At 63.5% G+C, this 112021-nt stretch carries 111 protein-coding genes, 2 tRNA genes and 1 pseudogene; 34 read left to right on the top strand and 80 right to left on the bottom strand.

From position 1 onward, the window contains the following. Nucleotides 1-110 precede the first annotated feature (110 nt). Nucleotides 111-1112, bottom strand: a complete 1002-nt coding sequence (locus AC56LN_RS19290; protein ID WP_499574148.1) for a Tim44 domain-containing protein — start codon at nt 1110-1112, stop codon at nt 111-113. 33 nt (nt 1113-1145) lie between these two features. Next, complete coding sequence (ubiE, locus tag AC56LN_RS19285; RefSeq protein ID WP_343026523.1) at nt 1146-1880, bottom strand: bifunctional demethylmenaquinone methyltransferase/2-methoxy-6-polyprenyl-1,4-benzoquinol methylase UbiE; 735 nt, start codon at nt 1878-1880, stop codon at nt 1146-1148. Nucleotides 1881-2358: 478 nt separating this feature from the next. On the opposite strand from ubiE, the gene AC56LN_RS19280 reads away from it, so the two are divergent. From AC56LN_RS19280 to AC56LN_RS19250, 7 genes are all read left to right on the top strand, one after another. Further along, the gene (locus AC56LN_RS19280; protein WP_499574146.1) at nt 2359-3705 is read left to right on the top strand and encodes a sigma-54 dependent transcriptional regulator; all 1347 of its coding nucleotides are present in this window, start codon (nt 2359-2361) and stop codon (nt 3703-3705) included. A 375-nt stretch (nt 3706-4080) separates the two neighbouring features. Further along, nucleotides 4081-6168: a hypothetical protein gene (locus tag AC56LN_RS19275; protein ID WP_499574144.1), complete on the top strand. Its 2088-nt coding sequence runs from the start codon at nt 4081-4083 to the stop codon at nt 6166-6168. Nucleotides 6169-6268: 100 nt separating this feature from the next. Next, the gene (locus AC56LN_RS19270) at nt 6269-6670 is read left to right on the top strand and encodes a hypothetical protein (protein ID WP_499574142.1); all 402 of its coding nucleotides are present in this window, start codon (nt 6269-6271) and stop codon (nt 6668-6670) included. Nucleotides 6671-6672: 2 nt separating this feature from the next. Next, nucleotides 6673-7356 carry a C39 family peptidase gene (locus AC56LN_RS19265; RefSeq protein ID WP_499574139.1) on the top strand — a complete coding sequence of 228 codons (684 nt, stop codon included), beginning with the start codon at nt 6673-6675 and terminating at the stop codon, nt 7354-7356. A 9-nt stretch (nt 7357-7365) separates the two neighbouring features. After that, complete coding sequence (locus AC56LN_RS19260; protein ID WP_499574136.1) at nt 7366-7878, top strand: hypothetical protein; 513 nt, start codon at nt 7366-7368, stop codon at nt 7876-7878. 37 nt (nt 7879-7915) lie between these two features. After that, nucleotides 7916-9328, top strand: a complete 1413-nt coding sequence (locus AC56LN_RS19255) for a hypothetical protein (RefSeq protein ID WP_499574134.1) — start codon at nt 7916-7918, stop codon at nt 9326-9328. 193 nt (nt 9329-9521) lie between these two features. Then, complete coding sequence (locus AC56LN_RS19250; protein ID WP_183554103.1) at nt 9522-9728, top strand: cold-shock protein; 207 nt, start codon at nt 9522-9524, stop codon at nt 9726-9728. Nucleotides 9729-10132: 404 nt separating this feature from the next. Here AC56LN_RS19250 and AC56LN_RS19245 read toward each other — a convergent pair whose 3' ends face one another. The 7 genes from AC56LN_RS19245 to AC56LN_RS19215 form a co-directional block, all read right to left on the bottom strand. Next, on the bottom strand, nt 10133-10822 hold the full coding sequence (locus tag AC56LN_RS19245) for an Npun_F0296 family exosortase-dependent surface protein (RefSeq protein WP_499574133.1): 690 nt from the start codon (nt 10820-10822) through the stop codon (nt 10133-10135). 256 nt (nt 10823-11078) lie between these two features. After that, nucleotides 11079-11513: a gamma-butyrobetaine hydroxylase family protein gene (locus AC56LN_RS19240; RefSeq protein WP_183554105.1), complete on the bottom strand. Its 435-nt coding sequence runs from the start codon at nt 11511-11513 to the stop codon at nt 11079-11081. A 13-nt stretch (nt 11514-11526) separates the two neighbouring features. Continuing rightward, on the bottom strand, nt 11527-11958 hold the full coding sequence (locus AC56LN_RS19235; RefSeq protein WP_499574131.1) for an HIT family protein: 432 nt from the start codon (nt 11956-11958) through the stop codon (nt 11527-11529). Beyond that, on the bottom strand, nt 11955-15968 hold the full coding sequence (locus AC56LN_RS19230; protein ID WP_499574129.1) for a DUF3683 domain-containing protein: 4014 nt from the start codon (nt 15966-15968) through the stop codon (nt 11955-11957). The genes AC56LN_RS19235 and AC56LN_RS19230 overlap by 4 nt, the downstream gene beginning before the upstream one ends. Before the next feature lie 219 nt (nt 15969-16187). Continuing rightward, nucleotides 16188-16760, bottom strand: coding sequence for a flavin reductase family protein (locus AC56LN_RS19225; RefSeq protein ID WP_499574127.1), 573 nt, complete (start codon nt 16758-16760; stop codon nt 16188-16190). A 31-nt stretch (nt 16761-16791) separates the two neighbouring features. Then, on the bottom strand, nt 16792-17100 hold the full coding sequence (locus tag AC56LN_RS19220) for a DUF1272 domain-containing protein (RefSeq protein WP_499574123.1): 309 nt from the start codon (nt 17098-17100) through the stop codon (nt 16792-16794). A gap of 17 nt (nt 17101-17117) precedes the next feature. Next, on the bottom strand, nt 17118-17621 hold the full coding sequence (locus tag AC56LN_RS19215) for a YqaA family protein (protein WP_499574122.1): 504 nt from the start codon (nt 17619-17621) through the stop codon (nt 17118-17120). A 183-nt stretch (nt 17622-17804) separates the two neighbouring features. On the opposite strand from AC56LN_RS19215, the gene ilvA reads away from it, so the two are divergent. The 5 genes from ilvA to rapZ all read left to right on the top strand — a co-directional run bounded on the left by ilvA (nt 17805) and on the right by rapZ (nt 22994). Further along, nucleotides 17805-19343 (top strand): threonine ammonia-lyase, biosynthetic, encoded by a 1539-nt coding sequence (ilvA, locus tag AC56LN_RS19210; protein ID WP_499574120.1) that lies wholly within the window; start codon nt 17805-17807, stop codon nt 19341-19343. Between the two features lie 12 nt (nt 19344-19355). After that, entirely contained in the window at nt 19356-20192 is an 837-nt protein-coding gene (gene queF / locus AC56LN_RS19205) for an NADPH-dependent 7-cyano-7-deazaguanine reductase QueF (RefSeq protein WP_499574118.1), read from the top strand. 378 nt (nt 20193-20570) lie between these two features. After that, complete coding sequence (locus AC56LN_RS19200; RefSeq protein WP_499574116.1) at nt 20571-21053, top strand: PTS sugar transporter subunit IIA; 483 nt, start codon at nt 20571-20573, stop codon at nt 21051-21053. 67 nt (nt 21054-21120) lie between these two features. Further along, on the top strand, nt 21121-22056 hold the full coding sequence (hprK, locus tag AC56LN_RS19195) for an HPr(Ser) kinase/phosphatase (RefSeq protein ID WP_343026507.1): 936 nt from the start codon (nt 21121-21123) through the stop codon (nt 22054-22056). Between the two features lie 59 nt (nt 22057-22115). Then, nucleotides 22116-22994 carry an RNase adapter RapZ gene (gene rapZ / locus AC56LN_RS19190; protein WP_499558038.1) on the top strand — a complete coding sequence of 293 codons (879 nt, stop codon included), beginning with the start codon at nt 22116-22118 and terminating at the stop codon, nt 22992-22994. A 25-nt stretch (nt 22995-23019) separates the two neighbouring features. On the opposite strand, the gene AC56LN_RS19185 is transcribed toward rapZ, so the two are convergent. The 10 genes from AC56LN_RS19185 to AC56LN_RS19140 form a co-directional block, all read right to left on the bottom strand. Then, complete coding sequence (locus AC56LN_RS19185; protein ID WP_499574114.1) at nt 23020-23508, bottom strand: DUF1579 domain-containing protein; 489 nt, start codon at nt 23506-23508, stop codon at nt 23020-23022. A gap of 71 nt (nt 23509-23579) precedes the next feature. Continuing rightward, entirely contained in the window at nt 23580-24650 is a 1071-nt protein-coding gene (locus AC56LN_RS19180; protein ID WP_499574112.1) for a DUF5694 domain-containing protein, read from the bottom strand. 85 nt (nt 24651-24735) lie between these two features. After that, complete coding sequence (locus AC56LN_RS19175; protein ID WP_499574110.1) at nt 24736-25812, bottom strand: enoyl-CoA hydratase/isomerase family protein; 1077 nt, start codon at nt 25810-25812, stop codon at nt 24736-24738. A gap of 99 nt (nt 25813-25911) precedes the next feature. Further along, nucleotides 25912-26268: a ribosome hibernation-promoting factor, HPF/YfiA family gene (gene hpf, locus AC56LN_RS19170; protein ID WP_482897080.1), complete on the bottom strand. Its 357-nt coding sequence runs from the start codon at nt 26266-26268 to the stop codon at nt 25912-25914. Between the two features lie 74 nt (nt 26269-26342). Then, nucleotides 26343-27830: an RNA polymerase factor sigma-54 gene (locus AC56LN_RS19165; protein ID WP_499574109.1), complete on the bottom strand. Its 1488-nt coding sequence runs from the start codon at nt 27828-27830 to the stop codon at nt 26343-26345. A gap of 14 nt (nt 27831-27844) precedes the next feature. Continuing rightward, complete coding sequence (lptB, locus tag AC56LN_RS19160; protein ID WP_499574107.1) at nt 27845-28600, bottom strand: LPS export ABC transporter ATP-binding protein; 756 nt, start codon at nt 28598-28600, stop codon at nt 27845-27847. Next, nucleotides 28597-29145, bottom strand: a complete 549-nt coding sequence (gene lptA / locus AC56LN_RS19155) for a lipopolysaccharide transport periplasmic protein LptA (protein WP_499574103.1) — start codon at nt 29143-29145, stop codon at nt 28597-28599. The genes lptB and lptA overlap by 4 nt, the downstream gene beginning before the upstream one ends. 45 nt (nt 29146-29190) lie before the next feature. Continuing rightward, nucleotides 29191-29796, bottom strand: coding sequence for an LPS export ABC transporter periplasmic protein LptC (gene lptC, locus AC56LN_RS19150; protein WP_499574100.1), 606 nt, complete (start codon nt 29794-29796; stop codon nt 29191-29193). Between the two features lie 5 nt (nt 29797-29801). Further along, complete coding sequence (locus AC56LN_RS19145; RefSeq protein ID WP_183554139.1) at nt 29802-30338, bottom strand: KdsC family phosphatase; 537 nt, start codon at nt 30336-30338, stop codon at nt 29802-29804. Next, the gene (locus tag AC56LN_RS19140; RefSeq protein WP_183554141.1) at nt 30338-31360 is read right to left on the bottom strand and encodes a KpsF/GutQ family sugar-phosphate isomerase; all 1023 of its coding nucleotides are present in this window, start codon (nt 31358-31360) and stop codon (nt 30338-30340) included. Before AC56LN_RS19140 ends, AC56LN_RS19145 begins: the two co-directional genes overlap by 1 nt. Before the next feature lie 99 nt (nt 31361-31459). Here AC56LN_RS19140 and AC56LN_RS19135 point away from each other — a divergent pair, with 99 nt between their 5' ends. Further along, a complete protein-coding gene (locus tag AC56LN_RS19135; protein ID WP_499574097.1) occupies nt 31460-33439 on the top strand; it encodes a monovalent cation:proton antiporter family protein in 1980 nt (659 codons plus the stop codon). Between the two features lie 3 nt (nt 33440-33442). Here the strand turns inward: AC56LN_RS19135 and AC56LN_RS19130 are convergent, their stop codons facing one another. The 4 genes from AC56LN_RS19130 to AC56LN_RS19115 all read right to left on the bottom strand — a co-directional run bounded on the left by AC56LN_RS19130 (nt 33443) and on the right by AC56LN_RS19115 (nt 38036). After that, a complete protein-coding gene (locus tag AC56LN_RS19130; protein ID WP_499574094.1) occupies nt 33443-34561 on the bottom strand; it encodes a GGDEF domain-containing protein in 1119 nt (372 codons plus the stop codon). A 115-nt stretch (nt 34562-34676) separates the two neighbouring features. Continuing rightward, the gene (locus AC56LN_RS19125; protein ID WP_499574092.1) at nt 34677-35522 is read right to left on the bottom strand and encodes an MOSC domain-containing protein; all 846 of its coding nucleotides are present in this window, start codon (nt 35520-35522) and stop codon (nt 34677-34679) included. 180 nt (nt 35523-35702) lie between these two features. Continuing rightward, nucleotides 35703-36794 carry a redox-regulated ATPase YchF gene (gene ychF / locus AC56LN_RS19120; protein ID WP_499574089.1) on the bottom strand — a complete coding sequence of 364 codons (1092 nt, stop codon included), beginning with the start codon at nt 36792-36794 and terminating at the stop codon, nt 35703-35705. Nucleotides 36795-36935: 141 nt separating this feature from the next. Further along, the gene (locus AC56LN_RS19115; protein ID WP_499574087.1) at nt 36936-38036 is read right to left on the bottom strand and encodes a patatin-like phospholipase family protein; all 1101 of its coding nucleotides are present in this window, start codon (nt 38034-38036) and stop codon (nt 36936-36938) included. Nucleotides 38037-38142: 106 nt separating this feature from the next. Here AC56LN_RS19115 and AC56LN_RS19110 point away from each other — a divergent pair, with 106 nt between their 5' ends. Further along, the gene (locus AC56LN_RS19110) at nt 38143-39891 is read left to right on the top strand and encodes a DUF3857 domain-containing transglutaminase family protein (RefSeq protein ID WP_499574084.1); all 1749 of its coding nucleotides are present in this window, start codon (nt 38143-38145) and stop codon (nt 39889-39891) included. 21 nt (nt 39892-39912) lie between these two features. On the opposite strand, the gene pth is transcribed toward AC56LN_RS19110, so the two are convergent. The 7 genes from pth to AC56LN_RS19075 form a co-directional block, all read right to left on the bottom strand. Then, the gene (pth, locus tag AC56LN_RS19105; RefSeq protein WP_258837205.1) at nt 39913-40497 is read right to left on the bottom strand and encodes an aminoacyl-tRNA hydrolase; all 585 of its coding nucleotides are present in this window, start codon (nt 40495-40497) and stop codon (nt 39913-39915) included. Nucleotides 40498-40622: 125 nt separating this feature from the next. Next, a complete protein-coding gene (locus AC56LN_RS19100; protein WP_332530634.1) occupies nt 40623-41216 on the bottom strand; it encodes a 50S ribosomal protein L25/general stress protein Ctc in 594 nt (197 codons plus the stop codon). Nucleotides 41217-41473: 257 nt separating this feature from the next. Further along, complete coding sequence (locus AC56LN_RS19095; RefSeq protein ID WP_183554159.1) at nt 41474-42424, bottom strand: ribose-phosphate pyrophosphokinase; 951 nt, start codon at nt 42422-42424, stop codon at nt 41474-41476. A 145-nt stretch (nt 42425-42569) separates the two neighbouring features. Beyond that, a tRNA-Gln gene (locus tag AC56LN_RS19090) sits at nt 42570-42646 on the bottom strand. Between the two features lie 82 nt (nt 42647-42728). Then, the gene (ispE, locus tag AC56LN_RS19085) at nt 42729-43628 is read right to left on the bottom strand and encodes a 4-(cytidine 5'-diphospho)-2-C-methyl-D-erythritol kinase (RefSeq protein WP_482897048.1); all 900 of its coding nucleotides are present in this window, start codon (nt 43626-43628) and stop codon (nt 42729-42731) included. A gap of 5 nt (nt 43629-43633) precedes the next feature. After that, nucleotides 43634-44236, bottom strand: coding sequence for a lipoprotein insertase outer membrane protein LolB (gene lolB, locus AC56LN_RS19080; protein ID WP_499574082.1), 603 nt, complete (start codon nt 44234-44236; stop codon nt 43634-43636). A 61-nt stretch (nt 44237-44297) separates the two neighbouring features. Beyond that, nucleotides 44298-46040: a tetratricopeptide repeat protein gene (locus tag AC56LN_RS19075; protein WP_499574080.1), complete on the bottom strand. Its 1743-nt coding sequence runs from the start codon at nt 46038-46040 to the stop codon at nt 44298-44300. Between the two features lie 159 nt (nt 46041-46199). Here AC56LN_RS19075 and mutM point away from each other — a divergent pair, with 159 nt between their 5' ends. The 3 genes from mutM to mutY are packed head-to-tail and all read left to right on the top strand — an operon-like array spanning nt 46200 to nt 50119. Then, nucleotides 46200-47033, top strand: a complete 834-nt coding sequence (mutM, locus tag AC56LN_RS19070; RefSeq protein ID WP_499574078.1) for a bifunctional DNA-formamidopyrimidine glycosylase/DNA-(apurinic or apyrimidinic site) lyase — start codon at nt 46200-46202, stop codon at nt 47031-47033. A gap of 21 nt (nt 47034-47054) precedes the next feature. Further along, a complete protein-coding gene (locus tag AC56LN_RS19065) occupies nt 47055-49007 on the top strand; it encodes a dynamin family protein (protein ID WP_499574076.1) in 1953 nt (650 codons plus the stop codon). Further along, a complete protein-coding gene (mutY, locus tag AC56LN_RS19060) occupies nt 49004-50119 on the top strand; it encodes an A/G-specific adenine glycosylase (protein WP_499574075.1) in 1116 nt (371 codons plus the stop codon). The genes AC56LN_RS19065 and mutY overlap by 4 nt, the downstream gene beginning before the upstream one ends. Before the next feature lie 89 nt (nt 50120-50208). Here mutY and AC56LN_RS19055 read toward each other — a convergent pair whose 3' ends face one another. From AC56LN_RS19055 to AC56LN_RS19020, 8 genes are all read right to left on the bottom strand, one after another. Next, complete coding sequence (locus tag AC56LN_RS19055; protein WP_499574073.1) at nt 50209-51345, bottom strand: deoxyguanosinetriphosphate triphosphohydrolase; 1137 nt, start codon at nt 51343-51345, stop codon at nt 50209-50211. Between the two features lie 8 nt (nt 51346-51353). Next, nucleotides 51354-52964, bottom strand: a complete 1611-nt coding sequence (aroKB, locus tag AC56LN_RS19050; protein WP_499574399.1) for a bifunctional shikimate kinase/3-dehydroquinate synthase AroKB — start codon at nt 52962-52964, stop codon at nt 51354-51356. Between the two features lie 106 nt (nt 52965-53070). After that, complete coding sequence (locus AC56LN_RS19045) at nt 53071-54963, bottom strand: Ig-like domain-containing protein (RefSeq protein ID WP_499574071.1); 1893 nt, start codon at nt 54961-54963, stop codon at nt 53071-53073. A gap of 40 nt (nt 54964-55003) precedes the next feature. Beyond that, nucleotides 55004-57205, bottom strand: coding sequence for a type IV pilus secretin PilQ (locus AC56LN_RS19040; protein ID WP_499574069.1), 2202 nt, complete (start codon nt 57203-57205; stop codon nt 55004-55006). Continuing rightward, on the bottom strand, nt 57202-57729 hold the full coding sequence (locus AC56LN_RS19035) for a pilus assembly protein PilP (protein ID WP_499574067.1): 528 nt from the start codon (nt 57727-57729) through the stop codon (nt 57202-57204). The genes AC56LN_RS19040 and AC56LN_RS19035 overlap by 4 nt, the downstream gene beginning before the upstream one ends. A gap of 14 nt (nt 57730-57743) precedes the next feature. Next, entirely contained in the window at nt 57744-58433 is a 690-nt protein-coding gene (locus tag AC56LN_RS19030) for a type IV pilus inner membrane component PilO (protein WP_499574065.1), read from the bottom strand. Continuing rightward, nucleotides 58430-59047 (bottom strand): PilN domain-containing protein, encoded by a 618-nt coding sequence (locus AC56LN_RS19025; protein ID WP_499574061.1) that lies wholly within the window; start codon nt 59045-59047, stop codon nt 58430-58432. Before AC56LN_RS19025 ends, AC56LN_RS19030 begins: the two co-directional genes overlap by 4 nt. Then, nucleotides 59047-60069: a pilus assembly protein PilM gene (locus AC56LN_RS19020; protein WP_499574059.1), complete on the bottom strand. Its 1023-nt coding sequence runs from the start codon at nt 60067-60069 to the stop codon at nt 59047-59049. The genes AC56LN_RS19025 and AC56LN_RS19020 overlap by 1 nt, the downstream gene beginning before the upstream one ends. Nucleotides 60070-60431: 362 nt before the next feature. Here AC56LN_RS19020 and AC56LN_RS19015 point away from each other — a divergent pair, with 362 nt between their 5' ends. Next, nucleotides 60432-62765, top strand: coding sequence for a penicillin-binding protein 1A (locus AC56LN_RS19015; protein ID WP_499574057.1), 2334 nt, complete (start codon nt 60432-60434; stop codon nt 62763-62765). A 62-nt stretch (nt 62766-62827) separates the two neighbouring features. On the opposite strand, the gene cyaY is transcribed toward AC56LN_RS19015, so the two are convergent. Continuing rightward, nucleotides 62828-63157, bottom strand: coding sequence for an iron donor protein CyaY (gene cyaY / locus AC56LN_RS19010; RefSeq protein WP_499574054.1), 330 nt, complete (start codon nt 63155-63157; stop codon nt 62828-62830). Between the two features lie 40 nt (nt 63158-63197). Between cyaY and lptM the strand changes: the two genes are divergently transcribed. Together lptM and lysA are read left to right on the top strand one after the other, a co-directional pair. Continuing rightward, on the top strand, nt 63198-63380 hold the full coding sequence (gene lptM / locus AC56LN_RS19005; RefSeq protein WP_499574052.1) for an LPS translocon maturation chaperone LptM: 183 nt from the start codon (nt 63198-63200) through the stop codon (nt 63378-63380). A gap of 29 nt (nt 63381-63409) precedes the next feature. Further along, entirely contained in the window at nt 63410-64687 is a 1278-nt protein-coding gene (lysA, locus tag AC56LN_RS19000) for a diaminopimelate decarboxylase (protein ID WP_499574051.1), read from the top strand. A gap of 225 nt (nt 64688-64912) precedes the next feature. On the opposite strand, the gene msrQ is transcribed toward lysA, so the two are convergent. From msrQ to AC56LN_RS18975, 5 genes are all read right to left on the bottom strand, one after another. Then, nucleotides 64913-65533 (bottom strand): protein-methionine-sulfoxide reductase heme-binding subunit MsrQ, encoded by a 621-nt coding sequence (gene msrQ, locus AC56LN_RS18995; protein ID WP_499574049.1) that lies wholly within the window; start codon nt 65531-65533, stop codon nt 64913-64915. Then, entirely contained in the window at nt 65533-66510 is a 978-nt protein-coding gene (gene msrP / locus AC56LN_RS18990; protein ID WP_499500499.1) for a protein-methionine-sulfoxide reductase catalytic subunit MsrP, read from the bottom strand. The genes msrQ and msrP overlap by 1 nt, the downstream gene beginning before the upstream one ends. 97 nt (nt 66511-66607) lie before the next feature. Beyond that, complete coding sequence (gene ccsB, locus AC56LN_RS18985; protein WP_499574047.1) at nt 66608-67786, bottom strand: c-type cytochrome biogenesis protein CcsB; 1179 nt, start codon at nt 67784-67786, stop codon at nt 66608-66610. 23 nt (nt 67787-67809) lie between these two features. Further along, nucleotides 67810-69912, bottom strand: a complete 2103-nt coding sequence (locus AC56LN_RS18980) for a cytochrome c biogenesis protein ResB (RefSeq protein ID WP_499574045.1) — start codon at nt 69910-69912, stop codon at nt 67810-67812. 111 nt (nt 69913-70023) lie between these two features. Continuing rightward, entirely contained in the window at nt 70024-70695 is a 672-nt protein-coding gene (locus AC56LN_RS18975) for a c-type cytochrome (RefSeq protein WP_499574043.1), read from the bottom strand. 151 nt (nt 70696-70846) lie between these two features. On the opposite strand from AC56LN_RS18975, the gene yihA reads away from it, so the two are divergent. Together yihA and hemB are read left to right on the top strand one after the other, a co-directional pair. Continuing rightward, nucleotides 70847-71593 carry a ribosome biogenesis GTP-binding protein YihA/YsxC gene (gene yihA, locus AC56LN_RS18970; protein ID WP_499574039.1) on the top strand — a complete coding sequence of 249 codons (747 nt, stop codon included), beginning with the start codon at nt 70847-70849 and terminating at the stop codon, nt 71591-71593. Between the two features lie 19 nt (nt 71594-71612). Further along, the gene (hemB, locus tag AC56LN_RS18965) at nt 71613-72620 is read left to right on the top strand and encodes a porphobilinogen synthase (protein WP_499574037.1); all 1008 of its coding nucleotides are present in this window, start codon (nt 71613-71615) and stop codon (nt 72618-72620) included. 322 nt (nt 72621-72942) lie between these two features. Here hemB and AC56LN_RS18960 read toward each other — a convergent pair whose 3' ends face one another. From AC56LN_RS18960 to AC56LN_RS18940, 5 genes are all read right to left on the bottom strand, one after another. After that, complete coding sequence (locus AC56LN_RS18960; RefSeq protein WP_499574033.1) at nt 72943-73869, bottom strand: hypothetical protein; 927 nt, start codon at nt 73867-73869, stop codon at nt 72943-72945. Nucleotides 73870-74010: 141 nt separating this feature from the next. Next, nucleotides 74011-77118, bottom strand: a complete 3108-nt coding sequence (locus AC56LN_RS18955) for an efflux RND transporter permease subunit (protein ID WP_499574032.1) — start codon at nt 77116-77118, stop codon at nt 74011-74013. Continuing rightward, on the bottom strand, nt 77115-78284 hold the full coding sequence (locus AC56LN_RS18950; RefSeq protein ID WP_499574030.1) for an efflux RND transporter periplasmic adaptor subunit: 1170 nt from the start codon (nt 78282-78284) through the stop codon (nt 77115-77117). The genes AC56LN_RS18955 and AC56LN_RS18950 overlap by 4 nt, the downstream gene beginning before the upstream one ends. A 124-nt stretch (nt 78285-78408) precedes the next feature. Beyond that, nucleotides 78409-79764, bottom strand: coding sequence for an ATP-binding protein (locus AC56LN_RS18945; RefSeq protein WP_499574027.1), 1356 nt, complete (start codon nt 79762-79764; stop codon nt 78409-78411). After that, the gene (locus tag AC56LN_RS18940) at nt 79761-80489 is read right to left on the bottom strand and encodes a response regulator (RefSeq protein WP_183554216.1); all 729 of its coding nucleotides are present in this window, start codon (nt 80487-80489) and stop codon (nt 79761-79763) included. The genes AC56LN_RS18945 and AC56LN_RS18940 overlap by 4 nt, the downstream gene beginning before the upstream one ends. A gap of 198 nt (nt 80490-80687) precedes the next feature. On the opposite strand from AC56LN_RS18940, the gene AC56LN_RS18935 reads away from it, so the two are divergent. Next, nucleotides 80688-81221: a Spy/CpxP family protein refolding chaperone gene (locus tag AC56LN_RS18935; RefSeq protein ID WP_499574025.1), complete on the top strand. Its 534-nt coding sequence runs from the start codon at nt 80688-80690 to the stop codon at nt 81219-81221. A gap of 41 nt (nt 81222-81262) precedes the next feature. Here the strand turns inward: AC56LN_RS18935 and dsbD are convergent, their stop codons facing one another. The 30 genes and pseudogenes from dsbD to AC56LN_RS18785 form a co-directional block, all read right to left on the bottom strand. Further along, complete coding sequence (gene dsbD / locus AC56LN_RS18930; RefSeq protein ID WP_499574022.1) at nt 81263-83116, bottom strand: protein-disulfide reductase DsbD; 1854 nt, start codon at nt 83114-83116, stop codon at nt 81263-81265. Nucleotides 83117-83240: 124 nt separating this feature from the next. Next, the gene (gene rplQ / locus AC56LN_RS18925; RefSeq protein ID WP_183554222.1) at nt 83241-83636 is read right to left on the bottom strand and encodes a 50S ribosomal protein L17; all 396 of its coding nucleotides are present in this window, start codon (nt 83634-83636) and stop codon (nt 83241-83243) included. 188 nt (nt 83637-83824) lie between these two features. Further along, entirely contained in the window at nt 83825-84802 is a 978-nt protein-coding gene (locus AC56LN_RS18920; RefSeq protein WP_159627930.1) for a DNA-directed RNA polymerase subunit alpha, read from the bottom strand. Nucleotides 84803-85089: 287 nt separating this feature from the next. Then, complete coding sequence (gene rpsD / locus AC56LN_RS18915) at nt 85090-85713, bottom strand: 30S ribosomal protein S4 (protein ID WP_183554224.1); 624 nt, start codon at nt 85711-85713, stop codon at nt 85090-85092. 249 nt (nt 85714-85962) lie between these two features. Continuing rightward, entirely contained in the window at nt 85963-86367 is a 405-nt protein-coding gene (gene rpsK / locus AC56LN_RS18910; RefSeq protein WP_005663404.1) for a 30S ribosomal protein S11, read from the bottom strand. 14 nt (nt 86368-86381) lie between these two features. Then, nucleotides 86382-86747, bottom strand: coding sequence for a 30S ribosomal protein S13 (gene rpsM / locus AC56LN_RS18905; protein WP_183554226.1), 366 nt, complete (start codon nt 86745-86747; stop codon nt 86382-86384). Nucleotides 86748-86763: 16 nt separating this feature from the next. After that, nucleotides 86764-86877, bottom strand: coding sequence for a 50S ribosomal protein L36 (gene rpmJ, locus AC56LN_RS18900; RefSeq protein ID WP_005663407.1), 114 nt, complete (start codon nt 86875-86877; stop codon nt 86764-86766). 39 nt (nt 86878-86916) lie between these two features. Beyond that, nucleotides 86917-87125, bottom strand: a pseudogene (locus tag AC56LN_RS18895) (S1 domain-containing protein). 21 nt (nt 87126-87146) lie between these two features. Continuing rightward, nucleotides 87147-88481, bottom strand: coding sequence for a preprotein translocase subunit SecY (secY, locus tag AC56LN_RS18890; protein WP_183554228.1), 1335 nt, complete (start codon nt 88479-88481; stop codon nt 87147-87149). A 28-nt stretch (nt 88482-88509) separates the two neighbouring features. Further along, the gene (rplO, locus tag AC56LN_RS18885) at nt 88510-88941 is read right to left on the bottom strand and encodes a 50S ribosomal protein L15 (protein WP_183554230.1); all 432 of its coding nucleotides are present in this window, start codon (nt 88939-88941) and stop codon (nt 88510-88512) included. 28 nt (nt 88942-88969) lie between these two features. Beyond that, nucleotides 88970-89149 (bottom strand): 50S ribosomal protein L30, encoded by a 180-nt coding sequence (gene rpmD, locus AC56LN_RS18880; protein WP_123069947.1) that lies wholly within the window; start codon nt 89147-89149, stop codon nt 88970-88972. Nucleotides 89150-89160: 11 nt separating this feature from the next. Beyond that, the gene (gene rpsE / locus AC56LN_RS18875; RefSeq protein ID WP_183554232.1) at nt 89161-89679 is read right to left on the bottom strand and encodes a 30S ribosomal protein S5; all 519 of its coding nucleotides are present in this window, start codon (nt 89677-89679) and stop codon (nt 89161-89163) included. 12 nt (nt 89680-89691) lie between these two features. Beyond that, on the bottom strand, nt 89692-90054 hold the full coding sequence (gene rplR / locus AC56LN_RS18870; protein ID WP_183554234.1) for a 50S ribosomal protein L18: 363 nt from the start codon (nt 90052-90054) through the stop codon (nt 89692-89694). Between the two features lie 11 nt (nt 90055-90065). Then, nucleotides 90066-90599: a 50S ribosomal protein L6 gene (gene rplF, locus AC56LN_RS18865; RefSeq protein ID WP_183554236.1), complete on the bottom strand. Its 534-nt coding sequence runs from the start codon at nt 90597-90599 to the stop codon at nt 90066-90068. Between the two features lie 10 nt (nt 90600-90609). Next, nucleotides 90610-91005, bottom strand: coding sequence for a 30S ribosomal protein S8 (gene rpsH, locus AC56LN_RS18860; protein WP_183554237.1), 396 nt, complete (start codon nt 91003-91005; stop codon nt 90610-90612). A 14-nt stretch (nt 91006-91019) separates the two neighbouring features. Then, nucleotides 91020-91325: a 30S ribosomal protein S14 gene (gene rpsN / locus AC56LN_RS18855; protein WP_332530666.1), complete on the bottom strand. Its 306-nt coding sequence runs from the start codon at nt 91323-91325 to the stop codon at nt 91020-91022. A gap of 5 nt (nt 91326-91330) precedes the next feature. Then, nucleotides 91331-91870: a 50S ribosomal protein L5 gene (rplE, locus tag AC56LN_RS18850; RefSeq protein WP_123069942.1), complete on the bottom strand. Its 540-nt coding sequence runs from the start codon at nt 91868-91870 to the stop codon at nt 91331-91333. 6 nt (nt 91871-91876) lie between these two features. Next, on the bottom strand, nt 91877-92191 hold the full coding sequence (gene rplX / locus AC56LN_RS18845) for a 50S ribosomal protein L24 (protein WP_171085179.1): 315 nt from the start codon (nt 92189-92191) through the stop codon (nt 91877-91879). Between the two features lie 9 nt (nt 92192-92200). Continuing rightward, entirely contained in the window at nt 92201-92569 is a 369-nt protein-coding gene (gene rplN / locus AC56LN_RS18840; protein ID WP_183554239.1) for a 50S ribosomal protein L14, read from the bottom strand. A gap of 232 nt (nt 92570-92801) precedes the next feature. Then, nucleotides 92802-93074, bottom strand: coding sequence for a 30S ribosomal protein S17 (rpsQ, locus tag AC56LN_RS18835; protein ID WP_183554240.1), 273 nt, complete (start codon nt 93072-93074; stop codon nt 92802-92804). Then, entirely contained in the window at nt 93071-93262 is a 192-nt protein-coding gene (rpmC, locus tag AC56LN_RS18830; protein ID WP_183554257.1) for a 50S ribosomal protein L29, read from the bottom strand. Before rpmC ends, rpsQ begins: the two co-directional genes overlap by 4 nt. A 12-nt stretch (nt 93263-93274) precedes the next feature. Further along, complete coding sequence (rplP, locus tag AC56LN_RS18825) at nt 93275-93694, bottom strand: 50S ribosomal protein L16 (protein WP_145653055.1); 420 nt, start codon at nt 93692-93694, stop codon at nt 93275-93277. A gap of 2 nt (nt 93695-93696) precedes the next feature. Then, the gene (gene rpsC / locus AC56LN_RS18820) at nt 93697-94536 is read right to left on the bottom strand and encodes a 30S ribosomal protein S3 (RefSeq protein ID WP_332530667.1); all 840 of its coding nucleotides are present in this window, start codon (nt 94534-94536) and stop codon (nt 93697-93699) included. Between the two features lie 11 nt (nt 94537-94547). Beyond that, nucleotides 94548-94880: a 50S ribosomal protein L22 gene (gene rplV, locus AC56LN_RS18815; RefSeq protein ID WP_482900162.1), complete on the bottom strand. Its 333-nt coding sequence runs from the start codon at nt 94878-94880 to the stop codon at nt 94548-94550. Beyond that, on the bottom strand, nt 94877-95152 hold the full coding sequence (gene rpsS, locus AC56LN_RS18810) for a 30S ribosomal protein S19 (protein WP_119811777.1): 276 nt from the start codon (nt 95150-95152) through the stop codon (nt 94877-94879). The genes rplV and rpsS overlap by 4 nt, the downstream gene beginning before the upstream one ends. Nucleotides 95153-95161: 9 nt before the next feature. Then, nucleotides 95162-95989, bottom strand: coding sequence for a 50S ribosomal protein L2 (gene rplB, locus AC56LN_RS18805; protein ID WP_183554262.1), 828 nt, complete (start codon nt 95987-95989; stop codon nt 95162-95164). Beyond that, nucleotides 95989-96306, bottom strand: coding sequence for a 50S ribosomal protein L23 (rplW, locus tag AC56LN_RS18800; protein WP_183554264.1), 318 nt, complete (start codon nt 96304-96306; stop codon nt 95989-95991). Before rplW ends, rplB begins: the two co-directional genes overlap by 1 nt. Then, the gene (gene rplD / locus AC56LN_RS18795) at nt 96303-96923 is read right to left on the bottom strand and encodes a 50S ribosomal protein L4 (protein ID WP_183554266.1); all 621 of its coding nucleotides are present in this window, start codon (nt 96921-96923) and stop codon (nt 96303-96305) included. Before rplD ends, rplW begins: the two co-directional genes overlap by 4 nt. A 3-nt stretch (nt 96924-96926) precedes the next feature. Then, complete coding sequence (gene rplC / locus AC56LN_RS18790) at nt 96927-97583, bottom strand: 50S ribosomal protein L3 (protein WP_183554268.1); 657 nt, start codon at nt 97581-97583, stop codon at nt 96927-96929. A gap of 276 nt (nt 97584-97859) precedes the next feature. Next, nucleotides 97860-97936 (bottom strand) — tRNA-Val (locus AC56LN_RS18785). Between the two features lie 406 nt (nt 97937-98342). On the opposite strand from AC56LN_RS18785, the gene ggpS reads away from it, so the two are divergent. From ggpS to AC56LN_RS18770, 3 genes are read left to right on the top strand one after another with little or no spacing between them, the layout of a single operon-like run. Continuing rightward, nucleotides 98343-100661 carry a glucosylglycerol-phosphate synthase gene (ggpS, locus tag AC56LN_RS18780; protein WP_499574019.1) on the top strand — a complete coding sequence of 773 codons (2319 nt, stop codon included), beginning with the start codon at nt 98343-98345 and terminating at the stop codon, nt 100659-100661. 1 nt (nt 100662) lies between these two features. Next, nucleotides 100663-101775 (top strand): mechanosensitive ion channel family protein, encoded by a 1113-nt coding sequence (locus tag AC56LN_RS18775; RefSeq protein ID WP_499574017.1) that lies wholly within the window; start codon nt 100663-100665, stop codon nt 101773-101775. Between the two features lie 28 nt (nt 101776-101803). Further along, the gene (locus AC56LN_RS18770) at nt 101804-102694 is read left to right on the top strand and encodes an AraC family transcriptional regulator (RefSeq protein WP_499574015.1); all 891 of its coding nucleotides are present in this window, start codon (nt 101804-101806) and stop codon (nt 102692-102694) included. 12 nt (nt 102695-102706) lie between these two features. Here the strand turns inward: AC56LN_RS18770 and AC56LN_RS18765 are convergent, their stop codons facing one another. Next, entirely contained in the window at nt 102707-103462 is a 756-nt protein-coding gene (locus AC56LN_RS18765; RefSeq protein WP_499574013.1) for an SDR family oxidoreductase, read from the bottom strand. A 158-nt stretch (nt 103463-103620) separates the two neighbouring features. On the opposite strand from AC56LN_RS18765, the gene AC56LN_RS18760 reads away from it, so the two are divergent. The 8 genes from AC56LN_RS18760 to AC56LN_RS18725 all read left to right on the top strand — a co-directional run bounded on the left by AC56LN_RS18760 (nt 103621) and on the right by AC56LN_RS18725 (nt 111842). After that, nucleotides 103621-104754, top strand: coding sequence for an epoxide hydrolase family protein (locus AC56LN_RS18760; RefSeq protein ID WP_499574011.1), 1134 nt, complete (start codon nt 103621-103623; stop codon nt 104752-104754). Nucleotides 104755-104921: 167 nt separating this feature from the next. Continuing rightward, on the top strand, nt 104922-105497 hold the full coding sequence (locus AC56LN_RS18755) for a TerD family protein (protein ID WP_183554281.1): 576 nt from the start codon (nt 104922-104924) through the stop codon (nt 105495-105497). Between the two features lie 85 nt (nt 105498-105582). Continuing rightward, complete coding sequence (locus AC56LN_RS18750) at nt 105583-106602, top strand: ATP-grasp domain-containing protein (protein ID WP_499574006.1); 1020 nt, start codon at nt 105583-105585, stop codon at nt 106600-106602. Further along, the gene (locus AC56LN_RS18745; RefSeq protein ID WP_499574004.1) at nt 106599-107777 is read left to right on the top strand and encodes a phosphoribosyltransferase domain-containing protein; all 1179 of its coding nucleotides are present in this window, start codon (nt 106599-106601) and stop codon (nt 107775-107777) included. The genes AC56LN_RS18750 and AC56LN_RS18745 overlap by 4 nt, the downstream gene beginning before the upstream one ends. Continuing rightward, nucleotides 107755-108519 (top strand): HAD family hydrolase, encoded by a 765-nt coding sequence (locus AC56LN_RS18740; RefSeq protein ID WP_499574001.1) that lies wholly within the window; start codon nt 107755-107757, stop codon nt 108517-108519. The genes AC56LN_RS18745 and AC56LN_RS18740 overlap by 23 nt, the downstream gene beginning before the upstream one ends. Further along, nucleotides 108516-109607 carry a cysteine protease StiP family protein gene (locus AC56LN_RS18735; RefSeq protein ID WP_499573997.1) on the top strand — a complete coding sequence of 364 codons (1092 nt, stop codon included), beginning with the start codon at nt 108516-108518 and terminating at the stop codon, nt 109605-109607. The genes AC56LN_RS18740 and AC56LN_RS18735 overlap by 4 nt, the downstream gene beginning before the upstream one ends. Further along, on the top strand, nt 109600-110517 hold the full coding sequence (locus AC56LN_RS18730) for an HpcH/HpaI aldolase/citrate lyase family protein (protein ID WP_499573994.1): 918 nt from the start codon (nt 109600-109602) through the stop codon (nt 110515-110517). Before AC56LN_RS18735 ends, AC56LN_RS18730 begins: the two co-directional genes overlap by 8 nt. After that, a complete protein-coding gene (locus AC56LN_RS18725) occupies nt 110514-111842 on the top strand; it encodes a TerD family protein (protein ID WP_499573990.1) in 1329 nt (442 codons plus the stop codon). The genes AC56LN_RS18730 and AC56LN_RS18725 overlap by 4 nt, the downstream gene beginning before the upstream one ends. Nucleotides 111843-112021: the final 179 nt, after the last annotated feature.

Here is a 112021-nt window from a genome sequence, read left to right as displayed (position 1 = left end):
CAAAACCGCCCGGAGTGATTCGGGCGGTTTTGATCTTACCAGTTCGCCGGGCACGCACCCGGTGTTATGGAATCGGCAAACAAAATAATTCCGGTTCGCCGACGCCGTACTTAGTTCGGCTGCTGAATGCCAGCCAGCACCCAGCCACCCGCGCCCGACAGCGGCTTGGACATGTTCCAGACCTCGACGAACGGCTCTGGCAATGCATCTTTCGCGCTGCGGATCATTGCGTTGAACTGCACGCTGGCCAGGTAATCGGTGGCCGTCTGTTCAATGCCCAGCAACTGCGCATCGACATTGACGACGTCGGTGAAGTCGGCAACCGCGCCGCGTTCCTGGATCTGCAGCTTGAGTTCAGCGAACACTTCCGGCGAGGTGAATTCGCGCAGGTCGTTCGTGTCGCCGCGATCCCAGGCAGCCTGCATGCGAATGAACGACGACTTGGCGTGACGCAGGAAGCTCTCGCTGTCGAAGTCGGCCGGCACGCCCCATTGCTGGTGTGCTGCCGGGGTAGCGGCATTGCCGAAACCCGATGCATTCAGGCCGCTACGGTCCTTGTCCAGTGCGACGCCGCCCTGGAATGCGGTGGGCTGCGGACGCAGGCCCGAACCGATTTCAGGGGTGCCAACGCCACCGGCCGGCTGCGGCGTGAAGCCACCGCTGAAACCGGCTGCAGATGGATTGGCCGGCGTGTCCTTGCGGCGGAACATGCGCACCAGGAACATGATGACGAGGCCGAACAGCGCGAACATCAGGATGCCCGCGATGATGCTGGCCATCGCGCCGCCAATGCCCAGGTGCGACAGCAGCATGCCCAGGCCAAGGCCCAGCAGTGCGCCACCGAGGATATTGCGCATCATGCTCGGTTTCTTGGCGGCAGCCGCCGCGCCCGCAGCACCCGCAGCACCCGCGCCGGCGGCAGCTGGCGTGGCCTGGTTCGGGGTCTGGCGCTGCATGTTCTGTGCGGGCGCCGGCGCCGGGGCCGGCATCTGGCGCACGGCCTGCGACTGGCGGCCGACCGAGCGCTTGCCGCCCATCGGGCGTGCGTAGGCCTCGGCCACCATCGAGAATGCGGTGACTGCGAGAAGCGTCGTGACCAGGAATTTTTTCATTGTCTCCGTCCTTTATTGGAACTACCGTTAAAACTACAGCTTGATACCGGTGTGCAAAGCGGCCACACCCGCCGTCAGGTTGAAATACTGGACCCGCTCCAGTCCTGCATCCTGCAGCATGCCCTTCAGGGTGTCCTGGTCAGGGTGCATGCGGATCGATTCGGCCAGGTAGCGATAGCTTTCGGCATCGCCTGCAATGCGCTGGCCCAGCCAAGGCAGCACCGAGAACGAATACACGTCGTACGGCTTCTGCAATGGCGCGATCACTTTCGAGAATTCGAGCACCAGCAATTTGCCGCCCGGCTTGAGCACGCGGTGCATCTCGGCCAGGGCCTGATCCTTGTGCGTCATGTTGCGCAGGCCAAAGGCCACGCTGACCCGGTCGAAGTAGTTGTCAGGGAACGGCAACTTTTCGGCATTACACAACATGGTTGGGGTGACCAGCCCTTTATTCAAGAGACGGTCACGGCCGACGCGCAGCATCGACTCGTTGATGTCGGTGAGCCAGACTTCGCCGGTCTTGCCGGCCTGCTTCGCGAAGGCCTTGGCCAGATCGCCCGTGCCGCCGGCGATATCGAGCACCTTGAAGCCGGGGCGCACGCCCGCCTGCGCGATCGTGAACAATTTCCAGGCGCGGTGCAGACCGGCCGACATCAGATCGTTCATGACGTCGTACTTCGCGGCGACCGAGTGGAAGACCTTGGCGACTTCCTGGACCTTCTGGTCTTCGGCGACGGTCTTGTAGCCGAAGTGGGTGGTGTTTGTCATAGTGGCATGCAGGTTGGGGGTTGCCACATTATACAAGCACCCGGCCGGAGGGCCGCGCTGCTGACCGGACTGTCCGCGACGGGCGCGATCGGGCATGTCATGGGGCCGATTACGCGCTGGGCACCTGTTTGGATTCAACTTTCCCCTCCTGTTGGATACCCACAACGCATCTGCGCGATGGCGTGCAATTAGGGGAAAATCAATGTGCGTGGCCCTTTGCGAAGCCGCGCGCCGCGACTAAGATCAATGGCAATAGACAAACTCTATTTTCTTTTTGCTATGTTCGAAATCAAATTTCTGATTCGAAATTGCATTTGTTCTTAGACTTTTATCAACGTTTGTGCGACGTGCTTGCCACGTTTTTGGTTTAATTACCTTGTTTCAGCCGGCAAGCGTCGGCCGTTGCTCCCATTGACGTTGCATGGTCCCACTGGTGGGTCGGGATACATCACAGCGTAGCGGGTGCCAACCAGTCTTGATGAGGATACCGGTGCCTGTAAAACGTCTTATCTGTATTTCGAATGAAGGCAGTGCGCATGCACGCGCATGCCACGGCGCCCTGCCCGGCTGGGATGTCTGCGTGGTCGAACACCTGGCTGCGGCGCGCAAGGTCTTGTCCCAGCAACACTACGGCGTGGGGCTGCTGCTCGACAGCAGCGACGGCGCAGACGATGCCGAGCTCGAACGTTTCCTGCACCAGCACCACCACATGCGCTGGGTCGGCGTCTTCGACGGTTACCGGCTCGAGCAGCCGGCCCTGCGCGAGCTGATCGCGGCGCATCTGGTCGACTTTCATACGCTGCCGGTCGACACGCTGCGGCTGCAGCACTCGCTGGGCCACGCCCACGGCATGGCGACCATGGCCCGGCGCAGCGCACCGCCCGGAGACGCCCTGCGCGTGAGCCACATCGACGGCACGTCAGCCGCGATCGCGCGCCTGCGCTCGCACATCGACAAGATCGCCGCCGTCGATGCACCGGTCCTGATCTGCGGCGAGAGCGGCAGCGGCAAGGAGCTGGCAGCACAGGAAATCCACCTGCGTTCGCCGCGCGCCACAGGTCCGTTCATCGCCATCAACTGCGCCGCGATGGCGCCGGCGCTGATCCATTCGGAACTGTTCGGCCATGAACGGGGCGCCTTTACCGGCGCCATGCGTGACAAGCAGGGCCTGCTCGAAGCGGCATGCGGCGGCAGCATTTTCCTCGACGAGATCGGCGACCTGCCTCTCGACCTCCAGGCAAGCCTGCTGCGGTTCCTGCAAGAACGCGTGATCTACCGCGTTGGCGGCACCCGCACCATCGCGGTCGATGCGCGCGTGATCACCGCCACGCACGTCGACCTGCCGCAGGCGGTGGCCGACGGCCGCTTCCGCGAAGACCTGTACTACCGCCTCAGCGTGTTTCCGATCCGCGTTCCCGCGCTGCGTGAACGCAAGGAAGACTTGCCGCTGCTGACCGATCTCATCTTCAACAAATTCGCCAGCGAACGCAGCCCGCAGCTCAAGGGCGTGAGCCGCGAAGCCCTGCAGGCCATGGCGCGCTACGACTGGCCCGGCAATGTGCGCGAGCTGATCAACCGCGTACGGCGCGCAATGGTGCTGGCCGAGCATCGCCTGGTGATGCCGGAAGACCTCGACCTGCCGGGTGTCGGCCCCATCTGCCCGACCGGCGTCGGCCTGGGCACGTCGCGCCTGAGCGCCGAACGCGTGGCCATCGGCGAAAGCCTGGCGCGCAGCGGCAACAATATCAGCCAGGCAGCGCGCGAGCTGGGTGTATCACGCATGACGCTGTATCGCCTGATGGCCAAACACGAAATTTCGGTGTAAGCCCGCGTCTTTCGCCGGCGTCGGCGTCGTCCTACCGCCCTTCCCCTTGAATTCACAGCGTTTTTATGCAGCGTGCTTGCCGCAAGGCAGCACGTCAGGACGCGTCACGCACTCTGAAAACGGTGTCTGGCGGTTGCAATTTGATACAGATTTCTGAACAGTTCTGCAACACTGTAACAAGAGGGAGACAGTTGTCGTTTCTGCTATTGGTGTGATTCATTGTTTTGATAACAAGGTCGCGAACTCATCAAATTAGTCCTACAAAATCAACGACTTGGTTAAGCGGGCTGTGCTGGCATGGGAACTGCTATTACGAAGGTGGACCGGGCGTCACGAGACCTCGGGAAACTTAACCGTGATATTAGGGGAGCAACAATGAAGCGCACTATCCTGGCAACCGCGATCGCCCTGGCATTCACCATGGCCCACGCCCAAGAGAACACCGTGAACGACGTCCGTGGCGGCAATACCCAAACGTCGACGATGACCAATACCACCAACACGGACAGCAGCACGCTGACGGACTCCAGCAACAGCAATAACACTGCGACCACCAACACCACGAATACCGACAACAGCCAGGCGAACAGCAACAACGTTGCGACCAATACCAACACGAATACCAACACGCAGACCGACAACAGCCAGCGCACCAACACCAACACGACCACCTCCAACAACCAGGTGGACAACTCGGACAACCGCGTCACGAACAACACGACGACCAACAACAACAGCCAGACCAGCAACCAGTCCGACACCCGCACCATGCAGGTCGACAGCAACGACACGTCGACCACCAGCAACACGACCTCCAACACCAGCGACAGCAGCCGTGACAGCTCGGGCCAGAACAACAGCTCGGGTGACGCCACTGCCGAAGTGGCCGGCGCCGCAGCCGCCAACAACGGCGGCACCGCCAGCTCATCGGTCGCAAACTCGTTCAACACTTCCTCGGCAACCGCTACCAGCGCCCTGACCGGCAACGTCAGCGGCAATACCATCAGCAATATCGGCAACACTGCCCAGAACAACGGCGGCGCCAACGGTGCAGCCGGTTACGGCGCCGCAGGCGGCTCGGGCAATGGCGGTTCGGCCAGCGGTACCGGTGCGGCCGGTGGCGAAGCCTCGGGCGCAGCAGGCTCGGCAGGCGGCGCGGGCGGCTACGCGGCGGCTGGCACGGCGTCGACCGGCTCGTCGAGCGTCGGTAACGCCGCTGGCGGCAGAGGCGGCGCCACGGGTGCTGCGGGCGCCACGGGCGGCGCAGGTGCATCCGGGGCCATGGGTGGATACGCTGCCGGCGGTAACGGCGCAGCAGGCGGCGCCGGCACGGGCGGCGCGGGCGCAGCAGGTGGCGAGGCCAATGGCGGCTCGGGCGCAGCAGGTGGCGCGGGCGTGGGTGGCGCGGGCGGCTCGACCGGCTCGCTGGCTGGCGGCAATGGCGGCCGCACCGGTTCGGCGACCGGCGGCGCAGGCGGCGCGGGTGGCAACACCGGCTCGGCATGGGGTGGCGCAGGCGGTGCAGGCGGCATGGGCGGCGCTGGCGGCATGGGCGGCACCTCGTCAGGCTCGAGCCTGAATGCCTCGAACGGCGCGAGCGGCGGCTCGGCCAGCATTGGCGATGCCATGGCGTCGACGGGTGCCGGCGGCACGCCAGGCAGCGATCCGGCAGCGGCCGGCGGCGCCAGCGGCGCATCGACCAATACCGGTGGCACCAGCACGGCCGGCAGCCCGACCAGCGGCGCCAGCACCAACGGCGCGGGCGACTCGATGGCGGGTGCGGGTGGCGCAGGTTCGGCTGGCGGCGCGGGTGGTGCAGGTGCTGCATCGTCGAACACCTCGGGTAGCGGTGCAGCAGGCGGCACCTCGACCGGCGGCACCGGCGGCGCCGGCGCGGCTCTGGCCGGCACGGGCGGCGCAGGCGCCGCCGGGACGGCAGGCGCCGGTGGTTCGGGCGCAGCGGGCACGGCTGGCATGGGCGGCAGTGGTGCGACCGGCACCGGCGGCGCAGGCGGCGCAGGCCAGGGCGGTACGGCCGGCGCAGGCGGCATGGGCGGTTCGGGTGCGGAAGCGACCGCATCGACCGGCGCCAGCGGTGCGGGCGGCGCGGCCACGGGCGGTTCGGCCACGGGCGGCTCGGCCACGTCGGGTGATGCAAGCTCGGGTGCTGGCGGCAGCGGCGGTGCAGGCGGTGCGACCACCTCCGGTGCAGGCGGCTCGGGCGGCGAAATGACGGCCGGTGCAGGCACCGGCGGCTTTGGCGGTGCCGGCATGGGCGGCAACGGCGGCACCAACAACGTCAGCTCGGGTTCGTTCGACATGTCGAATTCGATGAACAACATCGCCCAGTCGGCAGCCGGTATCTCGATCATCAGCCAGAACAACGGCTTCTCCTCGCTGATCCAGCAAAGTGTCAACGTGCAGTCGAACATGAACGTCGGCGGCGCAGGCGCAGGCCAGTAATCAGGCAATGGGTGCAGGACACGCGGCAGTCACGCTGCGCGCCCTGCACTCCCGCCATGCGGCGCTTTGCCCGCATGGCGGCTCTTTCGGGCGAGGCATCATGAAACAACGACACCAGATCGGATTTTTCTTGCTGATGGCAGGCGCTGCCCTGCCAGCGGTAGCCCAGGTCACCGAGCCGGCCAGACTGCCGGTGGTGGTGAGCTTCCTGTCGACGGTGAACGTGGCGCCGGCCGCGGGCGACGATCCCGCAAGCGGCTGGGGCAAGACCACCGACGCCGCGGTTCTGGGCGACCTGCGCGGTGGCACCGACATCGTCACCACCGAAGCGACGCTGGGCGGCACGGTCGGCAACAACACGGCCTCCAATGTGAGCACCGGCATGAATGTGATCAGTGGCGGCTCGTTCGCCAATTCATCGGGCTTGCCGGTCGTGATCCAGAATTCCGGCGCGAACGTGCTGATCCAGAACGCGACCGTCATCAACCTGCAACTGCAATGAGCATGACACCAGGCCCTCACTTGCTGCTGCTTCTCGCACTCTGCGGCGCCGTGCTGGCGCCCCGGAGTGCGAAGGCACTCGACCTGGCCGGGGTCGGACGGGTCAACGTGCCGGTGACTAGTCTCAAGGACATCAAATTCCAGCGCACGCTGCGCCAGCAATACGACTACAGCTGCGGCGCCGCCGCGCTGGCCACCTTGCTGTCGCACCACTATCACACGTCCACGCCCGAACAGGACGTGTTCCAGCAGATGTATGCCACCGGCGACCAGGCCAAGATTCACAAGGAAGGGTTTTCGCTGCTCGACATGCAGCGCTTCCTGGCCACGCGCGGCTTTCGCGCCGACGGCTTCAGGCTGCCAATTGAAAAACTGATCGCCGAAAAACTGCCGGCCATCGTCCTGATCACCGACCGCGGCTTCAACCATTTCGTCGTCGTCAAGGGCGCCGAAGATGGCCGCATCCTGATTGGCGATCCCTCCACCGGCAACCGCGTCGTGAGCATGGAACGGTTCCAGGAAATCTGGCGCAACAAGATCCTGTTCGTGATCCACAGCCACAAGGACCAGGTCGCCTTCAACACGCCGGAGGACTGGCGCGGTGCGCCGCGTGCGCCGTTGGGCACCGGCATGCACCAGGACCAGCTCAGCGCGACGCTGCCCAAGTTCGGGCCGGGCGACTTTTAACGGGGACAGATGATGCGCCTTCCACCCTACCCTTTGCAGATTGCCCTGATGGGCGTGCTCACGAGCACCCTGTCGCTGGTCCAGGCCGCCGAGCCGCTCGTACCGGCGCTTGGCACACCGGTTGCCGCCGCCGCCCTGGACGCCGCCCGTGGCGGCTTCGAGGTGGCCGGCGGCCTGTCGCTCTCGCTCGGCATCGAGCGCGTCGTGTCGGTCAATGGCGAAATCATGGCGCGCACGAATATCGCCATCCCTGACCTGGCGGCCATGACGGCCGAGCAGGCGCGCCTGACCCAGGATGCGCTGGGCGCCGCGCGGATGATCCAGATCGGCGGCAACAATTATGCCGCCGCCGACCTCAACCTGCCCAACGGCGCAACGCTGCTCCAGAACACGCTCAGCGGCCAGGACATCCGCACCGCGACCACCATTTCGTCGACCGTCAATAGCATGTCCCTGATCAAGGACATCAATTTCCAGTCGACGATCCGTGACGCCGTCGTGCGTTCGCCGGGCGGACTATGAATTTTCAACACCACCAACCATCACTCTGGAGATCTGGATGTATCCACACGTCGCGCGGCTCGGCGCTGCGGGCCTGGCGGCCGCCTTTCTGGCGCCGCCCGTACTCGCTCAACAGGTTGCCCCCCTGTCGAACAATGGCACATCGCCATCCCATACCGAACTGGCGCAGCTGAAGGACGAACTGGCGCAGCAGCGTGCGCTGGTCAATCGCCTGCTGCACGAAGTCCAGGCGCAGCGCGAGCAATTGCAGCGCATGGGAACGCCCGCCGATGGCGTGCTGCTGTCGCAACAGCGCGGCACGGGCGCGTCGATGAGTGGCCAGGCCCCGGTCGCCGAGCCGCCCGTGCTGCCACCCGCGGTGACGGGCGTGCCGGCGCCGCTGCCGCCACAGCCGCGCCCGGACCAGCCCGGCGTGCCGGTCCCTCCGCCAGCCCGTCCCGCCGTACCGGCGCAGGCGCAGGCGCAGAATACCGGCCGCGAGCAACCCAACCGTCCGCCGGAAGTCGCGCCGATCGGCGACCAGCCGGGCGTGCTCACGGCGCCCGGCACCTATGTGCTCGAGCCATCGATGCAATACGGCTACTCGTCGAGCAACCGCGTGGCCCTGGTCGGCTACACGGTGATTCCGGCCCTGCTGATCGGGTTGGTGGACGTGCGCGAAATCAAGCGCAATACCTTCACCACCGCCATCACCGGTCGCACCGGCATCAGCAACCGGATGGAAGTCGAGGTCAAGGTGCCGTATGTGTACCGTTCAGACGCCACCGTCAGCCGGGAAATCTTCACCGGCACGGCAGTCGAGCGCGTGTTCGATACGACCGGCAAGGGCATGGGCGACGTCGAAGTCGCCGGCCGCTATCAGCTCAACAATGGCGGCGCCGACAAGGGCTATTACATTGCCGGCCTGCGCTACAAGAGCCGCACCGGGCGCGACCCGTTCGAAGTCGTCACCGACTGCGAACGCCGCTGCATCGGCGAGAACGTCACCGGCACCGGCTTGCCGCTGGACTTGCCGACCGGCTCGGGCTTCCATTCGCTGCAGGCCACGCTGACGTGGCTGTATCCGTCCGATCCGGCCGTGTTCTTCGGTAACCTGAGCTACGTGCACAACTTCAAGCGCGACGACGTGACGCGCCTGGTGCGCAATGGCGAACGCGAACCGCTCGGCTCGCTGCAACCGGGTGCCGTGCTGGGCTTTAACTTCGGCATGGGCCTGGCACTCAACGACAAGGCCTCGCTCAGTCTGGGATACGACCACAGCACGATTGGACGCATGCGCCAGAACGGCGCGACCTCGATCGGCTCGGTGCGCACGCAGCTGGGTACCCTGCTGCTGGGCTACTCTTATCGCCTGAGCCCGAAGCGCTCGCTCAATATTGCGGTGGGCGCCGGCGTCACGCGCGACACGCCGGACGTGACCTTGACGCTGCGTTTACCAATGACTTTCTGACCGGAAATTTATAATTGAAATTGGTGATGCAGCGGGGATAACTTGTGGTAAATACGAAGACGATTGAAAAATCTTGCTTCCAATTTAAGAGTTTGCCCTATAATCAGATTCGCAATGTAAGGCGTCACCCTGGTTTTTGTCCTAGGTACGCAAACAGGGCATCAACGTAAAATTAATTTTTGAGGGAATAAAAATGGCGACTGGCATTGTTAAGTGGTTCAATGACGCAAAAGGTTTCGGTTTCATCACGCCTGACGGCGGCGGCGAAGATCTGTTCGCGCACTTCTCGGCGATCAACGCCAACGGCTTCAAGTCGCTGCAAGAAAACCAGCGCGTGACGTTCGACGTCACCACCGGTCCTAAAGGCAAGCAGGCTTCGAACATCCAGCCGCAAGCTTAAGTTCCGCTGGCCCGCTACGGCGGGCACGCAACGCAAAAGAGCACATCTCCGGATGTGCTCTTTGTCTTTGTGGCGACTAAAAAGCCGGGGTCAGGTCTGACATTCGGACACGATCTCGACTGTCTGACTAAAAAGCGGGGGTCAGGTCTGACATTTGGACACGATCTCGACTGTCTGCTAGCCCAAACCGGCTGGCACCCGGCCTAGTTAATACTGGCAAGACACCATTGGAAATGCTCAAGGATGAGGTCGTGTCCGAATGTCAGACCTGACCCTGGCTGTTGCTGTGTTAACGCTGAGGTCGTGTCCGAATGTCAGACCTGACCCCGGCTGTTGGTCTGTGCTTGCATGTTCCACGAAAAAAAACCTCCCGTAAGGGAGGTTTTTCGATCCGGTGCGGCAAGTTATTTGCTGATGCGACGACGTGCCAGGCCGAGGCCTGCCAGGCCGAGACCGAGCAGTGCGATCGATGCCGGTTCAGGCACCGGGGCAACGTTGTAGCCGACCACCAGGTTATCGATCTCGAACGCGCGGGCGGTGGTGCGGAAGCTGAACGACGTGAACTCTTCTTCAGGTGTGAAGAACAGGTTGACGTAGATGTTCGAGCTCTCTGCATTCTGGTTACCCGGCTCGCCATGGAACATGTCGATGAGCGAGGCGCCGGTCACCGTCTGGATGACGGCGCCGACGGCGTTGTAGAAGATCAGATCGTTGTACATATCGATCGATCCGTAATACAGGCCGAGGTAATTCAGCGTTGCGCCGTTGCCGAGAGCGTTCAGCAAGCCCGTGTAGTTGAAATTGACTTCGGAACTGGTCGTGCCACTACCAGCGCTTGGGCCATAGGCAAAATAGGTCGTATCGTTGGCCGGTGCCGCATACACGCCCGGGAGGTGCCCTTGCGCGTAGCCCAGCGCGCCGCCGGACACGGTCGAGATAGCCACCAGATTGGCAGCCATCGTTGGCCCGCCACCCGGCGCATCGAACGTCTCGACAAACACATTGTTTGTTTGCAGACTCGTCTTGCCAGATCCGTCCGCCGCAACGGCCGAGGCGTACGTGATTTCTACGGCATGTGTCACAGAAGCAGACATCAGCAATACCGATGCCAGACAAAGAACCAGGGCTTTTTTCATGGGAGGTCTCCGGTGGGTTGAGACGTGGTAAATAGCACTAACCATGCCACCGGAAAAAACCCCTCATAAACAATTACTTGGCAATAAATCTTTGCGGAAACGTAATTGTTATCGACAGTATATTACCGTTACAAACTGGATGTTACTGGGATGCCGATCACGCGTGCAAGCGCCCCGATAACGACGCCGCGTCACACACTGCGTGACGCAACGATCAGCAGCCGCAGCTGCCCGAGCCGCAACCGCCGCCGCCGGATTTCTTCGGCGCCGCCGCCAGCTGGATGCCAGGTGCACGGCCGCTCTCTTCGTCGTAGCCAGCCGCCTGCAGGCGCGCCACGTACTGTTTCCACAGCGATTCCTGGCTGCGGCCCAGCTCATACAGATAATCCCAGCTGAAGATGCCGGAATCGTGGCCGTCCGAGAAGGTTGGCTTGATCGCGTAGTTGCCGACCTGCTCGACATCGGCGATGCCGACTTCGCGCTTGCCAAGTTGCAGTACTTCCTGGCCCGGGCCGTGGCCCTTTACTTCAGCCGATGGCGAATACACGCGCAGATATTCGAACGGGAGCGAAAAGGCGCTGCCGTCGTCGTAGGCGACGTCGAGCACGCGTGATTTCTGGTGAACAGTCAATTCGGTTGGATGGGGCATGACACTCTCTATATCAGGAAAAACGGCGCGCGATGGCAACGCCCAATTGGTCGTGCAGCGCACGACGCGCCGCGAGGATAGCAGGTTCCGTCGCGCGCACCGCCTGTGCCCATACGGGCGCCGGGAAATGCGCATCATCGGCGTAGCGCGGAATGACGTGCCAGTGCAGGTGCGGCACCACGTTGCCGAGGCTGGCCACATTGACCTTCAATGGCTGCATCACCTCGCGCACCGCCGTCTCCACCCGGAACACGGCGTCGTTGATCAACAAGCGGTCGTCCGCCGACAGGTCGCTCATCTCGCGCACATGGTCATGCCAGATCACGCGGCAAAAGCCGGGATAGCTGGCGTCGTCGACGGCGATGACGCTGAACTTCTCACCAGCCCAGACAACAGGCAGCGACAGGTCGCACAGCTCGCACCCCGGTTCGCGCAACACCGTCATACCAGCACCCGCTCGATGCCGCCCGCATTGGCGCGTGCGACGTACTCGGGCAGCCAGTTCTCGCCCAGCAGGTGCTTGGCGATTTCGACGACGATGTAGTCGGCCGTGGTGCCCGAATCGTCGTTGTAACGGCTCAGGCCCTGCAGGCACGATGGGCAGCTGGTGAGGATCTTGACGTCGCCCTTGAAGCCGTCTTCGCGCAGCTTGTCGGCGCCCTTGACCATCTCGCCTTCCTTGCGCGAGCGGACCTGGGTCGCGATGTCCGGCCGCGAGACGGCAAACGTGCCCGACTCGCCGCAGCAGCGGTCGTTCTTCTCGATCTTCACGTTGTCCACCGTCGACACCAGCGCGTTGACCGTCTTGATCGAATCCTGCAGCTTCATCGGCGTGTGGCACGGCTCGTGGTACATGTAACGGGTGCCGTTCACGCCTTCGAGCTTGACGCCCTTCTCCAGCAGGTATTCATGGATGTCCATGATGCGGCAGCCCGGGAAGATCTTCTCGAACTGGTACGTCGCCAGCTGGTCGTAGCAGGTACCGCACGAGACCAGCACCGTCTTGATGTCCAGGTAGTTGAGCGTATTGGCCATGCGATGGAACAGCACGCGGTTGTCCGTCACCATCTTCTCGGCCTTGTCGAACTGGCCGGCGCCGCGCTGCGGATAACCGCAGCACAGATAACCCGGCGGCAGCACGGTCTGCACACCCACTTCCCACAGCATCGCCTGCGTGGCCAGGCCTACCTGCGAGAACAGGCGCTCGGATCCGCAGCCCGGGAAGTAGAACACGGCCTCGGTGTCGGCATTGGTCTTCTTCGGGTTGCGGATGATCGGGACGATCTTGTCGTCTTCGATGTCCAGCAAGGCGCGCGCCGTTTTCTTCGGCAGGTTCCCCGGCATCTTCTTGTTGATGAAGTGGATGACCTGCTCGCGCACGGGCGCCTTGCCGGTCGTCGGCGCGGGCGCCGCCAGCTGCGGCTTGGCAAAGCCCTTGAGCATGCGGTTGCCGAAGCGCTGCGCCTTGAAGCCGAAGTCCACCATCACCTTGCGCGTGGCATTGATGGTGGTCGGGTCGGTGGCATTCAGGAAGAACATCGCCGCGCGGTTGGCCGGCTTGAAGCTGCGCTTGTCCATCTTGCGCAGCAGGTTACGCATGTTCATCGACACGTCGCCGAAGTCGATATTCACCGGGCATGGCGTGACGCACTTGTGGCACACGGTGCAGTGGTCCGAGACGTCCTCGAATTCTTCCCAGTGCCGGATCGAGACGCCGCGGCGGGTCTGCTCTTCGTACAGGAACGCTTCGATCAGCGCCGACGTGGCCAGGATCTTGTCGCGCGGCGAATACAGCAGGTTCGCCTGCGGCACGTGCGTCGTGCAGACGGGCTTGCACTTGCCGCAGCGCAGGCAGTCCTTGATGCTGTGGGCGATCTCGCCGATATCGCTTTGCTGCATGATCAGCGACTCGTGGCCCATCAGGCCGAACGACGGCGTGTAGGCGTTGCGCAGGTCGGCGTGGGCGCCTTCCAGATTGAGCAGCTTGCCCTTGTTGAAGCGCCCTTCCGGATCGACGCGGATTTTATAGTCGCGGAATTCCTGGATTTCTTCGTCCTTCAGGAATTCGAGCTTGGTGATGCCGATCCCGTGTTCGCCCGAGATCACGCCGTCGAGCGAGCGCGCCAGCTTCATGATGCGCTCGACCGCCTTGTGCGCATCCTGCAGCATGTCGTAATCGTCCGAGTTCACCGGCAGGTTGGTGTGGACATTGCCGTCGCCGGCGTGCATGTGCAGCGCGACGAACACGCGCGAACGCAGGATGCGCTTGTGGATCGCCGTGCTCTCGTCGAGGATGCAGGTGTAGGCGCTGCCGTTGAAGATCTGGCGCAGCGGCGCGCGCAGCTCCTGCTTCCAGGAGATGCGCACCGTGTGGTCCTGCACCAGGTCGAACAGGCGGGCATCGGGCTGGATCGCCAGGCGCGCATCGAAGGCGGCAGACAAATGGTCGAGTCCGAGCGATTCGAGCTGCTCGCGCGCCTCTGGCAGCGGCATGTCCAGATTGGCCAGGATGAAGCTCCAGCGCTTGGTCACCAGGTCGACCAGCGCGCGCGCCTGCAGCGGGCGGTCGCCCATGATCTCGTCGCGCTCGACGCCTTCGCCGCTGCTGGCATCATCGCTCTTGGCCAGCGGCAGATGGTCGCTCGCCAGGTAGTTGCGCAGGCCGTCGGCCAGCTGCAGCTTGTTCTTGATCGACAGCTCGACGTTGATGCGCTCGATGCCATCGGTGTATTCACCCATGCGTGGCAGCGGAATGACCACGTCTTCGTTGATCTTGAAGGCGTTGGTGTGGCGCGCGATGGCCGCCGTGCGCGCACGGTCGAGCCAGAACTTCTTGCGCGCTTCGGGGCTGACGGCAACGAAGCCTTCGCCCACGCGGGTGTTCGCGATGCGCACCACTTCGGACGCAGCCAGCGCCACCGCGTTCTCGTCGTCGCCGACGATGTCGCCGAACAGCGCCATCTTCGGCAGCACGCCGCGCTTGGACTTGGTGGCGTAACCGACCGCGCGCAGGTAGCGCTCGTCCAGGTGCTCCAGGCCCGCCAGGCGCAGCGTCGAAAACGCCGGGTCACCGTTCTTCGGCAAGCCATTGAGGTAATTCGTGATCTCGACGATCGACGGAATCGCATCGCGCGCCTGGCCGAAGAATTCGAGGGCCACGGTGCGCGTGAACTTCGGCATCTTGTGCAGGATCCAGCGGCCCGACGTGATCAGGCCATCGGTGCCCTCTTTCTGGATGCCCGGCAGGCCGGAAAGGAATTTGTCGGTAACGTCCTTGCCCAGGCCTTCCTTGCGAAAGCGCTTGCCGTCGATGGTCAGGGTCTCGGTGCGGAACGGCGCGCCTTTCGGTGCGCCCTTGACCGACGGATGCGTCCATTCGAGCAGAAATTCAGCCTGCGGCGCATCGTGAATCTTGCCCAGGTTGTGGGCAATGCGCGTGACATCGAGCCAGTCGCCGTTGGGGTCGACCATGCGCCACGAGGCCAGGTTGTCGAGCGCCGTGCCCCACAACACGGCCTTCTTGCCGCCTGCGTTCATCGCGATATTGCCGCCCACGCACGACGCGTGCGCCGACGTCGGATCAACCGCGAACACGAAGCCTGCCTTCTCGGCCGCCTGCGACACGCGCTGCGTGACCACGCCCGCATAGGTGTGGATGGTCGCGTACTCGCGGTCCAGGCCCGGCATCGCGGTCATTTCGACTTCGCCGATGCCGATCAGCTTTTCGGTATTGATCACGGCCGACATGGGCGTGAGCGGAATCGCGCCGCCCGTGTAGCCGGTGCCGCCGCCGCGCGGGATGATGGTCAGACCCAGTTCGATGCAGCCCTTGACCAGGCCGGCCATCTCGTCCTCGGTGTCCGGCACCAGCACCAGGAACGGGTACTCGACGCGCCAGTCGGTGGCGTCGGTCACGTGCGAGATGCGGTGCATGCCGTCGAAGCGGATATTGCGCTTGTCGGTGTACGCGCCCAGCACCTTCAGGGCGCGCTTGCGCAGGTCATACGTCTCGGAGAATTCGCGGCCGAAGTCGTCGACCGCGCGGCGCGCGGCCGCCAGCAACTGCTCGACGGCGCGGCTGCGCGTTGCGGCCACGGCCGGGTCGCCGTCATCCTGCGCATCGACCGTCGTGCGACGCTTGTCGACTTCGGCCAGGCGGTGGTGCAGCGCCTCGATCAGGTTGGCCCGGCGCTTCGGGTTGTCCAGCATGTCGTCCTGCAGATACGGATTGCGCCGCACGACCCAGATGTCGCCCAGCACCTCGTACAACATGCGCGCGGAGCGGCCGGTCTGGCGGGCGCCGCGCAAGCTGTCGAGCAACTCCCACGACGACTCACCGAGCAGCCGGATCACGATTTCGCGGTCCGAAAACGAAGTGTAGTTGTATGGAATCTCGCGCAGGCGCGCGGGCGCGTTATCGGCTAGCAGGGTATGGATGTGTGCGGGGGCGTTCATGAATACTCGTCGACAGTCGGACAGGCCCGAAGGACGTTCATTCTATCGTATTGCGTTGCACCACGCTTGGGGCGGCCCCATCCGCCGCTGCGCGCGACGCAACAAAATATTCATACTGTGTCGGATATGCAAACATTATTCACCCACAGCCGCGGGCGCACAGTATTTATCAAGCGCGATGCCGGGAATGACATATGTCGTCCGGCCTGGTTTGCACCGCTATCGCGTCACGTCCGGCACCTCGAATGCCTCGCCCGTTTCGAAAAAATGGCCGCCAGCCACGTAATGAATGCTTTTCTTGCCACCCGCGGCCATATTCCAGTGCCCGTCGGCAAACACGGCCGGGTCGGCCCAGGCCGCCACGACCTCGCCCAGGAACAGGTCGTACGTGTCCTGGATGTGCGGTTCGGGCAGTACGCGGCACTCGAGCCAGGCCAGGCAGCCATCGAGCAGCGGCGCGCCGATCTGTTCGCCGGTCCAGGCGCCGGCGCCGAACGCCGCGAATTTGTCCAGATCGCGGCCCGACGTCGAACCCACCTGCAGGGTCAGGCGCGCCAGCGCGCGCGATGGGATGTTCAGCGCGAATTCGCCGGACGCTTCGATCATGCTGCGGGTGAGCGTGTTCTTGTCGATCACCACCGCCACCTTGGGCGGATCGAAGTCGAGCGGCATCGACCAGGCGGCCGCCATGACGTTGTCAGCGTCACCATGACGACTGGACACGAGGACGGTCGGGCCATGGTTCATCAGGCGGTAGGCTTTGGCCAGGGGTACGGGAACGCGGTCGGTCATGCCGGAATCCTTCGGTTGATGGCGCGGGCAGTCAGCGCTGCGCCGACGGGATGTCCTTGAGCGGCGCGGCGAACGCGGCGTGCGCGGCCGGATCGACGGGACGGTGTTTCACCGTCGTGCCGGCCGGATCGTTGGCCAGGTAATTGCCATTCTTGCGATCCTGCGCGGGCCGGATGGGCCGCGGCACGAAGCCACCGCCGCAGTTCGGACACACGTTCAGCAAAACGGTATCGACACAGGTGGCGCAAAACGTGCATTCGTACGAGCAGATGCGCGCCTGTTCCGACGCCGGTGGCAGCGCGACATTGCAGTGTTCGCAGGTGGGACGCAGTTCAAGCATGGCAAACTCCCTGGGTCTTAGCCCGTAATCCGCGTCAGCATGTCGCCGAGCGATTTCCAGAAACTGTCCGGCACGTACAGCAGCGCCAGCGTCATGGTCAGATAGCGCGCGAACTTGCCGATCGCCATATACATCAGGCTCGGCCAGAACGGCAGGTGCAGCCAGCCGGCCAGCGTGCACAGCGGATCGCCCACGCCCGGCAGCCATGACAGCAACATGGTCTTGGCGCCGTAGCGCTTGAGCCAGCCGAACCAGCGGCTCTGGCGCTCTTTGGCAAACGCCACCTTGGCACGGTAACCAAGAAAGTAATCGACTGCGCCGCCCAGCGTATTGCCGACAGTGGCCACGAGGATCGCGGGCCAGAACATGGCCGGATTGGCCTTGATTACCGCAAACACGGCCGGCTCGGAACCGAGCGGCAGCAGCGTGGCGGAAATAAAACTGATGATGAAGACGGAGGTCAGCCCAACCGTCGGCGCCGCAACGAGGTCAAGCAGCCATTGGACAGCGGTTTCGATCATGCGAGCTTAGGCGAGGGAAATAGGCGTCCATTATAATGGTCCGGAACTTTCGTCACGACACGATACGATCGCCTGTCACCCAGCGCGCCGTATCGTACTGCGCGCCACGGTCACCCACCCTAGCGGAACAGTTTGCGTCGTCCGTCCCGCCAGCCGCATTGGCCTGACCCTTGTGTTTCGACCATGACTACCGACTATCTCAAAAAAATCCTGACCGCGCGCGTCTACGACGTTGCCGAACAAACGCCCCTCGATCTGGCCCCCACGCTATCTGCACGCATGGGCAACCGCATCTATTTCAAGCGCGAAGACATGCAGAGCGTGTTCAGCTTCAAGCTGCGCGGCGCTTACAACAAGATGGCCAACCTGACGCCCGAGCAGCGCGCGCGCGGCGTGATCTGCGCCTCGGCCGGCAACCATGCCCAGGGCGTGGCCCTGTCGGCCTGCCGTCTCGGCTGCCGCGCGCTGATCGTGATGCCCACGACCACGCCGGGCGTCAAGATCGACGCCGTCAAGGCGCGCGGCGGCGCCAGCGTCGAGATCGTGCTGCACGGCGACTCGTACACCGACGCCTACAACCACGCCCTGCTGCTGGAAAAAGAACAGCGCATGACCTTCGTGCACCCGTTCGACGATCCGGACGTGATCGCCGGCCAGGGCACGATCGGCATGGAAATCCTGCGCCAGCATTCCGGCCCGATCCATGCGATCTTCGTTGCCATCGGCGGCGGCGGTCTGATCGCGGGCATCGGCGCCTACGTCAAGGAAATTCGCCCGGACATCAAGATCATCGGCGTGCAGACGCTCGATTCGGACGCGATGGCGCGCAGCCTGAAGGCCGGCCACCGCGTCACGCTGAACGATGTCGGCCTGTTCTCCGATGGCACCGCGGTGCGCCTGGTGGGCGAAGAAACCTTCCGCGTCGCGCAGAAGGTGGTCGACGAGATCATCCTGGTCGACACCGATGCGATCTGCGCCGCGATCCAGGACGTGTTCCAGGACACACGCAGCATCCTCGAGCCGGCCGGCGCGCTCGCCATCGCCGGCGCCAAGGCGTATATCGAACGCTCGCAGATGGACCGCGAGCCGGTCAAGAATGAAACGCTGGTGGCCGTGGCCTGCGGCGCCAACATGAACTTCGACCGCCTGCGTTTCGTTGCCGAACGCGCCGAGCTGGGCGAGTCGCGCGAAGCGGTGTTTGCCGTGACCGTGCCGGAGCAGCGCGGCAGCTTCCGCCGCTTCTGCGGCCTGGTCGGGCCACGCAACGTGACCGAATTCAATTACCGCATCAGCGACGCCAGCGAAGCGCATGTGTTCGTCGGCGTGCAGGTGGGCAGCCGCACCGAGTCCGGTCTGCTGGCGCGCACGTTCGAAGAGCATGGCTACAAGACGCTCGACCTGACCGGCGATGAACTGGCCAAGCTGCATATCCGCCATCTGGTGGGCGGCAAAAGTTCGCTGGCCCATGATGAATTGCTGTATCGTTTCGAGTTCCCTGAACGGCCGGGCGCGCTGATGCGCTTCCTGGACAGCATGGCGCCGAACTGGAATATCTCGCTGTTTCACTACCGCAACCAGGGCGGCGATGTTGGCCGCATTCTCGTGGGGCTGCAAGTGCCGCCGACCGAAATGGCCGAGTTCCGGCAATTCCTGGCGTCGCTCGGTTACCGTTACTGGGACGAAAGCAGCAATCCCGTCTATAAATTGTTCTTGGGCGCCTGACGCCCCATCTCCATGAATACACCTGACCAATCGCCCCTGGGCAAATCTTCTGCCTACCAGAGCCAGTACGCGCCCGAGCTGCTGTTCCCGATCGCGCGCCAGCAAAAGCGCGATGAGCTCGGCCTGTTTGCGGATGCCGGCACCATGCCGTTCTTCGGTGTCGACATCTGGAACGCCTATGAACTGTCGTGGCTGAACATGCGCGGCAAGCCGCAGGTGGCGATTGCGACGATCACGGTCCCGGCCGATTCGCCGAACATCGTCGAATCGAAATCGTTCAAGCTGTACCTGAACTCGTTCAACCAGACCCGCCTGGCCGGTCCGGACGCCCTGCTGGCCCTGCTGCGCGACGATCTGTCGGACGGCTTCGGTGCGCCGGTCCACGTCACGCTGACCAGCCCGGAAGCGTTCGGTGCGATCAAGATGGGCGAACTCGACGGCGTGCTGCTGGATCGTCTCGATGTCGAGATCGATGGCTATTCGCCATCCCCGGAACTGCTCAGCGCGGACCACGAGAATGGCCAGGTCGAAGAAACGCTGGTGTCGCACCTGCTCAAGTCGAACTGCCTGGTCACGGGCCAGCCGGACTGGGGCACGGTGCAGATCCGCTATGTCGGCCCGCAGATCGACCAGGAAGGCTTGCTGAAATACCTGATCGGCTTTCGCGAACACAACGAGTTCCATGAGCAGTGTGTCGAGCGCATCTTCATGGACGTGCTGCGCCAGTGCATGCCAACCAAACTGGCCGTCTACGCCCGCTACACCCGGCGCGGTGGCCTGGACATCAACCCATGGCGCGCCAATTTTTCCACCGGCAAACCGCCCAATCTGCGTGGCGCGCGCCAGTAAATATCGCGTTTCTGACAGGATGCGATTCGCACGCCTGTACATTTTTGGCGACAACCGTGCGCCGGGATACAGAATACGTCCCGGCTTGCCACACTGCTGAGCGTGCTTACTTTTTCAGCAGATCATGTGCAAAAATCGGCGAATTTCTGCGCCAGCATGGTTTTGCCTGCTGCGCCCTGTGATTTGTTGAAGAAATTGCGTGACGCTGTTGATCCAAATCAACCCCGTCACCCGCCCGTTCTGACGGGTAGCGTGCGACGGTCCAGGCAACTCGCCTGACTGTCGCGATTTCGAGTGTCCAAGGCAGAAAACAGGCCTATAATCCGTGCTCGCAAGCACTCCACTTGTGCTGCGCACTTGTGCCACGCACCCCACGTCATGACCAATTTAAGCAAAATCCTCTCGCTCGAAAACGTCCAGCTCGACATCGAAGTGTCGAGCAAAAAGCGTGCCTTCGAGCAAGCCGGCCTGATCTTCGAGAACAATTGCGGTATTGCCCGTTCGATTGTGTCCGACAACCTGTTCGCGCGCGAGCGTCTTGGCTCTACCGGCCTTGGGCACGGCGTGGCAGTCCCGCATGGCCGCATCAAGGGCAGCAAGAGCCTGAAGGCGCCCCTGGCCGCTTTCGTGCGCCTGAAGGAGCCGATTCCGTTCGAATCGCCCGACGGCCAGCCGGTGAACCTGCTGTTCTTCCTGCTGATTCCGGATCACGTCACGCAGCAGCACCTCGAGATCCTGTCGGAAATCGCCGAGCTGTTCTCGGACGAAGCCATCCGCACTGCGCTGGCAACCGACGCCGATCCGAAGGCTGTCCACGAACGTATTATCAACTGGCAACCCAGCCTGCAAGCTCTGGGTTAAACTTCACGTCACTGCGAACGCGCGGCAATGATGTCGCGCGCCTTTTTATGTGACGAAGACGATGCCCATGCTGCAGTCCCCGCTGACCATTCAACGGCTGTACGACGATAACCGCGACAGCCTGCAGCTCGGCTGGTTCGCGGGCTTTCCCGGCGGCGAACGCCAGATCGCCGGCGACGCCGCGTCGGCCGCCGACCAGGTCGGCCACCTGAACCTGATCCACCCGGGCCGCATCCAGGTCTTCGGACACCAGGAACTCAATTACTACCACCGCCTGAAAGCCAATTCGCGCACCCACGTGATTGGCGAACTGATCGGCGGCGGCCCACCGGCGCTGATCATCGCGCAGGGTCTGGAAACGCCGCCCGACATCCTCGCCATCTGCGACGAGCAGAACATCCCGCTGTTTTCCACGCCGCTGCCGGCCGCGCAGGTGATCGACTTCCTGCGCGTGTACCTGTCCAAGAAACTGGCGCAGCGCGTGATCATGCATGGCGTGTTCATGGACGTGCTGGGCGTGGGCGTGCTGATCACCGGCGAGTCGGGCCTGGGCAAGAGCGAACTGGGCCTGGAACTGATTTCGCGTTCGCACGGCCTGGTGGCCGACGATGCGGTGGAATTCTCGCGCATCGCGCCGAACATGATCGAGGGCCGCTGCCCGCCGCTGCTGCAAAACCTGCTCGAGGTGCGCGGCCTGGGCCTGCTGGACATCAAGGCGATCTTCGGCGAGACGGCGGTGCGCCGCAAGATGCGCCTGAAGCTCATCGTCCATCTGGTCAAGCGCGGCGCGCAGGACGAAGAAGTCGAGCGCCTGCCCTTTCACTTCCCGACCGAAGACGTGCTGGGCCTGCCGATCCGCAAGGTCGTCATCCCGGTGGCAGCCGGCCGCAACATCGCCGTGCTGCTGGAGGCCGCCGTGCGCAACACGATCCTGCAACTGCGCGGCATCGACACGCTGCAGGAATTCATGGAGCGCCAGCGCCAGGCCATGAGCGCCGACTGACCCGCCGCCGGCGGGCCGCGGGTGTACGGCTTGCCGGCGCTTGCGGTATCATCGCCCCTATGCACATCGTCCTCATCACCGGAATTTCCGGCTCGGGTAAATCCGTGGCCCTGAATGTCCTGGAAGACGCCGGTTACTACTGCGTCGACAACCTGCCACCAGCCCTGCTGACGGCCCTCGTCAATACCGTCAGCGAAAGCGGCGGCGGCAAGATCGCCGTCGCAGTCGACGCGCGCAGCGCCGAATCGCTGGCCGAACTGCCCGTGAGCGTGCGGCGACTGCGCGAGGACGGCCACTCGGTCAAGGTGATGTTCCTGACCGCGAGCACCCATTCGCTCGTGGCGCGTTTTTCCGAGACGCGCCGCAGCCACCCGCTGTCGCACGAACTGCGTCCGGGCGAAAACCCGGCCTCGCGCCGTACCCTGATCGAGTGCATTGCCGAAGAGCGCGAGCGCCTGTCATCGATCGAGAACCTGGGCCACGTGATCGACACGTCCGAGCTCTCGTCGAACAAGCTGCGCGGCTGGATCAAGGAACTCGCCGAGATCGACCACGCGCCGCTGACGCTGTTCTTCGAATCGTTCGCCTTCAAGGTCGGCGTGCCGCTCGACGCCGACTTCGTGTTCGACGTGCGCGCGATCCCGAATCCTTACTATGACCTGGCCCTGCGCCCGCTCACCGGCAAGGATGCGCCCGTGATTGCCTTCCTCGACGCGCAACCGAGCGCCGTCGAGATGCTGTCCGACATCCAGAACTTCGTCGCCAAGTGGCTGCCGTCGTTCAAGACCGACAACCGCAGCTACCTGACGGTGGCGGTCGGTTGCACGGGTGGACAGCATCGGTCGGTGTACATGGCCGAACACCTGGGCGCGCACTTTGGCGCGACCGAGCGCGTGATTGTCAGGCATCGCGAGCAGCCGAAGCATCGGGCGGCGTAGGCCTGCTGCCCGCCCTGCTCCAGGTTTAACGCTGACGACGAAATTCCATCGTCCAATTGGTTTCCCACGTATCTCCCGCGTCGGCAGAAAAAGCCTGGTCCCAGTGAAGCAAGTTTTGATCAATCTGGCGCCAGATGAATCTGACGATGATCGGGATTTCCTGGAAAGTGTCGTTGGCGAAGAACGTACCAACGCCATCGATGAATTCGCCGACCACCGGAACGTCGATCTGACTCGGAAGACGACCGTCAAGCCACCAGATCGACCATCTCTTCGTGCTCTGATCGTAGGAGCGTAACGCGATAGCGCGAAAGACCTCGTCATTCAGGCGCAAGATGTTGTCTTCAAGGTTACCGAAGCCACCCAGGATTTTTTGGGTCGACATCTCACCATCAAACTCAACCCATTCATTGCAGTTTGCCAGGCGTTCCTTGAGTCGCCGGTGCCTGACAAACCAATCCCCCATAACAAAATCGAAGTCAGTCGGTGCTGAACTCATCAGTTCCAGTGCCATGCCATTCCTTGAATGATAAGTGGTCTGTCGGGCCGCTCACTCGTCGCCACCGACATCAATATAGTGCCTCGTCACTTCAGTACCGGCCCCGCGTCCACGATCCGCACATCATGCATCTGGTGCAGATACGATTCCAGATACCCCTTGTGTGACGCGCCGACGATGACCAGCATGCGCTGGCCCGGCGTCAATCCCAGCACGTCCCGGATATTGGCGGCCATGCGCAGGTTGCGCGTTTCCCAGTAGCCCACGTACTGGCGGCCGAAGCGTTGCACTGACGGCTCGTTGAGCGCCGCACCGAAGTCGCTGCGGTACACCAGAGCCCCCTGGCCAGGTGCATTTCTGGCCTGGTACATGGCCAGCACGCCTTCGGCACTGCCCAGCGAGCCCTCCTGCGCCTTGTCCGCTGCGCCGCGCTGCTTCGAGGCCGGGTTGTCCCATGCGGTCATCAGCGCATCGCCAAACGCCTTCTGGTCTCCCGTCGCGCTGTCGGCGGTGTGGTCGTCCATCGCGTACAGGCGTTCAAGGCCGAGCCGGACGGCCAGACGCACACCAATCATGATGCTTTCGTCGCGCCTGGTTTCCAGCGTCGCGAGCACGCCGACCAATGTGGCATCCAGGCCGTCACCGGCGCGACGCTCGGTTTCGGGCAGGCGCAGCCACTGAACCAGCGCCGATGCGCGCTCGCCGCCAGCGAGGAACAACGCAGCAAGGCGTCGACGTTCTGCGGCCGTGGGCGCTTCGGGCCAGGCAGCCAGCAAGGCCTCCGCGGCCGCGGTCGCTGCCGCAACGTCCAGCCCCGTGGCCAGCCGTGCCGGTGCGGTATCCCGGCAGTAGGAATCAATCGAATCCTTGTAGCGGGCCATATAACGGCGCATGAAGTCGCACTGCGGCCCGGACACTGCCTCGATCGCGATCGCCTGCGGCTTCCATGCAGCCAGGCGCTCGTTCAATAGCGTCAGGCTGGCGGCCTGGAAGGTGTTCGGCAATTGCGACAGATGGGGCGATCCCAGCACCAGCACCTCGTTGGCAGGGCCAGAGGCCGGTCCCTTGAATGCGCTCGCATTGAAGTCAGGCTGCCAGGCCTGGGCGACGGCGCTGCCGCACAAGGTCATCGACAACAGCAAGGCGGTCATGCGCATCGGGGGTCCTCATCGGTTCATGAAGCCACGATGTTTGCACCGCCTGCACGAAAAGTCACGCGCAAACGGATATGCATGAAGAGGCTTACGCGAGATGGCGCAGCGGATGCGCATGCGCCGGCCACACCGGCGCAAAGAAGTGCGCCACCATCGCGTCGGTCACGAGGTCGAGCGACGGCGGATTCCATTGCGGCGCATTGTCCTTGTCGATGACGAGCGCGCGCACGCCTTCGAGTACCTCACCATGCTCGAAGTTGCGGCGCACGAGCGAGCGCTCCAGGCGCAGGCAGTCGGCGACATCGAGCGATGCGCCGCGCCGCAGCAGCTCGCGCGTCACGCACATCATCAACGGCGAGCGCTGACGCATCGCGCGCAATGCCTTCTGCGCGAATGGCGTGTCGTCACCCTCGAGCGACGCCATGATTGCCGCCACCGAGTCCGCGCCAAAATGCGCATCGATGCATGCGCGGTTGGCCTGCAGTTCGCTCTCGCCGGCGTGCGCCGTGGCGAACGCGCGGATCGCCGCCGGCAGATCCGCGCCCGGCGTCGCCTCGATCAGCGACTGCAACGCCGGCAGGTCGGCGCCCGGCACGAACACGTCGGCCAGGCCCACGTACAGCGCGTCGGCCGCGCCGATCGTCAGGCCGGTCAAGCCCAGGAACATCCCCAGTTGGCCCGGTGCGTGTGACAGGAAATGGCTGCCGCCGACATCGGGAAACAGGCCGATATTCACCTCGGGCATCGCCATCTTGGTGCGGTCGGTGACGATGCGCAGGCCGCAATCGGGCCCGCCCTGCGCGATGCCCATGCCGCCGCCCATGACCACGCCGTCCATCAGCGCGATATACGGTTTCGGATAAAAATGGATCAGGTGATTGAGCGCGTATTCTTCGGTGAAGAAATCCTCGAGCAGTGCGCTGCCGCCCTGCGGCGAGGCGTTGCCGACGTCGTGGAAGAAACGGATATCGCCGCCCGCGCACAGCGCTTTTTCGCTGCTGCTGGTGATCACCACCGCATCGACGGCGGCGTCATGCTGCCAGTCGAGCAGGATCGCGGTCAGCGCGCGCACCATGTCCAGCGACAGCGAATTGAGCGCCTTGGGACGGTCGAGGGTGATGATGCCGGCGCGGTTGGCGATGCGGGTCAGGACGTGTTCGGACATGGCGTGATCCATCGAAAGGAAACACGTATTTTACCGGCAGCGGGATGCAAAAAGGGCGTCCCGAAAAGACGCCCCTGGCGATGTTAACCTGCGCTCGAATCAGGCGGCAGCGACGTCTGCTTCGTCGACGTCCAGGCGTTTGATCGATGTTCGGTTATGGTCTTTCAGCATCTGCTTGTGCTTCAGGATTTGTCGATCCAGTTTATCCATCAACATGTCGATTGCGGCATACAGGTCTTGCGCGACGCTCGCCACGTGCAGGGTCTTGCCCGACACCTGGACGTTGATTTCAGCTTTTTGCCTTTTTTCTTTTTCAGTGAGGTTATCGACGGCCAGGAAGACGTGGGTATCTATGACTTGATCGAAATGGCGAATAATGCGCTCGAGCTTATTCTGAACGTATTCACGGATGGCAGGGGTTACTTCGAGATGGTGACCACTGATGGTGAGGTTCATACACACTCCTTTGAAGATGTCACGTCGCTTGCACCACACAGGAGCTGAAGGCACAGACTGTATGAGCGGCGTTGTTACAAGGCTTTGCGGAGACTGACGGGGGGGATCTTGAGCGCTTCACGGTATTTTGCGACCGTCCTGCGCGCAATGACCATGCCTTGTTCCCCGAGCATTTCCGCGATCTTGCTGTCGGATAATGGATTCTTAGGGTCTTCTGCTCCTGTCAATTGTGCGATGAGCGCACGGATTGCCGTTGAGGATGCTTCGCCTCCCGCTTCGGTGGCAACGTGGCTACCGAAGAAATACTTCAACTCGAACATGCCGTGCGGGGTCAGCATGTATTTCTGGGTTGTGACACGAGAGATCGTGCTCTCGTGCAGACCTAGTGTATCAGCTATCTCGCGCAAAACAAGGGGCCGCATGGCAACCGCGCCATGGCTGAAAAAGTTGCGCTGGCGTTCGACGATCGCCTCGGCCACACGCAGGATCGTGTCGAAACGCTGGCGCATGTTCTTGATGAGCCACTTCGCCTCCTGCATCTGCGCGCCCATCTGGCTCTCGCTGCGGCCCTGCTTGAGCATCGTGGCGTACAGGCTGTTCACGCGCAGGCGCGGCATCACGTCCGGGTTCAGCGTGACCGCCCAGCCGTTCTTGGCACGGCGCACGATCACGTCCGGCACCACGTAATCCGACACGTTCGACGCGAACGCGGCGCCCGGATGCGGATTGCACTGGCGGACCACGGCCTGCACTTCGCGCAGGTCTTCGTCGTCGCAATCGAGCGCCTTTTTCAGCTTGCTGTATTCGCGCTGCGCGAACCAGGTCAGGTAGCCTTCGACGATCTTCAGGGCCATGCGGCGCGTGACCATCGGCACGCCCGGCATGCGCCGGATCTGCAGCGCCAGGCATTCGGCCGCGCTGCGCGCGCCCACGCCCACCGGGTCCATGCTCTGCACCATCGCCAGCGCGCAGCGCAGTTCGTCGAGGTCGACCTCGAGTTCTTCGGGCAGGCGTGCGTGGATGTCGTCGAGCGGTTCTTCCAGGTAGCCGTTGTCATCGAGCGCGTCGATCACCAGTTCGGCCAGCGCGCGGTCGCGGGTTGACAGCAGCGTTTCGCGCACCTGCTCCATCAGGTGTTCGCGCAGCGTGATGGCGCACGCTTCCAGCTGCGGGCGGCCGTCTTCGTCGTCGCTGCTGCTGCCACTGCCGGACGACGCGCCGCTGCCTTCGCTCCAGTCATTGTCGGGCCGGTCGCCATCGACCGCGCCGCCTTCAGCGCCCTCGCCCTCGGCCGGGGCGCTGCCCTCGCCTTCGGCCTGCTGGCCCGGCGCCGGCGGCGCCTCGCCGGGTGCCGGCGCATTGTTGATCGCCCCATCGGCCAGCAAGCGCACCGAATGATCGAGCGGATCGTCGAGCCTTTCGAGCAGCGGGTTATCACCCAGTATCTGCTCGATCTCCTGGTGCAGTTCGAGCGTCGACAGTTGCAGCAACCGGATCGATTGCTGCAGCTGTGGCGTGAGCGCCAGGTGCTGCGAAGTGCGGAGCTGAAGGGACTGTTTCATCAATTGGTCATGGCTTACATGCGGAAATGTTCACCAAGGTACACGCGGCGCACCGACTCGTCGGCGATGATATCGTCGGGCCGGCCGGATGCGAGCACCGCGCCCTGATTGATGATGTAGGCGCGGTCGCAGATGCCAAGCGTCTCGCGGACATTGTGGTCGGTGATCAGGACGCCGATCTTGCGCTCCTTGAGGAAGCGCACGATGCGCTGGATCTCGATCACGGCGATCGGGTCGACGCCGGCAAAGGGTTCGTCAAGCAGCACGAAGCGCGGGTTGGTCGCCAGTGCACGCGCGATCTCCACGCGGCGGCGCTCGCCGCCCGACAGCGACAGCGCCGGGTTCTCGCGCAGCTTCTCGATCTGCAGGTCGGCCAGCAAGGTATCGAGGCGGTCGTTGATCTCGGTTTTGGTGAGCGACTTGCCGTTGACCTTCTGCAGTTCGAGCACGGCGCGGATGTTTTCTTCCACCGTCAGCTTGCGAAACACCGAGGCTTCCTGCGGCAGGTACGACAGGCCGAGCACCGCGCGGCGATGGATCGGCAGGCTGGTGATGTCGGTGCCGTTGATGCTGATCGAGCCGGCGTCCGATGGGACCAGGCCGACGATCATGTAGAACGAGGTGGTCTTGCCGGCGCCGTTCGGGCCCAGCAAACCTACCACTTCGCCGCATTCGACATCCAGCGACACATCGCGCACGACCAGGCGCTTGCCATAGCTTTTCTGCAGGCCCTTGACGACCAGCGTGCTGCGATCGTTCAGTTCCGTCATTGCGTGCCTCCGGCCGGCGTACGCTTGGGCGCCAGGATCAGCGTGCCACGTCCGCCGCCAACCTTGCTCTCGCCGCTGACGTCATTGCGCACGGCGACGACTTCCTTGCGGTTGTCGTACGAAATGAACGGGCCGGTCATCTGGTTGGTCATGCGGTCGTTTTCGAGTTCCTTGACGACGGCGTTCGAGTACAGGCGCACCAGCTCCGTACGTTCGTCGTATTCGATGCGTTCGGCCTGGCCTTCGACCCACAGGTTCGGGCCGCCGTCGCGCTTCTGGCGGAAGGTGGCCGGCTTGCCGTTGGCGGCGGTAAGCGTCACGCTCATATAGCCTTCGGGCGTATCCCGGACCACGGCGCGTTCGGCCTTGACCAGCAGCGTGCCGCGGGTCAGGATCACGTTGCCGGTGAAGGTGCGCACGCCGGCGACGCCATCGAGGTCGCCGTTATCGTATTCGAGCGCCGCCTGCTTGAGCGAGTCGGCCTTTTCTGCCATGGCGCTCAGGGAAAGGAGAGAAAAGAAAGCGGCAGCAAAGAGTTTTTTCATGATGGTGCTGGTCCTGGGTTAGCACGCGCGCATGGCTGGTGGCCTTCAGCGCTGGCGTGGCGGATAGACGATACGGCCGCGGCCGGACAATTTCATCTGCATGGTCGCGTTGTTGGCCACCAGGCCGACGGCCTTGAGGCTGGACGCGCCGAGCTCCATGTCGATCGGCTGGTCGGTCTTGACGATTTCTTCGTCGGGCAATACGGTCATGGCCTGCGTGCGCACGCGCAGCGCTTCGCTGGCGGGCGTCTTCGGGCGCTGCAGATCGACGTCGCCGAACAGTTCGACGCGGTGTTCTTCATGGAAGATGCGCGCATTCTTGGCCACCACCGTCATCGGCGGACGGCCCGGTTCAACGCCGCGCATCAGGGGCTGGTCGACATTCGACACGTCGCCCTGCGGGATGTGGGCCAGGCGCTTGCCCGACACGACATAGCTCGGCTGGCCGTTGGGCGTCATCCGCACGAACGAGAAATTCTCGACGATGTAATCCGGCTCGTTGGCCGGGCCGCCCAGCTGCGCATCGATCTCGGTCCCCTGCATCAGCTGCAGCAGCCAGAAGCTGCCGAAGGCGAAGAACACGCCGATCACGATCATCGCCAGCAGATTCCAGCGATGCGCGGTGCGTTTGTTGGAGGCGATGGTGGCCATGGCGGTCAGGCGAAGTACGGCGCAAGCGCCTGGTCATAGGTGCCCTGCGCGCGCATGACGAGGTCGCAGATTTCGCGCACCGCGCCACGGCCGCCACCGTTCTTCGTCACGTAATGCGCGCGGTGCTGGACGTCCGGATGGCCCGACGGCACCGCGACGGCAAAGCCGACGCGCGCGAACAGCGGCAGGTCGATCACGTCGTCACCGATGTAGCCGCACTGGTCGGCGGTAAAACCGGTGGCCTCGAGCAGATTGGCAAAGCCGATGCGTTTGTCGTGGTTGCCCTGGTAGACATGCGAGATGCCCAGGTCGGCGGCGCGCCGCACGACGATCGGCGACAGGCGCGCGCTGATGATCGCGGTCTGCACGCCGGATTTATTCAGCATCTGGATGCCCAGGCCGTCGAGCACATTGAAGGTCTTGGTCACTTCGCCATCAGGGCCGTAGGTCAGGCTGCCGTCGGTGAGCACACCGTCGACGTCGAAGATCATGACCTTGATGCGCGCGGCGCGCTCGATGTGGGCCAATACGGGAGTGTTCATCAGATCACCTTTGCGCGGGTCAGGTCGTGGATGTGCAGCGCGCCGACCAGCTGGCCCGCCTCATCGATCACGAGCATCTGGTTGATGCGGAATTCTTCCATCACGGCGACCGCGTCGACCGCCAGCTGTTCCGGGCGTACGCTGCGCGGATTGGCGTGCATGACGTCGCGAATCAGCACGTTCGAAAAATCGTGCATGCGCTCGATCACGCGGCGCAAGTCGCCATCGGTAAACACGCCCAGCGGGCGGCCAGCGGCGTCGACCACGGCAGTCATGCCCATGCCCTTCTGGCTGATCTCGAGCAGCGCCTTGACCAGCGGGACATCCAGGCCCACCGACGGAATGGCGTCACCGGTGCGCATCACGTCGCGCACATGCGTGAGCAGGCGCCGGCCCAGCGCGCCGCCCGGATGCGACAGCGCGAAATCCTGCTCGCGGAAACCCCGCACGTCGAGCAGCGCCACGGCCAGCGCATCGCCCATCGCCAGCGTGACGGTGGTGCTGGTCGTCGGCGCCAGATTCAGCGTGCAGGCTTCTTTCGCCACTGCGATGTTCAGGTGGACGTCAGCCAGCCTGGCCAGGCGCGAAGCCGGCTTGCCGGTCATGGCGATCACGCGCGCGCCCAGGCGCTTCACGGCCGGCAGGATGTCGAGCAGTTCGGACGACTCGCCCGAATTGGAAATGGCGATCAGGATGTCATTCGCCGTGACCATGCCCAGGTCACCGTGCGCGGCTTCGCCCGGGTGCATGAAGAACGCCGGCGTACCGGTGGACGACAGCGTGGCAGCGATCTTGCGGCCGATATGCCCCGACTTGCCCATGCCCGAAACGACCACACGGCCGGTGCCTGCGTAGATCAGCTGCGCGGCGTCGACGAAGCTGCTGTCATCGCCCAGGCGCGCGTGCAACGCAACGATGGCATCGGCCTCGATCGCAAGGGTCTGGCGACCCAGTTCCAGCACGCGCTGCGCCAGGGTTTCGTCAAAACTTTTCAGCATTATTTGGTCATCAGTTACACTCATTCCAGAAGTATAAACGAATTGCGAAAGCAAAAAACTTGCCAGTCGTAACATTCGATAACAAGCACGCCTCGCCACCACAACCACCGCCCGTTTCACCCCATGCATTCTGGTCTCGAACTCACCCTGTTGCTGCTTGGCTGCGCTGTCCTTGGCGTGGTTGGCTTTCGCACCCTGCAACTGCCGCCGATGCTCGGCTACCTGGCCGTCGGGGTCCTGATCGGCCCCCACGCCCTGGCCCTGGCCGAAGACAGCCCCACCACCCATGCGCTGGGCGAATTCGGCATCGTCTTTCTGATGTTCTCGATCGGGCTCGAATTCTCGCTCGGGCAACTGCGCTCGATGCGGCGCATCGTGTTCGGGCTGGGCCTCGGCCAGGTCGTGACGACGGTCGCTGCGGCCATGGGCATCGGCCTGCTGGCGGCCTACCTGATGCCCCACCTGACGCTGGCCTGGCAAGCCGCGTTCGCGCTGGGCGGGGCGCTGGCCATGTCGTCCACCGCGATCGTCGTCAAGCTGCTTACCGAGCGCCTCGAGCTCGAGAGCGAACACGGGCGGCGCATCATCGGCATCCTGCTGTTCCAGGATCTGGCGGTGGTGCCGCTGTTGATCATGATTCCGGCGCTGGCGCGCGATCCGGAAGACATGGCCATCACGCTGGGCCTGGCCGCATTGAAGGCCGGCCTGGTGCTGGCGCTGCTGCTGTTCTTTGGCCAGAAGCTGATGGGCCGGTGGTTCACGATCGTGGCCAAGCGCCGCTCGCAGGAGCTGTTCATGCTCAACCTGCTGCTCGTCACACTGGGTTCAGCCTGGATCACGGAGCAGGCCGGCCTGTCACTGGCGCTCGGCGCGTTCGTCGCCGGCATGCTCATTTCGGAGACACCCTACAAGCACCAGGTGGAAGAAGACATCAAGCCGTTTCGCGATGTGCTGCTTGGCCTGTTCTTCATCACGATCGGGATGCTGCTCGACCTGCGCCTGGTGAGCCAGTACTGGTGGCAGGTCACGCTGCTGCTGGCGCTCGTGGTGCTGCTCAAGGCCGGCCTGATCGTGCTGATGGCGCGCGCATTCGGCGCGCCGCTGGGCACCGCGCTGCGCACGGGTCTCGCGCTGGCGCAGGCCGGTGAATTCAGCTTCGTGCTGCTCAGTCATGCATCCGGCTCGAAGCTGATCGACCCGTTCGTGATGCAGCTGGTGCTGGCCTCGATGGTGCTGTCGATGCTGCTGGCACCCTTCATCATCGGCTACATGGACCGGATCGTGATGAAGGTCGCGGCCAATGAGTGGATGATGCAGTCGCTGCAACTGACGCAGCTGGCCACGCGCACGATGACCACGCAGAAGCACGTGATCATCGCCGGCTTCGGGCGCAGTGGCCAAAGCCTGGCCACGTTGCTGAAAGAAGAAGCCTTGCCGTGGTACGCGCTCGACCTGGATCCGGAGCGGGTGCAGAAGGCGCAGGCGGCCGGCGCAACGGTCTCGTATGGCGACGCAGCCCGCCGCGAAAGCCTGATCGCGGCGGGCGTACACCGCGCCAGCGCGCTGGTGATCACGTTCGCCGACACGCGCCAGGCGCTGAAGGTGCTGCACCTGGTGCACGAGCTGGCGCCCGCACTGCCCGTGATCGTGCGCAGCCACGACGATGGCGACATGGACGTGCTCAAGGCGGCCGGCGCGACCGAGGTGGTGCCCGAAGCCCTTGAGAGCAGCCTGATGCTCGCCTCGCACGCGCTGGTCACGCTCGGCGTGCCGCTGCGCCGCGTGGTGCACCGGGTCCAGGCCGCGCGCAAGGGCCGCTACGCCACGCTGCGCGGCTACTTCCACGGTGCGGACGACAGCGGCGCGGACCTCGAACATGGCCAGGTGCAGCTGCATTCAGTGCGCCTGCATGCGCAGGCCGGCGCGATCGGCCTGGCATTGGGCGCGTTGCGGCTGCAGGATGTGGCGGTGGAGGTAACGGCCTTGCGGCGCGGCGGCAAGGATCTGGCGCCCGGCCCGGACGTGCTGCTGGCGTCGGGCGACGTCGTGGTGCTGCGCGGAGACAGCGAAGCGGTCAGCCGCGCCGAAGAACGATTATTGTAACCGTCAGGCGAACGTGACGACCTGGTTGCGCCCCGCGGCCTTGGCCTGGTACAGCGCCGCGTCGGCGGACGCGATCAGCTCCTGCGCCACGCCTTCGATCGCGTGATCGCGCTCGAAGTCGGTCAGCGCCGCCACCCCGATCGACACCGTCACATCCACCTGCTCGCCCGTAGCCAGGTCCACCGGCAAGCCGGCCACGCCAGTCCGGATGCGGTTGGCGACGATGCTGGCGTTTTCCAGGTCGGCGTCGATCAGCAGAACGACGAATTCTTCGCCGCCGAAGCGGCACAAGGTATCGGACATCCGCAATTCGGCCTTGATGCGGATGCACACCTCGCGCAGCACATCGTCCCCGCCCTGGTGGCCGACGGTATCGTTGACGCGCTTGAAGTGGTCGATGTCGATGTACATGCAGGACAGGCGGTAGCCCTGGCGCCGCGCACGCGCGATTTCCTCGACCAGGCGCCGGTCCATGTAGCGCCGGTTGTAGGCGCCGGTGAGCGAATCGGTCAGGCCGATGTACTTGAGCATCTCGTTGCTGATCACGTTCTCGAGGCAGATCGCGATGATCGAGCCCATGTGCTCGACGAAATCGGTGCCCAGCGCCGGCGTGAACCGGCCTGGATCGGCGCTGCCCAGATTCAGGCTGCCGATCAGGCGCTTGTTGCGCATCAGGGGCACCAGCGCCACGCTGCGCAGATTGGCCGGCGGCTGCGGGAACATCGCGCGGTGCTGGGCGGGTGCATACGCGCCCAGAATGGGCCGCAACTGAGATTCCGGCGCCATGTCAAAGCCAAGTTCGACCGCGTGCTCGCAGAAGATCAGGTTGGGCAGCGTTTCGAAATCGACGCCGAGGCGGTGCATGACCGTGTAGATATCGGCGTTCTGGTCGATCAGTGACAGCGTGACGATATCGAGGTCCGAGATCACCGGCAGCGTGCTGAAGATCGTGCCGACGAGGTCAGGAAAACTGCTGGCGCCGACGATCTGCAGGTCGAACGCCTGGTGGCGGCACATGATCGCGTGATTGCGCTCGGCCTGTTCGAGCAGATACGCCATGCGTACGCGCAAAGTCTCGTTTTCCGCCATCAGTTCCCGCGACGAAATGCCCGGCTCGTGCATGAAGAATTCCTTTCAGCAATAACCGTAACATTACGCCATCCTCCGGAGCTTGGATACGAAAAACCGCCTGATGAGGCAGGCGGTTAGGCGATTTTGCGACAGTGTGGCGCTCTGGCTAGAAAGCCAGCTCGACGTTCAATGGCTGGCCGACGCGCAGTGTCTGGCCAATGCCCTCCTGCACGATCACATTCATGCCGACCGTGACGGCGCCATCCATGCGCGGATTGGCGCGCCAGGCTTGCAGGATGTCGAGCGGATCGGGGCCGGGAATGCCGGTGGTCTGGTCGACGGCCGGGATCGGGCAGCGCGCGCACGGCTTGACGGGGCGGAGCGTCATTCCATCGCCGTGGAACGCGGCGGCGAAGTCTTCCTCGAACGCGCCGATGCCATCGACGACGACGTTCGGGCGGAAGCGGTTCATGGGCAGCTTGTCGCGACCGGCCTGGGCAAGTTTCGCGTTGATGTCGTCGAGGGAGGCCTGGCCGATCAGCAGGATCGGATAGGCGTCCGAAAAGCGCGTGGCGGCCGGGACGCCTTTCGTCCATTTGGTGCTGGTCGGGCGGTGGACGTCGGGGCGAAAGCGCACCATGCGGCATGGGGCGTCGAGGGCGGTGGTGAACCAGCTGGCGGCCGCGTCACCACAATCGGCGGCGGGGATGCGGTCTTCCCAGAGCAGGATCTCGACCGTTTTTGCGGCGGCGTCGTGCGCGAGCGGCAGATGCAGTGGTGGCATGCCGGGAGCGTTGGCGATCAGCTCTGTAGCGTCGATGCGCGGCGTGATCGTGGCCATGCGCGGCACTTCGCGCTGGGTCAGGAACAGGCCGGCGGGCGTGACGAGCATCCATTCGCGGTCGTGCACGCCGTTGGCCGAGAGGCCGTCGAGGGCCAGACGGGCTTCAGGGACGGACAGGCCGGCGCAGGATTTGATCGGGTAGATAACGAGTTCGGTGAGGGTGGCCATGCGCTCAATCTCGGGCGGCGTAAAAAAAGGCCCAGCAGGGCCAATGTCGTAGGGTGGGCGGGTTTCCCGCCCACGCGTTCAACCCGCATTCGCATACCACGGCGCGAGGTTGGTTTGAACGCGTGGACGGCATAGCCGTCCACCCTGCTTTGGTAGCGCGCCGGGTATCCCGGACGCGGATCAGACGTTGAACAAGAAGTTCAACACATCGCCATCCTTGACGACATATTCCTTGCCTTCAGCGCGCATCTTGCCCGCTTCTTTCGCGCCAGCCTCGCCCTTGTACGCGAGGAAGTCGTCATACGCGATCGTCTGCGCACGGATGAAGCCGCGTTCGAAGTCGGTGTGGATCACGCCGGCCGCCTGTGGCGCGGTGTCGCCCACGTGGATGGTCCAGGCGCGCACTTCCTTCACGCCTGCGGTGAAGTACGTCTGCAGGCCCAGGAGCTTGTAAGCGGCGCGGATCAGGCGGTCGAGGCCTGGCTCTTCCATGCCCATGTCGGACAGGAAGTCGGCCTTGTCGGCATCGTCCATCTCGGCGATTTCGGACTCGATCGCAGCGCTGATGGCGACGATCGGGGCGTTCTGCTCTTTCGCGTACGCGGTCAGCAGGTCCAGCAGCGGGTTGTTGGTGAAGCCCGTGTCGGACACGTTGGCCACGAACATTGCCGGCTTGGCCGTGATCAGGTGCAGCGTCTTGATCATTTCCATTTCGTCGGCGTCCAGGCCCAGCGTGCGCACTGGCTTGCCCTGGTCCAGGTGCGGCATCAGGCGTTCGCAGACGGCGACCAGCTTGGCGGCATCCTTGTCGCCCGAACGCGCTTTCTTGCCTTCGCGGTGGATCGCTTTTTCGACGGCGGTCATGTCGGCCAGCGCCAGCTCGGTCTGGATGACTTCGATGTCGTCCAGCGGGCTGACCTTGCCAGCCACGTGGATCACGTTGTCGTCATGGAAGCAGCGCACGACGTTGATGATAGCGTCGGTTTCGCGGATGTGCGACAGGAACTGGTTGCCCAGGCCCTCGCCCTTCGATGCACCGGCGACCAGGCCGGCGATGTCGACGAATTCGACGATGGCGTTGACCATGCGCTCAGGCTTGACGATGGCCGACAGCGCATCCATGCGTGGATCCGGCACTTCGACAACGCCGACGTTCGGTTCGATGGTGCAGAACGGATAATTTTCAGCCGGAATGCCGGCCTTGGTCAGCGCGTTGAACAGGGTGGACTTGCCGACGTTTGGCAGGCCGACGATGCCGCATTTGAGGGTCATGAGAAATCTTTCAGATTCGGTAAAAAGCGAGCGATCAATGAACCGCCCTAAACCCTGCATTGTAACCCGGACCGGCTTTTCTGCTGAAAAAAAAGGCGCACGGCGCCCCTGCTGCAACGCGTCGATTGCCCCAGTGACAAGCTAGATTGGCTGGATGCGCGCCAGGTCGGGCCGCAGCGCAAATTCGGCCAGCTCGTCGCGCAGGCGCTCGCCCTCCCCGATCGCGTGGCGCCAGACGCGGATGCGCTCGTCGTGGTCGAGGCCGAACGAGGTGAAGTCGGTCCGGTCAGGCAATTTGCCGCGCGGCAGTGAGCGCAGGAATTCTGCGGAAGGCGTCACCAGCAGCACATTCTCCAGCCAGCCGCGGTTGGGGCCACGCGCGGCGCGCCGCCACGGCATGCTCTTGTCGAGCCAGCCGGGCACGATGTGATCGGTAAAGTGGGGATACAGCACCAGTTCGCTCTTGTTCGCGCCTGCTGCACGCGCATACGGCAAGGCCAGGTGGTAGTCGATGATGCCGCCATCCCAGTAGCTGCCGGGAGGCGTCTCGGCGATACCCGTCACCGCTTTCATGATCAAGGGCAGCGTGCCCGAGGCCAGCAGGCCAGGTGCCAGATTGGCGCGGGTCAGCGGCGCGAAGTGCGTCGTGAAGCGGTCGAACGGCTCGTGCAGCCATGGCAGGTCGCCTGCACGCGTGCCACCGATGACCACCCTTTCCATCAAGCGCGCCAGCCAGGCCCGTGAGCCGGCATTGTGCAGCGCGGCCGAGGCGAAGCCGCGCAGTTCGGCGTGGCGGCCGACCGGCGCGGCGAGCGAACGCAGGCCACGGTCGGCCAGGATGTGCAGGCGGTGATGGGGATGTCCGACAATGTCGTCTTCGTGCCCCCTGACCAGTTCGGCGAGCAAGGCTTGCACGACCTCATCGATCTCTTGCGCACTGGGTTTCAGGCGCGTATAGCGCTGGCCTGTGTAGAGTTCGGCCAGGCGGGCAAATGCCTTCGCCGGATCCTTCTGGCACGCGGCCGCCATGCGCCAGGCGCCGATGGACGCGCCGATCAGGGTTCGTTCGCGCGGCGCCGTGGACAACCACTCGCCGAACAGCCACGCGTCAAGCGCCGCGAAGATCAGGCCTTTGGGACCGCCGGCTGCTGCCGGCACGATGGCAATGTCCTGCGCGCGCAAGCCATGCGCGGCGATCTGGGCCATGGCAAGGGGGCCGGCCTGGAAGTTAAGCGCTCTCATCGTGAAATTATCGCAGAAGTCCGGCTGACGGCAGCCGCTTGCGCGACATCAATCCTGCACCGGCGCCGCCCCGTACCATGGGTCGGTCATGTAGCCGGAGATTGAGATGATGCTGCGCTGTGTCGTCATGCTGTGTCTGCTTCTGTGGCCATTGCTGGGGCTGCAGCCGGCATATGCGCGTGAGACGGGCGTCGACCGCCACGTACGGCACTTTGTCGTCGAGCCCAGTGGGGCCTACCTGCTCACGGTCGCACAAACCCAGACTATTCTTGAGCGCACTGCCCTGCCTGAGCACGCCCGGTACGAGATCGGCTACAACCAGTCGCTCGAGGACATCATCGCCATCGATGCGTATGCCGAAAAGGCCGACGGGCGCCGGCTCGCCGTACAGCCGCACCAGATTCGCGACCAGCCACAAGCCGCGTCGGTCGACGCTCCGATGTTCCAGACGATACGCCTGAAGACCGTCGAGTTTCCTGACGTCGAAGCCGGCGACCGGGTGGCCGTGCGCTACGTCGTGCGGCGCCACACGCCGCTGTTTCCCGGCCACTTCGAAGACCTGACCAGCGCGCACTTCCAGCGCCGGCGCGACTTACTTGTGGTCTACGACATGCCTGCCGCGATGCTGCTGCATGCCGACGCTACCGGGTTTGCGCCCATGACAGTTGCCGACCTGCCCGCGCCTTCAGCCGGCAAGCGGCGCTATGCCTGGCGCTATCTCGATGGCGCACATGTCCCGCCCGAGGCCCGCTCGGTCAGCTACCTTGACTACGGCAAGCGGCTCGCCGTGTCTACCTTCGCCGATTACGCCGCCCTTGCCCGCGCCTACCAGGATCGCACGGGCGCACACGCACTGCCCGACGACACGGTGGCGGCGCTTGCAACGCGCGTGACCGGTGACGCGATCGAGCCCCGTGCGCGTGCGATCGCGTTGTCCGATTGGGTACGCCACAACGTGCGTTACGTGGCCGTATATCTCGGCCCTGGCGGCGTGGTGCCGCACGCGGCGGCCAGCGTGCTGACGAACCGCTACGGCGACGCCAGAGACCACACAACGCTGCTCGTCGCCCTGCTGGCCAGCGCCGGCATCGACAGCACCGTTGCCCTCGTCAACAACGGCAACGCCTACCAGTTGCCGGCCGTGCCCACGCTGGACGTGCTCAATCACGCGATCGTCTACGTGCCGTCGCTGCAGTTGTATCTCGATTCGACCGCCGCCAGCGTGGCCGGCGGCTTCTTGCCTGCGGCCTTGCTTGGCAAGCCGGCGGTGCTGACGCGCTCGGGCGAGTTCGCGATGCTCCCCTTCTTCCAGCAGGCGCACAGCCGAACGCTCACGCAATTCACCATCCAGTCCGATGGCAGCAGCCGCTTGACGGTCACGCGCACCGGCAGCGGCGCCCTGGCAGAACTGTACCGGGACGTCACAGGTGGAAATGCCGCAATACCGTTGCGCAGCGCCAGCAACGGTTTCACGCAACTGCCCGGCCGGGCGCGGCTGGCCACGACCTACGATCTGAGGGGTAGCCTGGGCGAGGCCATCTTCACGTTCACGCAAGAACCCGAACGGCGTCAGGACTTCGTGTGTCCGGCAATCGATGCCGAGGACGAAGTGCGCTTTCATCTGCCGACGCGCTCACGTGTGCTGGCCCTGCCCCGCGCGATGCACGTGGACGACGCCAACTTTGCCTACCACTCGCGCTATGCGCGGCGCGGCGCGCTGGTAACGGTGAAGCGCCAGCTCAAGTTCCGCCACACGGCGGCAACCTGCACGCCCGACGACTACCGGCGCATGCGGCCAGCGCTGGAGCGCATGCTGCGCGACCTGCGCTCTCAGGTCGTGTTCAAACGTGGATGATGATGGCAGTGCGCCAGCGAATCAGGCAGTGTGCAACCGCATCGTGGCCGTGTCGAACTTGCCTTCGCAGACCAGCGGAATGATGTGCAGGCTCTTGTCGATCGATTCTTCGATCAGGCTCTGCTCTTCACGGCGCGGACGGTGCAGCACGAAGTCAGCGACCACCTGCTGCAGGTTCATCGTGCGCGGGTGGCCGATACCAAGGCGCAGGCGCCAGTAATCCTGGGTGCCGAGCGCCGCCGTGATGTCCTTCAGGCCGTTGTGCCCGCCGGATGAACCACCCTTCTTGAGCTTGGCAACGCCCGGTGGCAGGTCGAGTTCGTCGTGCACGACCAGCACTTCATCCGGATTGATTTTATAAAAGCGCGCCAGGCCGCCGACCGACTGACCGGAGCGGTTCATATAGGTCTGCGGCTCGAGCAGCCAGACATCGTTGCCGGCAATGGACGTCTTGGCAACCAGCGCATTGAAACGCGATTCGCGCTGCAGACGGCAGCCGGGCAAGCCATTGGCAAGATTGTCCACGAGCCAGAAGCCGGCATTGTGGCGGGTTTGTTCGTACTCGGGGCCGGGATTGCCAAGGCCAACGATCAGTCGAATGGACATGCGTGAGATTCTGTCGAGAAAAGGCGATTATCGCCGAAACGTGCAAATCAAAAAATAAAAACCCGCCGGGCAAGCCGCGGCGGGTTTCTGTGCGATGCGCCGCCGGAGCGACGCGTCAGCTGCGATTACTCGGCAGCTGGGGTCTCTTCAGCGGTGACTGCGCCGCGTGGGATGGTTGCGGTGACGATGGTCAGGTTCTGGCCGTGGGTCAGTGCAGTGACGCCTTCTGGCAGGACCAGGTCGTCGGTGTGGATCGAGTTACCGGCTTCCAGGTTTGCCAGGTCAACTTCGATGAACTCTGGCAGTTTGCCTGGCAGGCACGACACTTCCAGCTCGTTCAGGACGTGCGAGATTACAGCGCTGTTCAGCTTGACGGCTGGCGAGTTCTCGGCGTTGACGAAGTGGAAAGCGACTTTGGTGTGCACTGGCTTCGACGAATCGACGCGCTGGAAGTCAGCGTGCAGGACCAGTTGCTTGAACGCGTGCATCTGGAAGTCACGCAGCAGGACTTGCTGGGTCTTGCCGTCGATTTCCAGGTCCAGAACCGAACCGTGGAACGCTTCTTTTTTCAGCGCGTGCCACAGGGCGTTGCCGTCCAGGGCGATCAGCTCAGGCGTACCTGCGCCACCGTAGATGATGCCTGGCGTTTGACCAGCTTTACGCAGGCGGCGGCTCGCTCCGGTCCCCTGCAGAGTGCGGTTGAATGCGACTACTTTCATGTGATACTCCAAAAATAAAACAGGCCCGAATGCCGAAGAAAACAATCAACAGCCCGGTAGCCAAGTGGCGACCACCCCCGCGACCAGGGGCAGTCAGGAAAGAGCGCATTGTTACGCGCTCAAAAGATACATAAATCGACATGTACGGCCTCACCGGACATGTCGTCCCCGCGCAGGCGGGGACCCAAGTGTTATTTACACCAACGGCGCGCCGGCTAATCAGCCAGGCGCGCCGTGGAATACAACGTCGATGAAGCTTAGTCGACGAACAGCGAAATGACCGAGTCGCCCTTGACGATCCGCTTGAAGGTCTCAGCCAGCAGCGGTGCGCAGGTCAGCTGGCGGATCTTGCCGCAAGCGGCGCCGGCGGCGCTGAGCGGGATGGTGTCGGTGACGACCAGTTCGTCCAGCGGCGAGTTCGCGATGCGTTCGATCGCCGGGCCGGACAACACCGGGTGCGTACAGTAAGCAACCACCTTCTTGGCGCCGCGCTCCTTGAGCACTTCGGCAGCCTTGCACAGCGTACCTGCGGTGTCGACCATGTCATCCATGATCACGCAGTTGCGGCCTTCGACTTCACCGATGATGTTCATCACTTCGGACACGTTCGCCTTCGGGCGACGCTTGTCGATGATCGCCAGGTCGCAACCCAGGCGCTTGGCCAGGGCGCGCGCGCGCACCACACCGCCGACGTCCGGCGAGACGACCAGCAGGTCGTCGTAGTTGCGCTTCTGCAGATCGCTCAGCAGGATTGGCGATGCGTAGATATTGTCGACCGGGATATCGAAGAAACCCTGGATCTGGTCAGCGTGCAGGTCCATGATCAGGACGCGCTCGACGCCGGCTTTTTCCAGCATGTTTGCCACGACCTTGGCCGAGATCGCAACGCGCGCCGAACGCGGGCGACGATCTTGACGGGCATAACCGAAGTAAGGAATCGCCGCGGTAATACGGCCAGCCGAGGCGCGCTTGAGAGCGTCGACCATCAGGATGATTTCCATCAGGCTGTCGTTGGTCGGTGCGCAGGTCGACTGCAGGACGAAGACGTCCTTGCCGCGCACGTTCTCATTGATTTCGACCATGACTTCGCCGTCAGAAAACTTCGAGACGACAGCCTTGCCGAGTGGAATACCGAGGCTTTTTGCGACCCCTTCTGCTAGCGCCGGATTGGCATTGCCGGTAAAAACCATCAGGTTTTCGTAAGCCATGGGAGTCCCAAAAGGTAAGAAGCGTTAATACAGTAGAAAAACAATCAGCCGGCTATACCGGCTGATTAACGTGCTGATGTGGTGCTTGGCACCGCATCGCGATTCTCTTGCTGGACGCGTCGGCATCGACAGAACAAGAAAACTTTGGCAGGGGAACAAGGATTCGAACCTTGGAATGCCGGAATCAAAATCCGGTGCCTTAACCAACTTGGCGATTCCCCTACACGACCTTTACTACTTGCCGCTCCACATTGTGCTGCACATCTTCTGTGCTGCTCAGCGTCGCGACAGGCAAAATTTTATTCTACAACTCATTGTTTTGCAAGAGCGATTTTTTCAAAGGGTGTGTCTTCAACGACTTCGCTTTCCATGCCGCATACTTCTGCGGCACCTGCGCCAACACTTGGTCAGCAGCGTCTTCGCTGGAGACTGCGCAAAACACGCATGCCCCTGAGCCAGTCATCCTGGCATCGCCGTAGCTGCTCAACCATTCAACCGCTTCAGCTACCGGCGGGAACAGGCGCATCGCCACGTTCTGCAAATCATTTTTACCAAACCCCACCATGCTGCCTGAATTGGTGTGGCTGGAAAAGTCCGCTATTCTGACCGGCTTTGCGTCCCTTGTCAAATCTGCCGCAGAAAAAATGGCAGGCGTCGGCACGGCGACGCCGGGCTCGAGCACGACGTACCAGCAATCGGGGCCGTCTACGGCCTGCAACGTCTCCCCCACCCCTTCTGCAAACGCCGTTTCGCCAAACAAAAAGAACGGGATATCGGCGCCCAGCGGCAAGCCCAGCGCCATCAATTCGTCGCGCGTCAGGCCGGCCTGCCACAGGTGGTTCGCGGCCATCAGCGCCGTGGCGGCATCGGACGAGCCGCCCCCCAACCCACCACCCATCGGCAGGATCTTGTCGATTGCCACATCGATGCCGGGCGGCAGGCGTCCGTGGCGACGCGCGTACTCGGCCTGCAACAGACGCAGCGCGCGCACGATCAGGTCCTGGTCGTGCGGCACGCCGGGCACATCGGTCGTGCGCACGATGCGCTCGTCGTCACGCAGGTCGAAGTGCAGGCGGTCGGCGCGGTCGATCAGCTGGAACACGCTTTGCAGCAGGTGGTAGCCATCGGCGCGCCGACCTATGACGTGCAGGAACAGGTTGAGCTTGGCCGGGGCCGGGCAATCGTGCAGGGAACGCTTGTGCATGAGGGTCAGGCCGCCGGATTGACGACGATGCGAATGGCCAGATCCTGGATGTCGCCCGACGCGGCGCGCTCGGCCTGGATCAGGCGCGGCACAGGCGCAGCAGCGGCAGCACCGGCCGCAGCATCAGCAGCCCCGGCTGACTGCCAGTCGATGAAGCGCAGACGCCAGCCATCCTTTGTCGTCACGCTGTTGCTGGCCGGCGAAGCGCGGAAACGCTGCCCCTGCGCATCGACCGCATAGCCCTGCAGCCAGTCGCGCAAGCCCGACACGGGCAGCGGCCAGCCGAGCGTCTGCTGGGTCAGGCTATCGATGTCGGCCGCCGTACGCGGCTCCTGGCCGGCCTGCGTGAGCGTGGCCGAGCCCGGCGTGACATTGATCGCAGCGACCGTCTGGCCCAGCGGCGACATCAGGGTGACGTCGATCGTGCCGGGGCGCTGCTCCCAGTTGAAACTGCCGCTGATCGATTCGGGCCGGCCATCCTTTTGATAGTTCACCGACAGGCGCCCTGCCAGGTCAATGGTTTCGCGATACGCGCCGACCGTGGCAGTAGACAGGTTGGCGGTGCTTGTCGCGCAACCGGTCAGGACCGTGGCGGCAAGGGCGAGCATGGCAAGGCGTCGGATAAGCAGCATCATGGGCAGCGAAACAGTTGAACGAGGGTGGATTATTTCACAAGGACAGGCCAAGGCGGGCCAGCGTCTCGCGCAGGGCGTCGTTCTGCGGGTCCTTGGCGCGGGCATCGCGCCATAGTGCCTGGGCAGCGGACTTATCGCCTTTTTGCCACAGCACTTCACCCAGGTGAACGCCGATTTCAGCATCCTTGCGCACGCCATACGCGCGGCGCAGGAACTTTTCGGCTTCGTTCAAGTTGCCCATGCGGTAGTGAATCCACCCCATGCTGTCCATGATGAAGGGATCGTCCGGTGCCATCTCGAGCGCCTTCGCGATCAGCCCGTAAGCTTCCTGCAGGCGCACATTGCGTTCGGCCAGCGAGTAGCCGAGCGCATTGTAGGCATGGTGATTGTCGGGCGCCTGCGCCATCACTTCGCGCAGCTGCGCCTCCATCACATCGACCTTGCCCAGCTTCTCGGCCAGCAGCGCGAAGTCGTACAGCAGATCGGGATTTTTGGGGAAACGCTGCGCCGCCGCCTCCATCACCGCATACGCTTCCGGCAGCTGGTTGCCCTGGCGCAGCAATTGCGCATCGGCCGCCATCAACTGGGCCTGGCGCGCCGGCTCGGTGGGCTTGACCTCGGCCAGCAGCGCACGCGCAGCAGCCAGGTCGCCGCCCTTGCCTGTCAAATGCGCGCGGCGCAATTGCGCGTTGAAGCGGGTTTGCTCGTCAGTGTTGTCGGGTACCTTGTTCAGCCACAGCAGCGCGCCGGCCAGATCGCCCCGTTCTTCGGCCAGCTGCGACAGGATCAGGAGCGCGCGTGACGGGTCACGTTCGTCGTTCGGATTGCGGCCGAGCACGTCCACGAAGCGGGTGAAATAGGTTTCAGCGCCAGCGGCATCTTCCGTCTGCGTGGCCAGGATGCCCAGCGCATACAGCGTCGCGGCATTGTCGGGCTGTACCTTGAGCAGCGCTTCGAACTCGCGCCGCGCGGCCGGATAATCCTTGCGGTTGACCAGCACGCGGGCATAGGCGGCGCGCACATCGTTCGCCTTCGGATAGCTCTTGAGGAATTTCTCCATCATGGCCACCACCTGCGCCTCGTCGTCGGTGACCTGCGCCAGCATCAACAGGGCGATCTCGGCATCGGGCTTGGCGGCCAGCGCCGACTGCGCGTACGTGCGCGCCAGCGCCTTGTCGCCGCGCACCAGCGCGATCTGGGCACGCACGATGCGCGCTTCCATCATCTTGTCGTAGGGCTCGATCAGGCGCTCGAGCATGGCCAGCGCGGCGTCCTTGTCCTTGGCCCGGCCCAGCAACTGCTGGACCTGGAACATCAGGATGCCGCGCCGGGCGGCCGGCGCTTCGCGCAGGCGCTCTTCGAACACGGGCTCGAGCTCGGCGATCTTTTCGGACGTGACCACCATGCCGACGAAATACTGGGTTGCTTCGTCGGATTCGGGATCGAGCCGGTACCACAGGCGCACCGCAGCGAGCGTGTCGTCGGCCTGCTTGGCGGCGACGGCCATCTCGGCAGCGCGCCGGGCCAGGCGCGGATCACGCGTCTGCTGGGCCAGGCTCAGCACCGTGAGGTACGGACCTTGCCAGTCGCCATTGCGAAACGCAAATTCGGCCTTAAGTAACTGGTCGAGCATGACCGGGGTCATTTCGACCTTCGGCAGGCGGGCTTCTTCCTCGGCTTTTTGCTTGGCGGCCTGCGCTTCGTCATCGAGCAAGGGCTCGGCGGCGGGTGTGGACGCGGCCTGGACATCGGCGGCGACGGAGTGCTGTTGCGGCACGACAGCACATGCAGTCAACAGACCGGAGAGGGTTACAATGGCGAAAGCGTTTTTCAAAGCAAGTCCAGAAGTCCAAAGTGAGTTTGATTCTACGCTCATGCGCAGACCTGCCGCGCATGTGCTGCGCTGTCAACTGACTCTACACGAATCCCCTTAGGCATGCCTGAACTCCCAGAAGTCGAAGTTACCCGGCGCGGCGTCGCGCCCCATCTCGAAGGCCGCATCGTCGAGCACGTCATTTGCCGCCGCGAAGGGTTGCGCTGGCCCTTCCCGCCCGGCCTGTCCGCGTTGCTGGAAGGCCGCCGCATCCTGGACATCGGCCGGCGCGGCAAATACCTGTTAATCAATTTTGAGCACGGCACCCTGATCATCCACCTCGGCATGTCGGGCCACCTGCGCGTGCTGCCCCCGGGCATCGAGCCACGCACGCACGATCACTTCGATCTGGTCGTGAACGGCCCCGAGGGCAAGCAAGTGCTGCGCCTGAATGACCCGCGCCGCTTCGGTGCCGTGCTGTGGCATGCCAACGAGGACGGCCCGCTGGCCGAACACGTGCTGCTGCGCGGCCTGGGCGTCGAGCCGCTGGACGACGGTTTCGACGGCGCCCTGCTGTTTCGCGAAACCCGCCGCCGCAGCGCCCCGATCAAGCAGGTGCTGCTGGCCGGCGACATCGTCGTTGGCGTGGGCAATATCTACGCCTGCGAAAGCCTGTTCCGCGCGGGCATCAACCCGAAAACGGCGGCCTCGCGCATCAGCCGCGCGCGCTACGACCGGCTGGCCGAAGCGATCCGCGTCATCCTGGCCGCTGCCATTGTCCAGGGCGGCAGCACGCTGCGTGACTTTATTGCTGTAAATGGCCAGTCTGGATATTTCCAGCAGACATATTTCGTCTATGATCGTGCTGGCGTGCCCTGCCGCCAATGCGCAGTGCCGGTACGCCAGATCAAGCAAGGGCAACGATCGACGTTCTACTGCGCCCAGTGCCAGCGCTAGTCATCCCTACGAGCAAACACGATGCAGGATTTACAACAGTATGGCGCCTGGCGCGCCCGGGTCGCCGCCTCCCTTACCAGCTACGGCAGCGCACTGCGCGACGCCGGGCTGATCGATGCGGCCGGCGAGCAGCTGCTGGCGCGCGCGCTGGGGCGCCTGCGTGACGACCGCCTGTCGGTCGCCTTCGTGGCCGAATTCTCGCGCGGTAAAACCGAGCTGATCAACGCACTGTTCTTCGCCGACTACGGCCAGCGCATCCTGCCGTCCAGCGCCGGCCGCACCACCATGTGCCCGACCGAACTGCTGTGGGATGCGAGCCTGCCGCCCTGCCTGCGCCTGCTGCCGATCGACACGCGCGCCGGCCACCTGTCCACCGGCGACTACCGCGACGACCCTGCCGCCTGGACCGTGTTCCCGCTCGATCTCGATTCGCCAGCGGCGATGCACGACACGCTGCGCCAGGTCAGCCAGACCCGGCGCGTCTCGACGGTCGAAGCGGAGCGCTACGGCCTGTACGACGCCGACGATCCCGACCTTGCGGCCAGCCTCGACCCGGACGGCACGATCGAGATCCCGCGCTGGCGCCACGCGATCATCAACCTGCCGCACCCGCTGCTCAAGCAGGGCCTGGTGATTCTCGACACGCCGGGCCTGAACGCCATCGGCACCGAGCCGGAACTGACGCTGAACTTGATCCCGAACGCGCACGCGGTGCTGTTCGTGCTGGCCGCCGAGACGGGCGTGACCAAGAGCGACATCGAAGTCTGGCGCACGCATATCGGCGCCGGTTCCGGGCGCCTGGCCGTGCTCAACAAGATCGACGCCATGTGGGACGAGCTCAAGTCGCCGGAAGCCGTCGATGCCGACATCGCGCGCCAGCAGCACGACGTGGCGCGCCAGCTTGGCCTGTCGGCCAGCCAGGTGTATCCGGTGTCGGCGCACAAGGCGCTGGTCGGGCGCATCGGCGGCGACATGGCCCTGTTCGAGCGCAGCCGCCTGGGCGCGCTCGAAGCGGCGCTGTTTCATGAACTGATTCCGGCGCGGCGCGCGATCGTCGAGCGCCAGCTGCACACCGATCTCGAGGCGCTGGTGGCCGGCCAGCAGATGCTGGTGGCCACGCGCCTGCGCGAGCTGGTCGAGCAGTTGCAGGAACTGCGCAGCCTGCGCGGCAAGAACCAGGGCGTGATCGCGCACATGGTGCGCCGTGTCGAGGCCGAGAAGAAGGAATTCGACGCTGGCCTGTTCAAGCTGCAGGGCACGCGCGCCGTGTTCACGCGCCTGTCGACCGAGCTGTACACGCTGCTGGGCATGGACGTGCTGCAGGACCGGACCGACACCGTGCGCGTGGCGATGAGCGCAGTGCGCTTTGCCACCGGCATGCGCGCGCCGGTACGCAACTACTTCGACGGCGCCCGCGCCGGCCTGGCCGACGCCGACGCCAAGCTCGCGGAAATCACGTCGATGATGGACGCGATGCACCGCAAGTTCGCCGCCGAGCATGGCATGAGCCTGGGCCTGCCGCCGACCCTGTCGCTGGCGCGCCACCGCGACGAGATCGACGCCATCGAAGAACTCTTCTCGCGCCAGTTCGGCACCGCCACCTTGTGGATGAACAGCCGGGCCACGCTGCTCGAGCGCTTCTTCGATTCGATCGCCTCACGCGTGCGCCGCGTGTACCGCGCCGCGAACGCCGATATCGAAGCGTGGCTGAAAGTGGCCAACGCGCCGCTTGAAGCGCAGATCCGCCAGCATCGCGACAACCTGCGCCAGCGCCAGGCGACGGTGAAACGCATCCACGAAGCCAGCGACAGCCTGGAACAGAAAATCGGCGCCTTCGAAAGCGGCCAGGCCGAACTCGACGTCACGCGCACGCGCCTTGGTTCGCTGGCCGCCGGCGTGACCGCGACCTTGTCCGACACCCTACCCAACTCTGCGGCGGCCAGCAGCGCCGACGCCCACTACACGACTGCATGAAGCGACTGACCGAGTTTGACCAGCTGGCCGATCCGACCTTTTCCCGGGCCGTGATCGACTGGCAGCGCAGCCATGGCCGCCACACCCTGCCATGGCAAAACACCACCGACGCCTACCGCGTGTGGCTCTCCGAAATCATGCTGCAGCAGACCCAGGTCGCTGCCGTGCTGGGCTACTACGCGCGGTTCCTGGAACGCTTCCCGACCGTGCACGCGCTGGCCGAAGCCCCGGCGGAGGACGTGATGGCCCACTGGAGCGGCCTGGGTTACTACACCCGCGCGCGCAACCTGCACGCCTGCGCCAAGCGCGTCGTGGCAGATTACGACGGTGTGTTCCCGAGCGACCCGGCACTGCTGGCCGACCTGCCCGGCATCGGCCGCTCCACTGCCGCCGCCATCGCCGCCTTCTCGGGCGGCGTGCGCGCCGCGATCATGGACGGCAACGTCAAGCGTGTCTTCGCGCGCGTGTTCGGGATCGACGCCTATCCCGGCATCAAGCCGGTCGAGGATGCACTGTGGCGCCGCGCCGAAGCGTTGCTGCCGGAAGATGGCGGCATCGAGTCGTACACGCAGGGCCTGATGGACCTGGGCGCCACGCTGTGCACGCGCTCGCGCCCCGACTGCGGCCGCTGCCCGCTGCAAACCCGCTGCGTGGCCTTCGCCACGGGCCGCACGGCCGAACTGCCGGTGCGCAAGCCCAAGAAGACAACACCGGAAAAACGCACCGCGATGCTGGTGCTGATCGACCGCGGCGAAGTGCTGCTCGAACAGCGCCCGCAAACGGGCATCTGGGGCGGCCTCTTGTCGCTGCCGGAAGTGGGCGGTCATGTGGCGATGGATGGCGATGCCGATCCTGTCTGCACGGCAGACATCGCCGCGGCCAGCAGCGCGTTCGGCACGATTGACGAAGTGCGCGCGCTCACGCCGTTGATGCACGGGTTCACGCACTACAAGCTGCACATCGCGCCGTTCGCGGTGACGCTGGCCACGCGTGGCGAGCATGGCGCCGGGCACCTGTGGTGGAAGCTCGATGCGATTGGCGATGCGCCGTTGCCGGCGCCGGTCAAGAAGTTGTTGCTGGATCTGTCGCAGCCAAGCCTGTTCAGCCAATAAGACCCGTTGGTCGTAGGGTGGGCGGCTGTGCCGCCCACGCGTTCAAACCACCCTCGTTCCGTGATATACAAAAGCGAGAACGCGCAGCCCTAGAAGTGATCGAGCGAGAAAATGCGCCGGTGCTCGCGGATCGCGTAGCGATCGGTCATGCCCGCGATGTAATCGGCGATCTTGCGCGCCTGCTTGTGCGGGTCGCCCTGCACCTGATAGTCGCCCGGCAGCAGCACGGGATCCGCCAGGAACGCCTCGAACAACTCGCGCACGATGCGGCTGGCTTTCACGCGCATGCGGTTGACCTGGAAGTGGCGGTACAGGTTCGCATACAAAAAGCGTTTCAGCGCCACGGTCTCGGCGCGCATCGCGTCCGAGAAACGGATCAGCGGCGGCGCGGCGCGCACGTCGTCGATGGTCGCCGGCGCCGCCTCGGCGATCAGGCGCGCTGATGTTTCGACCAGGTCGGCCGTCATCGCCGTGATCATCAGGCGGATCGTCTCGTACAGCGCGCGCCGGCCCGGCAGGCCCGGATAGCGCGCCTCGACCTCGCGATGCAGGCGCGCGAACAGCTCGACTTCCTCCATCTGCGCCATCGTGAGCAGGCCCGAACGCAGGCCGTCGTCGATATCGTGGTTGTTGTACGCGATCTCGTCGGCCAGGTTGGTCAGCTGCGCCTCCAGGCTGGGCTGGCTGCGCTCGATGAAGCGCTGGCCCAGGTCACCCAGCTGGCGCGCGTTGTTCAGCGAGCAGTGCTTGAGGATGCCTTCGCGCGTCTCGAACGTCAGGTTCAGGCCATCGAAGGCGCCATAGTGTTCTTCGAGATGGTCGACCACGCGCAGGCTTTGCAGATTGTGCTCGAAGCCGCCGAAGTCCTGCATGCACTCGTTGAGCACATCCTGGCCCACATGGCCGAACGGCGTATGGCCAAGATCGTGCGCCAGCGCCGTCGCTTCGACCAGGTCTTCGTTCAGGCGCAGGCTGCGCGCCAGCGTGCGGCCGATCTGGGCCACTTCGATGCTGTGCGTCAGGCGCGTGCGAAACAGGTCGCCTTCGTGGTTGATGAAGACCTGCGTCTTGTATTCGAGGCGGCGAAACGCGGTCGAGTGGATGATGCGGTCGCGGTCGCGCTGGTACTCGCTGCGCGAACCGGGCCCCGGCTCGGCATGCGTGCGCCCGCGCGACTGGGCCGAGCGGGCCGCGTACGGGGCCAGGCCGGCATCGAAATCAAGCATCAGGCTGCTCATCCGCTGCAGGCCGCGAGCGTCGAGCGCAGCACGTCCAGTGGCGCGGTCGTGATCGACGGGCTGCCCAGCGGCTTGAGCAGGATAAAGCGGATTTCGCCGCCCTCGTTCTTCTTGTCGACTTCCATCAGCTCGATCCAGCGTGCTTCGCCGAGATCCGGCGCCACGGCCGGCAGGCCGGCGGCGCGTACCAGCGCGCGCACGCGCTCCACGGCGGCTGGCTCGATCAGGCCCAGGCGCGCCGACATATCGGCCGCCATCACCATGCCGCAGCCGACCGCTTCGCCGTGCAGCCAGGCGCCGTAGCCAAGCCCGTTTTCGATCGCGTGGCCGAAGGTATGGCCGAAGTTCAGCACCGCGCGCAGGCCGCCTTCGCGCTCGTCCTTGCGCACGACGTCCGATTTGATTTCGCACGAACGGGCGATCGCGTAGCCGATGGCGTGGCGGTCACGCGCGATCAGCGGCTCGATATTGGCTTCGATCCAGTCGAAGAAATCGGCGTCGAGGATCGCGCCATGCTTGATGACTTCGGCCAGGCCCGCCGACAGCTCGCGCGCCGGCAGCGTGTCGAGGGTGGCGGTGTCGGCGATCACGGCGCGCGGCTGGTAGAACGCGCCGATCATGTTCTTGCCCAGCGGGTGGTTGATGCCGGTCTTGCCGCCCACCGACGAATCGACCTGCGCCAGCAGCGTGGTCGGGATCTGCACGAACGGCACGCCGCGCATGTAGCTCGATGCAGCAAAGCCGGTCAGGTCGCCGATCACGCCGCCCCCCAGCGCCACCAGCGTGGTCTTGCGGTCGCATTTGTTCTGCAGCAGCGCATCGTAGACGAGGTTCAGCGACTGCCAGTTCTTGTGTTCTTCGCCGTCCGGCAGAACGATTTCGAGCACGTCGCGGCCCGCCGCGCGCAGGTGGCCCGCGACCTTGGCGAGGTACAGCGGGGCCACCGTGGTGTTGGTGACAATCGCGACCTTGTGGCCGCCGATGTGGCGCGCCAGCAGCGCGGCGTCGTCCAGCAGGCCGGCGCCGATCTCGATCGGGTAGCTGCGGTCGCCAAGTTCGACGTTGAGGGTGATGTGTGCCTGTTCGTTCATTGCAGTCCTTGCATGCTTGCGCGCGCGGGCGTTTTCCTGCGCGGCCAGCTGGTCCAATATGGTTTGAACCATCGATTGTACGTTAGGCCTGCCGGTGTCGATCACGAGGTCGGCGATCTCGCGGTACAGCGGATCGCGTTCGGTCCATAGCTGCTCGAGTTTGCCGCGCGGGTCGGCGGTCTGCAGCAGCGGGCGGTTCTTGTCGTGCGCGGTGCGCTGCAGGATGCTGCCGATCGACGCGCGCAGGTAGATCACGGTGCCGCGTTCGGCCAGCAGTGCGCGGCTCTTCGGATCGAGCACGGCGCCCCCGCCCGTGGCCAGCACCAGGCCATGCTGCGCCGAGAGGTCGCGGATCACATCGGCTTCGCGCCGGCGAAAGCAGGCTTCGCCCTCGATCTCGAAGATCCAAGGAATGGTGGCGCCGGTGCGCGCTTCGATCTCATGATCGGCGTCGACGAAGCGGCGATTGAGCTTGCGGGCAAGCAATCGACCGATCGTGGTCTTCCCTGCCCCCATCAGGCCAACAAGGAAGATATTGTTGTTCTTGGGATGTGGCACAACCAGACCCGTTGAGATGAAAAAGACGGCCAGTATAGACTGGCCGCCTCTCATTCCGCCAATTTTACGGGCAGGTGAAGTTCAGCGTGAACGGCAGCGAGCTGACGTCGCCGCGCGGGGTGGTGGCGGTCACGTTGAACGTGGCCCGGCTTCCTGCGGTACATGGCTTGGCACTGGTGGCATTGAGCGTGACCCGGTGCAACGAGCCCTGCGGCCCGGTGCCAGCGTCGGCAAAGATGCTCGGCACCTTGGCCGGGCTGATTTCCACCACGGCGGCATTGGTCAGGCCCGTGATTGCCACGGTCGAATCGGCCGGCAGCGGATTGCCGTTCAGGTCGGTCAGCTGGAGCAGGAACACTACCGGATCATTGGCACTTGCGCTGCCCAGGTCGCCATTCGATGGCGTCGCGCTGCCATTGACGTAGGCACGTGCCAGGGTTTCATCGCTGAACGTGATCGTGGTCTTGGCGAACTGGGTGTTGGCGCCGTCGGTCGTGCTGGCACAAATCGTGGCCACGCCGGCCCGGGTCGTGTCAGGGCTGGAACCGGTGCCGGTATTGCATGGCGTGGCCGGGGTACCTGGCGTTGCCACGCGGGGATTCTGGGTGCGGAACGGCACCGAGCAGCCGCCATTGACGGTAGTACAGCCACCCGAACTCGATGTGCCGATGGCGCCCAGATTGGTCTGGAAGACGATCGGCGTGCCGTCTGCAACCGGATTCCCGAAGCTATCGGCCAGCAACACGGTCACCGTGGCCGCCGCGGTGGTGGTGCCGCTGTTAAAGTCCCATCCATCCACATTCCCGCGAGAGACGCCCAGCGTGAAGGCGCGCTGCACCGGCAAGCCGGTGGTGACCACAATCGAATCCGACGTGGTGAGGATATCCGGACGGGTAGCCGTTGCCGTTTTTGGCAGCAAAGCCTGCACCCGGAAGGAAGTTGGCGTGGCGAGCGAATTGACGGTGGTAATGACTTCGCCGTTCTGGTCGGTGATGTCGGTTTTTTTGTTCAGATTGACGACACCGGCCGGCAGAATGCTGAATTCGACCTCCTTGCCTGCCAGAGGCTTGTTGAACGTATCGAATACCCGGAAGCGCAGCGTTGCCGTCTCGGTGCGATTGTTGCCGCCCTGGCCCCGGATCACGATCGATTTGTCAGTCGGAACCGCTTCGACGAACTGCACCGACGCGGCGCTTGGCGCAGCGATCTCGAGCAGGCGGCTGGCGGCCGTGGCAACACCATCAGCCGTGGCGGTGATGACGTCATTATTGCCACAGCCCTGGTCGCGATAGACTGCCTTGGCAGTGCCGTCATTGGTGACCACGGTCGCGGCCAGTGTGGCCTTGCCGGCTGTCACACAGGCCGAGCTGAAACTGACATTGACCTGCTGACCGGTGTACTTGACACCATTGGCCAGCAAGCCGACCGATACCATCGTCGATTCATAGGCATTGATGCCAGCCGGCGTGAGCGTGAGTTCGCTGAACGTCAGCGACGTCGCGTTGACCGAATAGTTCGCCTCGCCCGTGATGGTGGCGCCGGCCATGCTCGTGGTGGCGCTGACCTTGCCAGCCCCGCCGGCAGCCAGGCTGGCCGCACGCAGGGTGATGCTGGCAGTGCCGGTGGCATCGGTCAGTGCGGTGCCCGCGCCCGGGGTGAATACACCCAGCGCCGCATCGGTGGTGAATGTAACCAGCGCATTGGGTACCGGCTTCTTGCTCGCATCGAGTACCAGCGCGCGCACCGTCAGCGGCGTCGCGCCGCTGAGCGAATTGCCGCCCGCGAAGCTCACGCCGACGGTGGGCGTGGCCGGTGTGGCTGGCACGGTCGGCGTGCTGCCGCTGCCGCTGCCAGTGCCCCCGGTGGTGCCCGGGCTGCCGCCGCCGCCGCCGCATGCACTGAGGGTTGCAGCCAGGAGCAGCGCCAGGCTGCCATAGGTGATTTTCTGGTTTGTCATTTCAGTTCGTTGTTGTTATCGGTCGTTGATGAAACAAGAATCAGCGTGCGCCTGCCACGTTGTCGTTCACGATTTTCGGGGTGATGAAGACCAGCAGCTCGGTCTTGCTGCTTTCGCGTGCGGTGGTCTTGAACAGGTAACCCAGCAGCGGCACGTCGCCCAGGAACGGTACCTTGCTCTCGTTGGTGCGCTCGGTCTGCTGGTAGATCCCGCCCAGCACCACGGTGCCGCCGTTTTCGACCATCACCTTGGTCTTGACGTGCTGGGTATTGATGGCAAAGCCCGCGCGGGTGTCTTCGCCCTTCGAATCCTTGCTCACGTCCACCTCCAGCACCACGTTGCCGTCGGGCGTGATCTGCGGTGTGACTTCCAGGCGCAGGTTGGCCTTCTTGAATTCGATCGAGGTGGCGCCGCTGCTGGTGGCGTTTTCGTAAGGCAGTTCGACACCCTGCTCGATCAGCGCGACCTGCTTGTCTTCGGTGACCACGCGCGGGCTCGAGATGATCTTGCCCTTGCCGTCCGCTTCCAGCGCCGACAGTTCCAGGTTCAGGAAGCGGTTGGCCGCCGACGAGAACAGCGAGAACGCCAGCGACGAGGCGGGAATGCCGCCGATGCCGGCCGCCGGCAGATTGACCATCGTCGTGTTGTTGAAGCTGTCGGCGCTGTTGGCCACCTGGCCGGTGGTCTGGCCCACACCAACCAGGTTGCCGCCGATGGCGATGCGTTCGTTGCCATTGACCTGCCAGCCCGAATCGCCACCGCGCATCGTGCGCATGTCGGCAAAGCCCAGCTTGGCGCCGAGGTTGCGCGAGAAGCCGTCATTGGCTTCCACCAGGCGCGCTTCGATCAGGACCTGCTTTGAGGCGACGTCGGTTTTCTGGATCAGCTTGCGGATGTCTTCGATCTTCGACGCGATATCGGTCACGAACAGCTGGTTGGTGCGCGGATCGATGATCGCGCTGCCGCGCCGGGACAGCACGCGGTTGCGGCCCGCGTCGCCGGCAGCGCCAGTACTGGCGCCGCCCTGGTCCAGGCCGAACACGTTGCGGAACGATTCGGCTTTCTGGTAATTGAGCTGGAAGATCTCGGAGCGCAGCGGCTCGAGTTCGGCGATCTGCGCACGCTGCTCGAGTTCGAGCTTTTCCTTGGTCAGCAGTTCTTCCTTCGGCGCGATCCACAGCACGGTGCCGTTCTTGCGCATGTCCAGGCCCTTGGCGGTCAGGATCACGTCCAGCGCCTGGTCCCATGGCACGTCCTTCAGGCGCAGCGTCAGGAAGCCCGCCACCGAATCGCTGGCGATGATGTTCAGGCCCGAGATGTCGGCCACGGCCTGCAGTGCGGCGCGCACCTCGACGTTCTGGAAATCGAACGAGAGTTTTTCGCCGCGGTAGCCCTGCGGGTTGTTGCTCGAGCCGGGGCTGTTGCGGTTCGGGTCTTCCACGACCGGGCGCACTTCGACCACCAGTTGCGAATCGCTCTGGAACACCGACTGCTCCCAGGTGCCCTGCGCCTCGATCGTCATGCGCACGTTGTCGCCCTGGGCGCTCGTGGCCACGCGCGTGACCGGCGTGCCGAAATCGGTCACGTCCAGGCGGCGGCGCAGCGATTCGGGCAGGCGCGCGCCGATGAAGTCGACCGTCACGCCGGTGCCGGTCTGGCGCACATCGACGGCGACCTGGTTGTTCGGCAGGTCGACCACGACGCGCCCGGCGCCATTGGCCCCGCGCTTGAAGTCGAGGTCGCGCAATTGCGGCCGCGCCGACGCCGCCGGTGCGACCGGCGCGGCGACCGGCAGGCCGCTGGCGTTGACCGCACGCGCCACGCCGCCCGTGCCTTCGACGGTGACGATGATCGATTTGCCGTCGATGGCGGTCGCGTAGTTCAGCGCGCGCGCCAGGTTGACCACCATGCGGGTGCGCTCGCCGGCCTGCACCAGGTTCAGGCTGCGCACGTCGCCCAGGTTCAGCTCCTGCATGTTCTTGCCGGTGGCGTTCGCGGTGGCGCCGAAGTCGAGCGCGATACGCGCCGGGTTGGTGATCGCAAAACCGATCGGCGCACGGGTTGGCACATCGCGCATGGTCACGTTGATGACCACGTTGCTGCCCTGCTGGTTGGCCGTGATCGATTCGATCGCATTTCCCTGGGCCAGGACGGTGCCGGCGCACGTCAACAGCACGAGTGCGGTGGCAGCGCGCGCCAGCCAGGCCGGCATGGCGAAGCGAATCTGGACATTGGGGGTCATTTACTGCTCTCCTGGTTGTGCTGCAGCTCGATGTTGGCTAGTCGTTCCACCCAATCGCCGGTGGCGTCCTGCACCGATTCCCTGATTTCGATTGCCTCGTCACTCACACGGGTGACGCGGCCATAGTTCTGTCCCATGCGCTGCCCTGGCCGGACGCGGTACAGCGCGCGCTCGACCTGCACCAGCGCGTAGCTCACGCCGCCTTTTTGCATCGTGCCGACCATCCGCATCGTGTCGAGCGGGAAGTGCTCGAGCGGCTCTTTCGGCCGGGTCAGGTCAGGCTGGTTGGCATTGGGGCTCGCCTGCGCCATGCGCGCCAGTTCGCCCAGCAGCTTGGTCTGGTTGAACGGGTCGAGCGCGCCACCCGGCAGGTAGGCGTGCGGCTGGAACGTCTTCGGTTCCGGCAGCGGCTTGACCTTCGAGACAGTGCGGCCCTCGACCTGTTTCATCCAGGCGCGGGTTTCGCCGACGCCGCCATCGCCGCAACCGGCCAGCAAGGCTGCCGCGGCGAGCAGCGCAATCACGTGAGCTCGTATCATCACTTGCCTTTGCCTTTACCCTTGCCTTTGCCTTTGTTGGCTTTTTTCTCGGCCGCGCGCGCCGCGCGCTGGGCGATCAGTTCTTCCTGGTCGAGATAGCGGAAGGTCTTGGCGATCGCCTCCATCTCGAGGTTGCCGTCCTTGACGCTCACCAGCGACAGGTTGTTGAGCGTGACGATCCGTGGCAGGTTCGCCATGTCGGCGGCGAACGCGCCCATGTCGTGGTACTGCCCGCTCACCTTGATGCTGATCGGCAGCTCGGCGTAGTAGTCGCGCACCACTTCCTGGCCCGGCTTGAACAGCTCGAACTGCAGGCCGCGGCCCACGCCGGCCTGGTTGATGTCCGACAGCAGTGCGGCCATTTCCGACTTGCTCGGCAACTGCTTCTCCAGGCGCACCACGTACTGGTCGACCTGCGCCTTCTGCGCCTTCAGTGCTTCCAGGTTGATCGCCTGCGCCATCTTGGTTTCGTACTCGCCGCGCAGCCGCACTTCTTCCTGCGCGAGCGTTTCCTGCTCGGCGAACTGGTCGCTCCAGTAGAAGTAGTAACCCAGGCCGACCACCAGCGCCACCACGCCGGCCGCGCACAACAGGCGCGGCGCCAGCGGCCACTGGCCCGGCTGGCGGCCCTGCAGGTCTTCGAATTGCGCCGCGAGCTGGGCGAACAGCGCCTTGATATCGATGTTCATGATTTCTCCCGCGCGCCAGGCTTGGCTGCGGCGCCGTCTTCAGGCGCATCGCTGTTGCGGGCGCGCTTGATCGACACGGCCAGCGTGAATTCGACGACCTTGCGCGCGCTCTTGCTCTGGGTGACGGTCGCGGCGCGCACTTCGGTCAGGTCGGGCTTTTCCAGCCACGCCGACTGGCTCGACAGATTGCGCAGCAGCTCGGCGACCCGTTCCTGCGACTGGGCGGTGCCGGTCAGGATCACGCGCTGGCCATCCTGCTTGACGGTCTTGAGGTGCACGCCGTCGGGCGTCTGGCGCACCAGTTCGTCGAGCAGGTAGACCGGCTGGTTGCGGTCGCCCTGCAGATCTTCCACTGCCTGCTGGCGTGCCTGCAGTGCAGCGATTTCTTCCTTGAGGGTCGTGATCTCGCCGATTTTCTTGTCGAGATCGGCGCTGGCCTGCTTGAGCACTTCATTGCGCTCGTTCTGGACCGAAATCTGGCTGGCGTTATAGCCGCCCACCAGCAGCACGATGCCGGCGCCAACCAGGCCGCCCAGCGCCATCAGCGCCACGAAGGCCGATTGCTTCTGCTTGCGTTTTGCCTCGCGGTGAGGCAACAGGTTAATGCGGATCATCAGCCGAACCTCCGCAACGCCAGGCCGCATGCGACCAGGTAGGCCGGCGCTTCCTGGCGCAGCTGGTGTTCCCGCACGCCGGGGCCGAACGCCATATTGTCAAAGGGCGACGCCAGGCTGGTGGCGATGCGGGTGCGGCCGCTCACGATTTCCATGATCCCCGGCAGCAGCGCGCAGCCGCCGGCCAGGTAGATGCGGTCGATCCGCGTGTACGGCGTCGACGTGTAGAAGAACTGGATTGCGCGCGTGACTTCCAGCGCGGCGTTTTCGAGAAATGGCGCGAGCAGGTCGGCGCGGTAGTTTTCCGGCAGGTCGCCCGCCTTCTTGCGCGTTTCGGCTTCCTCGAACGCCATGCCGTAGGCGCGCACGATGTCCTGCGTGAGCGTGTTGCCGCCGAACGGCTGCTCACGCTCGTAGACGGCTTCGCCATTGAACAGCACCGACACGTGGGTGGCCTGGGCGCCGATCTGGAACAGCGCCACGATCTGGTCGCGCATCAGGCCAGCGGCGTTTTCCAGCGCACTGCGCGCGGCGTACGATTCGATGTCCATCACGGTGGCCAGCAGGCCGGCCCCTTCAGCGATGGCGATCCGGTCCTCGACTTTTTCGCGGCGCGCGGCGGCCAGCATCACTTCCATGTCGTCCGGCGAATTGGGCGCCGGGCCGATCACGTCGAAATCCAGGCTGACTTCATCGAGCGCGAACGGGATGTACTGGCTGGCCTCGGATTCGACCTGCACTTCGAGCTGGTCTTCCGACAAACCGGCCGGCAGGATGATTTTCTTGGTGATCACGGCGGCCGGCGGCATGCCCAGCGCAACCTGCTTGGCGCGCGTGCCGCTCTTTTTCCAGACCCGGCGCACGGCGTCGGCAACCTGGTCCATGTTTTCGATATTGCCATCGACGACGGCGCCGCGCGGCAGCGATTCGGTCGCGTAGCGCTCGAGGCGCACGAGTCCCTTGCCGGCGTCGGCCAGCTCGACCAGGCGGACGCCGGACGTGCTGATATCGAGGCCGATCATTGGCGGACTCGACTTTCCAAACAAGGAACCCAGATTGATCACCAAAACACTCCTTGACACCGATTGGGGCAGAATCTGGCTGTGGACGCCCTTGCAAGGGTCGTTGTCGTTAACCAAACACCTGTTAATTTCTTATAAAAATCCGATACTTACGTGAAAGCACCGTCTCGGATCGTAGCAATAAAGGATGATGCCGGACAAGATATTTCTACTCGGGAACATCAGAATGCGGGGCATGCACACCACACTTTGCCGATTCGTTGCCAGCTAAATATTGCTCTGTGGTTCGATTAAGCTCGGGCCAGTATCGGGTGCCAAACTGCTGTCTTATAATGAGGCGGATCAACAAAGCGAAAGTCAGCATGAAAGAGAAACAGGCAGCACCTTCTTCCTCCTCGAAGTTCAGCCCCAAGCGCCTGATCCTGATCGCCTTCGCCAGCCTGTTCGGTCTGGGTGCGATCGGCGTGCTTGTACTCGTGTTCGCCCTGGCCATGGCGTACCCGAACCTGCCGGCGCTGGACACGATTACCGATTACCGGCCCAAGATGCCACTGCGGATCTTCACGGCCGATAACGTCCTGATCGGCGAATTCGGCGAAGAGCGCCGCACGCTGGTCCACTTCAAGGACATCCCCGATGTCATGAAAAAGGCCGTCCTGTCGATCGAAGACGACCGCTTCTATGAACACAGCGGCATCGATTACCTGGGCATCATGCGCGCAGCCTTCCGCAACGCCACCGGCGGCGCGCGCCAGGGCGCCTCGACCATCACCCAGCAGGTGGCGCGCAACTTCTTCCTGTCGTCGGAACAGACCTTCAAGCGCAAGGCGTATGAAGCGATGCTGGCCTGGAAGATCGAAAAGAACCTGTCCAAGGACCAGATTCTCGAGCTGTACATGAACCAGATCTACCTGGGCCAGCGCGCCTTCGGCTTCCAGTCGGCGGCCCAGATCTACTTCGGCAAGGACCTGCGCGACATCACCGTGGCCGAAGCGGCCATGCTGGCCGGCCTGCCGAAAGCCCCGTCGGCCTACAACCCCGTGGTCAATCCGACCCGTGCGAAGACGCGCCAGCAGTACATCCTGGTGCGCATGCACGAGCTGGGTTATATCAGCGACGCCCAGTTTGCCCAGGCCAAGGTCGAGCCACTGAAGATCAAGACCGACAGCGCCGCGTTCGGCGTGCACGCCGAATACGTGGCCGAAATGGCGCGCCAGCTGGTGTACGAGCAATTCAAGGAAGACACCTACACGCGCGGCCTGAACGTGTTTACCACCATCACCAAGGCTGACCAGGACGCGGCTTACCTGGCGCTGCGCCGTGGCGTGATGGATTACGAACGCCGCCGCCCCTACCGCGGCCCGGAATCGTTCATCGACCTCCCATCTGGCAAGGCCGCCACCGACGAAGCGATCGAGGCCGAGCTGGCCGAGCATCCGGACAGCGACAACATCATCGCCGCCATCGTGCTGCAGGCCTCGAGCACGCAGGTCCAGGCAACGATTGCATCGGGCGAGACGATCACGCTGTCGGGTTCGGGGCTGGCGTTCGCGAAAGCGTGGCTGTCGGACAAGGCCGCGCCGAACCGGCGCGTGCGCCGCGGCGCCGTGATCCGCGTGATGCAGGATGACGAATCGAAATGGCTCATTACGCAGATGCCCGAAGTGGAATCAGCCTTTGTTTCGGCCAATACCGAAGACGGCGCGATCCGCGCACTGGTGGGCGGCTTCGACTTCAACCGCAACAAGTTCAACCACGTCACGCAAGCCTGGCGCCAGCCCGGTTCGTCGTTCAAGCCGTTCATCTATTCGGCTTCGCTCGAGCGCGGCCTGTCGCCGGCCACCATCATCAACGACGCGCCGATCAGTTTCGATGCCGGCCAGACGGGCGGCCAGGCGTGGGAACCGAAGAACTACGACAGCAAGTACGACGGCCCGATGACGATGCGGCGCGGTCTGATGCAGTCGAAGAACATGATCTCGATCCGCATCCTGAACAAGATCGGTGCGCGCTACGGCCAGGAATACGCGGCCCGCTTCGGCTTTGATCCGGAGCGTAATCCGGCCTACCTGACGCTGGCCCTGGGTGCAGGCGCGACCAACCCGCTCCAGATGGCCGGCGCCTACGCCGTGTTCGCCAACGGCGGCTACCGGGTCAGCCCGTACCTGATCTCGAAGGTCACCGACAGCGACGGCAAGGTGCTCTCCGAAGCGCGGCCGGCGCGCGCGGGCGATGAAGCGAATCGCGTGATCGATGCGCGCAATGCCTTCCTGATGGACAGCATGCTCAAGGACGTCGTGCGTCACGGCACCGCGGTCAAGGCGATGGCCCTGAAGCGCACCGACCTGGCCGGCAAGACCGGCACCACCAACGACTCGATCGACGCCTGGTTCGCCGGCTACCAGCCAAAGCTGGTCGGCATTGCGTGGATGGGCTACGACAAGCCGCGCAACCTGGGCGCGCGCGAAACCGGTGGCGGCCTGGCCCTGCCGATCTGGATCGGCTACATGCAGAAGGCGCTGAAAGACCAGCCGATGGTCGAACGCGAAGTGCCGGCGGGCCTGGTGCAGTACGGGTCCGAGTACTACTACGCCGAGACGCCGCCGGGCAGCGGCGTCGAAGCGCTCGACGTCGGCCAGCCGCCGCCGGCGCAACAGCAGCAGGAACGCGACGCGGTGCGGAACGAGTTGTTCTGATCACGCGGGCATGAAACGACAAAGGCGGCCAATGGCCGCCTTTGTCGTATTGCGAGACTGCATTACACCAGCGAGACCGGTGCCCCGCCCTGCTCGCTCGCATAGCGCCCGAGCGCCGCGAAGAACTCGCTGTCGTCGCGCGTGTTGCGCCATTCGTCGCCCACGCGCTTGTAGTGGTAGCCACCCGAGCGCGCGGCCAGCCACATCTCTTGCAACGGCGCCTGGCTGTTGATGATGATCTTGGTGCCGTTGTCGATGAACTCGATTTCGAGCACGTTGCCGCTGCGCTTGCACTCGACGTCGACGACGTCTTCATCGTTCAGGCGGTCGAAGGCGGTTTCGATCCGTTTCAGGGTCAGGTCGGCCAGGTCCAAAAATTCGGTTTCGGTCATGCTACACTCCAAATCTGCTAATCAAACCCTGATTCTAATCGTGAAGTCCTCCCTCGCGCTTCCTTTCGGCGCTGCGCTGATCGTCTCGGCCCTTGCCGGCTGCGGCCAGACCGGCCCGCTGTACATGCCCAACCCACCCGCCAGGCCCGTGCCGGTCGTCATCGACCAGCCAGCCCAGCCCGTCCCGTCGAACAACGCGTCCACCCCGGCGCCGTACCGCTAACCGTCCGCTTCCACCTTCGCTTTTACCTTATGCCCCATTTCTTGTACCAGGACGGCGTGCTGCACGCCGAAGGCGCTTCCCTGTCCGCCATCGCCGACGAATTCGGCACGCCGACCTATGTCTATTCCAAGGCCACGCTGCTCGAGAACTTCAACGCCTACCAGGACGCCTGCGCCGGCCGCGACGCGCTGGTCTGCTACGCAATGAAGGCCAACTCGAACCTTGCCGTGCTCGACCTGCTGGCACGTCAGGGCGCGGGCTTCGACATCGTCTCGGGCGGTGAACTGCTGCGCGTGATCGCTGCCGGCGGCGACCCGGGCAAGACCATTTTCTCGGGCGTGGGCAAGACCGAGGCCGAGATGGCGCTGGCGCTGGAAAAAGGCATCCTGTGCTTCAACGTGGAATCGATCCCCGAACTGCACCGCCTGAACGCCGTGGCGGGCAAACTCGGCATGCGCGCACCGGTCTCGCTGCGCGTGAATCCGAACGTGGACGCCAAGACCCACCCGTACATCGCCACCGGCCTGAAAGCCAATAAATTCGGCGTCGCCTTCGACGAAGCGCTCGACACCTACCGCGCGGCCGCTGCGCTGCCACACCTGGACGTGGTCGGCATCGACTGCCATATCGGCTCGCAGCTGCTGGACGACGCGCCGCTGCTCGAGGCGCTCGACAAGCTGATCGACCTGATCGACACGCTGCACGCCGAAGGCATCCACCTGCACCACCTGGACATCGGCGGCGGCATCGGCGTCGACTATGGCGTGGCCGGCGACGCGCCACCAGTGCCGGTGGGCGACTACCTCGCCCGCCTGTTCGCGCGCATCGACGCCTGGCGCGCAGCGAAGTACGACGGCCAGCCGCTCAAGGTGATCTTCGAGCCAGGCCGCTCGATCGTCGCCGAAGCCGGCGTGCTGCTGACCCGCGTGGAGTACCTCAAACCTGGCGCCGAGAAGAACTTCTGCATCGTCGACGCCGCAATGAACGACATGATGCGCCCGACGCTGTACCAGGCCTGGATGGGCCTGCAGGCAGTGACGCCGCGCGAAAGCGAAGCGCTGATGTGGGACGTCGTAGGGCCGATCTGCGAATCCGGCGACTGGCTGGCGCGCGAGCGCGAGCTGGCGTTGGAACAGGGCGACCTCCTGGCCATGATGACGGCCGGCGCCTACGGCATGACGATGGCGTCGAACTACAACACCCGCGGCCGCGCAGCCGAAGTCATCGTCGACGGCGACACCATCCACCTGGTACGCCGCCGCGAAACCCCAAGCGAAACCTTCGCGCTCGAAACGCTCATCAAATAAATAAAGCCGGGGTCAGGTCTGACATTCAGACACGACCTCAGCTTTAGCCAGTTCCAATCTTTCCCAAAGCCGGGGTCAGGTCTGACATTCGGACACGACCTCAGCTTTAGCCAGTTCCAATCTTTCCTGCCAGTAGTAGCATCGCGCCATGCCAGCTAGTTCCAACTAAAAGACTGTCGAGGCCGTGTCCGAATGTCAGACCTGACCCCGGCTTTTCACTTGTGCTCAGGCGCGCACGGGCTGCTGTTTGCGTCTGAAGTGCCAGAACACCCGCAATCCGAGCAGCAGCGCAATGATTGAGCCGAAGATGATCGGTCTGGCGAAGTCGTTCTTGCCTTCTTTCATCCACCAGAAGTGCAGGATCGATAGCGGCGCGATCACGTAGATCAGGCGGTGCAGCCATTGCCAGCGCTTGCCGCCCAGGCGCTTGATCATTGCGTTGGTCGAGGTTGCTGCCAGCGGAATGAGCAGCACGAAGGCGATGAAGCCGACCAGGATGAACGGTCGTTTGATGACGTCGGCCAGCATGGCGGGCACGTCGAAGAAGTGGTCGAACCACAGGAATGCCGTGAAGTGCACCAGCGCGTAGAAAAACATGAACAGGCCGATCATGCGGCGCAGCTTGACGAGCCAGTTCCAGCCCGTCAGGCGCCGCAGCGGCGTTACCGCCAGCGTGATGCACAGGAAGTACAGCGCCCATTCGCCGCTGCCCTTGGTGATCGCCGCCAGCGGGTCCGAGAAGCTGCCACTGGCGGTGCCCCAGACCAGGCGCGCGAAGGGAATCAACGCCAGCACGAACACCAGCGCCTTGACCCATCCGACCTGTTTGGTATTCATCCCTGCCATCAGAAATAACGCTTCAGATCTAGGCCGGTATACAGCGACGACACCTGGTCGTAGCCATTGAACATCAGGGTCTTGCGCTTTGGTGCAAACAGGCCGGATTCACCGATGCGGCGCTCACTGGCCTGCGACCAGCGCGGGTGGTCCACGTTTGGATTCACGTTCGAGAAGAAGCCGTATTCGCGCGGTGCCATGTCATTCCAGGCGGTCTTCGGCTGGCGTGAGAGCAGGCGGATGCGCACCAGCGACTTGGCCGATTTGAAGCCGTACTTCCACGGCACGACGAGGCGCACCGGCGCGCCGTTCTGGTTCGGCAGCACCTGGCCGTACATGCCCATCGTGAGCATCGTCAGCGGGTGCATGGCTTCGTCGATGCGCAAGCCCTCGACGTATGGCCAATCCAGCACGCCACTGCGCAGGCCCGGCATCTGCTTGGGGTCGGCCAGCGTCGTGAATTCGACGAACTTGGCATTGCCGGTCGGCTCCACCTGCTTGAGCAGGTTCGACAGCGAATAGCCGACCCACGGAATGACCATCGACCAGCCTTCGACGCAGCGCAGGCGGTACACGCGCTCTTCGAGCGGCGCGAGTTTCAGCAGGCTGTCGATGTCGAGCGTGAGGGGTTTCTTGACCTCGCCCTCGATGCGCACGGTCCACGGGCGCGTGCGCAGCGTGTGCGCGTTCTCGGCCGGATCGCCCTTGTCGAGGCCAAACTCATAGAAGTTGTTGTAGCCGGCAGCGTCCTTGAACGGGGTCTGCTTTTCGTCGGTCGACAGCGCCACATTGGCGCGCGCCGCGAGCTTCTGGCCGGCGGTCTGGGCGAAGGCTTCGCGGTTGGCCATCTCCCAGACGCCGCTGCCGACAGCGGCCGTGGCGGCCATCCGGGTGATGAATTCACGCCGCCCGGTATAGATTTCCTGCGGCGTGATTTCGGAAGGGTACGGAAGATCGAGTCCGTTGGGATTGCGTTTGAAGAGCATGGCTGGCCTCGCGAGCTTGGGAAGCTTCACATTACACGAAGTTCCCTTAAGCTTGCGTTAGGCGGCCAACACTATCGGGTCAGCGCCCGCGCCGTCTTTACAGCTCGCCGTACGAGTGCAGGCCGGACAGGAACATGTTCACGCCCAGGAAGGCGAACGTGGTCACCAGCAAGCCGACCACTGCCCACCAGGCCGCGACACGACCGCGCAGGCCCGTCATCAGGCGCATGTGCAGCCACGCCGCGTAGTTGAGCCACACGATCAGCGCCCACGTTTCTTTCGGATCCCACGACCAGTAGCCGCCCCAGGCTTCAGCGGCCCACAGCGCGCCGAGGATGGTCGCGACGGTGAAAAACGCGAACCCGACCGAGATCGACTTGTACATCACGTCGTCGAGCACCTCGAGCGACGGCAGGCGGTCGACCAGCATGCCGTGCGACTTGAGCAGGTAGGCCGACGCGACCATCGCGGCCAGCGCAAAGGTGCCGTAGCCGATGAAATTGGCCGGCACGTGGATTTTCATCCACCAGCTCTGCAGCGCCGGCACGAGCGGCTGGATCTGGGCGGCGTCGCGCGAGACCGTGTACCACAGCAGGAACCCGACGGCGGCGCCAATGATCAGCATCACGAACGGGCCCAGCTGGCGCGTGGCGTAGTGTTCTTCGTAGTAGAGGTGGAACAGCGCGGTGATGATGGCAAACAGGATGAACACTTCGTACAGGTTCGACACCGGGATATGGCCGACGTCCGGGCCGATCAGGTACGACTCGTACCAGCGCACCATCATGCCGACCGCGCCGATCACGACTGCAGCCCAGCACAGCGAAGCGCCCACGCCGCCGCCGAACTTGCCGCGGCTTAACAGGCCAACCCAGTAGAAGACGGTCGAAAACACGAACAGCGCGCTCATCCACAGGATGGCCGACTGGCTCGACAGCATGTACTTCAGGAAGAATTTCTGCTCGGCCGCGGCCAGGTTGCCGTCGTACAGCGCGATCGCGCCCAGCGACAGCACGGCGACCAGCGGCAGCAGCCAGCGCATCGGTTTCCAGTACCAGCCCAGCACGGCAAACACGGGCGCCGTGCACACCAGGATCACCTCTTCATAGATGTCCATGAAGTGGCCGTACCGGTTCAGCGCGAACAGCGCCGCGGCGCACAAGGCAAGCGCGTACAGCCAGTCGAGCGGGCCCAGGCGGCGGAAGTAGCCCGGCGCTTCCTGGTATTGGTCGGTCGGGCGCACCGGGGCGCCAGTCTTGGGTTGTGACAGTTCCATTGTTTTCTCCAGGCCCGCGCAGCTTACGCCGGTTGTGGCAGCTTTACAGACAAGTCTTCGTACTCGCGCTCGAAATCGAGCGTCTTGCGTTGCGTGCTCATGGCCATCAGCGCTTCGGCGCCCGCCCCAGCATCGCCAGGCACGTCACGCACCCAGATCCAGACGCGCCGCTCGCGAATGTAGAACATCGCGAACACGCCCAGGACAAGCAGGACACAGCCGAAGTAGACCACGTTCTTGCCCGGCGAGCGCGTCAATTGCAGCACCGAGGCCTTCACTTCGGTGAAATCGTCCAGTTGCAGGTAGACCGGCGCGCCGTACAGGTACGTGTCCGACAACGCGTTGGTGGCCAGTTGCAGGAAGCGGCCATTGGCGTCGGTTGGCGCGGCCGGGGCGTCACCGTGCTTTTCGCGCGCCACCTGCCACAGCTCCCACAGGGCGCCGTTGAGCATCTTCATGAAGATGCCCGCCGCCTTCTCTTGCTCGGCCTGCGGAATCTTTTCCAGGAACTGGGCCACGCCGATGAAGCCGCCACGGCCGTCGCCGCCGGCGAAGATGCCGAGCGTGCGCGCAGCCGACTCCTGCAACTGGCCGGCCAGCTCGCTGCTGCTCTGGTTGCCCCCCAGCGCCCGCGCGGCATAGCGGCGCGCCGCCACGACGCGCGCCTCGGGATCGGCCAGCGCCGCGCGCAGGCGCATCCAGTCGCCCACGCCAAAGCGTTCGTCGACGGGAATGCGCAGGAAGCTGAAGCTTTCCGACGGGTTCGCGCGCACGCCGGCCAGATACACCTGCGCGCCATCAAGCGTCATCGGCTGCATGTAGTTCATGTATTCGCGGGCCTGGCCGCTGGCGTCGCGCAGCTTGTATTGCACGCTGGGGCCGACGTTCTTGAGGTCTTTCGTGGCATCGAGCTTGGCGGCCGCGCCCGACGCCTTGCCCAGCGTAGCGGCGAACTGTTCATTGAACGACGTGCCCTTGCTCACTGCGCGCACGTCATTGCCCTGGCTGATGTTCTCGACGTTGAACGGGCGGAAGCCCGACCACTCGACCGCATAGGTCTGGCCGCCGATCTTCAGTTCGGTGGCGCCATTGACTTCGCCTTCGATCGGGAAACTGGCGCTGCCGGCGCCGTTCATCGGGAACCCCGTCAGCCGCAGTTTGCTGCCGCCATCGTCAAAGCTCGACTGGTAGACGGCGATGCCCTTGTAGATCAGCGGGTGATTGACCTTGATGGTCGATTCGAACGTGTGACCGGTTTCCAGGTCGCGCACGACCACGTCGCTGGCAAACAGTTTCGGCATGCCGGTCGAATAGAACTCGATATGGAATTTCTTGAGCTGCAGCGAGAACGGCAGCTCCTGCACCAGGACGCCCGTCGGCTGGTTCAGGATCGCGGTGCGGCTGGCCTGCCCTTCGGCAATGGCGGTATTGCCACGGAAGGTCGGGTTGCCCGTGCCCAGGCGGTGCTGGGCCGGAATGTCCGCAATGGCGCCGCTGCCGGTGAACGGGGTCTTGTTGAAGATCCACTGCTGGATGCGCACCGGCAAGTCCGAGTCGAGCGTGCCGCCCACCAGGATCACGATGATCGACGAGTGCGCGAAGATGTAGCCGAATTTGTTGCCGGCGCCCTTCTTCGCTGTGACCAGCGTGCCGCCGTCCTTTTCGACGATTTTCGTGGCGTAGCCGGCGTGGCGCAGGCGCAGCGCGCTCTGCTCGGCCAGCGCGGTTTTCGACAGTGGCGCCTGCCATTCGAGCTTGTGGTGGAAGTTGCGCAGCGAATCGAAGCGCACGTTCTCGCGCCAGCTGCGCATGTCGCGCATCATTTTCGGCGCGTTGCGGATCAGGCACATGCTGGTGGACATCACCAGCACCACCAGGATCACGAGGAACCACCAGCTGGAATACACGCTGTACAGGCCGAACTTGTTGAAAATCTCGAACCAGAACGGGCCGAACTGGTTGACGTAGTTCGACATCGGCTCGGCCTGCTTGAGGACGGTGCCGATGATCGACGAGATGGAGATGATGGTGAGAAGACTGATCGCAAACCGCATCGATGAGATCAGTTCGACCGCCTCGGCCAGACCACGGCGGCGGGTGTTCAGTGTAATTCCGGTGGTGCTCATGCTTTACAACTTTCTTCCTGCGCGGCGGGTAGCCGCTTGCAGGAAGGGGGTCAGCCCGTCGCTGCCGCCCTTCCTGCGTTCAATGTTGCTTATGCGAGATCGTGGAGTCTCTTAGCGCAAGCCGGCGATATAGTCGGCCACCGCGCGCATTTCAGCCGTCGACATGCGCTGCGAGAGCGTGGTCATTTGCGGGCTGTTGGCGCGGGTGCCACTCTTGAATGCTTCAAGCTGGGCGGTCGTGTAATCCTGATGCTGACCAGCAAGGCGCGGATATTGGGCGGGGATGCCGCTGGCGTTGGCGCCATGACAGCTGGCACAGGCTGCTACGCCACGCTCGGCGATGCCGCCGCGATAGATCTTGCGGCCCAGTTCAACGGTGTCCTTGTTCTTGGCCGCGCCCGGTTTATGTACCTGCACCGCCAGCCAGGCCGCAATGTCCTTCTTCTCGGCATCGGTGAGCATCTTGGCGTAGGTCGTCATGATCGGCTGCTGGCGGTTCGGGGTCGTGAAGTCGACCAGTTGCTTGTGCGTGTAGCTGGCGAACTGACCCGAGAGCTTGGGATTGGCAACGATGGACGAATTGCCCGCCGCGCCATGGCACGACACGCACGATGGCAGGCCGCGCGCGGGGTCGCCCGCATCGTACAGCGCGCCGCCCCTGGCCGGATCGGCCTTGGCGGCAGGTGCCGCTGCGGGCGTCGCCGCTGACGCCGCCGGGAGTCCCCCGAAAACAGTTAGTGTGACCAACAGTGTTTTGAGCAGGGGGGACGACAAGCGGTTCATACTAGCACCTTGAAAAAGTCAATAATTGAAGGTTCAGTGCAGCGCCCTGATTGCTTGGGCCATGGGGCTGGCAGGCAGCAATCAACCCCTTATTGTACAATAGCTTTGTTTCTCCAACGCCATTTCGTAGTCCTCTTATACCTTCTCCCCAATGTCCAGATTATGGCAAGCCCGGTTCTTTACGACCGTGAATCAGTTGCGCGACCTTCCCGACACGAATGTGCCGGAAATCGCCTTCGCCGGGCGCTCCAACGCCGGCAAATCCACAGCGATCAATATCCTCACGAACCAGAAGGGTCTTGCCTTCGCGTCGAAGACGCCAGGTCGCACGCAGCACATCAATTATTTCTCGATCGGCGGCGCCCATGTGGGCCAGCACCGCAAGGACGCGGTCCGGGTCGATGAAATCGAAGCGCTGCTGGTCGACTTGCCGGGCTACGGTTACGCCGAAGTGTCGGGCACGGCCAAGCTGCACTGGCAAAAGCTGCTGGGCGATTATGTCCAGCGCCGCGACCAGCTCGCTGCGCTCATCCTGATCATGGATTCGCGCCGTCCGTTCACCGATCTGGACGTCCAGATGCTCGAATGGTTCGCCCCGACCGGCAAGCCGATCCACTGCATCCTGACCAAGGCCGATAAGCTCAACCGCAACGAATCGACCAATGCCCTGCGTGAAGCGCGCGGCGTGCTCGAAAGCTACGTCGATGAAGATGGCGTCGGCTTCCCGTTCACGGTGCAGCTGTTCTCGGCGCTCAAGCGCATCGGCATCGAAGAAGCCGATGCCAAGATCCTTGCGCTGGCCGGGCTGGACGGCGTTGCCGGCGAGTACGAGGGTGAGGAAGAAGAGCACGACGAATCTGGCGCGCCGTCGGCGGACGACGATCAAACCTCCGCCTGATCCTGCAAGGAGCCACTCGATGAGCATCATCACTTCCGCCTACCCGGCGGCCCGGCCGCGGCGTATGCGCCGCGACCCGTTCTCCCGCGCCATGATGCGCGAGAACACGATTACCGCATCCGACCTGATCTATCCCGTGTTCGTTCTGGAAGGCCAGAACGTGCGCCAGGAAGTCGGCTCGATGCCGGGCGTGGCCCGCGTCTCGCTCGACCTGCTGCTGAAGGTGGCCGAAGAATGCGTCGCGCTCGGGATTCCGGCCATGGCGCTGTTCCCGCTGGTCGACCAGTCGGTGAAAACCTATGACGGTATCGAAGCGACCAATCCGGATGGTCTGGTGCCGCGCGTGGTCCGCGAGCTCAAGCGCAACTTCCCGGAGCTGGGCATCATCACCGACATCGCGCTCGACCCGTACACGACCCACGGCCAGGACGGCCTGCCGGACGAGAACGGTTATATCGTCAATGAAAAGACGATCGAGATGCTGGTCAAGCAAGCGCTCACCCACGCCGACGCTGGCGTGGACATCGTCGCACCGTCGGACATGATGGACGGGCGCATCGGCGCGATCCGCACCGCATTCGAAGCGCAGGGCCATATTCATACGCGCATCATGGCGTACTCGGCCAAGTATGCGTCCGCGTTCTACGGACCGTTCCGCGATGCAGTCGGCTCATCGGCCAATCTCGGCAAGGCCGACAAGAACACCTACCAGATGGACCCGGCCAACAGCGACGAAGCGCTGCGCGAAGTGGCGCTGGACCTGGCCGAAGGCGCCGACATGGTGATGGTCAAGCCAGGCATGCCGTACCTGGACATCGTGCGCCGGGTAAAGGATGAGTTCAGGGTGCCGACGTTTGCCTACCAGGTCAGCGGCGAATACGCGATGCTCAAGGCAGCCGCGCTCAATGGCTGGCTGGACCATGACAAGGTCATGATGGAATCGATGATGGCGTTCAAGCGCGCGGGCGCCGATGGCGTGCTGACGTACTTCGCGCTGGAAATTGCCCGGAAATTGAAGGCAGGTTAACCACCCGCACACCCAACAAAAAACCGTGCCATGGCACGGTTTTTTTACGGCACAGCTAGCACAGCTGGGGTCAGGTCTGACATTCGGACACGAACTCAGCCTTTTCCACATCTAACGGTGTCTTGCGCAGTATCGGCATGGCCCGGTGCAAGCTAGTCCTGACTGCCAGACGGTCGAGGCCGTGTCCGAATGTCAGACCTGACCCCGCTTTTTTCGCTGCCCGACTGTCGAGGTCGTGTCCGAATGTCAGACCTGACCCCGGCTTTTTGTCGAGGCCGTGTCCGAATGTCAGACCTGACCCCGGCTTTTTTTGCTACATTCATCACCCTCCCGGTGGCGGGCGGTATTCCGGGAACATTTCTTTGTATAAGAACTCGGTCAGGCGCGCTTCGTCTGCTGGGCGGGCGCTGAGCTTGACTACGCGGCCCAGGCGGTGCGAATCCCATTCGAAGTCGCCGTTCTTTTCCTTGCGGATCAGCTCGATCATTTTCTTGATGACGGCTGTTTCGATGTCGCGTGCGCTGCCCTGCTCCACCGTTACCGCCGTCAGCCAGCGGCGCTTGAAGCTCGGGTTCCAGCCGCGGAACTTCAGGTCCATCGTGTTGAACGTCTTGTTCGATATCGAGAAGATGCCGCCTGACTCGTTGCTGTCGTCGCGGCCCCGGCCGTTGATCGCGGCGATGTTCGCCAGCGCGTTGCGGTTGCCGCGGACGGCGTCGCTTTCCGGGGTTTCCACTTCGCTGCCGGTCGGTGCGCCACGGCGCTCGCGCTGGGCTTTGACGTAGGCGGCCATGTCCATGTCGGGTGGAACCTCGGTTTTTGGCTGCGGCGGCTGTGGTGGCGGTGGCGTGCGCTCGACCGGCTTTTCGTCGGGAATCGTGATCGTGTCGGGCAAGCGCTGGACGAACACGCGCTCCGGTTGCTTCGGACGCGGCGTTTCCTGCCGGGGCGTCGGTTTCGGTGCCGGTTTGGGCTTCTGCTCGCGCTGCGCCTTCGTCGGCTGCTGCAGCGGCTGGACAAAGAACACATCGGTTTCCCGGTCGGACGCCGGACGCGCTGTCTTCTGCTCTTTTTCGGGCGGCTTGAAAATGAAGATCGCCAGCAGCAGCAAGTGCAGCGCGATCGTGCCGATCAGGCCGCCGCGCTTGGAGCCCTCGCGCTCGTATTGCGGGCCCGGGCGTACCAGTGGCTGTCCGCAGTGGGAGCAAACTTCGCTGTCCTGATCGTAGGAGTGGGGATGGTCACGCAAGGTAGATCGGTATCCTGGAAGCGACGTCTAAAAAAACAGCAGAGAGGCGCAGTCTAACCGTTTTAGAGTACCAGCGCATCACGCCAGCGAGCGGACTGTACCGCTGCTGGCGTTGATGGTTGTTACCAAATGTTTCCGAAATTAAGCATGGTGGGCAACCGGGACATCGTCGGCCTTCGCGAGCTGTTCGTCCGTCATCGGCCCGGTGCCGCTGAAGCGGTCCAGGTACAGGTAAATCACCGGCGTGATGTACAGCGTGATGACTTGCGAGAAGATCAAGCCACCGCACACCGCGAGGCCCAGCGGCTGGCGCAGCTCGGCGCCGGCACCGATGCCCAGCGCGATCGGCAGCGCGCCCATCAGCGCGGCCAGCGTCGTCATCAGGATCGGCCGGAAGCGCAGGATGCACGCTTCGCGGATCGCCTCTTGCGGACTCATGCCCAGCGTACGCTGCGCATCGAGCGCGAAGTCGATCATCATGATGGCGTTCTTCTTGACGATACCGATCAGCATCAGGATGCCAATCATCGCGATCAGCGTCAGGTCCTTGTCGAAGATCCACAGCGTCAACAGCGCGCCGACCGCCGCCGATGGCAGGCCCGCCAGAATGGTCAGCGGGTGGATATAGCTCTCGTACAAGACGCCCAGCAGCACGTAGATGACGCCGATCGCCGTCAGGATCAGAATCAGCTGGCTCGACTGCGTGTCCTGGAACACGGCCGCGTCACCGCCATAAGTGGCAATCACCGAGGCCGGTAACTTCATCGCCGTGCCCATCTGTTCGATGGCGGCGGTGGCGTCGCCCAGCGGCACGCCCGGCGCCAGGTTGAACGACAGCGTGATCGCCTGCAACTGCCCCTGGTGATTCACTTGCAGCGGGCCAACCGTACGGCGCACCGTGGCCACGCTCGACAGCTTGACCAGATCGCCCGACTTGCTGCGCACCGACACGCGCGACAGCGCTTCGTCGTAGGAGCGGTCGCTGGCAGCCGCTTCCAGGATCACGTAGTAGCTGGCAGCCGTCGAGTAGATGGTCGAGACCTGGCGCTCGCCGAACGACGCGTACATCACGGTGCGGATATCGTCCATTTCGAGGCCCAGCAGTGCAGCCTTGTCGCGGTCGATGTCCACGGTCGCTTGCAGCGCCTTGTTCTGCGAATCGCTGTTGACGTCGCGGAAGCGCGCATCCTGCCGCATGCCTTCCAGGAACCGTTCGGCCCAGCCGCCAATTTCGCCGCCCGACACGCTTTGCAGCGTGTACTGGTAGCGCGCCTTGCTCTGGCGCCCGCCCAGTTGCAGGTTTTGCTGGGGCGACATGAACACCTGCACACCCGGCACCGCGCGCGTGGCCTTGCGCAGGTCGTCGATCACGAGCGCCATCGGTGGCCGCTCGCCGCGGGGTTTCAGTACCAGGAACATGCGGCCCGTGTTGCCACCGCCACTGAACGAGGTCGTGTCCTGCACGTACGGATTGGCGCGGACGATGTCGACCACCTTGCCCTGCAGTTCGGCCAGCGCGACCGAGGACGTGTCTTCGGACGCCTCGACGTTCACGCGGATCTGGCCGATATCTTCTTCCGGGAAGAAGCCTTTCGGCATCGTCATGTACAGCACGGCGGTCAGCACGAAGGTGCCCAGCGCCAGCATCAGGACTAAAAAGCGGTGGCGCAGCGCCATGTCGAGCGTGCGGCCGTAGCCGTTGCGCACATTGGTGAACATGGCTTCGAAACGGCGACCGATCCACGACATGTCTTTCGGATCGACGTGGCCGCCATCCTTGAGCAGGCGCGAGCACAGCATCGGCACCAGCGTCAGCGACACGACCGCCGACACCATCACGGCCAGCCCGACAATGACGGCAAATTCGCGGAACAGCAGGCCGATCACGCCCGGCATGAAGAAGATCGGGATGAACACGGCCACCAGCGAGATCGAGATCGAGATGATGGTAAAGCCCATTTCGCGCGCGCCGACGAGCGAGGCGTGCATCGGCTTCTTGCCCATCTCCATGTGGCGCACGATATTTTCCAGCACCACGATCGCATCGTCGACCACCAGGCCGACCGCCAGCGTGATGCCCAGCAGCGAGATATTGTCGAGGCTATAGCCGAGCCAATACAGCAGCGAAAGCGCGCCCAGCAGCGAGATCGGCACCGTCACGGCCGGAATGAACGTGGCCGCCGCGCGGTGCAGGAACAGGAAGATCACCAGGATCACCAGCATCACCGTGCCCAGCAGCGTCAGGTTGACGTCGTGGATCGCTTCGCGGATCGACAGCGAACGGTCGTTGACGAGCTCGATCTTGATCGAGGCCGGCAATTGCCCTTCAAAGCGCGGGATCAGCGCCCGCACAGCGTCGACCACTTCGACCGTGTTGGCATTCGGCTGGCGCTGCACCATCAGCGAGATCGAGCGCTCGCCGTTCAGGCTACCCATGGCCTTGACCGACTGATAGCTGTCCTGGACCTCGGCGATATCGCGCAGGCGCACCGGCAACCCTTCACGCGTGGCAACGATCAGGTTGGCGAAGTCGGCCGCCTTCATCAGCTGGCCGCCGCCCTGGATCGTCAGCGCCTGGGTCGGGCCATCAAGAATACCCAGCGGCGTGTTCGAATTGGCCGCGCGCAGCGCTGCCGCCAGCTCGTCCATCGAGATATTGCGCGCGTTCATCAGGTCGGACTTGGCGCGCACGCGCACGGCGAAGCGCTTGCCGCCGTTGATCGAGACTTGCGAGACGCCCTGCACGGTCGAGATCGCCGGCGAGATCAGATTCTCTGCGTAATCGTTCAGCTCCGACAGGTCCATCGACGGCGAGGTCAGGTGCATGAACAGGATCGGGGCGTCGGCCGGGTTGACCTTGCGGTAGGCCGGCAGTTCCGTCATCTCGAGCGGCAACCGGCGCTGCGCCACCAGCAGCGCCGCCTGGACGTCGACCGCAGCCTTGTCGACATCGATCGAGGTGTCGAATTCCAGCGTGATATTGGTATCGCCCTGCGTGCTGCTCGACGTGATCAGCTTGATGCCGGCAATGGTCGAGAACTGCTTCTCGAGCGGCAGCGCGACCGACGACGCCATCGTCTCGGGACTCGCGCCCGGCAGGTTGGCCGAGACGTTGATGACCGGTGTGTTATAGCTCGGCAGCGCGGCGACCGGGATCTTCATGTACGACAGGATGCCCACCAGCACGAGGCTGAGCGACAACAGCACCACCATCACAGGACGGCGGATACACAGTTCGGACAGGTTCATGCCTGCTCACCCTGCTTGGGTTGTTCGGCCGGGGCCGGCTTGGCCGCCTGCGCCAGGCGCACCTTGCCGCCCGGCCGCAGGTTCTGCTTGCCTTCGGTGATCACCTGCTCGGCGCCGCTCAGGCCGGTGACGGCGGCGTGGTCGCCAAACGCATACACGCGCTTGACCGGCACCTGGCGCGCCGAGTTGCCTTCGGCCAGCACGTAGACGAACGTGCCGTTGGTCGACGTGATGATCGCCGTCTGCGGGATCACGATGGCGTCCTTGAGCGTTTGCACGACCACGCGCGCGGTCACGTACTGGCCGGGCCACAGGCTGGTGTTGTTGTTGGAGAACTCACCCTTGACGCGAATGGTGCCGGCCTGCGCGTCGACGGCGTTGTCGATGAAGCTCAGGCGCCCGGCGACCGGTTTCGCATCGGCGCCGCTCGTCACATGGACGTCGACATTGCCGGCTCTCTGGGCGCCAAGCAGTGCGCCGAGCGTCGATTCCGGCAGCGTGAACGAGACATTGATCGGGTCGAGCTGGGTGACGGTGGTCAGCGACGTCGTCATCTGCACCAGCGCCCCCGGATGGACGTCAATAGCGCCTACCCGCCCCGACATCGGCGCGCGGATCGACGTGTAGCTGGCGCTGACCTGCGTGGCGCGCATGGCGGCCTGGTTCGACTGCACCAGCGCGCGCTGGGCTTCCACCTGGCTCAGCAGCGAGTCAAGCGCACTTTGCGCCAGGAAGTTCTGCGCCACCAGCTCCTGGCTGCGCTTGTACTGGCGGTCGAGGTCGGCCAGCGTGGCGCGGTCGCGTGCCACCTGTGCCTGGGCCTGCGCGACATTGGCCTGGTCGGCGCGGTCGTCGAGCGAGAACATCAGTTCGCCTTCCTTGACGAACTGGCCTTCGCGGATATGGACCTTGCGGATGGTAGTGACGGTCTGCGGATGCAGGTTCACGGTGCGCACCGGCGTGACGGTGCCGTTGGCAAACAGCTCGACGCCGACATCGCGCCGCTCGGGCTTGACCACATTGACGGTCACGGGTGGCTGGCCGCCGCCGGGACCTTTGGCGCCTGGCGCCTCCGCCTTGGCGTCATTGCCCTGATTAAAGTACCAGCCGCCGCCGACGACCAGCGCCGCCACGACGGCGATGACGCCGACATTCTTCTTGTTCATGCTTGTCCCTTGCCGCCAGTGCCGACGGCTCTTTCCAGTGATGATGCTTGTTGATGTGGCCGTTGCGCGCGCGCATTGTCCCACACTGTCGTTACGGCTTTATTTTGCTTGTTGGTTTTTTTCGTTATTTGTTCGGGTAATACGCCGGCAGCATGAGCGTCACTTCCAGACCGCCTTCGTGGTGGTTGGCCAGGCTGATGCTGCCGCCGTGCTGCTCCGTGATATTGCGCGCGATCGTCAGGCCCAGACCGGTACCGCCCGATTCGCGCGAGCGCGATGTTTCCACGCGGTAGAACGGATCGAACACGCGTACCAGCTCGCTGCGCGGAATGCCCGGCCCGCTGTCGCGGATGCGGATGCGCGCGGTGCCGTTGGTACGGTCGACACAGACACGTGCATCGCGCCCGTACTTGACTGCGTTGTCGATCAGGTTGACCAGGCAGCGGCGCATGTCGATCGGCCGGCCCAGCACCGCCATCGAAGCCTTGCCGGCAAGTGTGACGGCCTGGCCGGCATCGGTGGCATCGGCGCACACGGCCTCGAGCAGCGAATCCAGATCCAGCATCTGCATCGTCTCGGTCGTGTCCATGCTGCGCGCCAGCACCAGGCCTTCGCGCACCATTTCCTGCATCGCCGACAGATCGCCGATCAGGCGGTCCTGCAGTTCGGTGTCGCCCACCTTTTCGAGCCGCAGGCGCATGCGCGTGAGCGGCGTTTGCAGGTCGTGCGTGATCGCGGCGAGCATCTGCGTGCGCTGGAAGATGTACTGGCGGATACGCGCCTGCATCGCATTGAAGGCGGCGCTGGCCTGGCGGATCTCGATCGCGCCGACCAGGTCGAGCGGCGGACGGTTGATGTCCTGGCCCAGGTCCTGCGCGGCTTGCGCGAGCTGCTTGAACGGCAGCGCGGTCATGCGCGCAACGAAATACGCGAGCACGGCGATGCTGACCAGGAACATGCCGACGATGATGCTCGTGTCGACATCCTCACCGGAAAAGCGCGGCGGCAGCACCGACAGTTGCAATTCGGCGCCATCGCGCAGCCGCACATCGATCGATTCGCAGGCGCCCTCCCATTTCATGCTCAGCAAACCGTACATCACGGGCTGCGATTGCACGACGCCGCAGGCTGCCGGGCGCGTGGCGCGTGAGGTGACGCGATAGCCCTTGCCCAGGCGCTTGGCCAGCGACGCGGCAAACGGCGTCAGGGGCGCCGCCTGCGGCGGCAGGTCGCCCACCTGGAGCTGCAGGCCCGGACGGTTGGCGACATCGAGGTAGATCGAGCGGGCCGATGCCGGCACGATCTCGGTGGCCATGATCAGTTGCTCGGCGCGCTCGAGCACATGCGCATCGCGCTGGTGTTCGAAGTCGCGCAGGCGCTGGTAGTCGGCTGCCAGCTGCGTCAGCGCAGCCGAGGTCAGGATGCCCAGCAGCAGCGTGAGGAATACGCGCCCGGTCATCGACCCGAAGAAGGCTTTCACGCCGCCGGCTCCACGGTGACCTGGCCGGCCAGCACGTAGCCGCCGTTGCGCACGGTCTTGATAATCTGGGGCATGCGCGCGTCTTCGCCGAGCTTCTGGCGCAGGCGGCTGATCTGGATGTCGATCGAGCGGTCGAACGGATCGGCGTCGCGGCCCTGCGTGAGGTTGAGCAACTGGTCGCGGTTGAGCACGCGGTTCGGGTGTTCGAGGAACACGCGCAGCAGGCGGAATTCGGCGCCCGACAGCATGATGACGATGCCGTCCGGGTTGAGCAGGTGGCGCGCGGTCAGATCCAGTGTCCAGCCCGAGAAGCGCATCTGCTGCACGTTCTCGGACGGCGTGTTCGATGGCATCGCGTGCGAGCGGCGCAGCACGCTGCGGATGCGCGCCAGCAGCTCGCGCGGCTCGAACGGTTTCGGCAGGTAGTCGTCGGCACCCATTTCCAGGCCCAGGATGCGGTCGAGGGGTTCGTTGCGGGCGGTGAGCATGATGACGGGCAGGCTCGAGGTGGCGCGCAGCTTGCGGCACAGGGTCAGGCCGTCGTCGCCGGGCATGTTCAGGTCGAGCACGATGAGGTCGGGACGCGTTTCGTCGAGCGTCTTCCACATCGCAGTGCCGTCGGCGGCGCCGAGCGTCCGGTAGCTGTTGGACTCGAGGTAGTCGGCCAGCAGCGTGCGGATGTCGCGGTCGTCGTCGACGATCAGAATCGTAGAGGGATTATCCATAACCGCAATTATCCGAATTTATGACAAGACCGGCGGAAGTTTTTGTATCGCTGTGTATAAGCCGATAGGCGCGAAACATATGGATACAAAGTGCCCGGCAGAGGAAATCCCATGGTTACAGTTTTGACCCAGGATAGGTCCTGTGCAGCGAGCGTTTCGGATGCACAGCCAACCAGACTCTCACACAAAGGATTTATCATGAACACCCTTCGCAAACACCTCGTGATCGCTTTCACCGCTGCCGGCCTGTTCGGCGCCACCGTCGGTGCCCAGGCCCAAAGCACCGCGCCTGCCGAGGGTCGCCAGGCATCGACGTTGACGGCTGAACAACGCCTGGCCAAGAAGGCCGAGTGGCAAGCAAAGGCGGGCGAGCGCCACGCCAGGATGGCGCAGAAACGCGCCGAAAACCAGGCCAAGCTGCAGGCGTCGCTGAACCTGACGGCCCAGCAAAAGCCAGCCTGGGATGCCTTCGTTGCCAGCCGCACGCCAGCGAAACACGGTGAGCGCGCCGGCCGTGGCGACCGCGCTGCCTGGGCCAGCCTGAGCGCGCCGCAGCGCATGGAAAAGCAGATCGCCATGCAGAAAGCGCGCACCGCGAAGATGGAATCGCGCCTCACCGCCCTGAACAGCTTCTATGCGGTGCTCACGCCCGAGCAGCGCAAGACGTTCGATGCGCAGGCCCAGCACCGCAAGGGCGGGCGTCATCACCAGCAGCATCGCGCCAACGCATAAGCACTTGCCTCACCTGACGCCGGCGGCCGTGCCGTCGGTGTTCATTGTCCCAGGCGTTCCAGCGACGCCGAAAACTTCTCTGCATTCTGGTAGCCGATTACCCGGCTATCAGCAATTTCCTTGCCCTGCGCATCGAACAGGATGATGCCCGGCGGCCCGAACAGGCCGAAGCGCTTGAGCATTGCCTTGTCAGCCGCATCGTTGGCGGTCACGTCGACCTGCAGCAGCGCGGTATTGGCCAGCTTCGCCTGTACCTTTGGGTCGACGAACGTGAACTTCTCCATTTCCTTGCACGACACGCACCAGTCCGCATAAAAGTCGAGCATGACGGTCTTGCCGGCATTGGCGGCCAGGGCCGCGTCCAGCTGGTCCACCGTCTTGATGCGGGTGAATACCAGCCCGTGATGTTGCGGCGTGCCGCTCAGGTGCGCCAGCGGTGCGAACGCATCGCGCCCGCCGCTCGCGACGCCCACCAGCTGCATGCCGCCCATCAGTGCGAATGCCGCGCCAAAGGCCATCGCGGCCCAGTGGCGCGTGTGGCGCAGCAGATAAAAGCCATAGCCCAGCAGCAGCGCGGCCCACAGCAGCATCTGCGCCACTGGCGGGATGACGGGCGAGACCAGCCAGATCGCCATCGCCAGCATCAGGACACCGAACAGGCGCTTGACCGACTCCATCCAGGCACCCACGCGCGGCAGCAGTGAGCCCGCCGACACACCCACCAGCAGCAGCGGAATGCTCATGCCCACGGCCATCGAGAACAGCGCTGCGCCGCCCAGGAACACGTCGCGCGTCTGGCTGATGTAGACGAGCGCACCGGCCAGCGGCGCCGCCACGCAGGGGCCGACGATCAGCGCAGAGATGGCGCCCATCGCGAACACGCCGGCCAGCTTGCCCGACTGCTGGCGGTTCGAGACATTGCTCAGACTGGTCTGCAATGCCGATGGGAGTTGTAACTGATAGAAACCGAACATCGACAGCGACATCGCCACGATCAGCAGCGCGAAGGTGCCGAGCACCCAGGGATTCTGCAGCGCTGCCGCAAGGCCTTCGCCGGCCAGGCCTGCGGCCACGCCCAGCAATGTGTAGACGATCGCCATGCCCAGCGAGTACGTCACCGACAACAGGAAGCCACGCGCACGGCTGACGTTCTTGCCCTCGCCCACGATGATCGACGACAGGATCGGCACCATCGGCAACACGCATGGCGTGAATGCCAGGCCCAGGCCCAGCAGGATGAATGCCGGGACGATGGCCAGCAGGCTGCCGCCGCCGAGGATGCCGGCGATGTTGGAGAGGTCGGATTGTGCTGGTGCTGCTGCCGGGGCGGCCTGGGTAGCCGGGGTGGCAGGTGCGCTGTCGGCCATCGGTGTCGATGACAGTGGCGTCGACATGCCACCCTGCGACGCTGCGGCGCCAATCGGCAGCGCCGGTGCGGCAGCACCGCCCTTCCCTGCGCTCAGGCTGGCCGTGTGATCCTGCGGCGGGTAGCACAGGCCGGCGTCAGCACAGCCCTGGCTGGTTGCCGTCAACGTGAATGCGCCATCACCCTCGACCGGGATGCGGATCGTCAGCGCGCCCTTGTAGGTTTCCACGTCCTTCTCGAACGTCTGGTCGTACTTCACGGTGCCTGGTGGAATCGCCGGCGTGCCCAGCTTGACCGCCGGGTTGCTCGACTTGAACGCGAAGCGTTCGCGGTACATGTAGTACGCCGGCGCGATCGTGAACGTGACTTCGGCGGTCTGCGGATCGGCCATGCGCGCTTCGAACTTGAAGGCGATGGCGGGGTCGAGAAATTCCTCGGCGGCGCGGCCAGGCGCGGCAGCGAACAGCGTGAAAAAGGCAAACAGCGTCAGGCAGGCAGCAAGCCAGTGCCGTGCAGGGAATCGGGGCATGGAGGTCGAGTCAGTTGTAATAAGGCACGGGCATGGTACACCGGCTGCCCGAGCCGCGCAGGGCGGGGCGATCGACAGGCGAAAAAAAACCAGGCCGAAGCCTGGTCTTTTCAACGACAGTCGATTACTCGGCGGTCGGTGCTTCTTCTTCCGAAGTCACTTCTGGACGATCCAGCAGTTCAACGTAAGCCATTGGTGCATTGTCGCCAACGCGGAAACCCATCTTCAGGATACGCAGGTAGCCGCCGTTGCGGTTTGCGTAGCGTGGACCCAGCTCAGCGAACAGCTTCAGGACCATTTCGCGGTCGCGCAGGCGAGCGAAGGCCAGGCGCTTGTTTGCCAGGGTGTCGGTCTTGCCCAGGGTCAGGATCGGTTCGATGACGCGACGCAGTTCCTTGGCTTTTGGGACGGTGGTCTTGATGGCTTCATGACGCAGCAGCGAAACAGTCATGTTGCGCAGCATTGCCAGACGGTGGGACGAGGTACGATTCAGCTTACGAAGGCCGTGACGGTGACGCATGGTAATTCCTTTCGGGTGTTTTCAATGCCAGTTCTTCGATCGTTCGTGCCCTGTTTTCAGGGCACGTCCGCGGACCGGTTCAGTTAGGGTTGTTTTACTACGCTTTTTCATCCAAAAAGGATCTGGCTCTGCCAGTCCTTTTTGGCTGTTCCACCCGAAAGTAGGTGTGTACTTTCGGGTGAATATTCTTACTTCTCCAGACCGGCAGGTGGCCAGTTCTCGAGTTTCATGCCCAGGGTCAAGCCACGCGAAGCAAGGACTTCCTTGATTTCGTTGAGCGACTTGCGGCCCAGGTTTGGCGTCTTGAGCAGTTCGTTTTCCGAACGCTGGATCAGGTCGCCGATGTAGTAGATGTTTTCTGCTTTCAGGCAGTTGGCCGAACGGACGGTCAGTTCCAGGTCGTCGACTGGACGCAGCAGGATCGGATCGACCAGCGGTGCGCGCGATGGCGCTTCCGCGGCGGCTTCGGTGCCTTCCAGGGCAGCGAACACGTTCAGCTGATCAACCAGGACGCGGGCCGACTGGCGGATCGCTTCTTCTGGCGTGATGACGCCGTTCGTTTCGATGTTGATGATCAGCTTGTCCAGGTCGGTACGCTGTTCGACACGTGCCGATTCCACAGCGTACGACACGCGGCGCACTGGCGAGAACGATGCGTCCAGGATGATGCGGCCGATGGTCTTGTTGGTGTCTTCCGACAGGCGACGGACGTTACCTGGCACGTAGCCACGGCCTTTTTCGACCTTGATCTGCATGTCCAGCTTGCCACCGGCGGTCAGGTGAGCGATCACGTGATCCGGGTTGACCAGCTCGACGTCGTGCGGCAGGTCGATGTCCGATGCCAGGACGGCGCCTTCGCCTTCCTTCTTCAGGGTCAGGTTGACCGAGTCACGGTTGTGGACTTTGAAGACCACGCCCTTCAGGTTCAGCAGCAGGTCGACGACGTCTTCCTGAACGCCATCGAGCGACGAGTATTCATGCACGACACCAGCGATCGTCACTTCGGTCGGCGCGTAGCCAACCATCGACGACAGCAGCACGCGACGCAGTGCGTTGCCGAGGGTATGGCCATAGCCACGCTCGAACGGCTCCATCACGACTTTCGCGTGGCCGGCGCCCAGTGCTTCGACGTCGATGATACGTGGCTTCAACAAACTATTTTGCATGAACGTAGTCCTTTTCAATACCCTCGGCTCGTTACACCGATAAGGCTGATGGCTTGATGGAAAACGCCTGCCGGAGCAGGCGGTAAAACGAATTGGGTTACGACGGGAAGAGTAGGAATCGTTGATTCATTGCGAGGCCAACCCTGGGTTGCTGCTCTCGCAAGACCACTCCCGTCGTTCCCGCGTAGGCGGGAACCCAAGTTTGCGACTTCGGAAGCAAAACTTGGATCCCCGCCTGCGCGGGGACGACCGCTGGGAGCCGACAAAGTCGGCTCTGACACGGTCGATTAACGCGAGTACAGTTCGACGATCAGCGCTTCGTTGACGTCGGCAGCGATTTCGTTACGCTCTGGGAACGAACGGAAGGTGCCTTCCAGCTTCTTGGCATCGACCGACACCCAGCTTGGGAAACCGATTTGCTCTGCCAGCGACAGGGCTTCAGCGATACGCACTTGCTTCTTGGCCTTTTCACGCACAGCGACGACGTCGCCGGTCTTGACCTGGTACGACGCGATGTTCACGACCTGACCGTTGACGGTGAAGGCTTTGTGGCTGACCAGCTGACGTGCTTCAGCGCGGGTCGAACCGAAACCCATGCGGTACGTCACGTTGTCCAGACGCGCTTCCAGCAGCTTCAGCAGCGTTTCGCCGGTGTTACCCTTGCGACGCGAAGCTTCTGCGAAGTAGCGGCGGAACTGGCGTTCCAGGATGCCGTACATGCGCTTGACTTTTTGCTTTTCGCGCAGTTGGTTACCGTAGTCCGAGGTGCGGGCACCCGACTTGACGCCGTGCTGGCCTGGCTTGATGTCCAGTTTGCACTTCGAGTCGAGCGAGCGACGTGCGCTCTTGAGGAACAGGTCAGTGCCTTCACGGCGCGACAGTTTTGCTTTTGGTCCGATATAACGTGCCACGTTAGATTCCTTTAATAATTGATCACGCCCCAGAGTGCAAAGGCACCCAGGCGCTAGTCCAGCTCTGGAAAGTCAGGCCGGACGTGGCTTGCATCACCCGCCGCTAGAGCAGCAGGCGACAAGAGCCGGGCAGTATATCCCATTTACGGGCAACTGCACCGGCTTTTCTTGAAAACACAACGGGGCTATGCGCCCCGAGCATCGATTACCAAGTGCACGGGCTGGCGGCAAGCCGCCCTCCCCTGCAACTTAGATACGGCGACGCTTTGGTGGACGGCAACCGTTGTGTGGAACTGGGGTGACGTCCTGGATCTCGGTGATCTTGATGCCGAGGTTGTTCAGTGCGCGCACAGCCGATTCACGGCCTGGGCCTGGGCCCTTGATACGCACTTCCAGATTCTTCACGCCCGATTCCTGAGCGACCTTGCCAGCAGCTTCGGCAGCAACCTGCGCTGCGAACGGGGTCGATTTGCGCGAACCCTTGAAGCCGGCGCCGCCGGAAGTTGCCCACGACAGAGCATTGCCCTGACGATCGGTGATCGTGATGATCGTGTTGTTGAAGGACGCGTGCACGTGGGCGATGCCCTCGGCAACGTTCTTCTTGACTTTCTTGCGGACGCGCGCTGCTGCCGCGCTGCTTTGTTGCTTGGCCATAGTCGGTTCCTAGATTATTTCTTGAGCGATTGAGCTGCCTTACGCGGGCCCTTGCGGGTACGCGCGTTGGTGCGGGTACGCTGACCGCGGACCGGCAGGCCCTTACGGTGACGCATGCCGCGGTAGCAGCCCAAGTCCATCAGACGCTTGATGTTCATGGACAGTTCGCGGCGAAGATCGCCTTCCACGACAAACTTCGCGACTTCGTCACGCAGCTTCTCGAGTTCGTTATCGTCCAGGTCCTTGACTTTTTTGGTGGTCGCGATACCGGTTGCGTCGCAGATTTTCTGCGAACGCGGACGGCCAACACCGTAGATCGCCGTCAGGCCGATAACAGTGTGCTGATGATTTGGGATGTTAACCCCTGCAATACGTGCCATTCGTTATTCCTCGAAATTAACCTTGACGCTGCTTGTGACGCGGCTCGACGCAGATCACACGGACCACGCCCTTGCGCTTGATGATCTTGCAGTTGCGGCAGATCCGCTTGACTGAAGCGTTAACTTTCATTTTGCACTCTCTTCGGTTCGTTTACTTGATGATGTATTTTTACTTGGTGCCGAATACGATGCGGGCCCGGGACCTCGATAACGGGGTCAACTTCACCATTACCGGGTCACGCAGGCAGAAGCGAACACGCATTCTACCCGAGATCGACCCCAGGCTCACATTTCGTTTTCCAGCTTCACGCGGAACGTCGCGTTTGGGAGAGTCTTTCGACCCTCCCCTTGCATTCGGATGACATCGTCTTCTGCCATTCGCGCCATGCACCCGACAACTTATCGCGTCGGGACGCCACCCTTGAAGTTCGCCTTGCGCAGCAGTGAATCATATTGCTGCGACATGACGTAGTTCTGTACTTGTGCCATGAAGTCCATCGTCACCACAACGATGATCAGGAGTGACGTGCCACCGAAGTAGAAGGGAACCTTCCACTGGGCGGTCATGAACTCCGGCACCAGGCACACCAGGGTGATGTAGACAGCACCAGCCAGGGTCAGGCGCATCAGGATCTTGTCGATATAGCGAGCGGTCTGATCACCCGGACGGATGCCCGGTACAAACGCGCCACTTTTCTTCAAGTTGTCCGCCGTTTCCTTGCTGTTAAATACCAGCGCGGTATAGAAGAAGCAGAAGAACACGATCGCCACCGCATACAGCAACGCGTGGATTGGTTCGCCCGGCGCCATCGACGCCGCCAGATCCTTCAGGAACCCGATCACCGGGCCGCTGGAATCCTTGCCACGGGTGAACCAGTCGACAATCGTCGCCGGGAACAGAATGATCGACGACGCGAAGATCGGCGGGATCACGCCTGCCATGTTCAGCTTCAAGGGCAGGTGGCTGGTTTGGCCACCGTAGATCTTGTTGCCGACCTGGCGTTTCGCGTAATTAACCAGAATCTTGCGCTGTCCGCGTTCCACGAACACCACCGCATACGTCACCGCAGCGATCAGCAGAACGATCAGGATGGCCGAGAAGCTGCCGATCGAACCGTTTGACACCAGAGTGAACAAGCCACCCAGCGCCGACGGCAAACCTGCTGCGATACCGGCAAAGATGATGATCGAAATGCCATTGCCAAGACCACGCTCGGTGATCTGCTCGCCCAGCCACATCAGGAACATGGTGCCGGTCAAGAGGGTCACGATGGTGACGAAACGGAAGCCGAGACCAGGGTCAATGACCAGGCCAGGCTGCGCTTCGAGCGCGACTGCGATACCGAACGCCTGGAACAACGCCAGTGCAACCGTGAAGTACCGGGTGTACTGGGTGATCTTACGGCGGCCGGACTCGCCCTCTTTCTTCAACGCCTCGAGTTGCGGCGAAACGATCGATGCGAGCTGCATGATGATCGAAGCCGAAATATAAGGCATGATGCCGAGCGCGAACACGGTAAAGCGGGACAAGGCGCCACCCGAGAACATGTTGAACATGCCCAGGATGCCGCCTTCGTTCTGCTTGAACAGCGCAGCGAGCTGCACCGGGTCAATCCCGGGGACCGGGATGTGAGCACCGATGCGGTACACGACCAATGCGCCAAGCAAAAACCACAGCCGGGCCCATGGGAATCCGGAAGCGGCGCTTTTACCAAGTTGTGAATTAGTCGCCAATTTTTGCTCCGATCAGGCAGCGATCGCTTTACGCGACCGAGCCGCCAGCTGCTTCGATTGCCGCTTTAGCGCCGGCGCTCACTTTCAGGCCTTTGAGGTTCACCGCTTTGGTGATCTCGCCGGACAGGATGACGCGCACGTCACGTGCCAGAACCGACAGGACGCCAGCCGCTTTGAGCACCAGGATGTCGACTTCGCCGACGGCCAGGTTGTTCAGATCGGACAGACGCACTTCAGCCTTGAACGTTGCGTTCAGCGATTTGAAACCACGCTTTGGCAGACGACGCTGCAGAGGCATTTGACCGCCTTCGAAGCCGACTTTGTGGAAGCCGCCCGAACGCGACTTTTGACCCTTGTGACCACGGCCGGCAGTTTTGCCGATGCCGGAGCCGATACCGCGGCCGACGCGACGCTTGTAGTGCTTGGCGCCGTCAGCTGGTTGAATGGTATTGAGTTCCATTGATTTCTCCGTTCGCAAGCCCGAGGGCTTACGAAACCACTTTCACGAGGTACGATACTTTGTTGATCATGCCACGCACGGACGGGGTGTCTTGCAACTCGGAGACCGAGTTGACGCGACGCAGACCCAGACCGCGCACGGTGGCACGGTGATCCTGACGGGTACCGATCAGGCCCTTGACGAGCTGAACTTTAACGGTGTTAGCCATGTGATTTCCCCTTAACCCAGGATGTCTTCGACCGACTTGCCACGCTTGGCGGCGATGTCGGAAGCAGTGCTCATTTTCGACAGGCCGTCGAGAGTTGCGCGCACCAGGTTGTATGGATTCGACGAGCCGGTCGATTTAGCGACCACGTCCGTCACGCCCATCACTTCGAAGATAGCGCGCATTGCGCCACCAGCGATCACGCCGGTACCAGGCTTGGCTGGCATCATCATGACGCGCGAGGCGCCGTGACGACCGGACACGGTGTGGTGCAGCGTACCGTTCTTGAGTGGCACCTTGATCAGGTTGCGGCGGGCTTCTTCCATCGCTTTTTGCACGCCGACTGGAACTTCCTTCGACTTGCCTTTGCCCATGCCGATGCGGCCATCGCCGTCACCGACAACGGTCAGCGCTGCAAAACCCATGATACGACCACCCTTGACCACTTTGGTCACGCGGTTGATCGCGATCATTTTCTCGCGCATGCCATCATCCGGCTTGTCGCTTGCCATTTTCGCTTGCATTTTTGCCATGACGATTCTTCCTTAGAACTTCAGACCGGCTTCACGCGCGGCTTCCGCCAGCGCCTTCACCCGACCGTGGTAACGGAAACCGGAGCGATCGAACGCGACTTCGGTGATTCCTGCTTTCAGTGCTTTCTCTGCGACGCGCTTGCCGACCAGAGCGGCTGCTGCAGCGTTGCCGCCGGCGCCAGTCTGACCTGCCAGCTCGGCACGCACTTCAGCTTCCAGAGTCGAAGCCGACACCAGTACTTTTGCGTCCGGGCTGATCAGGTTCGCATAGATATGCAGGTTGGTGCGGTGAACCGACAAACGGTTCACGCCCAGCTGCGAGATCTTGATGCGGGTCTGACGTCCACGACGCAGACGTGATTCTTTCTTGTCCATGTCAGCTCCGATTATTTCTTCTTGGTTTCTTTAAGCTTCACCACTTCGTCCGAATAACGGACACCCTTGCCTTTGTAAGGCTCAGGCGAGCGGTAAGCGCGAACTTCAGCGGCAACCTGGCCGACCTTTTGACGATCGATACCCTTGATCAGGATCTCGGTCGGGGTCGGAGTTGCTGCAGTAACGCCTTCCGGCATTGCGTGCAGCACCGGGTGCGAGAAGCCCAGGGACAGGTTCAGGGCGTTGCCCTGCACTGCTGCCTTGTAGCCCACGCCGACCAGGTTCAGCTTCTTCTCGAAGCCCTTGGTCACGCCGGTTACCATGTTGTTGACCAGAGCACGCAGGGTGCCGGACATGGCGTTCGATTCACGCGAATCATCGACTACGTCGAAGGTCAGCGTGCCATTGTTGTTTTCCACTTTGACCAGGCCGTTCAGGGCCTGGGTCAGGGAGCCCAGCGGGCCCTTGACGGTGATCGACGACGCGTTGATCGCGACTTCGGCACCGGCAGGGACGGCGATAGGCATCTTAGCTACTCGAGACATCGTCTACTCCTTAAGCCACGTAGCAAATCACTTCGCCACCGACACCGGTAGCGCGCGCTTTGCGATCAGTCATGACGCCTTGCGGGGTCGACACGATTGCCACGCCCAGGCCGTTCATGACGGTTGGGATCTCGTCTTTACCTTTGTAGATACGCAGGCCAGGACGGGAAACACGCTCAAGGCGCTCGATGACCGGACGGCCAGTGTAATACTTCAAACCGATTTTCAGTTCCGCTTTACCACCTTCGGAGGTGACAGCGAAATCCTCAATGTAACCCTCGTCCTTCAGGACGTTGGCAATAGCAACCTTGACTTTTGACGACGGCATTGCGACCGTGGTTTTCTGAACAACTTGTGCGTTGCGAATGCGGGTCAGCATATCGGCGATAGGATCGCTCATACTCATTGCATATTCTCCTATTACCAGCTTGCTTTGGTCATACCAGGAATTTCGCCCTTCATGGCGAATTCGCGGAGTTTAGTACGTGCCAGACCGAATTTACGGAAAGTGCCACGTGGACGGCCAGTGATGGCGCAGCGGTTACGCTGACGGGTCGGTGCCGAATTGCGCGGCAGAGCCTGCAGCTTCAGACGCGCTTCGTAGCGTTCTTCTTCCGTCTTCGACTGGTCGTCGATGATCGCTTTAAGAGCGGCACGCTTCGGGGCGAATTTCTCCACCAGGTCTGCACGCTTCTTTTCGCGGTTAATCAGTGAAAGTTTTGCCATTGCTCTTAGTTCCTGAACGGGAATTTGAAGGCGGCGAGCAGCGCTTTGGCTTCTTCGTCGGTCTTAGCAGTCGTGGTGATCGAGATGTTCATGCCACGCAGTGCATCGATCTTGTCGTAGTCGATCTCTGGGAAGATGATCTGTTCCTTGACACCGATGTTGTAGTTGCCGCGACCATCGAACGATTTACCATTGACACCGCGGAAGTCACGCACGCGCGGCAGAGCCACGGTGATGAAACGGTCCAGGAATTCGTACATGCGGGCGCCGCGCAGGGTCACCATCGTGCCGATCGGGTAGCCTTCGCGGATCTTGAAACCAGCGATTGCCTTGCGTGCCTTGGTGATCACTGGCTTCTGGCCGGCGATCTTCGTCAGGTCGCCAGTGGCGTGCTCGATGATCTTCTTGTCAGCGACTGCTTCCGACAGACCCATGTTCAGGGTGATCTTGGTCAGACGTGGCACTTCCATCACCGACTTGTAACCGAATTTCTCGGTCAGCTCGGCGACGACTTTTTCTTTGTAAATTGCTTGGAGACGGGCCATTTATTCTTACCCCTTCACTACTTCGCCGCTCGACTTGAAGACGCGGACTTTTTTGCCGTCCTGGTCTTTGAAGCCAACGCGATCTGCCTTGCCGGTCGCTGCGTTGAACAGCGCGACATTCGACACGTGAATCGGCATTGTCTTGTCGACGATACCACCAGTAACACCGGTCATCGGGTTAGGCTTGGTCGCTTTTTTAGCGACGTTGACGCCTTCGACGATGACGTGTTCAGCGTCTACACGCTGTTGAACGACACCGCGCTTGCCCTTGTCTTTCCCGGCCAGAACGATGACTTCGTCGTTTTTACGAATCTTATCCATGTCGTATCCTTACAGAACTTCAGGTGCCAGCGACACGATCTTCATGAACTTTTCAGTGCGCAGCTCGCGCGTCACTGGTCCGAAGATACGGGTACCGATTGGCTCCAGCTTGGCGTTCAGCAGGACAGCGGCATTGCCGTCGAACTTGACCAGGGAACCATCCGGGCGACGCACACCTTTTGCGGTGCGCACAACCACGGCATTGTAAATTTCACCTTTTTTGACGCGGCCACGTGGGGCTGCGACTTTAACGGTGACCTTGATGATGTCGCCAATGCTCGCGTAACGGCGCTTCGAGCCGCCCAACACCTTGATGCACAGAACTTCCTTTGCACCCGTGTTGTCGGCTACTTCGAGCCGGCTTTCGGTTTGAATCATAGTATTTTCTTTCCCAACTTAAGCCGAAGAAACCCCACAATTTGTGGGCCTGCGGTCAGTCTTGGTCCCGCCGTAACGCCCCTGCTGGAGCACCACGATTGGGTGATTGGACTTTCCAATAACGCTTTCGTTACAGGCCGCACTTGCCGAGGGGGACAAACTGCGGCAACACATGAACGAAGCCCGCTAGTATCTCAGATACCAGCGGGCCACGCAAGACAATTTTTAAAGCTTAGAGGACTGGTGCTACCAACAGCACCTGGGTGACCGTCCAGGCTTTCGTCTTCGAGATCGGGCGACCTTCTGCGATCTCGACGGTGTCGCCAATTTTCGCTTCGTTCGCTTCGTCGTGCGCGTGATACTTGTTCGAGCGCACGATGATCTTGCCGTACAGCGGATGCTTGACGTGACGTTCGATCAGTACGGTTACCGTCTTGTCCATTTTGTCGGACACGACTTTACCGACCAGCGTACGCTTCAGCGCCGTTTTAGTGGTGTCGTTCATTTGGCTTCCTTCGTGTTCATCACAGTCTTCACACGCGCGATATCGCGACGTACTTTCTTGAGCTGCGAGGTATTCCCGAGCTGCTGGGTGGCGACTTGCATGCGCAGACCGAATTGGGCCTTGAGCAGCTCGTTCAGCTCCTTCTGCAGCGCGTCCTGGTCCTTGCCGCGGAGTTCCGATGCTTTCATATACAACTCCTGTTATTGACCGACCTGGCGAACCACAAACGTGGTAGCCAGTGGCAGTTTGGCAGCGGCCAGGCGGAATGCTTCGCGCGCCAGGGTTTCATCAACGCCGTCCATCTCATACAGGACTTTGCCTGGCTGGATTTCAGCGACGTAGTATTCCGGGTTACCTTTACCGTTACCCATACGAACTTCAGCTGGCTTGTTCGAAATCGGCTTGTCCGGGAAGATACGGATCCAGATACGACCGCCACGCTTGATGTGACGGGTCATGGCACGACGTGCCGCTTCGATCTGACGTGCAGTGATACGGCCGCGGGCAACTGCCTTCAGACCGAATTCACCGAACGAGACCGCGGTGCCGCGGGTGTGCGAAATGCCGGTGTTACGGCCTTTCTGCTCTTTACGATACTTCCTGCGCGATGGTTGCAGCATGCTTATTCTCCTGCTTTCTCAGCTGGGGCAGCAGCAGGTGCAGCGGCAGCCGGGGTCGCCAGCTTGACAGCTGGACGAGCGCGGACAACTGGCGCTGCGGCTGGACGTGCGCCGCCTGCTGGGCGTGGGCCGCGCGATGGCTTGCCATCGTCACGACGTGGGCCGCGTGGCTTCTTGTCGTCCGGCGGGGTGTCGATGACTGGTGCTTCGCCGGTGACCGAACGGTCGCCCTTGTAGACCCAGACCTTGACGCCGATGATGCCGTACGTGGTCGATGCTTCGCTGGTGCCGTAGTCGATATCGGCGCGCAGGGTGTGAAGTGGCACGCGACCTTCGCGGTACCATTCGGTACGTGCGATTTCGATGCCGTTCAGACGACCCGACGACATGATCTTGATGCCGACAGCGCCCAGACGCATTGCATTTTGCATCGCGCGCTTCATTGCACGACGGAACATGATGCGCTTTTCGAGCTGTTGCGAGATCGAATCGGCGATCAGCTGCGAATCGATCTCAGGCTTGCGGATCTCTTCGATATTGACGTGCACTGGCACGCCCATGATCTTCGCCAGCGACGACTTCAGCACTTCGATGTCTTCGCCTTTTTTACCGATCACGACACCAGGACGCGACGAGTAAATGGTGAAACGCGCGTTCTTGGCAGGACGCTCGATGACGATGCGACCGACCGAAGCGTTCTTCAGCTTCTTTTTCAGGAAAGCGCGTGCTTCCAGGTCTTCCAGCAGCATGGCTGCGAAGTTGCCGTTACCAGCATACCAACGCGACGACCAGTTACGGGTGACCGCCAGGCGGAAGCCGGTTGGGTGGATTTTCTGACCCATTCTGTGACTCCTTAGTTACCGACAGTCACGTAAATGTGACAGGATTGTTTAGAAATACGATCGCCGCGGCCTTTTGCACGTGCCGTGAAACGCTTCAGGATCGGGCCCTTTTCGACATAGATCTGAACGATTTTCAGTTCGTCGATGTCCGCGCCATCATTGTGTTCCGCGTTGGCGATAGCCGACTCGAGAACCTTCTTGATGATCGTCGCGCCCTTTTTCGGGCTGAATTGCAGAATGTTGAGTGCTGCGTCAACTTTCTTGCCGCGGACCAGATCGGCCACCAGGCGGCCTTTTTGTTCCGACAGGCGCACGCCTTTGAGGATAGCTTTAGTTTCCATTATTTTTTCGCCTTCTTGTCAGCGGCGTGGCCCTTGAACGTACGGGTCAGCGCGAACTCGCCGAGCTTGTGGCCGACCATGTTCTCCGACACGTACACAGGAACGTGCAGCTTGCCGTTGTGAACAGCGATCGTCAGACCGATGAAGTCCGGGGAGATCGTCGAGCGGCGCGACCAGGTTTTGACTGGCTTTTTGTCTTTGTTCGCTTGCGCGGCTTCGACTTTTTTCACCAGGTGGGCGTCAATAAACGGCCCTTTTTTCAATGAACGAGTCATTTTTTATCCTTATTTCTTGCCGCGGCGCGAAACGATCATCGACGAAGTACGCTTGTTCGAACGCGTCTTCTTACCCTTGGTCTGCTGGCCCCATGGGGACACTGGGTGACGACCGGCTGCAGTTTTACCTTCACCACCACCGTGCGGGTGATCGACAGGGTTCATGACCACACCGCGAACGGTTGGACGAACACCACGCCAGCGCATCGCGCCAGCTTTACCGATCTTGCGCAGGCTGTGTTCGGCATTGCCGACTTCGCCAATGGTAGCGCGGCACTCGATGTGCACGCGACGGACTTCACCCGAGCGCAGGCGAACCTGAGCGTAGGTGCCTTCACGTGCCATCAGCACGACGCCGGCGCCGGCGGTACGGGCCATCTGGGCACCCTTACCTGGCAGCATTTCGACGCAGTTCATGATGGTACCGACTGGGATGTTGCGGATCGGCAGGCAGTTACCCGCTTTGATCGGCGCTTCCGAGCCATTCATGATGCTATCGCCGACAGCCATGTTCTTGGTGGCGATGACATACTGACGCTCACCGTCCGCGTAGCACAGCAGTGCAATGTGCGCGGTACGGTTCGGGTCGTATTCGATACGCTCGACCTTGGCAGGGATGCCGTCCTTCTGGCGCTTGAAGTCGACCAGACGGTAATGCTGCTTGTGACCGCCGCCCATGTGACGGGTGGTGATGTGACCGTTGTTGTTACGGCCGGCAGTTTTCGATTTCTTTTCAACCAGGGCTGCGAATGGACGACCTTTGTACAGGCCTTCAGTCACAACTTTCACCATGCCGCGACGGCCTGGGGAGGTTGGCTTCATCTTAACGAGTGCCATTATTTAGCCTCCTCGACAAAATTGATTTCCTGGCCTGGCTTCAGGCACACGAAAGCACGCTTGGTGTGGTTGCGACGACCGTTGAAACGGCCCGAACGCTTCTGCTTGCCTTCACGGTTCAGGGTCTGGACCGATTCGACCTCGACCTTGAACAGCAGTTCGACAGCAGCCTTGATTTCTGGCTTGGTCGCGTCAGGCATGACCTTGAACACGATCTGCTCGTTCTTTTCCGCGACGAAGGTAGCCTTCTCGGAAATGATCGGAGCCAGCAGCACCTTCATCAGGCGCTCTTCGCTAAATTTGATTGCGGCGCTCATGCGTACATCTCCTCGATCTTGGCCAGAGCAGCTTTCGTGACCAGGATTTTCTTGTAGAACACCAGCGACATCGGGTCAGCGTGCTTAGGCTCAACGACCAGAACGTGCGGCAGATTGCGCGATGCCAGCTCGAGGTTTTCATCGATGGTATCGGTGATCACCAGGACCGAGTCCAGACCCATGCCCAGCAGTTTCTGCGACAGCAGCTTGGTCTTTGGTGCTTCGATCGACAGGTTCTCGACGACACTCAGACGGCCTTCGCGGGCCAGTTGCGAGAAGATCGAGCAGATACCTGCACGGAACATCTTCTTGTTAACTTTGTGCGTGAAGTTTTCTTCTGGGCTGTTCGGGAAGATACGACCACCGCCGCGCCACAGTGGCGACGACGACATACCAGCACGAGCGCGGCCGGTACCTTTTTGGCGCCATGGCTTCTTGGTCGTGTGGTGGACTTCTTCACGATCTTTCTGCTTGCGGTTACCGCCACGTGCGTTAGCAGCGTAGGCGACGACGACTTGGTGAATCAGGGCTTCGTTGTATTCACGACCGAACACTTCATCGGCGGCTGCAACATTGGCGCCGTCTTGACCTTGCTCATTCAGGAGCTTCAGTTCCATGGCTTACGCTCCTTTCTTGAGTTTGGTTTTGACAGCAGGCTTGACGACCACTTGGCCGTTCTTCGCGCCAGGTACGGCACCTTTGATCAGCAGCAGCTGACGTTCGGTGTCGATGCGAGCAACTTCCAGGTTCTGGGTGGTGACAGTGACGTCGCCCATGTGACCGGTCATGCGCTTGCCTGGGAACACGCGGCCTGGATCCTGGGCCATACCGATCGAGCCAGGAACATTGTGCGAACGCGAGTTACCGTGGGTAGCACGGCCCGATGCGAAGTTGTGACGCTTGATGGTACCGGCGTAGCCCTTACCGATCGAGGTGCCTTGCACATCGATTTTCTGGCCCACTTCGAACAGCGAAGCATCGATGGTGTCACCGGCTTTGAGTTCGGCGGCTTTGGTGGAATCGATGCGGAATTCTTTCAGCATCGTACCGGCTTCGACGCCAGCTTTGGCGTAGTGACCGGCAGCGGCTTTCGTCACGCGCGAAGCACGACGTTGACCGTAGACGACCTGAACTGCGGTGTAGCCATCAGTTTCAGGGGTTTTGATTTGTGCGACACGGTTGTTCGACACATCCAGCACGGTGACAGGGATTGAATCACCCTCGTCCGTGAAGATACGCATCATGCCAACCTTGCGACCGAGAAGGCCCAAGCTCATTTTTTCTCCATTCCCACCTACGATTGGGCGGGGGTAGTTGAACTACTAAATAATACGGGCAATAAAAGACGCACCCGTACCGAAGCCGGCTAGTATAGCGCGCAAACGGCAACGGCGCAACAGGAAAAATCGGCATCGAGACCGGTCCTGTTGCGCTTTTCGCAGTATCTGGAGAATGAAGAATCCGTTCGAGCTGAACGGCACAGACAGGCACAGCGTTGTGCGCCTCGTCTCTACAGGCATCAACCATTACTGGGAGCCTGCGACTTGAATTTCTGGTGGGCGGTGCAGGATTCGAACCTGCGACCCCTTGGATGTCGACCAAGTATTCTAACCAACTGAACTAACCGCCCGGGGAGCCGAATTATACGAGGCATGCTGGAACTTTTGCAATAGCTTTTTTCGGCGATTCAACTTTCCAGCAGAATTTTGATTCCACGCCAGGTCAGCAATGCTGGCAAATCGCCGGTTGTGCCTGGGGCAACAAAATGTTATTGTACAAATGTATTTCGAGGGCGGGCTTCGTCGTGTGCACCTGGCGCACGTGATTTCCGGCATCCATGCCGGCGCTGCCCGCCCTCCTCCGCCTGGCGGCCCCGGCCCTGTCGAACGCGCAATTCTTCGTACAACAAAGCGCGCTTCGCGCCATCCGCCTTTCCCACGGCCCGCGCGCCTCCCCGGCGAGTTCGCGGGCCCCGACCTGCGCCGTCAGTCCACACCTGGTCTGCTGGCGGACGCATTGCTGCAAGGATGTACAACATGACTGTCATTGATACCCAACGCTGGCCCCGCCTGCTCGACCCTTCACGCCTCGTCCTCGCTACCGATCTCGACGGCACGCTGCTGGCCGGCACCCATGAAGCACGGCGCCGCATCCGTGAACTGTTCTCCGGCGCCCTGCCTGGCGCCAGACTGGTCTTCGTCACCGGCCGCGGCCTGGAAACCGTCATTCCGCTGCTGAGCGATCCGACCGTCCCCCGCCCCCATTACATCATCGCCGACGTCGGCGCGACCATCGTCGATGCCGACCTGCGTCCGGTCGAGCCGATCGCGCACGAGATTGCCGCCACCTGGCCCGGCACCCACGAGGTGCTGCGCGCGCTCAGGGGCTTTCCGCAACTGGTGCGCCAGCTCGTGCCGCAGGAGCGGCGCTGCTCGTTCTATGCGACCGAGTCCGCGCTCACGCCGGAGCTGCGCGCCGCAGTCGACGCCCTCGGCTGCGACCTGCTGTTCTCGGCCGGGCAATACCTGGACGTGCTGCCGCGCGGCGTCGGCAAGGGCGCCGCAGTGCGCCGCCTGGCCGAAGTGGCCGGGTTCGATCCGGCCCATATCCTGGTGGCGGGCGACACGCTCAATGACCTGTCGATGTTCGAGGCGGGCTTTCGCGGCGTGGTCGTGGGCGCGGCCGAACCAGCGCTGGTCGAAGCCGTGCGCAAGTCGCCGCGCGTGGTGGTGGCCGATGCCGCCGGCTGCGGCGGCATCCTCGAAGCGCTGGGCCGCCATGGCCTGCGCTTCGATGGCGACGACAGCCCTGCCGCTGCCCCGGCCTGCGGCGATGCCGAGCTGGTGATGGTGTATCACCGCCTGCCCTACGACGAAGTGGTCGAGGATGGCGTCACGTACGCGCGCCGCCCGAAAAGCCCGAACGGCATCATGCCCACGCTATTGAGCTTTTTCGCTGGCAGGCGCAAGGGCTCATGGGTCGCGTGGTCGCAGCAGGACAGCCGTGCCCCGGCTGGCTTCGTCCCGCACGTCGCGGTCGATCCGGCGCACTATCCGCATCTGAAGGCAGCCCGCATCGCGCTCACGCCTGACGACATCGACCAGTTCTACAAGAAATTCTCGAAAGAGGCGTTCTGGCCAATCATCTTTTCGTTCCCGGACAAGGCCGTGTTCCGCCAGGACCACTGGGAACGCTACCTCGAGATCAACCGCCTGTTCGCCGAGCAGACCGCGCGCGAAGCGGCGTACGGCGCCACCGCCTGGATCCACGACTACAACCTGTGGATGGTACCGGCCTTCCTGCGCCCGCTGCGCCCCGACCTGAAGATCGCGTTCTTCCACCATACGGCGTTCCCGTCGAGCGACGTCTTCAACATCCTGCCATGGCGGCGCGACATCATCGGCAGCCTGCTCCAGTGCGACTATGTGGGCTTTCACATCCCGCGCTACGTCGAGAACTTCGTCGACGCTGCCCGTTCGTGCGCGCCGGTGCAGGTCGTCGACGGCGTGGGCTGCGCGCCGCGCTTCCTGACTTTTGGCTGCGCGCTGGGGGTCGATCACATGACCACCGCGCTCGAAGTGGGCGGACGCCGGGTCGCGCTGGGCGCGCATCCGGTCGGCACCAACACGGACCTGATCGACGCGCTGATCGAGACCGACGTTGTGCAGCAGCAGATCGCCGACATCGATGCCTACCTGGGCGACACGATGGGCATCGTGTCGATCGAGCGCCTCGACTACGTGAAAGGCTCGCTGGAAAAGCTGCAGGCCTACGAACGCATGCTGGAACAGCACCCGGAATTGCTGGGCAAGGTCACGCTGCTCAACATCATCACGCCGGCCGCCAGCGGCATGGACATCTACGACAGCCTGCGTGAAGACCTGGACCGCATCGTCGGGCGCATCAACGGGCGCTTCTCCACAATGAACTGGGTGCCGGTGCGCTACTTCTACCGCAGCCTGCCGTTCGAAGAGGTCGTGGCCCACTACGCTGCCTGCGACATCGCCTGGATCACGCCGCTGCGCGATGGCCTGAACCTGGTGGCCAAGGAATACGTCGCCACCCGCCATGCGACGGGCCGGCCCGGCACGCTGGTGCTGTCCGAGTTCGCCGGCGCCGCCGTCGAGCTGCACGGCGCGCTGCTCGTCAACCCGTACGACGCCAACGCGATGAGCGCCACGCTGTACGACGCGCTGACGATGGGCGCCGACGAAGTGGCGTACCGCGCCGGGCGCATGGCGGCAATCGTGCGCGGTCACGACGTGACGCGTTGGGGCGACGACTTCCTGGCCGCGCTGGCGGCTTTGCCGGCGCCGGGCACCGAGCAACCGATCGAAGAACGCGCCGCGGCCTGACATGAACTACATCATCCTTGCCAATCCCGTCGCCGACTGGCTGATCGCGCTGGCGGCCATGGTGGCCGTGACCATCGGCCTGGACGCATTCAAGTCGATCGTCGCGCGGCGCCTGGGTGCGGGGGGCGCGCGGACCGAAGCGGGCACACACACGCTCCTGCACGACATCGCCGCCGCCACGCTGCGCTCGACGAAGCTGGTGGTGCTGGGCTTCGTCGGCCTGTATGTCGGCGCCAGCCTGCTGACCCTGCCCGCGAAAGCGGACCTGTTCATCGGCCGCTTCGCGATCACGGCGCTGCTGATCCAGGTCGCGCTGTGGGGCGATACGGGCCTGCGCACCTGGCTGCGCGTCACGCGCGCGCAGCGCAGCGAAGACCCGGACCGCGTCACCTCGTCGGCCGCGATCACCTTCCTGGTGCGCGTCGCGCTGTGGGCGATCGTCGCGCTGATGGTGCTCGACAACCTGGGCGTGAACATCACCACGCTCGTGGCCAGCCTGGGTATCGGCGGTATCGCCATCGCGCTGGCGGTGCAGAGCATCCTGGGTGACCTGTTCGCGTCGCTCTCGATCGTGCTCGACAAACCGTTCGTCGTGGGCGACTTCATCATCGTCGACAAGATGCTCGGCACGGTCGAGAAGATCGGCCTGAAGACCACCCGCGTACGCAGCCTGGGCGGCGAACAGATCGTGTTTTCGAACAATGACCTGCTCAAGAGCCGCATCCAGAACCTGCGCCGGATGGCGTCGCGCCGCGTCGTGTTCGGGTTCGGCGTGTCGCACCGCACGCCGGAACCGCTCCTGCGCGCGCTGCCGGCATTGCTGGAAGAGATCGTCCGCGCGCAGCCACAGGTACGCTTCGACCGCGCCCACCTGAGCGGCCTGGCCGCGCCGAGCTTCAACTATGAAGTCGTGTACTACGTCGACAACACCGACTACACGATCTACATGGATATCCAGCAGGAGATCTATCTGCGGATCGTGGCGCTGCTGCAGGCGCAGGATGTGGCGCTGGCCTTGCCGATGCAGACCGTGCACCTGACGCGTGAAGCGCGGCCGCACGACAGCGCGCAGGCCGGCAACGACGCCGACCCGTCGCTCGGGAAGGCTGCCTGACGCGGGTTGCACGCGTTACACTTGGCGCATGCACACGCCACTTCTCGCCCGCGTCCGGCGCCACGCCGCCCACCACGCCGACCGCGACGGCATCGCGCCCACGCCGATCGCCGGCCTGGTCGCGATCCGCGCGAACGAGCGCAGCGCTTTGACCACCCAGATCGCCCGCCCGCTGGCCTGCCTGGTCCTGCAAGGCAGCAAAGAGGTCACCACGGGTGGGCAAATGCTCACGTTCCATGCCGGCGATTCTCTGTTGATCATGGCCGACGTGCCCACCGTCAGCCAGATCACGCAGGCCAGCAGCGCGGTGCCCTACTGTTCACTGGTGCTCGACCTGAATCCGGCCGTGATTGCCGATCTGGCCACCGACATGGCGACGATCGAAGACACCACCGGCGCGCCGGTGCGCAGCGCGCCGACCGATGCGCACCTGACGGACACGGCCCTGCGCCTGATGGGGTTGATCGAGCGGCCTGCTGCACTGCCCGTGCTGCAGGCCGCGCTGGTGCGCGAATTCCATTACTGGCTGCTGGCCGGCCGCCACGGCGCGGCAGTGCGGCGTCTTGGCCTGCCCGACAGTCACGTGCGGCGTGTGGCGCGCGCCGTCGCGCTGCTGCGCACCGACTATGCACGCCGGCTCCCGGTAGAGCAGCTGGCGGGCCTGGCCGGCATGAGCCCTTCTTCGTTCCACCAGCACTTTCGCGCGGTGACCTCGCTCACGCCGCTGCAGTTCCAGAAGCAGCTGCGCCTGATCGAGGCGCGCCGACTGATGCTGGCCGAAGGCGTCAACGCCAGCACGGCCGCCCATGCGGTCGGCTACGAGAGCGTGCAGCAATTCACGCGCGAGTACGGGCGCATGTTCGGCCTGCCGCCGGTGCGCGACGTGAGCGCCGCGCACGAGCGCCTGCACGCCGCCTGAGCTCAAGCCTCCTCAAATCGCCTGCCCGCCCGAGACTTCGATGCGCTGGCCGTTGATCCAGCGATTGTCCTGCCCCAGCAGGCTGGCGATCATCGGCCCGATATCGTCCGGCACCCCGACCCGGCCCAGCGCCGTCATGCCGGCAAATACCCCGTTCAGGTCCGGCGTGTCGCGCACCGCGCCGCCCAGGAAATCCGTCTCGATCGCACCGGGCGCCACGGTATTGACCGCGATGCCGCGCCCGCCCAGTTCCTTGGCGAGATACAGGCTCAGGATCTCGACCGCGCCCTTGACGGCCGCATACGCACCAAAGCCCGGGAGCGCAAAACGGGTGAGGCCGGTCGACAGGTTCACGATGCGCCCACCGTCGGCCAGCAGCGGCAGCAGCGCCTGGGTCAGGAAGAACACGCCCTTGAAGTGGACATCGACCAGGTGGTCGAACTGCGCCTCGGTGGTGTCGGCAATGGGTGCCATGGCGCCGTGACCGGCATTGTTGACGAGGTGGTCGAACTGTTCGCGGCCCCAGGTGTCGGCCAGCGCCGCACGCAGGCTGGCGGCAAACGCGGGGAAGCTGGCGACGTCGCCCACGTCGAGCTGCAGCGCCAGCGCCTGGCGGCCCAATGCGCGCACCTCGTCGACCACGGCCAAGGCCTCGGCCTGGCGGCTCTGGTAGGTGATGATCACGTCGCCGCCACGGCGGGCGATGTGCAGTGCGGTGTTGCGTCCGAGGCCGCGACTGGCGCCGGTAACGAGAGCGATGGTGGTCATGATGGAGATTCCTTGTGTGTTGGAGAGAGCAGCCAGTATGTGAGCCGGCCCACCCGCGCCGTTGCCGGAAGCTGGCCGGTGTTTGCCTGATCCTCCAAATCGTGCGTCGACCCCAAGGCACCTTACAATCGGCCCTACCGTCCCAGCCCCCGGCCGCCATGCACATCGCACCGTTTCACATCGCCGTTCCCGACGCCGACCTGGCCGACCTGCACGCGCGCCTGGCGCGTACCCGCCTTGCGCCGGCCATTGCTGACCAGGGGTCGAGCGAAGGCATCGATCCAGCCTTCCTGGCGCAGTTGCTGGCGCACTGGCGCGACGGTTTCGACTGGCGCACGGTCGAAGCACGTCTGAATCGCCTGCCGCAGTATCGTGCACGCGTGCAGGACCACACCATCCACTTTGTCCACCAGCGCGGCGCCGGCCCCGATCCGATGCCGCTGGTGCTCACGCATGGCTGGCCCGGCTCGTTTCTCGAGATGGAGGCGATCATCCCGCTGCTGGCCGACCCGGGCGCGCACGGTGCCGATCCGCTTGACAGCTTCCACGTGGTGGCGCCGTCGCTGCCCGGCTTCGGCTATTCGTCGCAACCCACGCACACGGGCACCGGTCCGTTCGAGACCGCGGGCCTGTGGGCCGAACTGATGACGGGCCTGGGCTACCCGCGCTTCGGCGCGCAGGGCGGCGACATCGGCGCCGGCGTGAGCGCGTGGCTGGGCCAGCGCTTCCCGGAGCAGGTCATCGGCATGCACCTGAACTACATCCCCGGCTCGTTCCGGCCACCGCTGACCGCTGGCGAACAGCTGACGGGCGACGAACAGGATTTCCTGCGCCGCGCTGCCGACTTTCTGGAGCGCGAAGGCGCTTACGCGCGACTGCAGGGCACCAAGCCGCACACGCTGGCAGTGGGCCTGCACGATTCGCCGGCCGGCCTGGCCGCGTGGATTGCCGAAAAATTCCAGGCCTGGAGCGACGGCCCAGTCGCCCTAGACGTGTTGTTGGCCAATATCAGCCTGTACTGGTTCACGGGATCGATCGGCTCATCCTTTCGCATGTACGTCGAAGGCCGCGCGCGGCCCATGGCACTGACGACGCGCGTTGCGCCGCCACTGGGCGTGGCCCTGTTCCCGTTCGAGCTGCCGATGCCGCCACGCAGCTGGGTCGCGCGCAGCTTCGACGTGCGGCAGTGGAACACGATGCCGGCGGGCGGGCATTTCGCGGCGCTCGAACAGCCTGCGATGCTGGCCGAAGAGATCCGCGCCTTCTTTCGCCCGCTACGCACGCGGGCATGACTTTTGCGGGGCCCAAGTACGTACATCCTCCTATGAAAAACGGTTGAAATCCGTGCGCCGTGGCCCCATGTACAATTGATCGGTTACCGCCTATATTGGCGACACCATCCCCGAGGTTCGCCAGTCCACCGGCGGCCAGTCAACCCTCAATGGAACAAGGAGTTCGTATGGCAATCAGTCTGCAAAAAGGCGGCAACGTCAACCTGAGCAAGGAAGCACCGGGCCTCACCAAGGTCATCATCGGCCTGGGCTGGGATCCCCGCTCGACCGACGGTTCCGCTTTCGATCTGGATGGCAGCGCCTTCCTGCTCAAGACCGACGCCAAAGTGCGCGGCGATACCGACTTCATCTTCTACAACAACCTCAAATCGACCGACGGTTCCGTGGTCCACGCCGGCGACAACACCACCGGCCAGGGCGAGGGTGACGATGAAAAGATCGCGGTTGAGCTGAACCGCGTGCCGGCCGACATCGACAAGATCTCGTTCTGCGTCACCATCCACGATGCCGAGGCGCGCCGCCAGAGCTTCGGCCAGGTCAGCAAGGCGTACATCCGCTGCCTGAACGCCGCCGGCGAGACCGAAATCGCGCGCTACGACCTGTCCGAAGACAGCTCGACCGAAACCGCGATGATCTTCGGTGAACTGTACCGCCACGGCAGCGAATGGAAATTCCGCGCCGTCGGCCAGGGCTTCAAGGGCGGCCTGGGTCCTCTGGCCCGCTCGTTCGGCGTCAACGTCTGAGTCGTTCGCCTCGCCGTTCGCCATGTAATCCCCCGGGCCCGCGCCATGTGCGGGCCCTGTCTGCAACATCTTCAGGAAAAAGCGCATGCGCGTTTGGTACAACAGGACTTTTTCGTCCGTCAATGCTGCGATCAAGCTGATTCGCGAGGCCGACACCGACGGCCGCTTCACCATCGTTCACAGCAACGCCAACCGCCATGCACCCGCTGCGCGTCTGGCCCACGAATTCCATATCGAGCCGGTCGGCCTGAAAAGCGAGGCATATATCGACTGGTGCCTGGCCTTCTGCCGCGAGCAAAAGATCGACATCTTCGTGCCCGGCCGTGAAGCCACGTTGCTGGCGTCCGAACTGGGGCGCTTTGCCGACATTGGCACGCGCGTGCTGTCGGCCGCGCCGCCGGCCGAGCTCAAACGAATCCACGACAAGGCCGACTTCTACGCCGAGACCGTGCTGCCCGACGCGCCGGTGGCCGAATTCCGTGTCTTTGAAAACATCGCGCAGTTCGACGCCGCCTGGGCCGAACTGCGCCCGCGCCACGCCAAATTGTGTGTCAAGCCGTCGCATTCGATCTATGGCCTGGGCTTTGCCATCGTCGATGAAGCGCGCAACAGCGCTGCGCTGCTGCTGGCCGGCGCCGAATACCACGTCGGCTATGACGACCTGCGCCGCGGCCTGGCCGAGATGGGCGAGTTTCGCACCATGCTCCTGATGGAATTCCTCGAAGGCCCCGAATACAGCGTCGACTGCGTCGGCGACAACGGCCGCCTGGTGACCGCCGTCGTGCGCCGCAAACTGCCGCAGGCAGGCAGCGGCCAGCTGATCGACATGCGCCAGGACATTCTGGACGCCACCACGCGCCTGTGCGCCGACTACCGCCTGAACGGCGTATTCAACGCCCAGTTCCGCGAAGGCGGCGGCCGTCCACGCCTGCTGGAAATCAACCCGCGCATGTCGGGCGGGATCGCCATGGCCTGCCTGGCCGGCCCCAACCTGCCCTACATCGCACTGCGCTGCTTTGCCGACGGCTTCGACAGCGTCACCGTGCCACCGGTGGCCAATGGCATGCGCGTGGCCGAAGTCAGCGTCGCCACGGAACTGGCATGACCATGGCTGCGCCCTCCTCCAATCTGCAGCGCATCGAACTGCCTACCGGCACGCTCGAACTGCGCATCGACAGCGGCGCCGCCGAAGTCGACGAGCTGCTCGGCTTTGCCGCGCGCGCCAATGCCAAGCGCGGTTTTCTCTTTCTGAGCAAGGTGCTGGGCAAGCACTGGCCGGCGTCCCCCCGCGCGATGCTGGCCGTGCACGAGCGCCTGGCGGCCACGGTGCCGCCGGTCGATGGCCCGGTGCTGTTCATCGCGATGGCCGAAACCGCGATTGGCCTGGGCCAGGGCGTGTTCGAAGCCTGGCTGCGCGCGCATCCGGCGCAGCCGGCGCTGTTCCTGTACACCACGCGCTACCGCGTGGGCACCGGACCGCTGATCGAATTCGCCGAGGCGCACAGCCACGCGCCGCGCCAGTTCCTGCACGAGCCGACCGATCCGGCGCTGCACGCGCTGTTCATGGCGGCGCGCACGGTCGTGATGGTCGACGATGAAGCCAGCACCGGCAATACCTTCGTCAATCTGGCCGCCGCCTGCCAGCGCCTGAACCCCAGTATCGAGCGCGTGCATCTGGCCACGATCACCAATTTCATGGGCCCGGCCGCCCCCGGCGAACTCGATGCGCGCTTTGGCCTGCCGGCCACCATCGGCGCGCTGGTCGACGGCCAGTTCACGTTTGCACAAGGCCCGCTGCCACCGGACCAGGGCGCGGCCCAGCGCTTCGAACACGACGCCGATCGCGGCGCCAGCAGCGCATTCGGCCGCCTGGGGATCAACCACGCCGTGCCAGCGCCGACCGCCCTGGCCACGCGCCTGGCCGGTGAATTCGCGCCCGGCAGCCGCGTGCTGGTGCTGGGCACCGGTGAATTCATGCACGCATCCACGCTGCTCGGCGCGGCCCTGCAAGAACGTGGCGTCGACGTGGTGGTGCAGTCGACGACCCGCTCGCCGATCCTGACCTGGGGCGCGGTGGGCCACGCCTTGACCTTCCCCGACAACTACGGCGAAGGCATCGCCAACTATCTGTACAACGTCGCACCCGGCCAGTACGACCATGTCCTGCTGTGCTTTGAAACCGCCCCCGGCCCCGCGCTGTTCGCGCTGGCCGATACCCTGCGCGCGCGCCTGTTCCACTTCCAGTCCGAGGACCACGTTGAAGAAGTTCCTGTTCGCTGACCTGGACGACACACTGTTCCAGACCTTTGGCAAGTGCGGCACGCACCGGGATGCCCCCGATGCGCTGCAGCCTGCCGCGTACTACAAGGATGGCAGCATCTGTTCGTACACCACCCCGGCCCAGCGCTCGTTTCTCGCGCTGCTGCAGGACGGGATGACGATGATCCCGACCACCGCGCGCGACCTCGATGGCCTGCGCCGCGTGCACCTGCCATTCAGCAGCTACGCCGTCATCAACTACGGCGGCGTCGTGCTCGAGCCGGGCGGCGCGGTTGACCGGCCCTATCTGGAAGGCGTGCGCACGGCGATGCACACCGCCCTGCCCGGCCTGCTGGAGCTGGCGGCCCACATCGACGCGCATGGCGCGCGCACCGGTTACGCCGGCCGCGCGCGCATGATCGAAGATATCGGCACGCCGTTCTTTCTGGTCGTGAAAGACCCGGACAAGCTGAGCGAGCGCCTCGCGCCGCTCGAAGAACACGTGGTGCGGCCGTGGATCGCGGACGGTAACCGCGACTATGTCGTGCACCGCAACGGCAACAACCTGGCGATCCTGCCCAAGGCGCTGGACAAGGCCCACGCAGTCGCGCACATCACGGCGCGCCTGAAGGCCGAACACGGCGAGATCGTCACCTTCGGCATGGGCGACAGCCGCTCGGATGCGCGCTTCATGGCCGCCTGCGACTACGCGATCATCCCGCGCGGCACGCAGCTGGCCGGCGTTACCGTGGGGGCGCTGTGACCGGGCATGCGCCGTTCCCGGGCAGTTATCGCGCCGGCGATGTCGACTTCTTGCTGCGCCGCCTGCCGCAGCAGGACTTCACCGATGTCGCCGCAAAGGAAGCGCTGATCCAGAGCGGCCAGCGTCACTACAGCCAGATGCTGTCGCCGGAATCCGCGCCGTCCGAGCGTTATATGCGCCTGTTCGACGCCGCCTGCGCCGCCAACAACGCGCGCATGGCGCAGGACTGCCTGCGTCTGGCGGGCCTGATCGCGGCGCGCCGCGCGCAGCAGGTCACGATCGTTTCGCTGGCACGTGCCGGCACGCCGGTGGGCGTGGTCGTGGCGCGCCTGCTGCGCGAACGATTCGGGCGCGACGCCGTGCATTACTGCGTGTCGATCGTGCGCGACCGCGGCATTGACGCCGCCGCCCTGCGCCACATCCTGGCCCAGGGGCACGCGCCTGAATCGATCGTGTTCGTCGACGGCTGGACCGGCAAGGGCGTCATCGCGCGCGAACTGGCCGGCTCGGTCGACGCGTTCAATGCGCGCCACGGCGTGGCCATCGACCCGGGCCTGTACGTGCTGTCGGACCTGGCCGGCGCGGCCGCCTGCGCCGCCTCGTGCGACGATTACCTGATCCCGTCGAGCATCCTGAATGCGACGGTATCGGGCCTGGTGAGCCGCACCGTCATGCCCGACGATCTGGGCACGGAGGATTTCCATGGCTGTGTGTTCTATGCGGACTTTGCCGGGATCGACCGCTCGCAGGCGTTCGCCGATAATTTGACCGCGCTGGCGCTGGCGGCGGATGTCGCCGAGGCGCCGCCAGTCGATACACATACGGCGCGCGAACGCTCGCAAGCTTATCTTGGGGCGGCGATGCTGCGCTATGGCGTGGCGGACGTCAACCTCATCAAGCCGGGCATCGGCGAAGCCACGCGCGTGCTGCTGCGGCGCGTGCCGCGCCTGTTGGTGCTGCGCGCTGCAGATGCGCCGGATGTGGCGCACCTGGCCGCGCTGGCCGAAGAAAAACAGGTCCCGGTCGAGATCGACGCGGGCCTGCCCTACCACGCAGTATCCCTGATCAGGAGTGCATCCGATGGCTAAATCACTGGGCGCGTCGTTGTACGTGCCGGCCAATCACAAGGACCTGGCGGAGATCGCCAACGGCGATCTGATCCCGCAGGCGCGGTCGCTGATCTTCTGCACGGAGGACGCCATTGCCGACCGGGAGCTGAGCTATTCACTGTTCAACCTGTCGGTGGTGCTGGCCAATATGCGCGTGGACGTGGCGGCCGACCGCTTCGTCCGGGTGCGCAACACCGAAGTGCTCGAGCGCGTACTGGCCATGCCGGGAGCCGACAAGCTCACCGGCTTCGTGCTGCCCAAGATCACGCGCCACAATTTCGACAGCTACTACCGGCTGCTGCGCCACACCGAGCACGTGCTGATGCCGACGCTGGAAACCGCTGAAGCGTTCAACGACCAGGAGATGCAGGGACTGCGCGCGGTGCTGGAAGCGCCCGGCGTGCGCCATCGCATCCTGGCGCTGCGCATTGGCGGCAACGATCTGCTGGCGCTGCTGGGCCTGCGCCGGCCGCGCGGCATGACGCTGTACCGCACGCCGCTGGGCCCTGTCATCTCGCGGCTGGTCACCACGTTCCGGCCCTACGGCTTCATGCTGACCGCGCCGGTATTCGAATACCTGGATCTGCCCGAGCTGCTGGACCAGGAAGTCATCGAAGACCTGGCGCACGGCATGATCGGCAAGACCGCCATCCATCCGACCCAGATCGCACCGATCGAACAGCACTTCAAGGTGTCGCCGCAAGACCTGGCGGTGGCGCGCGCGATTCTCGACCAGTCGGCACCGGCCGTGTTTCGCATGAACGACGCGATGTGCGAAGTCGCCACCCATCGCGCCTGGGCCGAACGCACGGTCGAGCAATCGCGCCTGTTCGGTTTCCACGGCGCCGAACTGGATCACAAACCATTCCTGGAAGGGGAACCCTCATGAACCAATTTTCGCGCGGACAAAAGGGCAAGCTGGCCGATCTCGGCAGCGGCCACGTCTTCAATGTCGACGTCGAGATCGCCGCCAACGGCGCGTCGGTCGATGTCTCGTGCTTCGGCCTGGACGCCAACGACAAGCTGTCCGACGACCGCTACATGGTCTTCTACAACCAGCTGGCCAGCCCGGAAGGCGCGGTGCGCCTGAACCAGTCGCCGGGCCGCGCCAGCTTCGCCGTCAACCTCGACCAGCTGCCCGCATCCATTGCCAAGCTGGTGTTCGTCGCCGCGATCGACGGCGTGGCCAGCATGCGCACGCTGGGCGCCAGCTCGCTCACGCTGGGCAGCGCGCTGCGCTTCCCGTGGTCGGGCGCCGACTTCGGCGACGAGAAAGCCGTGATCGTGGCGGAGCTGTATCGCCGCGACGGCCAGTGGCGCTTCGGCGCGGTTGGCCAGGGTTTTGCCGGCGGCCTGTCGACGCTGCTCGCGCACTTTGGCGGTGCCGAGGCTGGATCGTCAGCGAAGCCGGCAACGCCAGCGCCGACACCCACGCCGGCACCTGCCCCCGTTGCGACGCCAGCTGCGCCCCGAGTCTCGCTATCAAAAATCACGCTCGACAAGCGCGGCGACAAGGTCTCGCTCGACAAGCGCGCCGGCGGCGGCTATGGCCGCATCCACGTCAACCTGAACTGGAACCAGGCCGCAATCGCACCACCACCGGCGCCCTCCACGCCACCACCGGCCGCAGCAGCCAGGGGCGGCGGCTTCCTCGACCGTCTGACCAGCATGGCGGGCGACCTCGCGCACAAGGCGGGCGAGATGGCCAACAAGGCGCAGGCGTCGCGCAAGGGCCGCACCGGCATCGACCTGGATCTGGGCTGCATGTATGAGCTGAGCGACGGCCGCCGCGGCCTGGTCCAGGCTCTGGGCAACACGTTCGGTGACTACGAGCGCGATCCGTTCATCAAGCTCGACGCCGACGACCGCACCGGCGCCGCCGCGAATGGCGAAAACCTGTTCATCAACGGCGAGCGCTTCGACCAGATCAAGCGGGCCGTGATCTTCTCGTTCATCTACGAAGGCGCCGCCAACTGGAGCGTGACCAATGGCGTGGTGACAATCACCGCACCAGGCCAGGCACCGGTCGAAGTAAAACTCGACGGAGGCGACCGCCAGATCATGTGCGCAATCGCGCTGATCGAAAACCGCGGCGGCCAGCTCGTCATCACCAAACTGGCCGAATACTTCCAGCAACAAGGCACCACCAGCGCCCACGAACTGATGGACCGCCATTTCGGCTTCGGCATGCGCTGGAAAACCGGCAGCAAATAACAAAAAGCCGGGGTCAGGTCTGACATTCGGACACGGCCTCAGCTTTAGTTAATTTTAAAGCTGGGGTCAGATACCGTCTTGAATTGCAAGCCGATTCGATAAGAAATTTGCGTCGAATGGCTTGCCTGTTCGAATGACGCCGTAGATCAGATGGGCCAATTTGTGCGTAACGGCGCCGA

It is taken from the genome of Telluria sp. ZT3P26 (genome assembly GCF_059686035.1).
The sequence above is the reverse complement of the archived record's forward strand: the minus strand, read 5'-3'. Positions and strand labels throughout refer to the sequence as shown.

Excerpts from the sequence above, each read along its gene's own strand:
- queF (WP_499574118.1), top strand. The coding sequence starts at position 19,356 with ATGAATACACCTGACCAATCGCCCCTGGGCAAATCTTCTGCCTACCAG.
- AC56LN_RS19245 (WP_499574133.1), bottom strand. The coding sequence starts at position 10,822 with ATGTCTGCTTCTGTGACACATGCCGTAGAAATCACGTACGCCTCGGCC.
- AC56LN_RS19200 (WP_499574116.1), top strand. The coding sequence starts at position 20,571 with ATGACCAATTTAAGCAAAATCCTCTCGCTCGAAAACGTCCAGCTCGAC.
- AC56LN_RS19280 (WP_499574146.1), top strand. The coding sequence starts at position 2,359 with ATGAGGATACCGGTGCCTGTAAAACGTCTTATCTGTATTTCGAATGAA.
- AC56LN_RS19140 (WP_183554141.1), bottom strand. The coding sequence starts at position 31,360 with ATGAGTGTAACTGATGACCAAATAATGCTGAAAAGTTTTGACGAAACC.
- AC56LN_RS19135 (WP_499574097.1), top strand. The coding sequence starts at position 31,460 with ATGCATTCTGGTCTCGAACTCACCCTGTTGCTGCTTGGCTGCGCTGTC.
- hemB (WP_499574037.1), top strand. The coding sequence starts at position 71,613 with ATGAGCATCATCACTTCCGCCTACCCGGCGGCCCGGCCGCGGCGTATG.
- AC56LN_RS18770 (WP_499574015.1), top strand. The coding sequence starts at position 101,804 with ATGCACACGCCACTTCTCGCCCGCGTCCGGCGCCACGCCGCCCACCAC.
- hprK (WP_343026507.1), top strand. The coding sequence starts at position 21,121 with ATGCTGCAGTCCCCGCTGACCATTCAACGGCTGTACGACGATAACCGC.
- dsbD (WP_499574022.1), bottom strand. The coding sequence starts at position 83,116 with ATGCCCCGATTCCCTGCACGGCACTGGCTTGCTGCCTGCCTGACGCTG.
- AC56LN_RS19255 (WP_499574134.1), top strand. The coding sequence starts at position 7,916 with ATGTATCCACACGTCGCGCGGCTCGGCGCTGCGGGCCTGGCGGCCGCC.
- AC56LN_RS19175 (WP_499574110.1), bottom strand. The coding sequence starts at position 25,812 with ATGTCCGAACACGTCCTGACCCGCATCGCCAACCGCGCCGGCATCATC.
- msrP (WP_499500499.1), bottom strand. The coding sequence starts at position 66,510 with ATGCTCTTCAAACGCAATCCCAACGGACTCGATCTTCCGTACCCTTCC.
- aroKB (WP_499574399.1), bottom strand. The coding sequence starts at position 52,964 with ATGGGGGCAGGGAAGACCACGATCGGTCGATTGCTTGCCCGCAAGCTC.
- rpsK (WP_005663404.1), bottom strand. The coding sequence starts at position 86,367 with ATGGCCAAGCAACAAAGCAGCGCGGCAGCAGCGCGCGTCCGCAAGAAA.
- AC56LN_RS19235 (WP_499574131.1), bottom strand. The coding sequence starts at position 11,958 with ATGACGGTGTTGCGCGAACCGGGGTGCGAGCTGTGCGACCTGTCGCTG.
- msrQ (WP_499574049.1), bottom strand. The coding sequence starts at position 65,533 with ATGGCAGGGATGAATACCAAACAGGTCGGATGGGTCAAGGCGCTGGTG.
- AC56LN_RS19125 (WP_499574092.1), bottom strand. The coding sequence starts at position 35,522 with ATGGCCACCCTCACCGAACTCGTTATCTACCCGATCAAATCCTGCGCC.
- rplP (WP_145653055.1), bottom strand. The coding sequence starts at position 93,694 with ATGCTGCAACCATCGCGCAGGAAGTATCGTAAAGAGCAGAAAGGCCGT.
- AC56LN_RS18980 (WP_499574045.1), bottom strand. The coding sequence starts at position 69,912 with ATGAGCACCACCGGAATTACACTGAACACCCGCCGCCGTGGTCTGGCC.
- ggpS (WP_499574019.1), top strand. The coding sequence starts at position 98,343 with ATGACTGTCATTGATACCCAACGCTGGCCCCGCCTGCTCGACCCTTCA.
- rplW (WP_183554264.1), bottom strand. The coding sequence starts at position 96,306 with ATGAGCGCCGCAATCAAATTTAGCGAAGAGCGCCTGATGAAGGTGCTG.
- cyaY (WP_499574054.1), bottom strand. The coding sequence starts at position 63,157 with ATGACCGAAACCGAATTTTTGGACCTGGCCGACCTGACCCTGAAACGG.
- rplQ (WP_183554222.1), bottom strand. The coding sequence starts at position 83,636 with ATGCGTCACCGTCACGGCCTTCGTAAGCTGAATCGTACCTCGTCCCAC.
- AC56LN_RS18725 (WP_499573990.1), top strand. The coding sequence starts at position 110,514 with ATGAACCAATTTTCGCGCGGACAAAAGGGCAAGCTGGCCGATCTCGGC.
- AC56LN_RS19180 (WP_499574112.1), bottom strand. The coding sequence starts at position 24,650 with ATGCGCATGACCGCCTTGCTGTTGTCGATGACCTTGTGCGGCAGCGCC.
- rplO (WP_183554230.1), bottom strand. The coding sequence starts at position 88,941 with ATGGAACTCAATACCATTCAACCAGCTGACGGCGCCAAGCACTACAAG.
- AC56LN_RS19260 (WP_499574136.1), top strand. The coding sequence starts at position 7,366 with ATGATGCGCCTTCCACCCTACCCTTTGCAGATTGCCCTGATGGGCGTG.
- rpsE (WP_183554232.1), bottom strand. The coding sequence starts at position 89,679 with ATGGCAAAAATGCAAGCGAAAATGGCAAGCGACAAGCCGGATGATGGC.
- AC56LN_RS19265 (WP_499574139.1), top strand. The coding sequence starts at position 6,673 with ATGACACCAGGCCCTCACTTGCTGCTGCTTCTCGCACTCTGCGGCGCC.
- rpmD (WP_123069947.1), bottom strand. The coding sequence starts at position 89,149 with ATGGCTAACACCGTTAAAGTTCAGCTCGTCAAGGGCCTGATCGGTACC.
- AC56LN_RS19230 (WP_499574129.1), bottom strand. The coding sequence starts at position 15,968 with ATGAACGCCCCCGCACACATCCATACCCTGCTAGCCGATAACGCGCCC.
- AC56LN_RS18755 (WP_183554281.1), top strand. The coding sequence starts at position 104,922 with ATGGCAATCAGTCTGCAAAAAGGCGGCAACGTCAACCTGAGCAAGGAA.
- AC56LN_RS19225 (WP_499574127.1), bottom strand. The coding sequence starts at position 16,760 with ATGACCGACCGCGTTCCCGTACCCCTGGCCAAAGCCTACCGCCTGATG.
- rpsQ (WP_183554240.1), bottom strand. The coding sequence starts at position 93,074 with ATGAACGACACCACTAAAACGGCGCTGAAGCGTACGCTGGTCGGTAAA.
- lptB (WP_499574107.1), bottom strand. The coding sequence starts at position 28,600 with ATGACGGAACTGAACGATCGCAGCACGCTGGTCGTCAAGGGCCTGCAG.
- mutM (WP_499574078.1), top strand. The coding sequence starts at position 46,200 with ATGCCTGAACTCCCAGAAGTCGAAGTTACCCGGCGCGGCGTCGCGCCC.
- rplF (WP_183554236.1), bottom strand. The coding sequence starts at position 90,599 with ATGTCTCGAGTAGCTAAGATGCCTATCGCCGTCCCTGCCGGTGCCGAA.
- ychF (WP_499574089.1), bottom strand. The coding sequence starts at position 36,794 with ATGACCCTCAAATGCGGCATCGTCGGCCTGCCAAACGTCGGCAAGTCC.
- ubiE (WP_343026523.1), bottom strand. The coding sequence starts at position 1,880 with ATGACAAACACCACCCACTTCGGCTACAAGACCGTCGCCGAAGACCAG.
- pth (WP_258837205.1), bottom strand. The coding sequence starts at position 40,497 with ATGTCCATTCGACTGATCGTTGGCCTTGGCAATCCCGGCCCCGAGTAC.
- rplR (WP_183554234.1), bottom strand. The coding sequence starts at position 90,054 with ATGGACAAGAAAGAATCACGTCTGCGTCGTGGACGTCAGACCCGCATC.
- AC56LN_RS18975 (WP_499574043.1), bottom strand. The coding sequence starts at position 70,695 with ATGAACCGCTTGTCGTCCCCCCTGCTCAAAACACTGTTGGTCACACTA.
- rplB (WP_183554262.1), bottom strand. The coding sequence starts at position 95,989 with ATGGCACTCGTTAAGATGAAGCCAACCTCCCCAGGCCGTCGCGGCATG.
- AC56LN_RS18760 (WP_499574011.1), top strand. The coding sequence starts at position 103,621 with ATGCACATCGCACCGTTTCACATCGCCGTTCCCGACGCCGACCTGGCC.
- AC56LN_RS19110 (WP_499574084.1), top strand. The coding sequence starts at position 38,143 with ATGATGCTGCGCTGTGTCGTCATGCTGTGTCTGCTTCTGTGGCCATTG.
- AC56LN_RS19020 (WP_499574059.1), bottom strand. The coding sequence starts at position 60,069 with ATGATCGGCCTCGATATCAGCACGTCCGGCGTCCGCCTGGTCGAGCTG.
- AC56LN_RS18745 (WP_499574004.1), top strand. The coding sequence starts at position 106,599 with ATGACCATGGCTGCGCCCTCCTCCAATCTGCAGCGCATCGAACTGCCT.
- rpmJ (WP_005663407.1), bottom strand. The coding sequence starts at position 86,877 with ATGAAAGTTAACGCTTCAGTCAAGCGGATCTGCCGCAACTGCAAGATC.
- rpsS (WP_119811777.1), bottom strand. The coding sequence starts at position 95,152 with ATGACTCGTTCATTGAAAAAAGGGCCGTTTATTGACGCCCACCTGGTG.
- AC56LN_RS19055 (WP_499574073.1), bottom strand. The coding sequence starts at position 51,345 with ATGCTTGATTTCGATGCCGGCCTGGCCCCGTACGCGGCCCGCTCGGCC.
- AC56LN_RS19100 (WP_332530634.1), bottom strand. The coding sequence starts at position 41,216 with ATGAAAGTAGTCGCATTCAACCGCACTCTGCAGGGGACCGGAGCGAGC.
- AC56LN_RS18775 (WP_499574017.1), top strand. The coding sequence starts at position 100,663 with ATGAACTACATCATCCTTGCCAATCCCGTCGCCGACTGGCTGATCGCG.
- AC56LN_RS19095 (WP_183554159.1), bottom strand. The coding sequence starts at position 42,424 with ATGGCTTACGAAAACCTGATGGTTTTTACCGGCAATGCCAATCCGGCG.
- lysA (WP_499574051.1), top strand. The coding sequence starts at position 63,410 with ATGCCCCATTTCTTGTACCAGGACGGCGTGCTGCACGCCGAAGGCGCT.
- ilvA (WP_499574120.1), top strand. The coding sequence starts at position 17,805 with ATGACTACCGACTATCTCAAAAAAATCCTGACCGCGCGCGTCTACGAC.
- mutY (WP_499574075.1), top strand. The coding sequence starts at position 49,004 with ATGAAGCGACTGACCGAGTTTGACCAGCTGGCCGATCCGACCTTTTCC.
- AC56LN_RS19145 (WP_183554139.1), bottom strand. The coding sequence starts at position 30,338 with ATGAACACTCCCGTATTGGCCCACATCGAGCGCGCCGCGCGCATCAAG.
- rpsN (WP_332530666.1), bottom strand. The coding sequence starts at position 91,325 with ATGGCAAAACTTTCACTGATTAACCGCGAAAAGAAGCGTGCAGACCTG.
- rplE (WP_123069942.1), bottom strand. The coding sequence starts at position 91,870 with ATGGCCCGTCTCCAAGCAATTTACAAAGAAAAAGTCGTCGCCGAGCTG.
- AC56LN_RS19130 (WP_499574094.1), bottom strand. The coding sequence starts at position 34,561 with ATGCACGAGCCGGGCATTTCGTCGCGGGAACTGATGGCGGAAAACGAG.
- rplX (WP_171085179.1), bottom strand. The coding sequence starts at position 92,191 with ATGGATAAGATTCGTAAAAACGACGAAGTCATCGTTCTGGCCGGGAAA.
- AC56LN_RS18750 (WP_499574006.1), top strand. The coding sequence starts at position 105,583 with ATGCGCGTTTGGTACAACAGGACTTTTTCGTCCGTCAATGCTGCGATC.
- rplN (WP_183554239.1), bottom strand. The coding sequence starts at position 92,569 with ATGATTCAAACCGAAAGCCGGCTCGAAGTAGCCGACAACACGGGTGCA.
- AC56LN_RS19115 (WP_499574087.1), bottom strand. The coding sequence starts at position 38,036 with ATGAGAGCGCTTAACTTCCAGGCCGGCCCCCTTGCCATGGCCCAGATC.
- rapZ (WP_499558038.1), top strand. The coding sequence starts at position 22,116 with ATGCACATCGTCCTCATCACCGGAATTTCCGGCTCGGGTAAATCCGTG.
- ccsB (WP_499574047.1), bottom strand. The coding sequence starts at position 67,786 with ATGGAACTGTCACAACCCAAGACTGGCGCCCCGGTGCGCCCGACCGAC.
- rpsM (WP_183554226.1), bottom strand. The coding sequence starts at position 86,747 with ATGGCACGTATTGCAGGGGTTAACATCCCAAATCATCAGCACACTGTT.
- AC56LN_RS19290 (WP_499574148.1), bottom strand. The coding sequence starts at position 1,112 with ATGAAAAAATTCCTGGTCACGACGCTTCTCGCAGTCACCGCATTCTCG.
- AC56LN_RS19220 (WP_499574123.1), bottom strand. The coding sequence starts at position 17,100 with ATGCTTGAACTGCGTCCCACCTGCGAACACTGCAATGTCGCGCTGCCA.
- AC56LN_RS18955 (WP_499574032.1), bottom strand. The coding sequence starts at position 77,118 with ATGAACCTGTCCGAACTGTGTATCCGCCGTCCTGTGATGGTGGTGCTG.
- AC56LN_RS18765 (WP_499574013.1), bottom strand. The coding sequence starts at position 103,462 with ATGACCACCATCGCTCTCGTTACCGGCGCCAGTCGCGGCCTCGGACGC.
- AC56LN_RS19025 (WP_499574061.1), bottom strand. The coding sequence starts at position 59,047 with ATGATCCGCATTAACCTGTTGCCTCACCGCGAGGCAAAACGCAAGCAG.
- lptA (WP_499574103.1), bottom strand. The coding sequence starts at position 29,145 with ATGAAAAAACTCTTTGCTGCCGCTTTCTTTTCTCTCCTTTCCCTGAGC.
- AC56LN_RS18935 (WP_499574025.1), top strand. The coding sequence starts at position 80,688 with ATGAACACCCTTCGCAAACACCTCGTGATCGCTTTCACCGCTGCCGGC.
- AC56LN_RS19240 (WP_183554105.1), bottom strand. The coding sequence starts at position 11,513 with ATGCCCCATCCAACCGAATTGACTGTTCACCAGAAATCACGCGTGCTC.
- rpsH (WP_183554237.1), bottom strand. The coding sequence starts at position 91,005 with ATGAGTATGAGCGATCCTATCGCCGATATGCTGACCCGCATTCGCAAC.
- lptC (WP_499574100.1), bottom strand. The coding sequence starts at position 29,796 with ATGGCCACCATCGCCTCCAACAAACGCACCGCGCATCGCTGGAATCTG.
- AC56LN_RS18730 (WP_499573994.1), top strand. The coding sequence starts at position 109,600 with ATGGCTAAATCACTGGGCGCGTCGTTGTACGTGCCGGCCAATCACAAG.
- AC56LN_RS19250 (WP_183554103.1), top strand. The coding sequence starts at position 9,522 with ATGGCGACTGGCATTGTTAAGTGGTTCAATGACGCAAAAGGTTTCGGT.
- AC56LN_RS19270 (WP_499574142.1), top strand. The coding sequence starts at position 6,269 with ATGAAACAACGACACCAGATCGGATTTTTCTTGCTGATGGCAGGCGCT.
- AC56LN_RS18950 (WP_499574030.1), bottom strand. The coding sequence starts at position 78,284 with ATGAACAAGAAGAATGTCGGCGTCATCGCCGTCGTGGCGGCGCTGGTC.
- rpmC (WP_183554257.1), bottom strand. The coding sequence starts at position 93,262 with ATGAAAGCATCGGAACTCCGCGGCAAGGACCAGGACGCGCTGCAGAAG.
- rplC (WP_183554268.1), bottom strand. The coding sequence starts at position 97,583 with ATGAGCTTGGGCCTTCTCGGTCGCAAGGTTGGCATGATGCGTATCTTC.
- AC56LN_RS19045 (WP_499574071.1), bottom strand. The coding sequence starts at position 54,963 with ATGACAAACCAGAAAATCACCTATGGCAGCCTGGCGCTGCTCCTGGCT.
- AC56LN_RS19275 (WP_499574144.1), top strand. The coding sequence starts at position 4,081 with ATGAAGCGCACTATCCTGGCAACCGCGATCGCCCTGGCATTCACCATG.
- AC56LN_RS18920 (WP_159627930.1), bottom strand. The coding sequence starts at position 84,802 with ATGCAAAATAGTTTGTTGAAGCCACGTATCATCGACGTCGAAGCACTG.
- rplD (WP_183554266.1), bottom strand. The coding sequence starts at position 96,923 with ATGGAACTGAAGCTCCTGAATGAGCAAGGTCAAGACGGCGCCAATGTT.
- yihA (WP_499574039.1), top strand. The coding sequence starts at position 70,847 with ATGTCCAGATTATGGCAAGCCCGGTTCTTTACGACCGTGAATCAGTTG.
- AC56LN_RS19185 (WP_499574114.1), bottom strand. The coding sequence starts at position 23,508 with ATGGCACTGGAACTGATGAGTTCAGCACCGACTGACTTCGATTTTGTT.
- AC56LN_RS18940 (WP_183554216.1), bottom strand. The coding sequence starts at position 80,489 with ATGGATAATCCCTCTACGATTCTGATCGTCGACGACGACCGCGACATC.
- AC56LN_RS19215 (WP_499574122.1), bottom strand. The coding sequence starts at position 17,621 with ATGATCGAAACCGCTGTCCAATGGCTGCTTGACCTCGTTGCGGCGCCG.
- lolB (WP_499574082.1), bottom strand. The coding sequence starts at position 44,236 with ATGCTCGCCCTTGCCGCCACGGTCCTGACCGGTTGCGCGACAAGCACC.
- ispE (WP_482897048.1), bottom strand. The coding sequence starts at position 43,628 with ATGCACAAGCGTTCCCTGCACGATTGCCCGGCCCCGGCCAAGCTCAAC.
- AC56LN_RS19065 (WP_499574076.1), top strand. The coding sequence starts at position 47,055 with ATGCAGGATTTACAACAGTATGGCGCCTGGCGCGCCCGGGTCGCCGCC.
- AC56LN_RS19040 (WP_499574069.1), bottom strand. The coding sequence starts at position 57,205 with ATGACCCCCAATGTCCAGATTCGCTTCGCCATGCCGGCCTGGCTGGCG.
- rpsC (WP_332530667.1), bottom strand. The coding sequence starts at position 94,536 with ATGGGTCAGAAAATCCACCCAACCGGCTTCCGCCTGGCGGTCACCCGT.
- hpf (WP_482897080.1), bottom strand. The coding sequence starts at position 26,268 with ATGAACCTCACCATCAGTGGTCACCATCTCGAAGTAACCCCTGCCATC.
- AC56LN_RS19030 (WP_499574065.1), bottom strand. The coding sequence starts at position 58,433 with ATGAACATCGATATCAAGGCGCTGTTCGCCCAGCTCGCGGCGCAATTC.
- AC56LN_RS19165 (WP_499574109.1), bottom strand. The coding sequence starts at position 27,830 with ATGAAACAGTCCCTTCAGCTCCGCACTTCGCAGCACCTGGCGCTCACG.
- AC56LN_RS19015 (WP_499574057.1), top strand. The coding sequence starts at position 60,432 with ATGAAAGAGAAACAGGCAGCACCTTCTTCCTCCTCGAAGTTCAGCCCC.